Annotated in this window: 107 protein-coding genes, 5 tRNA genes, 2 other RNA genes and 2 pseudogenes (2 of these 116 running past the window's edge); 38 read left to right on the top strand and 78 right to left on the bottom strand. The window is 59.4% G+C overall.

Annotated elements, in window-relative coordinates:
- Positions 1-290: the end of a patatin-like phospholipase family protein gene (locus V7756_RS06310; protein ID WP_335609292.1), read on the top strand. The gene continues 1888 nt to the left of window position 1, outside the view; only the last 290 of its 2178 coding nucleotides appear in the window; its start codon lies off the left edge, out of view; the stop codon is at positions 288-290.
- 214 nt (positions 291-504) lie between these two features.
- On the opposite strand, the gene recQ is transcribed toward V7756_RS06310, so the two are convergent.
- On the bottom strand, positions 505-2643 hold the full coding sequence (recQ, locus tag V7756_RS06305) for a DNA helicase RecQ (RefSeq protein ID WP_335609291.1): 2139 nt from the start codon (positions 2641-2643) through the stop codon (positions 505-507).
- A 120-nt stretch (positions 2644-2763) separates the two neighbouring features.
- On the opposite strand from recQ, the gene V7756_RS06300 reads away from it, so the two are divergent.
- On the top strand, positions 2764-3354 hold the full coding sequence (locus tag V7756_RS06300) for a YecA/YgfB family protein (RefSeq protein WP_335609290.1): 591 nt from the start codon (positions 2764-2766) through the stop codon (positions 3352-3354).
- Positions 3355-3396: 42 nt separating this feature from the next.
- Here the strand turns inward: V7756_RS06300 and V7756_RS06295 are convergent, their stop codons facing one another.
- From V7756_RS06295 to V7756_RS06285, 3 genes are all read right to left on the bottom strand, one after another.
- The gene (locus V7756_RS06295; RefSeq protein WP_335609289.1) at positions 3397-4041 is read right to left on the bottom strand and encodes a DsbA family protein; all 645 of its coding nucleotides are present in this window, start codon (positions 4039-4041) and stop codon (positions 3397-3399) included.
- 24 nt (positions 4042-4065) lie between these two features.
- On the bottom strand, positions 4066-5013 hold the full coding sequence (gene trhO / locus V7756_RS06290) for an oxygen-dependent tRNA uridine(34) hydroxylase TrhO (RefSeq protein WP_335609288.1): 948 nt from the start codon (positions 5011-5013) through the stop codon (positions 4066-4068).
- Between the two features lie 151 nt (positions 5014-5164).
- Positions 5165-5479, bottom strand: coding sequence for a BolA family protein (locus tag V7756_RS06285; RefSeq protein ID WP_335609287.1), 315 nt, complete (start codon positions 5477-5479; stop codon positions 5165-5167).
- A gap of 194 nt (positions 5480-5673) precedes the next feature.
- On the opposite strand from V7756_RS06285, the gene fumC reads away from it, so the two are divergent.
- On the top strand, positions 5674-7074 hold the full coding sequence (gene fumC, locus V7756_RS06280) for a class II fumarate hydratase (RefSeq protein ID WP_335609286.1): 1401 nt from the start codon (positions 5674-5676) through the stop codon (positions 7072-7074).
- Here fumC and V7756_RS06275 read toward each other — a convergent pair whose 3' ends face one another.
- Together V7756_RS06275 and V7756_RS06270 are read right to left on the bottom strand one after the other, a co-directional pair.
- The gene (locus tag V7756_RS06275) at positions 7075-8052 is read right to left on the bottom strand and encodes a DMT family transporter (protein ID WP_335609285.1); all 978 of its coding nucleotides are present in this window, start codon (positions 8050-8052) and stop codon (positions 7075-7077) included.
- 118 nt (positions 8053-8170) lie between these two features.
- On the bottom strand, positions 8171-9133 hold the full coding sequence (locus V7756_RS06270; RefSeq protein ID WP_442908961.1) for an HPP family protein: 963 nt from the start codon (positions 9131-9133) through the stop codon (positions 8171-8173).
- A 112-nt stretch (positions 9134-9245) separates the two neighbouring features.
- Between V7756_RS06270 and V7756_RS06265 the strand changes: the two genes are divergently transcribed.
- The 3 genes from V7756_RS06265 (at position 9246) to V7756_RS06255 (ending at position 14916) form a co-directional block, all read left to right on the top strand.
- Entirely contained in the window at positions 9246-9581 is a 336-nt protein-coding gene (locus tag V7756_RS06265; RefSeq protein ID WP_335609283.1) for a 4a-hydroxytetrahydrobiopterin dehydratase, read from the top strand.
- A 443-nt stretch (positions 9582-10024) separates the two neighbouring features.
- Positions 10025-12052 carry a bifunctional tRNA (5-methylaminomethyl-2-thiouridine)(34)-methyltransferase MnmD/FAD-dependent 5-carboxymethylaminomethyl-2-thiouridine(34) oxidoreductase MnmC gene (mnmC, locus tag V7756_RS06260; RefSeq protein ID WP_335609282.1) on the top strand — a complete coding sequence of 676 codons (2028 nt, stop codon included), beginning with the start codon at positions 10025-10027 and terminating at the stop codon, positions 12050-12052.
- Between the two features lie 83 nt (positions 12053-12135).
- The gene (locus tag V7756_RS06255) at positions 12136-14916 is read left to right on the top strand and encodes a 7TM-DISM domain-containing protein (RefSeq protein WP_335609281.1); all 2781 of its coding nucleotides are present in this window, start codon (positions 12136-12138) and stop codon (positions 14914-14916) included.
- Here the strand turns inward: V7756_RS06255 and V7756_RS06250 are convergent.
- Positions 14894-15652 (bottom strand): sulfite exporter TauE/SafE family protein, encoded by a 759-nt coding sequence (locus tag V7756_RS06250; RefSeq protein WP_335609280.1) that lies wholly within the window; start codon positions 15650-15652, stop codon positions 14894-14896. The genes V7756_RS06255 and V7756_RS06250 overlap by 23 nt on opposite strands.
- 71 nt (positions 15653-15723) lie before the next feature.
- Between V7756_RS06250 and V7756_RS06245 the strand changes: the two genes are divergently transcribed.
- The 3 genes from V7756_RS06245 (at position 15724) to V7756_RS06235 (ending at position 17498) form a co-directional block, all read left to right on the top strand.
- Complete coding sequence (locus tag V7756_RS06245; protein ID WP_335609279.1) at positions 15724-15972, top strand: YheU family protein; 249 nt, start codon at positions 15724-15726, stop codon at positions 15970-15972.
- Between the two features lie 107 nt (positions 15973-16079).
- Entirely contained in the window at positions 16080-17255 is a 1176-nt protein-coding gene (locus V7756_RS06240) for a Na/Pi symporter (protein ID WP_335609278.1), read from the top strand.
- Between the two features lie 18 nt (positions 17256-17273).
- Positions 17274-17498, top strand: coding sequence for a hypothetical protein (locus V7756_RS06235; protein ID WP_335609277.1), 225 nt, complete (start codon positions 17274-17276; stop codon positions 17496-17498).
- Positions 17499-17512: 14 nt separating this feature from the next.
- Here the strand turns inward: V7756_RS06235 and V7756_RS06230 are convergent, their stop codons facing one another.
- Positions 17513-18253 (bottom strand): substrate-binding periplasmic protein, encoded by a 741-nt coding sequence (locus tag V7756_RS06230; RefSeq protein WP_335609276.1) that lies wholly within the window; start codon positions 18251-18253, stop codon positions 17513-17515.
- A 130-nt stretch (positions 18254-18383) separates the two neighbouring features.
- Here V7756_RS06230 and V7756_RS06225 point away from each other — a divergent pair, with 130 nt between their 5' ends.
- Together V7756_RS06225 and V7756_RS06220 are read left to right on the top strand one after the other, a co-directional pair.
- Positions 18384-18743 carry a hypothetical protein gene (locus V7756_RS06225; protein WP_335609275.1) on the top strand — a complete coding sequence of 120 codons (360 nt, stop codon included), beginning with the start codon at positions 18384-18386 and terminating at the stop codon, positions 18741-18743.
- 87 nt (positions 18744-18830) lie between these two features.
- On the top strand, positions 18831-19700 hold the full coding sequence (locus V7756_RS06220) for a pirin family protein (RefSeq protein ID WP_335609274.1): 870 nt from the start codon (positions 18831-18833) through the stop codon (positions 19698-19700).
- 27 nt (positions 19701-19727) lie between these two features.
- Here V7756_RS06220 and recR read toward each other — a convergent pair whose 3' ends face one another.
- The 4 genes from recR to ffs (V7756_RS06200) all read right to left on the bottom strand — a co-directional run bounded on the left by recR (position 19728) and on the right by ffs (V7756_RS06200) (position 23005).
- On the bottom strand, positions 19728-20327 hold the full coding sequence (recR, locus tag V7756_RS06215) for a recombination mediator RecR (RefSeq protein ID WP_335609273.1): 600 nt from the start codon (positions 20325-20327) through the stop codon (positions 19728-19730).
- Positions 20328-20349: 22 nt separating this feature from the next.
- Entirely contained in the window at positions 20350-20676 is a 327-nt protein-coding gene (locus V7756_RS06210) for a YbaB/EbfC family nucleoid-associated protein (protein ID WP_335609272.1), read from the bottom strand.
- An 18-nt stretch (positions 20677-20694) separates the two neighbouring features.
- On the bottom strand, positions 20695-22734 hold the full coding sequence (dnaX, locus tag V7756_RS06205) for a DNA polymerase III subunit gamma/tau (protein WP_335609271.1): 2040 nt from the start codon (positions 22732-22734) through the stop codon (positions 20695-20697).
- A gap of 182 nt (positions 22735-22916) precedes the next feature.
- Positions 22917-23005, bottom strand: an RNA gene (ffs, locus tag V7756_RS06200) — signal recognition particle sRNA small type.
- 253 nt (positions 23006-23258) lie between these two features.
- Here ffs (V7756_RS06200) and V7756_RS06195 point away from each other — a divergent pair.
- The 3 genes from V7756_RS06195 (at position 23259) to V7756_RS06185 (ending at position 26293) form a co-directional block, all read left to right on the top strand.
- The gene (locus V7756_RS06195) at positions 23259-24011 is read left to right on the top strand and encodes a hypothetical protein (protein ID WP_335609270.1); all 753 of its coding nucleotides are present in this window, start codon (positions 23259-23261) and stop codon (positions 24009-24011) included.
- A gap of 377 nt (positions 24012-24388) precedes the next feature.
- The gene (locus V7756_RS06190) at positions 24389-24985 is read left to right on the top strand and encodes a recombinase family protein (RefSeq protein WP_335609269.1); all 597 of its coding nucleotides are present in this window, start codon (positions 24389-24391) and stop codon (positions 24983-24985) included.
- Positions 24986-25249: 264 nt separating this feature from the next.
- Entirely contained in the window at positions 25250-26293 is a 1044-nt protein-coding gene (locus V7756_RS06185) for a BRO family protein (protein WP_335609268.1), read from the top strand.
- A 246-nt stretch (positions 26294-26539) separates the two neighbouring features.
- Here V7756_RS06185 and V7756_RS06180 read toward each other — a convergent pair whose 3' ends face one another.
- Complete coding sequence (locus V7756_RS06180; protein WP_335609267.1) at positions 26540-26794, bottom strand: hypothetical protein; 255 nt, start codon at positions 26792-26794, stop codon at positions 26540-26542.
- A 365-nt stretch (positions 26795-27159) separates the two neighbouring features.
- Here V7756_RS06180 and V7756_RS06175 point away from each other — a divergent pair, with 365 nt between their 5' ends.
- Positions 27160-27450, top strand: coding sequence for a hypothetical protein (locus V7756_RS06175; protein ID WP_335609266.1), 291 nt, complete (start codon positions 27160-27162; stop codon positions 27448-27450).
- Positions 27451-28486: 1036 nt separating this feature from the next.
- Positions 28487-28975, top strand: a complete 489-nt coding sequence (rnhA, locus tag V7756_RS06170; RefSeq protein WP_335609265.1) for a ribonuclease HI — start codon at positions 28487-28489, stop codon at positions 28973-28975.
- 114 nt (positions 28976-29089) lie between these two features.
- On the opposite strand, the gene V7756_RS06165 is transcribed toward rnhA, so the two are convergent.
- The 6 genes and pseudogenes from V7756_RS06165 to V7756_RS06140 form a co-directional block, all read right to left on the bottom strand.
- On the bottom strand, positions 29090-30058 hold the full coding sequence (locus V7756_RS06165) for a site-specific integrase (RefSeq protein WP_335609321.1): 969 nt from the start codon (positions 30056-30058) through the stop codon (positions 29090-29092).
- A 228-nt stretch (positions 30059-30286) separates the two neighbouring features.
- A pseudogene (locus tag V7756_RS06160) lies at positions 30287-30466 on the bottom strand (DUF6538 domain-containing protein); the annotation flags it as partial.
- A gap of 78 nt (positions 30467-30544) precedes the next feature.
- Positions 30545-30641: signal recognition particle sRNA small type (gene ffs / locus V7756_RS06155), an RNA gene on the bottom strand.
- Between the two features lie 75 nt (positions 30642-30716).
- Positions 30717-32345 carry a methyl-accepting chemotaxis protein gene (locus V7756_RS06150; protein WP_335609264.1) on the bottom strand — a complete coding sequence of 543 codons (1629 nt, stop codon included), beginning with the start codon at positions 32343-32345 and terminating at the stop codon, positions 30717-30719.
- A gap of 382 nt (positions 32346-32727) precedes the next feature.
- The gene (locus V7756_RS06145; protein WP_335609263.1) at positions 32728-33657 is read right to left on the bottom strand and encodes an AEC family transporter; all 930 of its coding nucleotides are present in this window, start codon (positions 33655-33657) and stop codon (positions 32728-32730) included.
- Positions 33658-33714: 57 nt separating this feature from the next.
- On the bottom strand, positions 33715-34395 hold the full coding sequence (locus V7756_RS06140; RefSeq protein WP_335609262.1) for a thiopurine S-methyltransferase: 681 nt from the start codon (positions 34393-34395) through the stop codon (positions 33715-33717).
- A 110-nt stretch (positions 34396-34505) separates the two neighbouring features.
- Between V7756_RS06140 and V7756_RS06135 the strand changes: the two genes are divergently transcribed.
- The 4 genes from V7756_RS06135 to V7756_RS06120 all read left to right on the top strand — a co-directional run bounded on the left by V7756_RS06135 (position 34506) and on the right by V7756_RS06120 (position 40007).
- On the top strand, positions 34506-36251 hold the full coding sequence (locus V7756_RS06135) for a potassium/proton antiporter (RefSeq protein ID WP_335609261.1): 1746 nt from the start codon (positions 34506-34508) through the stop codon (positions 36249-36251).
- Positions 36252-36319: 68 nt separating this feature from the next.
- The gene (locus tag V7756_RS06130; protein ID WP_335609260.1) at positions 36320-38719 is read left to right on the top strand and encodes a heavy metal translocating P-type ATPase; all 2400 of its coding nucleotides are present in this window, start codon (positions 36320-36322) and stop codon (positions 38717-38719) included.
- Positions 38716-39105, top strand: coding sequence for a Cu(I)-responsive transcriptional regulator (gene cueR, locus V7756_RS06125; protein WP_335609259.1), 390 nt, complete (start codon positions 38716-38718; stop codon positions 39103-39105). Before V7756_RS06130 ends, cueR begins: the two co-directional genes overlap by 4 nt.
- On the top strand, positions 39102-40007 hold the full coding sequence (locus tag V7756_RS06120) for a LysR family transcriptional regulator (protein ID WP_335609258.1): 906 nt from the start codon (positions 39102-39104) through the stop codon (positions 40005-40007). The genes cueR and V7756_RS06120 overlap by 4 nt, the downstream gene beginning before the upstream one ends.
- A gap of 47 nt (positions 40008-40054) precedes the next feature.
- On the opposite strand, the gene flgL is transcribed toward V7756_RS06120, so the two are convergent.
- The 13 genes from flgL to V7756_RS06055 all read right to left on the bottom strand — a co-directional run bounded on the left by flgL (position 40055) and on the right by V7756_RS06055 (position 53043).
- Positions 40055-41314, bottom strand: a complete 1260-nt coding sequence (flgL, locus tag V7756_RS06115; protein WP_335609257.1) for a flagellar hook-associated protein FlgL — start codon at positions 41312-41314, stop codon at positions 40055-40057.
- A gap of 13 nt (positions 41315-41327) precedes the next feature.
- A complete protein-coding gene (flgK, locus tag V7756_RS06110; protein WP_335609256.1) occupies positions 41328-43298 on the bottom strand; it encodes a flagellar hook-associated protein FlgK in 1971 nt (656 codons plus the stop codon).
- Positions 43298-44419 (bottom strand): flagellar assembly peptidoglycan hydrolase FlgJ, encoded by a 1122-nt coding sequence (gene flgJ, locus V7756_RS06105; protein ID WP_335609255.1) that lies wholly within the window; start codon positions 44417-44419, stop codon positions 43298-43300. Before flgJ ends, flgK begins: the two co-directional genes overlap by 1 nt.
- A 14-nt stretch (positions 44420-44433) precedes the next feature.
- Entirely contained in the window at positions 44434-45534 is a 1101-nt protein-coding gene (locus V7756_RS06100; RefSeq protein ID WP_335609254.1) for a flagellar basal body P-ring protein FlgI, read from the bottom strand.
- Between the two features lie 13 nt (positions 45535-45547).
- Complete coding sequence (gene flgH, locus V7756_RS06095) at positions 45548-46168, bottom strand: flagellar basal body L-ring protein FlgH (protein WP_442908964.1); 621 nt, start codon at positions 46166-46168, stop codon at positions 45548-45550.
- Positions 46169-46240: 72 nt separating this feature from the next.
- Positions 46241-47026, bottom strand: a complete 786-nt coding sequence (flgG, locus tag V7756_RS06090; protein WP_335609253.1) for a flagellar basal-body rod protein FlgG — start codon at positions 47024-47026, stop codon at positions 46241-46243.
- Positions 47027-47071: 45 nt separating this feature from the next.
- Positions 47072-47812: a flagellar basal-body rod protein FlgF gene (flgF, locus tag V7756_RS06085; protein ID WP_335609252.1), complete on the bottom strand. Its 741-nt coding sequence runs from the start codon at positions 47810-47812 to the stop codon at positions 47072-47074.
- Positions 47813-48023: 211 nt separating this feature from the next.
- On the bottom strand, positions 48024-49412 hold the full coding sequence (locus tag V7756_RS06080) for a flagellar hook protein FlgE (protein WP_335609251.1): 1389 nt from the start codon (positions 49410-49412) through the stop codon (positions 48024-48026).
- A 32-nt stretch (positions 49413-49444) separates the two neighbouring features.
- A complete protein-coding gene (gene flgD, locus V7756_RS06075; RefSeq protein WP_335609250.1) occupies positions 49445-50128 on the bottom strand; it encodes a flagellar hook assembly protein FlgD in 684 nt (227 codons plus the stop codon).
- A 17-nt stretch (positions 50129-50145) separates the two neighbouring features.
- Positions 50146-50586: a flagellar basal body rod protein FlgC gene (gene flgC, locus V7756_RS06070; protein WP_335609249.1), complete on the bottom strand. Its 441-nt coding sequence runs from the start codon at positions 50584-50586 to the stop codon at positions 50146-50148.
- 3 nt (positions 50587-50589) lie between these two features.
- Positions 50590-50994 (bottom strand): flagellar basal body rod protein FlgB, encoded by a 405-nt coding sequence (gene flgB / locus V7756_RS06065; RefSeq protein WP_335609248.1) that lies wholly within the window; start codon positions 50992-50994, stop codon positions 50590-50592.
- Positions 50995-51226: 232 nt separating this feature from the next.
- Positions 51227-52054 (bottom strand): protein-glutamate O-methyltransferase CheR, encoded by an 828-nt coding sequence (gene cheR, locus V7756_RS06060; RefSeq protein WP_335609247.1) that lies wholly within the window; start codon positions 52052-52054, stop codon positions 51227-51229.
- Positions 52055-52104: 50 nt separating this feature from the next.
- Positions 52105-53043 (bottom strand): chemotaxis protein CheV, encoded by a 939-nt coding sequence (locus V7756_RS06055; protein ID WP_335609246.1) that lies wholly within the window; start codon positions 53041-53043, stop codon positions 52105-52107.
- Between the two features lie 116 nt (positions 53044-53159).
- On the opposite strand from V7756_RS06055, the gene flgA reads away from it, so the two are divergent.
- The 4 genes from flgA (at position 53160) to V7756_RS06035 (ending at position 55654) form a co-directional block, all read left to right on the top strand.
- A complete protein-coding gene (flgA, locus tag V7756_RS06050) occupies positions 53160-53870 on the top strand; it encodes a flagellar basal body P-ring formation chaperone FlgA (RefSeq protein ID WP_335609245.1) in 711 nt (236 codons plus the stop codon).
- A gap of 142 nt (positions 53871-54012) precedes the next feature.
- The gene (flgM, locus tag V7756_RS06045) at positions 54013-54336 is read left to right on the top strand and encodes a flagellar biosynthesis anti-sigma factor FlgM (RefSeq protein WP_335609244.1); all 324 of its coding nucleotides are present in this window, start codon (positions 54013-54015) and stop codon (positions 54334-54336) included.
- Positions 54337-54375: 39 nt separating this feature from the next.
- Entirely contained in the window at positions 54376-54834 is a 459-nt protein-coding gene (locus V7756_RS06040) for a flagella synthesis protein FlgN (protein WP_335609243.1), read from the top strand.
- A 70-nt stretch (positions 54835-54904) separates the two neighbouring features.
- Complete coding sequence (locus tag V7756_RS06035; protein ID WP_335609242.1) at positions 54905-55654, top strand: flagellar brake protein; 750 nt, start codon at positions 54905-54907, stop codon at positions 55652-55654.
- Between the two features lie 71 nt (positions 55655-55725).
- Here V7756_RS06035 and V7756_RS06030 read toward each other — a convergent pair whose 3' ends face one another.
- Together V7756_RS06030 and V7756_RS06025 are read right to left on the bottom strand one after the other, a co-directional pair.
- A complete protein-coding gene (locus V7756_RS06030) occupies positions 55726-57069 on the bottom strand; it encodes an MFS transporter (protein ID WP_335609241.1) in 1344 nt (447 codons plus the stop codon).
- A gap of 330 nt (positions 57070-57399) precedes the next feature.
- On the bottom strand, positions 57400-57732 hold the full coding sequence (locus tag V7756_RS06025; RefSeq protein ID WP_335609240.1) for a DUF7693 family protein: 333 nt from the start codon (positions 57730-57732) through the stop codon (positions 57400-57402).
- A 253-nt stretch (positions 57733-57985) separates the two neighbouring features.
- Between V7756_RS06025 and V7756_RS06020 the strand changes: the two genes are divergently transcribed.
- Together V7756_RS06020 and V7756_RS06015 are read left to right on the top strand one after the other, a co-directional pair.
- A complete protein-coding gene (locus V7756_RS06020) occupies positions 57986-58750 on the top strand; it encodes an EAL domain-containing protein (protein ID WP_335609239.1) in 765 nt (254 codons plus the stop codon).
- Positions 58751-58898: 148 nt separating this feature from the next.
- Positions 58899-59078: a hypothetical protein gene (locus V7756_RS06015; protein WP_335609238.1), complete on the top strand. Its 180-nt coding sequence runs from the start codon at positions 58899-58901 to the stop codon at positions 59076-59078.
- 82 nt (positions 59079-59160) lie between these two features.
- Here V7756_RS06015 and V7756_RS06010 read toward each other — a convergent pair.
- A pseudogene (locus tag V7756_RS06010) lies at positions 59161-59331 on the bottom strand (IS3 family transposase); the annotation flags it as partial.
- A gap of 303 nt (positions 59332-59634) precedes the next feature.
- Positions 59635-59711, bottom strand: a tRNA-Arg gene (locus tag V7756_RS06005).
- 324 nt (positions 59712-60035) lie between these two features.
- Between V7756_RS06005 and V7756_RS06000 the strand changes: the two genes are divergently transcribed.
- Positions 60036-60365, top strand: a complete 330-nt coding sequence (locus V7756_RS06000) for an Arc family DNA-binding protein (protein ID WP_335609237.1) — start codon at positions 60036-60038, stop codon at positions 60363-60365.
- A 91-nt stretch (positions 60366-60456) separates the two neighbouring features.
- Here the strand turns inward: V7756_RS06000 and V7756_RS05995 are convergent, their stop codons facing one another.
- The 19 genes from V7756_RS05995 to V7756_RS05905 form a co-directional block, all read right to left on the bottom strand.
- Positions 60457-61593: a sodium ion-translocating decarboxylase subunit beta gene (locus tag V7756_RS05995; protein ID WP_335609236.1), complete on the bottom strand. Its 1137-nt coding sequence runs from the start codon at positions 61591-61593 to the stop codon at positions 60457-60459.
- Between the two features lie 10 nt (positions 61594-61603).
- Positions 61604-63379 (bottom strand): sodium-extruding oxaloacetate decarboxylase subunit alpha, encoded by a 1776-nt coding sequence (gene oadA, locus V7756_RS05990; RefSeq protein ID WP_335609235.1) that lies wholly within the window; start codon positions 63377-63379, stop codon positions 61604-61606.
- Between the two features lie 48 nt (positions 63380-63427).
- On the bottom strand, positions 63428-63685 hold the full coding sequence (locus tag V7756_RS05985) for an OadG family protein (RefSeq protein ID WP_335609234.1): 258 nt from the start codon (positions 63683-63685) through the stop codon (positions 63428-63430).
- 181 nt (positions 63686-63866) lie between these two features.
- Positions 63867-65306, bottom strand: coding sequence for a magnesium transporter (gene mgtE / locus V7756_RS05980; RefSeq protein ID WP_335609233.1), 1440 nt, complete (start codon positions 65304-65306; stop codon positions 63867-63869).
- 162 nt (positions 65307-65468) lie between these two features.
- Positions 65469-65545 (bottom strand) — tRNA-Arg (locus V7756_RS05975).
- 97 nt (positions 65546-65642) lie between these two features.
- Positions 65643-65733 (bottom strand) — tRNA-Ser (locus V7756_RS05970).
- A 60-nt stretch (positions 65734-65793) separates the two neighbouring features.
- A complete protein-coding gene (csrA, locus tag V7756_RS05965; protein WP_083724804.1) occupies positions 65794-65979 on the bottom strand; it encodes a carbon storage regulator CsrA in 186 nt (61 codons plus the stop codon).
- Positions 65980-66131: 152 nt separating this feature from the next.
- The gene (locus tag V7756_RS05960; protein ID WP_335609232.1) at positions 66132-67367 is read right to left on the bottom strand and encodes an aspartate kinase; all 1236 of its coding nucleotides are present in this window, start codon (positions 67365-67367) and stop codon (positions 66132-66134) included.
- Between the two features lie 110 nt (positions 67368-67477).
- Entirely contained in the window at positions 67478-70099 is a 2622-nt protein-coding gene (alaS, locus tag V7756_RS05955) for an alanine--tRNA ligase (protein WP_335609231.1), read from the bottom strand.
- A 202-nt stretch (positions 70100-70301) separates the two neighbouring features.
- Complete coding sequence (astA, locus tag V7756_RS05950; protein WP_335609230.1) at positions 70302-71312, bottom strand: arginine N-succinyltransferase; 1011 nt, start codon at positions 71310-71312, stop codon at positions 70302-70304.
- A 1-nt stretch (position 71313) separates the two neighbouring features.
- Positions 71314-72333 (bottom strand): arginine N-succinyltransferase, encoded by a 1020-nt coding sequence (locus tag V7756_RS05945; RefSeq protein WP_335609229.1) that lies wholly within the window; start codon positions 72331-72333, stop codon positions 71314-71316.
- Positions 72334-72350: 17 nt separating this feature from the next.
- Entirely contained in the window at positions 72351-73559 is a 1209-nt protein-coding gene (locus V7756_RS05940) for an aspartate aminotransferase family protein (RefSeq protein WP_335609228.1), read from the bottom strand.
- 77 nt (positions 73560-73636) lie between these two features.
- Positions 73637-74626, bottom strand: a complete 990-nt coding sequence (locus V7756_RS05935; RefSeq protein ID WP_335609227.1) for a GlxA family transcriptional regulator — start codon at positions 74624-74626, stop codon at positions 73637-73639.
- A 197-nt stretch (positions 74627-74823) separates the two neighbouring features.
- On the bottom strand, positions 74824-76008 hold the full coding sequence (locus tag V7756_RS05930; RefSeq protein ID WP_335609226.1) for a thiolase family protein: 1185 nt from the start codon (positions 76006-76008) through the stop codon (positions 74824-74826).
- Between the two features lie 231 nt (positions 76009-76239).
- Positions 76240-77052: an SDR family oxidoreductase gene (locus V7756_RS05925; RefSeq protein WP_335609225.1), complete on the bottom strand. Its 813-nt coding sequence runs from the start codon at positions 77050-77052 to the stop codon at positions 76240-76242.
- Between the two features lie 327 nt (positions 77053-77379).
- A complete protein-coding gene (locus V7756_RS05920) occupies positions 77380-77982 on the bottom strand; it encodes a tRNA-uridine aminocarboxypropyltransferase (protein ID WP_335609319.1) in 603 nt (200 codons plus the stop codon).
- A 76-nt stretch (positions 77983-78058) separates the two neighbouring features.
- Entirely contained in the window at positions 78059-78178 is a 120-nt protein-coding gene (ccoM, locus tag V7756_RS05915) for a cytochrome c oxidase subunit CcoM (protein ID WP_335609224.1), read from the bottom strand.
- A gap of 91 nt (positions 78179-78269) precedes the next feature.
- Entirely contained in the window at positions 78270-78452 is a 183-nt protein-coding gene (locus V7756_RS05910; protein WP_335609223.1) for a hypothetical protein, read from the bottom strand.
- 120 nt (positions 78453-78572) lie between these two features.
- Positions 78573-78827, bottom strand: a complete 255-nt coding sequence (locus V7756_RS05905) for a hypothetical protein (protein ID WP_335609222.1) — start codon at positions 78825-78827, stop codon at positions 78573-78575.
- A gap of 246 nt (positions 78828-79073) precedes the next feature.
- On the opposite strand from V7756_RS05905, the gene rapA reads away from it, so the two are divergent.
- On the top strand, positions 79074-81914 hold the full coding sequence (gene rapA, locus V7756_RS05900) for an RNA polymerase-associated protein RapA (protein ID WP_335609221.1): 2841 nt from the start codon (positions 79074-79076) through the stop codon (positions 81912-81914).
- A 23-nt stretch (positions 81915-81937) separates the two neighbouring features.
- Here the strand turns inward: rapA and V7756_RS05895 are convergent, their stop codons facing one another.
- Together V7756_RS05895 and V7756_RS05890 are read right to left on the bottom strand one after the other, a co-directional pair.
- Entirely contained in the window at positions 81938-83149 is a 1212-nt protein-coding gene (locus V7756_RS05895; protein WP_335609220.1) for a patatin-like phospholipase family protein, read from the bottom strand.
- Positions 83149-84108, bottom strand: coding sequence for a lipid A biosynthesis lauroyl acyltransferase (locus V7756_RS05890; protein ID WP_335609219.1), 960 nt, complete (start codon positions 84106-84108; stop codon positions 83149-83151). The genes V7756_RS05895 and V7756_RS05890 overlap by 1 nt, the downstream gene beginning before the upstream one ends.
- Positions 84109-84215: 107 nt before the next feature.
- Between V7756_RS05890 and minC the strand changes: the two genes are divergently transcribed.
- From minC to V7756_RS05865, 5 genes are all read left to right on the top strand, one after another.
- Positions 84216-84971 carry a septum site-determining protein MinC gene (gene minC, locus V7756_RS05885; RefSeq protein ID WP_335609218.1) on the top strand — a complete coding sequence of 252 codons (756 nt, stop codon included), beginning with the start codon at positions 84216-84218 and terminating at the stop codon, positions 84969-84971.
- Positions 84972-85117: 146 nt separating this feature from the next.
- On the top strand, positions 85118-85927 hold the full coding sequence (gene minD / locus V7756_RS05880; RefSeq protein ID WP_335609217.1) for a septum site-determining protein MinD: 810 nt from the start codon (positions 85118-85120) through the stop codon (positions 85925-85927).
- On the top strand, positions 85928-86185 hold the full coding sequence (gene minE, locus V7756_RS05875; protein ID WP_335609216.1) for a cell division topological specificity factor MinE: 258 nt from the start codon (positions 85928-85930) through the stop codon (positions 86183-86185).
- Positions 86186-86227: 42 nt separating this feature from the next.
- Positions 86228-86863, top strand: coding sequence for an RluA family pseudouridine synthase (locus tag V7756_RS05870; RefSeq protein ID WP_335609215.1), 636 nt, complete (start codon positions 86228-86230; stop codon positions 86861-86863).
- Between the two features lie 26 nt (positions 86864-86889).
- Entirely contained in the window at positions 86890-88185 is a 1296-nt protein-coding gene (locus V7756_RS05865; RefSeq protein WP_335609214.1) for a M18 family aminopeptidase, read from the top strand.
- A gap of 58 nt (positions 88186-88243) precedes the next feature.
- On the opposite strand, the gene V7756_RS05860 is transcribed toward V7756_RS05865, so the two are convergent.
- The gene (locus tag V7756_RS05860; protein WP_442908960.1) at positions 88244-89197 is read right to left on the bottom strand and encodes an NAD(P)H-quinone oxidoreductase; all 954 of its coding nucleotides are present in this window, start codon (positions 89195-89197) and stop codon (positions 88244-88246) included.
- 98 nt (positions 89198-89295) lie between these two features.
- Here V7756_RS05860 and V7756_RS05855 point away from each other — a divergent pair, with 98 nt between their 5' ends.
- The 3 genes from V7756_RS05855 (at position 89296) to V7756_RS05845 (ending at position 94106) form a co-directional block, all read left to right on the top strand.
- Positions 89296-91386 carry a carboxy terminal-processing peptidase gene (locus V7756_RS05855; protein WP_335609213.1) on the top strand — a complete coding sequence of 697 codons (2091 nt, stop codon included), beginning with the start codon at positions 89296-89298 and terminating at the stop codon, positions 91384-91386.
- Positions 91387-91519: 133 nt separating this feature from the next.
- Entirely contained in the window at positions 91520-93322 is a 1803-nt protein-coding gene (locus V7756_RS05850; protein ID WP_335609212.1) for a bifunctional diguanylate cyclase/phosphodiesterase, read from the top strand.
- Between the two features lie 49 nt (positions 93323-93371).
- On the top strand, positions 93372-94106 hold the full coding sequence (locus V7756_RS05845; RefSeq protein WP_335609211.1) for a substrate-binding periplasmic protein: 735 nt from the start codon (positions 93372-93374) through the stop codon (positions 94104-94106).
- A 294-nt stretch (positions 94107-94400) separates the two neighbouring features.
- Here the strand turns inward: V7756_RS05845 and V7756_RS05840 are convergent, their stop codons facing one another.
- From V7756_RS05840 to V7756_RS05830, 3 genes are all read right to left on the bottom strand, one after another.
- The gene (locus tag V7756_RS05840; protein WP_335609210.1) at positions 94401-95099 is read right to left on the bottom strand and encodes an FKBP-type peptidyl-prolyl cis-trans isomerase; all 699 of its coding nucleotides are present in this window, start codon (positions 95097-95099) and stop codon (positions 94401-94403) included.
- A 164-nt stretch (positions 95100-95263) separates the two neighbouring features.
- Positions 95264-95340: transfer RNA gene (locus V7756_RS05835), tRNA-Asp, on the bottom strand.
- A 15-nt stretch (positions 95341-95355) separates the two neighbouring features.
- A tRNA-Val gene (locus tag V7756_RS05830) sits at positions 95356-95431 on the bottom strand.
- A 193-nt stretch (positions 95432-95624) separates the two neighbouring features.
- Here V7756_RS05830 and rdgC point away from each other — a divergent pair.
- Complete coding sequence (gene rdgC / locus V7756_RS05825; protein WP_335609209.1) at positions 95625-96542, top strand: recombination-associated protein RdgC; 918 nt, start codon at positions 95625-95627, stop codon at positions 96540-96542.
- A gap of 374 nt (positions 96543-96916) precedes the next feature.
- On the opposite strand, the gene bamD is transcribed toward rdgC, so the two are convergent.
- From bamD to gspC, 13 genes are read right to left on the bottom strand one after another with little or no spacing between them, the layout of a single operon-like run.
- A complete protein-coding gene (bamD, locus tag V7756_RS05820; RefSeq protein WP_335609208.1) occupies positions 96917-97564 on the bottom strand; it encodes an outer membrane protein assembly factor BamD in 648 nt (215 codons plus the stop codon).
- Positions 97564-98319 (bottom strand): type II secretion system protein N, encoded by a 756-nt coding sequence (locus V7756_RS05815; RefSeq protein WP_335609207.1) that lies wholly within the window; start codon positions 98317-98319, stop codon positions 97564-97566. Before V7756_RS05815 ends, bamD begins: the two co-directional genes overlap by 1 nt.
- The gene (locus V7756_RS05810) at positions 98319-98798 is read right to left on the bottom strand and encodes a type II secretion system protein M (RefSeq protein WP_335609206.1); all 480 of its coding nucleotides are present in this window, start codon (positions 98796-98798) and stop codon (positions 98319-98321) included. The genes V7756_RS05815 and V7756_RS05810 overlap by 1 nt, the downstream gene beginning before the upstream one ends.
- Entirely contained in the window at positions 98795-100033 is a 1239-nt protein-coding gene (gspL, locus tag V7756_RS05805) for a type II secretion system protein GspL (RefSeq protein ID WP_335609205.1), read from the bottom strand. Before gspL ends, V7756_RS05810 begins: the two co-directional genes overlap by 4 nt.
- A 20-nt stretch (positions 100034-100053) precedes the next feature.
- Positions 100054-100857, bottom strand: a complete 804-nt coding sequence (gene gspK, locus V7756_RS05800; RefSeq protein WP_335609204.1) for a type II secretion system minor pseudopilin GspK — start codon at positions 100855-100857, stop codon at positions 100054-100056.
- Complete coding sequence (gspJ, locus tag V7756_RS05795) at positions 100854-101477, bottom strand: type II secretion system minor pseudopilin GspJ (protein ID WP_335609203.1); 624 nt, start codon at positions 101475-101477, stop codon at positions 100854-100856. Before gspJ ends, gspK begins: the two co-directional genes overlap by 4 nt.
- A complete protein-coding gene (gene gspI, locus V7756_RS05790; protein ID WP_335609202.1) occupies positions 101474-101863 on the bottom strand; it encodes a type II secretion system minor pseudopilin GspI in 390 nt (129 codons plus the stop codon). Before gspI ends, gspJ begins: the two co-directional genes overlap by 4 nt.
- Positions 101850-102386: a type II secretion system protein gene (locus V7756_RS05785; RefSeq protein ID WP_335609201.1), complete on the bottom strand. Its 537-nt coding sequence runs from the start codon at positions 102384-102386 to the stop codon at positions 101850-101852. Before V7756_RS05785 ends, gspI begins: the two co-directional genes overlap by 14 nt.
- Positions 102386-102853 (bottom strand): type II secretion system major pseudopilin GspG, encoded by a 468-nt coding sequence (gspG, locus tag V7756_RS05780; protein WP_335609317.1) that lies wholly within the window; start codon positions 102851-102853, stop codon positions 102386-102388. The genes V7756_RS05785 and gspG overlap by 1 nt, the downstream gene beginning before the upstream one ends.
- Before the next feature lie 2 nt (positions 102854-102855).
- Positions 102856-104067 (bottom strand): type II secretion system inner membrane protein GspF, encoded by a 1212-nt coding sequence (gene gspF / locus V7756_RS05775; RefSeq protein WP_335609200.1) that lies wholly within the window; start codon positions 104065-104067, stop codon positions 102856-102858.
- A gap of 2 nt (positions 104068-104069) precedes the next feature.
- The gene (gene gspE, locus V7756_RS05770) at positions 104070-105584 is read right to left on the bottom strand and encodes a type II secretion system ATPase GspE (protein ID WP_335609199.1); all 1515 of its coding nucleotides are present in this window, start codon (positions 105582-105584) and stop codon (positions 104070-104072) included.
- Positions 105585-105593: 9 nt separating this feature from the next.
- On the bottom strand, positions 105594-107633 hold the full coding sequence (gspD, locus tag V7756_RS05765) for a type II secretion system secretin GspD (RefSeq protein ID WP_335609198.1): 2040 nt from the start codon (positions 107631-107633) through the stop codon (positions 105594-105596).
- A gap of 6 nt (positions 107634-107639) precedes the next feature.
- Positions 107640-108506, bottom strand: a complete 867-nt coding sequence (gspC, locus tag V7756_RS05760) for a type II secretion system protein GspC (RefSeq protein ID WP_335609197.1) — start codon at positions 108504-108506, stop codon at positions 107640-107642.
- A 418-nt stretch (positions 108507-108924) separates the two neighbouring features.
- On the opposite strand from gspC, the gene V7756_RS05755 reads away from it, so the two are divergent.
- Entirely contained in the window at positions 108925-110397 is a 1473-nt protein-coding gene (locus V7756_RS05755) for an alpha/beta hydrolase (protein WP_335609196.1), read from the top strand.
- A gap of 22 nt (positions 110398-110419) precedes the next feature.
- Here V7756_RS05755 and tatB read toward each other — a convergent pair whose 3' ends face one another.
- From tatB to V7756_RS05735, 4 genes are all read right to left on the bottom strand, one after another.
- Positions 110420-110695 carry a Sec-independent protein translocase protein TatB gene (gene tatB / locus V7756_RS05750; RefSeq protein ID WP_335609195.1) on the bottom strand — a complete coding sequence of 92 codons (276 nt, stop codon included), beginning with the start codon at positions 110693-110695 and terminating at the stop codon, positions 110420-110422.
- 15 nt (positions 110696-110710) lie between these two features.
- Complete coding sequence (gene tatA, locus V7756_RS05745; protein WP_335609194.1) at positions 110711-110932, bottom strand: twin-arginine translocase TatA/TatE family subunit; 222 nt, start codon at positions 110930-110932, stop codon at positions 110711-110713.
- An 84-nt stretch (positions 110933-111016) separates the two neighbouring features.
- Entirely contained in the window at positions 111017-113059 is a 2043-nt protein-coding gene (locus tag V7756_RS05740) for a PhoX family protein (RefSeq protein WP_335609193.1), read from the bottom strand.
- Positions 113060-113335: 276 nt separating this feature from the next.
- Positions 113336-115343: the 3' portion of a carboxylesterase/lipase family protein gene (locus V7756_RS05735; protein ID WP_335609192.1), read on the bottom strand. It continues 26 nt past the right edge of the window; 2008 of the gene's 2034 nt are visible here — the last part of the coding sequence; the start codon falls outside the window, past its right edge — the gene reads right to left on this strand; it ends in the stop codon at positions 113336-113338.

Genomic DNA, 115343 nt, shown 5'->3' with positions numbered 1-115343 from the left:
TCCGGCAGGACGGTCTGGCTGGGCAGAATTATGAGCTGGGGCGCGTGGTCTATTATCGCCGACTCAACCCCAGCTACTTTGACCTGCTGAGCCTGCCGTTGTATCTGGGCACCAGTCTGGAGTACGGCCGGGTTTACAACCGCGGCGATGATGAATTTGACACCGGCTACTTTGCTGCAGGCAGTCTGCTGCTGGGGATGGATACCTTCCTGGGGCCACTGTTCTTTGGTCTGGGCGCCAACGAAGAAGGCCAGGAAGCGCTGTATATGAAGCTCGGCCAGACGTTCTAAGGCAGCCCATGTCACTGGGTGCCGTTCGCGCCACTCTGAACAGTCGGAGGTTATCCTGGCCGACTGTAGGGCAGCTTGCGCTGCTGGACGAGATGAAACTCGCCCTTCCCTGGCGAACGCTGGGGTTGGGCCAGCAGCAACGCTACGTGACGATGCGAGCGCTCCCTGCAAAAAAACCCTCGGCCGACGAGCAGAGATGCAAGCTGCAGACAGCTTAGCCGCTGATTTCGGCGACCAGCGCGGCGCGGATACAGTGCAGCACACCCTCCTCCACCGCTTCATCCAGATCCTTGGCAACGGTGCGCACGCCTGGCAGGTCTTCGCCATCGTGGTTGAGGAAGGCATCCTGGATACGTTCCAGCTGGACCGGGCCTATATCGATTGCCTGCTCCAGCGTCAGATCACCGGTAGCAATAGCCTGCGCCAATTGGCCGTAGACCTGGCGCAGTGGCTTGCCAACCTGCACTGCCACCTGCTCTGCGCTCATACCTGACAGTACCAGCGCATTGATTTCATGCCCCTGCGCCTTGTCATCCTGCTCAACTGCCGCCACGGCCGAATCGCTGCTGTGCAATACCTGCAAAAAATCGGCGCCATAGCGCTCCAGTTTGTGCGAGCCGATGCCGCTGACCAGACCCATATCCTGCAGACTGGTTGGGCGCTGGCGCAGCATATCGACCAGGGTACTGTCGGGGAAAATCACGTAGGGCGGCACGCCGTGCGCATCAGCCAGCTGTTTGCGCTTGGCGCGCAACGCCTCCCACAGCTCGCGGTCGGCGTCGGCGATGACCGCCTTGTTGCCGGTTCTGCCCACCGGTGCGCTGCTGCGCGTGATGTCCTTGCGCAGCAGCAAGGTTTCTTCGCCCCGCAATAACGGCCGGCAGCTGTCTGACAGGCGCAGGCTGCCAAATCCATCAAGATCGATCTCGACCAGCGCGCGGGCGATCAACTGCCGGAATACCGAGCGCCACTCGGTTTCTGCCAGCGATTTGCCAATGCCGTAGGTCGACAGATGCTGATGGCCAGCGGTACGGATCTTCTCGTTATCACGCCCCAGCAGAATATCCACCAGATGGCCGACGCCATAGCGCTGGCCGCTGCGGTAGACGGTAGACAGCGCCATACGCGCCGGCTCGCTGCCATCCCAGGTTTCGACCGGCTCCTGGCAGTTGTCGCAGTGGCCACAGGGTTGGGCCAGCTCCTCACCAAAGTAGCCCAGCAAGGCCTGGCGCCGGCAGCTGGTCATCTCGCACAGCGCCAGCATGGCATCCAGCTTGTGCCGCTCGATGCGCTTGTGACGCTCGTCGCCATCGGAATTGGCCATGATCTGGTTGAGCATCAGTACGTCTTGCAGGCCGTAGGCCATCCAGGCGTCCGCCGGCAGGCCGTCGCGCCCGCCGCGGCCGGTTTCCTGGTAATAGGCTTCGATACTCTTGGGCAAGTCCAGGTGCGCTACGAAACGTACGTTCGACTTGTCGATGCCCATGCCAAAGGCAATGGTGGCGACCATGATCAAGCCTTCTTCATTGAGAAAGCGCTTCTGATGCGTGGCGCGCAGCTCCGGCGGCAAGCCGGCGTGATACGGCAGCGCCGGCCAGCCCTGATCGCTGAGCCAGGCGGCGGTGTCTTCCACCTTCTTGCGCGACAGGCAGTAAACGATGCCGGCGTTGCCGCGATGGCCGCGCAGAAACTGCTGCAGCTGCTGGCGCGGTTTGTCCTTGGGTACGATGCGGTAAAAAATATTCGGCCGATCAAAACCGGACATGAAACAGGCCGCCGACTCCAACTTCAGCCGCTGGACGATTTCGCCCTGGGTCCGCTCATCGGCGGTGGCGGTGAGCGCCATGCGCGGCACACCGGGAAACAACTCGGCAAGCTGCCCCAACTGCAGATATTCCGGACGAAAATCATGCCCCCACTGCGATACGCAGTGCGCCTCGTCAATGGCGAACAGCGCTATATCCAGCGATTGCAGAAAATTCAGGGTGCGCGCCTTGAGTAGTCGCTCAGGCGCCATGTAGAGAAACTCCAGCTCACCGGCGCGCATCTGGCGGGCAATCTCGCGCTGCTGGTCATCGGTCAGGGTGGAATTGAGCGCCGCCGCGCGCAGCCCCAGCTCGTTGAGCGTGGCCACCTGATCGTCCATCAAGGCAATCAGCGGCGAGACCACCACGGTCAAGCCCGCCCGCAGCAACCCCGGCACCTGGTAGCACAGCGACTTGCCACCGCCGGTAGGCATCAGCACCAGCGCGTCGCCACCGGTGGCGACCTGGTCGATGATATCGGCCTGTTGACCACGGAATTCGCCGTAGCCGAAAACGTCACGCAGTTGTTGCAGGGCTTGCTCGCGCATGGGACTCCTTTGCAGGTTTGGCCAGTGGCGGGACCACCTTATCGGCCGCCGAGTATAACGCCTTTGGCAATTGTCCGGGGGCATGCGTAAAATGCCGGCATAACCAATGAGAGGTGTCCCATGTCATTCAATGATCAACTCCAGCGCCTAGAGCAATTCCTGGACGCCGATGACCTGCACGATGAAGCGCTGGATTACATGGCCGCCTGCGGCTATCTCGCCGCACTGTCGGTCAGCCCGGAAGACGTTCCTGCCGAGGAATGGCTGGCCGAGCTGTTCGCAGAGATGCCGAACTACGCCGACGAGCAGCAGCAGGCTGACATTGTCGGCACACTGCAGGAGCTCAAGTCACGCATCGCCCGCGAACTGGCCAGTGATGAAGACCTCGAGCTGCCCTGCGAGCTGAGCCTGGGTGACGAGCCGGATTATTCCGACCTGCGCAGTTGGTGCATAGGCTTCATGGAAGGCGTGTTTCTGCGTGAAGAAGCCTGGTTCGAAAATGACGAAGAGCTGGTGAGCGAATTGCTGTTGCCGGTCATGGTGGGCTCCGGTCTGTTTGCCGATCAGCCTGAATTCATTGAGATCGATGAAGATCAGGATATGGTCGAGGATATGATGGAACACATCCCGGGCGTGCTGACGCAGCTCTTCCTGCTGTTTCACGCGCCGGAAGAGAAGCAGAAGCCAGCGCTGATTTCACCGCGCAAGTAAGCTACCCCGGACTGACGCGGATCTCGGCAATCGAGATCTGCGTCAGGCAGTTACCTCCCCACGCTTCTCCCCCGCCGCAACCCAGCGCGCCAATAACGGCAATACCTGTTCCGCCGCCTGATAACCGTTAGCCAGCAAAGCCAGTTGCCCATCGCGCTCAGCCAGCAGAATCGGCAGACCGGCCAGGCCCAGATCTGCCACCCAGCGTACGTCGGCCACCGTAGCCTCATGCATCGCCTGCTGGTCAAACAACTCACTGAAAGCCGCTACCGGGTAACCGGCCGCTTCGGCCAGCCGCATCAACACCGCCGCGTGGGTAACTTCCTCGGTTTCTACATAGAACGCCTGCTGCAGCGACCGCACGAAATTCCAGGCGCTGGCAGAATCCAGCTCGCGGGCTACCACCAATGCACGACAGACCGGCTCGGTGTTGTATACGAACGTGGCCGGCAGATTCTGCGGATCACCCACCGGCTGACCGCTGTCCTGCGCCACCGCCTGCCAGTGTTCGGCCAATACGCTGCGGGTATGTTCATCCAGCGGCGCGCCATGATTGGCGCGCAGGCCGCCAGCGACCAGATGCAGCGGCAAGTGAGGGTGCGCCGCAGTGATGGCATCGATAACCGGAGCAAAGCCCCAGCACCAGGAACACATGGGATCCATCACGTAAATCAGGCGCTGGCTCATCGATTACCTCGCAAAAGGGTCGGATTAGTCCACCTTGGCGTTAGGTGAGGCCAGGTGCTGTGGCTGACCGATAGGATGCGGCTGATTGCGCACTTTGGCCAGCGTAATCTGCCGCTGCCGCTCTATGGCGCGCTGCCGGGTTTTTTCCGGCAGGCTGTCATAGCAGTGCGGGCAGCTGATGCCTTCCTCGTAGAGTACCGAGGCCATATCTTCGGCGGAAACCGGATGGCGGCAAGCGTGGCATTGGTCAAAGGAACCGGGAGCCAGATCATGGCGCACGGTGACACGGTTATCGAACACGAAGCACTCGCCGTTCCACAGCGACTGCTCAACCGGAACCTCTTCAAAATACTTGAGAATGCCGCCCTTGAGATGAAACACCTCGTCAAAACCCTCTTCCAGCATGTAGCTGGAGGCTTTTTCGCAACGAATGCCGCCGGTGCAGAACATGGCGACTTTCTTGTGTTTGGCCGGATCGTAATGCGCTTTGACGTAATCGGGAAACTCGCGGAAGGTCTTGGTCCTGGGGTCGATGGCACCTTCAAAACTGCCGATGGACACCTCGTAGTCGTTACGGGTATCGATCAACAGCACTTCCGGATCGCTGATCAGCGCGTTCCAGTCCTGCGGCTCGACGTAGGTGCCGACGCGCTTGGTCGGCGATACGCCCTCCACACCCAGAGTAACGATCTCTTTCTTCAGCTTGACCTTGGTGCGATAGAACGGCATCTCGTCACAAAGCGATTCCTTGTAATCGAGATCGCTCAGGCGTGGGTCGCTGCGCAGCCACGCCAGTACCGCATCCATGCCACCGCGCGGGCCGGCCACGGTGCCATTGATGCCTTCGCGCGCCAGCAACAGCGTACCTTTGACGCCATTGGCCATCAGGGTATCGAGCAGGGGTTGGCGCAGAGCCTGGTAGTCTTCCAGCGAGACGAACTTGTAGAGTGCCACAACAACGATTGCAGACATGCTTACCTCGGTATTCAGTTGACGCCCACGTAAAGGGCGCACTTCTTCGTTAATGCCAGCGGGCCAATGGGCGGCCTACCTAGCGCGGCGGCATTCTAGCAAAGAGCGACGCGGGACAGAACCGCTGCGCGGCCAGGTTTACAACTCGAGCTTACTGGTCGGCCTTGCTACCGCCCAGGCAATTTGGTGAATCCGGCGCCTGCTGACGAGCCTGCCACTCCTGTTCGGTGTAGGTGTGCAACGCCAAGGCGTGAATCTGCTGCATCAGCGGACCCAGAGCACGATAAACCGCCTGATGACGTTTGACCGCGTTAAGACCATTGAACTCTTCGCTCACCAGTACTGCCTTGAAGTGCGACTCCGAGCCCGGTGGTACGCTGTGCATGTAGCTTTCATTGACCAGCTCGATATGGCTCGGCGCCAGCGCCTGCAATGCCTGTTCCAACGCCTGTTGAGTAGTGCCCATAATCACCTCCGGTAAATCGGGTGGTCATTGTAGCGCAAAGCTGCCCGCGCCATGGACGAACCCATGGTGCCAGCCAGAGTCGAAGCGCTATGGTGGCAGTGCCGTTCACACTGGCTCGGCTATGCTGCAACCATCAGGTTCAAGGCAGGCACCGCCATGGTGCCCATCCATCCGTACAGACAAGGGAAACCACTATGCCCACCCGCACCGAAACCGACAGCATGGGACCGATTGAAGTGGCCAGCGATCGCTACTGGGGCGCGCAGACGCAGCGCTCGCTCGCGCATTTTGCCATTGGCGAGGAGCGTATTCCGCTACCGGTGGTGCATGCGCTGGGGCTGATCAAGAAAGCCGCCGCGCGCACCAACCGCGAGCTCGGAGAACTGGATGCCGAACTGTCCAATTTGATCGAGCGCGCAGCTGACGAGGTGATATCCGGGGCGCTGGATGATCATTTCCCGCTTTCGGTCTGGCAGACCGGCAGTGGCACCCAGAGCAATATGAATGCCAATGAAGTAATCGCCAATCGGGCCAACGAGCTGGCTGGCAAACCCCTGGGCGGCAAGCAGCCAGTGCACCCCAACGATCAGGTCAATCAATCGCAAAGCTCGAACGATACCTTTCCCAGCGCCATGCACATCGCCGCGGCCTTGCAATCTCACCAACGCCTGCTGCCTGCGGTGTGCGCGTTGCGCGATGCCCTGCAGGCGCAAGTGGAGAGACATGCGCAATTAATCAAGATCGGCCGCACCCACATGATGGACGCGACACCGGTCACCTTTGGCCAGGAGTTATCGGCTTTTGTCGCGCAACTGGAAATGGGCATGCGTGCGGTTGAACAGGCCATGCCTGCCGTGCTGGCGCTGGCCCAGGGAGGTACTGCTGTGGGCACCGGGTTGAACACCCCGCCGCGCTTTGCCAGCGAATTTGCCCGAGTGGTCGCCGAGCTGACCGGCCTGCCCTTCACCAGTGCCGATAACAAGTTTGCGGCTCTGGCCGGCCACGAACCGCTGGTCCAACTGCATGGCGCCTGCAAGCAGCTGGCAGTCACCCTGATGAAACTGGCCAATGATCTGCGCCTGCTCGGCAGCGGCCCGCGCGCCGGCTTTGCCGAAGTACGGTTGCCGGCCAACGAGCCCGGCAGCTCGATCATGCCCGGCAAGGTCAACCCCACACAGTGCGAAGCGCTGTCCATGGTGGCCTGCCAGGTGATGGGCAACGACACCACCCTGAGCATTGCCGCCAGCAACGGACAGTTGCAGCTCAACGTGTTCAAGCCGGTGATCATCCACACCCTGTTGCAATCGATCCGCCTGCTGACAGATGCCTGCGACAGCTTCCGTGAACACTGCGTGGAGGGTATGCAGCCCGACCCTGCGCGCATGCGCGAGCATCTGGACAACAGCCTGATGCTGGTCACCGCACTCAATCCGGTGATCGGCTATGACAAGGCCGCCGACATCGCCAAGAAAGCCTACGGTGAAGGCACGACGCTGAAACAGGCGGCGTTGGCGCTGGGCTATCTGGATGAGGCCGGCTTCGACGCTGCAGTCCGGCCCGAGCTGATGCTCGGCGACCATAGCGCCGAGCACTGATCAGGGCGCAGGTGGCGGCGTGATAGTCAGTCTGCGCAGCCGGCGGTTGCGCAGGTTCTGAATCAGACTCGGCGCCAGCGCAATCAGCGCCGAGCCACACACCACCATGAGCGCGCCGAGATAGGCCAGGGAATTGAGCAGCTCAGGCTCGATCAGGCTGGGCCAGAGCATCGAACCCAATGCCACCATCGAAAAGGTAAACAGCGGCGTGGTTGCCACGGTCGCGCTCACCCGCGAGGCTTCCCAGTGCGCCAGTGCCTCGGCGAAGGCGCCATAGGCCACCAGCGTATTGAGACAGCAGCCGAGCAACAGCCAACGCTGCAGACTGCTTAGTTGCAGTACTTCCAGAGGCGCAGCCAGCGGCCAGAGCAGTAACGCACAGGCCAGATAGATCACCATCATCACGGTGACCGACGACCAGATAGTCAGCAACTGCTTCTGCGCCAGCCCGTAGAGCGCCCAACTGAACGCCGAGGCGATAGCAATCAGAATACCCAATGTGTAGCTGCTCATCTGCGTCAGCAACTCCACCAGCCGCTGATTGAAGAACAGCGCAAAGCCGGGGATCAGCACTGCCAGACCTATCACCTGGCCAATGCCAAAGCGCTCGCGAAACACCAGCATGCTGCCCAGCATCAACATGATGGGGGCGACCTGAATGATCAGCTGCATGGTGCCGGGCGTGAGCCGATTCAGTGCCATCAGATACATCACGTAATTGAATGCCAGTCCGAGAATGGCGACCAGCAGCAACCCCCGGTTACGCTGGGACAGCGCCTTGATTGACGGCAACCGGCGCTTGGCGGCCAACCAGCAGAACAACACCACGCCGGCGCTGAACAGCCGATACCAGGTCACGGTGTAGGGATCCATGACCTTGAGCACTTCCTTGAGCATGATCGGCAGCACACCCCATAGTATGGTGGTGGTCAAGGCCAACAGAAATCCGTACAACCAGCGACCGGAAGCGACATGCATGAAGGGAGCTCGGGAAAGAAAAAGGGGAAAGACGTTATTGTAGAGTGCGGCAGCACAAGCCGACAGCAACAGCTAAGCAGCGGTTAGAGCAGTAACTGTTATGGTTCGACACGCCTGATCATGAGGCCAGCACCCGGTGCCAGGCTTCACTGTCCGGGTCAGCCTCAACCCGGTAACGGGCCCAGCGCAAAAACTCGCTGGCGCGGCAGATGCCATTGCCGCCTTCGCCGCGCCCCTTGACGATGCGATAGCGCACCCGCCCCGCTCGGCCGGGGCGATTTACCACCTGGATGACTTCACGCACCGACCAGTTATCGCCAGGCAACCCATTGCTGTAAAAGCGTCCCTCGGCCAGATCTTCAGCGCTCACACCCTTGCTCTGGGCATTGGCATTGGCCAGCTCGACCAACCGCAACAGGTCATCAAACTGGATATCCATAAAGGAGTTCATTTGCTTGAGCGCGTGCTCGAAGTCCTCCGGCGCGATACCCGGCGCCCGCGTCACCTCGTGCCGGACCAGGGCCAGCGGATAACGGCGGCTTTCAAACAGGCTGTTGAAGCACATTGCAGCGCAAACGATGATCACGCAATCGAGCAGGATCGGGTAAAGCACGAAGCCATAACCGGCGTCTGCCACCGTCGGCCCGCCCAACACTACAATCATCGCCGTAGCGCCACCGGGCGGGTGCAGACAGCGCGCGTACATCATCAGCAGTACGCTGCCACCGACCACCAGAGCAGCCATGACCGCATTGCTGGGCAACCACTGGATGCAGGCAATCGCAAAGGTGGCCGATAGCACATGGCCGCCAATTACCGGCCAGGGCTGGGATAGCGCACCATGCGGCATGGCAAACACCAGAATGGCAGTGGCGCCCATCGAGCCGGTCACCCAGAGCGCGCCTTCGGCGCCGAAGCCCAGATGCGTGGTCCAGTAAACCAGCAACAGTGACACCGTGGTGCCCAGCGCTGAAATCGCTTTTTCCCGGTGACTGGTGCTGTCCGCGCGCCAACCGACAAAACGGAGCCCGCGTTTCCACCCCCGCCTTACTGTCAGAAAAATTGCCCGAACCTTACTCACTCGCTGTCACTCAGATCATGTATATCGCGCCATGATACCCCCTCTGGCGGCTGACCTCATAGGAAGGGCCGGCTGCTATGCTGAAGACAACCTGCAATCACTGGAGTCTGCAATGACCGATCTTGCCAACGAAACACTGGATAACAGCCAGAGTGCTGCCAGCCAATTACCCACAGAGCAGGTAAGCGCTCTGCTGCGCGAGCTGCCTGGCTGGGTACTGAAGAAAGTCGAGGATGTGGAGCGCATCGAAAAGGCCTTTCATTTTGACGATTTCAACGCTGCCCTGGCCTTCACCAACAAGGTGGCCGCTATTGCCGAGCAGGCCAACCATCATCCCGCCCTTCTGACCGAATGGGGCAAGGTAACCGTAGGGTGGTGGAGCCATGCCTTGGGCGGACTGCATCGCAACGACCTGATCATGGCCGCACGCACCAATGAGCTAGCCTGACGGCGCCCCGACGCGCAGAGATGACAGCTTGATGACGGTTTCATATTGCTTGGCAACATGCCTCGCTCGTCTTGTAGCCAAATGGTCTAATAGAAGCGATACAGATCACTAAACTCAGCAGATACCCATGTTATAAAGCAACCTGTGGAACACGAACTGCCCCTTTGGGGCTTGTATCAGTCGTTGTTCCCTTCGCTGAGCCGTCACCACGGTCAGCGTTCGTAAAGGTTCTCACAAGGAACCGATAGCCAATAAAAACAAAAAGGCGTATGCCATGAAAAATCTGATCAAACCCAAATGGTCGACCGTCGGCCTGGTATTTCTTGCCACCTGGCTATTGTTGATATTGCCCAACATGAGCTGACCGGCATGCCGATCTCGACGCAGCGTTCAGGCTGTGGCGAGGTTACAATGGCTCCGTTTTTTCTGATTCCGGAGCCTTAGTGAGCAAGCCAAGTTTCCATTCTGCAGAACTGGACTGGATAGAGGGCGGACAACCCTTCTCCAGCCTGTTCGCCGACGTCTATTTTTCCCGCGATGCCGGCCTGGACGAAACGCGTCACGTGTTTCTGCAGCACAACAGATTGCCCGAGCGCTGGCAGGCGCTACCGCATCAGGCGCAATTCTGCATAGCGGAAACGGGCTTTGGCACCGGCCTCAATTTTATCGCTGCCTGGCAACTCTGGGATCAGTTGGCCCCGCCAGATGCGCAGCTGCACTTTGTCAGCACCGAGAAATACCCACTCACGCCGGAAGACTTGCGCCGGGCATTGGCTCTCTGGCCTGAGCTGTCGCCCTGGAGTGACCAACTGCTGGCGCAGTACAATGGACTGGCACCAGGTTGGCAGCACTTCAATCTGGCACAGGGCCGAGTCACCCTGACGCTGCTGATTGGCGATCTGTTCGACACCCTGCCGCAGTTGGATGCACGGGTCGATGCCTGGTTTCTCGACGGCTTTGCTCCAGCCAAAAACCCCGACATGTGGCAACCTGCGTTGTATCAGCGGATGGCTGAACTCTCCACCGAACAGGCTACCGTAGCCACCTTCACCAGTGTGGGCGAGGTGCGTCGAGGCCTGCAGGCAGCCGGCTTCAGCATGCGCAAGGTAAAGGGCTTCGGGCGCAAGCGCGAGATGCTCAGCGGCGAGCTGAACAGCCGCCCCGCCCTGCCCTGGCAGGCCCCATGGTATGCCAGGCCCATTCAAGCCGAACGCAGCGCAGACCACGTATTGGTGATAGGCGGCGGCCTGGCCGGCTGTAGTACTGCCCACGCGCTGGCGCGCCGCGGTTGGCGCGTTACCCTGCTGGAACGGCATGCCGAGCTGGCGCAACAGGCATCTGGCAACGCGCAGGGCATACTCTACGCCAAGTTGTCCCCCCACCACCCACCGCTGTCGCGCTTCATTCAGGCGTGCTACCAGTACAGCTTGCGCCTGCTGGACTACGAACTTGCAGATGCCCCTGACGCCTGGCAGGCATGTGGTGTGCTGCAACTGGCAAAGAATGAGAAGGAAGCGGCGCGTCAGACCCAGTTGGCCGCCCAGGGTTATCCCCCGGACTTTCTGCAGGCCGTCGACCAGAAACAAGCCGGCGAGCTGGCCGGGGTCAGCGTCAGCAACGGCGGGCTGTTCTTTCCCGCCGCTGGCTGGGTCAATCCGCCCAGCCTGTGCCGGCAGCTGGCTAGCCATCCTTTGGTCCAGCTGCATTCTTCGGCGCAGGCCGAGCAATTGCAGCGCGTAGACGGCCTTTGGCAGGTCCGCGACGCGCAAGGCAAGGTGCTCGCCAGCGCGCCGGTTGCGGTTATCTGCGCAGCTCAGGACAGCACTCGCTTCACGCAAAGCAGCCACCTCCCGCTCAAAGCTATTCGTGGCCAGATCACCCATCTACCGGTGACTGCCGACAGTAGCGCATTGCGCAGCGTGCTGTGCGCCGATGGTTATATCTCACCAGCACGACAGGCTGAACACCATCTGGGCGCCAGCTTCCGCTTTGATCGTCTGGACAACGAACCCAGTAGCGAAGAGAACCTGAGCAATCTCGACCTGCTGGCGGCGCTCTCGCCCCAGCTTGAGCAGTGCTTTGCCGACCACCGCACGCAGGCGGGCACGCTGCCCGCGCGCGCCGCATTGCGCTGCACCGCCCCGGACTACCTCCCGCTGATCGGACCGCTGGCAGACCCTCTAGCCTTCGCCGAGCGCTACGCAGTTCTCGCCAAGGATGCTTCGCAGCGACCTGCTGCTGAAGCGCCCTGGTACGAAAATCTCTACATCAATGCGGCCCATGGCTCCCGCGGGCTGATCAGTTGTCCACTTGGCGCCGAGCTGGTAGCTGCCTGGATCACCGGCGAACCCTTGCCGTTGCCACAGGATCTGGCCGCCGCCGTGCACCCCAACCGCTTCATGCTGCGACGTCTGATCAGAGGCCAGGCGGCCGACCGTCAGAAAGCAGGCAATGGGGCCTCACTAGACTGAGCGGGCTGTGCTAGCCTTTGGCCAACACCATCACAATACCAACCATGACAATCGGCTGATGGATCAATCGGGTAAGAATATCGATGCGCGAGTGCCGCCTACTTCTGCTGCTCTGCCTGCTGCTCTGGCATACCGCCGCGCTATCTGCCAACACACCCCAGCAACTCCAGGCAGCAGCCGCTCTGCCAGGCGCCGTTACCCTTGATGAGCGCACGCCACGCGTCAACCTGGCTAGTCATCTGCAGGTATTTGAAGACCCGGACGCCAGCCTGACCCTGGAGCAAGTCCTCGCCCAGGGTGCGCCTGAATACTGGCAGGCGCCAGACGGACGGCACGTCAACCAGGGTAAGAACGCATCGGTCTGGTGGCTGCGCTTCATCCTGCACAACCCGGAAACACAGCAGTTGGATGTGGTACTTGAGGCCAACTACAACCTGCTTGATCATCTGGATCTGTATCAGCTTGGCGCGCAGCAGGTACGACACCAGCAAAGCGGTGATCATCTGGACGCCGCGCAGCGCCCCGTCGCGGTGCGCAACCACTGGCTTCCGGTAAGGCTGGAGCCCGGCGACAATATCTTCTATTTGCGCGTGCAAACCAGCAGCACCCTGTTTGTGCCGCTGTATGCCTCCACCTGGCCAGCCAGTGCTGCTGCCCAGGAGAACAGCAGCCTGGCCGCGGGACTCTTCTACGGCATCATGCTGGGGCTGTTTGCCTACAACCTTTTCCTGTTGGTGTCGCTGCGCGAGATAACCTACCTCTGGTACCTGGTGTACGCCTTCAACATGATGCTGTTCATGCTCGCCTTTGACGGTGTGCTGTGGAAGTGGCTATCACCCGGCATCACCATGCAGTCGCTGGCGGTCTATACCCTGATGTTTCTGCACTGCGCCGTGGCGACCCAGTTCAGCCGTCACTTTCTGCATACCGCCGCGCATTTCCCCCGTCTTGATTACCTGCTGCGCATCAAGATTCTGATGGTGCTGTTCAGCATGCTGGCGCTGCCGCTGATCAGCCACGACCTCTACAATCGGGCGGCCAGTCTATTTGTGCTCATCAGCTCAGCCATTTTGCTGTTCAGCGGCCTGCGCGTCTGGCGCGCGGGCTTTCGCTACGGCTCCTATTACACTTGTGCCTGGGTCCTGCTGTTGTGTTCGCTAATGTTGTCGACCGCCGGCTCGCTGGGCTACGAGATCCTGGGCTATACCTATGGCGCAGGCTGGGTAAAACTGGGCATCTGCGTTGAAATGTTCATTCTTTCGCTGGGCCTGGCGGACCGTATCAACGCCCTGCAGGAAGCCCGCTACGAGGCCGATGAGCAAGCCCGCCAGGCACGTCTGGAATCGCGTGCCCAGGGGCGCTTCCTGGCCCGCATGAGTCACGAGATTCGTACTCCGCTCAATGGCGTGCTGGGCATGTTGCAACTGCTGGGCGACACCCGCCTGGACAGCACTCAGCGGTATTATCTGGAGACTATCAGCAAATCCGGCAATACCCTGATCACCGTGATCAATGACATCCTCGATTTCGCCCGCTTGGAATCCGGCCGGGTTGAGCTTGAGACCATCCCCTTCGATCCGGACGAGCTGCTTGCCGACACCGCCAGCCTGTTCACCGCTCAGGCCCTGGAAAAAAACCTCAACCTGTATTGCAGCGTCGCACCTGAGCTGCCCCCACAGTTGCTCGGCGATCCTACCCGCCTCAAACAGGTACTGCTGAATCTGCTCGGCAACGCCTTCAAATTTACCGAGCGCGGCTACGTGGCCCTGGATATCAGCGGGCAGCCCGACAAACATCGTCCTGGCGCCTGGCAACTGACGTTCAGCGTTACCGACACGGGTATCGGTATCGCTGCGCACGCACGCGAGAACCTGTTCCGCTCCTTCACCCAGGCTGACAGCAGCACCACTCGCCGCTACGGCGGCAGTGGGCTGGGGTTGACCATCAGCCAGCAACTGATCGGCTTGATGGGTGGCCAGATCAGCGTGGTCAGCGAGCCCGACGAGGGCGCCTGCTTCAGTTTCTCGCTGCAGTTGCCAGCGCCTCAACAGTCCGAAAGCCAAACAGATTTCGCCCCCTTGCCGGTGCTGCTGGTAGCTGAACAGCCACGGGCACTGTTGACCTACCAGCGGCAACTGGAACGCCTGGGTCACGCCGTAAGCCGTCATGCAACGGGCTCCGACTGGCAAGCCTCATTTGCCGATTACGCCTTACTGGTGATTGCCGCACAGCAACTGCCAACCGAAAAACTGGATGCGCTGTTGCTCCAGGCGCAGCAAGAGCACACTCCGGTTCTGTTGCTAACCGGGCAGCAAGCTTTCGGCATAAGCTCGCAGCCAGGCGTGCTGGTGCACAGCACCCCGTTGCTGCCGGGCCAACTGCGCAAGTTGGTGCAGCAGCTGCAAGCGCAGACCCAATCTCAACTGCTGCAGCGAAACGGAACCAGCCAGCCTCACAAAGTCCAGCAGGCCAGCGGACATCTGCTGGTAGCCGAGGACAACAGCGTCAACCAACTGGTAGTGCGTACGCTGCTGGAGAAAATGGGTTTCAGCATAGAAATGGCGACCAATGGTGCCGAAGCGCTGGCAGCCTACCGTGAGGATCCTGCTCGCTATGACCTGATTCTGATGGATTGCGAAATGCCGATCATGGACGGATTTGAGGCAACCCGGCGCATTCGCGCGCATGAGCAGCGCGATCACCTTGTGCGTACGCCCATAGTGGCGCTAACTGCGCATATTCTCGATAGCCACAGACTCGAAGGCATGGCCGCCGGGATGGATGACTACCTGGCCAAACCCGTGCAGCGCGACACCCTGTTCCATAGCCTGGATCGGCTGATCAGGCTGAAACAAACCCCTTGATGCCCTCATAGAACAACTTGCCGCCGGTGAAAAACAGAAAGATGTAGCACAGACGGTAGATCAGTTGCTCATTGCTGCGCTGCAACATCCAGAACCCCAACCTCACACCGATCGGGGCCAAGGGCAATAACACCAGTGAGGTCAGCAGGTTCTCGCTGGAAAACTGTCCCAGATAGACATAGGCCGGGACCTTGACCCAGTTGACCACGGTAAAGAACACCGCGATGGTACCCATCAGCAGAGTCTTTTCCAGGCGCTGCGGCAGCATATAGACATTGATCGGCGGCCCGCCGGCATGAATTCCGAAACTGGTAAAACCCGAGATCATACCCCAGAAGCTGCCCCGTATGCGGCTGGCCGGGCGCGGTTCCGCAACGCCACGACGCAGCAGCATATTCAAGGTGAAAGCCAGCGCAATACCGCCAATCAGCAGTTTGATATGAGCATCGTTGAGATAGCGAAAGGTGAGCGCCCCCAGCACGATGCCCACCAGGGCGGCGGGCAGAATAATGCGCAGATTGGTCCTGTCCCAGCGCCCGCGAAAGGTACGCAGCGCCACCAGATCCATGGCACAGAGAATCGGCAGTAGTATCGCGGCAGCCTGCTGCGGCGCCACCACCATGGCCATCAGGGGAACGGAGAGAATCGCAATGTTGCCGCCAAAACCACCCTTGGCGATGCCGTAAAGCAGGACGGCAGGGATGGCGCAGAGGTAGAATAACGGGTCAGTAATCATTACAGGCCGGACAGGTTGTTGCGGGCCTGCGAGTGTAGCATTGCTCACCCCGTCATCCGAGAAGTAGACCCATGCTGATACCCTACGAACTGCTTGAAGCCGATACTCTTCAGCGCCTGCTGGAAGATTTTGTCACCCGCGACGGTACCGATAACGGCTTCGACGCCGATCTGGCCGAGCGTGTTGCCCAGGTGCGCAGACTGCTTGAGCGCAAGGAACTGCTGATTGTCTTTCACCCCGATACCGGCGACGCCAGCCTCAGCCACCGGCGTGACGTACCGCCACAGATGCTGCGCGACTTCCTTGCCGAGCAATACTGATAGCGGTTAACCGCCGTCATCGGATGTTCACTGCGCCGTCATCGCACCGCCATATCCGTCGTGGAGAGTCAGGGTACCAACCCTTCACTCACACAGGATCGCCAGGGATGAGCAGCCACGCCCAATCTGTTCCGCAGGAACCGCTTTCTCAAGAACCCACGCAACCGGTCAGCCGCCAATGGTTAGCCTGGTTGACCGTCGTGGTGCTGGTTTACCTGCTGCTGGCCGCGGTGGGCTCCATTGGAGGCGGTTTCAAGGCCGCAGCCGGCGCTAACGCCAAGGACCTCTTTGCCTTCGCCACCAACCCCTTTGTCGGGTTGATGATTGGCTTGGTGGCCACCGCCCTGATCCAGAGCTCCAGCACAGTGACCTCGATCATTGTCGGCCTGGTTGCCGGTGGTCTGCCGGTGCAGATCGCCATTCCCCTGATCATGGGCGCCAATATCGGCACTTCACTGACCAGCACCATCGTCAGCCTGGGGCACGTGCGCAATGGCGAAGAGTTCCACCGCGCCTTTTCCGCTGCGACCGTACACGACGCCTTCAACATTCTGGCGGTACTCCTGCTGTTGCCAATCGAGCTGCTGTTCCATCCGCTGCAGATCAGCTCCGAAGTGATCGCCGGGCTACTGGTCAGCGACGCCAGCCTGGACATGGGCAGTGTCAACATCATGAAGACCATACTCACCCCGGCTACCGATCTGCTGAAATTCCTGGTCTCCTGGTTGCCCGGGTCCGTCTGGCAAGGGGTCGCACTGATCCTGATTGGGGTGGGCATGATCCTCTTTGTGGTGTCGGCTATCGGACGAGTACTGCGCAAAGTCATGGTCGGACGCGCCAAGGACATCATGCACGCCAGCGTCGGTCGCGGCCCGCTGTCAGGCATGGCCAGCGGCACCATCATCACCGTGCTGGTGCAATCCTCCTCGACTACCACCTCATTGATCGTGCCACTGGCCGGCACCGGCGTGTTCTCGATGCGCCAGGTCTATCCGTTCACCCTGGGCAGCAACATAGGTACCTGCGTAACCGCCCTGCTGGCTGCCACGGCAATCGTTGGCGACAACGCCGTATTGGCCTTGCAGATTGCCTTGGTGCATCTGTTTTTCAACGTGCTGGGTATAGTGCTGATTTACGGTCTGCCCTCTCTGCGTCAGGTACCGCCACGCATCGCCGAATGGTTGGCAAGCCTGGCGCAACGCAACAAGCTCTATGTCGCCGGCTACATTGGCGGGGTCTTCTTTGCGCTGCCATTGGCGCTGATCGGCGCCAGCCAACTTTAATTGCAAGGAGCAAACGCCATGAACCAGTACAGTCGGCAGGAAACCGAAGAACGCATCAAGGAACTGCGCGAATCACTCAACCAACTGGAAAGCCAACTGGCCACACACCGCCAGGATGACGCCAGCCAGCACGACCTGATCGAACACCTTGATGAGTTTATCGATGCAGTGGATCACAAGGTGTTGAGCCTGAAAACCTTCTGGATCAGCCTCAAGAAAGACTGGCAAAAAAGCCGCAACTGAAAGCAAAGCGTGCGTCAGGGTGAGCTGTAGCGCGCCATGATGCGCGCATACTCGCCACTCTCTCGAAGCGCTGCCAGACCCTGATTGAAACGATCACGGGGCGCCGGCTTACTGAACCCCACGCTGTAGGGCGTGGGCGCAAACAACCGGTGGCGGGTGATCGGCAGTGTGATATCCACCTGATCGGCCACCACCGGCTGAAATGCCGCAAAAATACGTTCATCCGCTACCACCACTTGCACCCGCCCCGAATACAGCAGCAGATTGCGAGTGACCTGTCGGGCCTCCTCGCGGTAGCGCGGGTTGCGGCTGACCATAGCGCCAAACTCGTTCCCCAGCAGATGGCTGGCGCGCTGAAAGGCGCTGACTGAATAGGACGAAAGATCGGCGATACTGTTGAGCTCAATGTTATCGCGGGCCAGGGTAATGGCTACGTTCTGATAGCTGAGATAGCTGTCCGAGTAATAGGCCTTGACCGCGCTGGCGGGGCTGGTCGCTGCTATGGCATCCAGTTCGCCGCGCTGGAGCATCAGGTGCAAGCGCTCCAAGGGAGCGTAATAGGGGCGCATCTCGTCGCCAGCTTCACGCAGCGCCGCAGCCACTATCTCGAACTCCAGACCGCGCGCCTCGAATTCGTAAACGTAAGGCGGCTTGTTGATACCAAACCCCAGCGTCAAGGTTTGCCCCTGCGCCTGCGACAAGTGCGCGCAGCCAGCCAGCAGCGTACCCATGGCCATCGACTTCCAGCCCTTCATTCACGGCCTCCCTTTGTCTGACTACAGTGTCAGACAGTTTGCCCGGCAAAACAACGTCACTCGCGCTCACTTGGAGCTTCGCCCGTATGCGGCTAACATGAAGTCATGGATACCCACACACGAGGTAATGATGAAACATTATTCAGCACTGCTGCTTGCTGGCCTGTTCTGCCTGGCTGCCACCCCTCTCTCAGCGGCTACCGCCACTGAAAAGGAAATCTGCACCCCCGAGGTCGCCATCGACAAAGCTGGAGTAGTAGCCCAGTTGATCTACGACATGACCAAGAACAACCCCGGCAAGGCAGAAGAACTGCGAGAGCGGATGAACCAGATGCAGGAAGAGAATCCGGTAGATAGCAGCTTTGATGCCTGCCAGGCCTACCAGCGCCTGATTGATGCGCTTGGCGATGATGCGCAAAGCACAGGTGGCAGTGCTGGCGAATCCGCGCCCCAGGCAGCACAGCCCGGAGCGACGGAGAACGAGCAGTAAATCTGATCTTTATAAGGCAATTATTGCGTTATTAAATCGAAGTTGTCGTGCCTACAATGACGCATTGTCCTGTTGCGGAGATGCGTCATGACCCATCCTGTTAAGCGCGATTTGCTTGAAGTCCTGGTTGGCCAGCCGGCCTCGGACGGTGACGGGGTCAAATTGACCCGCGTCTTCGGTGGCCGCGACGCCGCTCGCTTCGACCCCTTTCTGATGCTCGACGAATTCGGCTCCGCCAGCGCTGAAGATTATGTCGGCGGCTTCCCGTCCCACCCGCATCGCGGTTTTGAAACCGTTACCTATATGCTCGAAGGACGCATGCTGCACGAAGACCACCTGGGCAACCGCGGCCTGTTGGAATCCGGAGGTGTGCAGTGGATGACGGCCGGGCGCGGCATTATTCATTCGGAGATGCCCCAGCAGGACCACGGCATGATGCGCGGCTTTCAGCTATGGCTGAACCTGCCTGCGGCAGAAAAGATGCAGCCGGCCAGTTATCAGGATCTGCCGGCCAGCGCTTTCGTGGAACATTCCCTGAACGGCGGCGGACAGCTGAAACTGATCGCAGGCTCTCTGGAACTGGCCGGTAGCAGCTTAACCGGTGCCGTTACTGGCAAGAGCACCGACCCGCTGTATATCGACCTGCAACTGCAGCCGAACGAAGCCCTGCAACTGCCTGTGCCATCGACACATATATTGCTGAACTATGTCTATGAAGGGGACGTTCGCGTGCAAGGCGAACTCCGCCAGGCGACGATAAAGGCCGGCCAACTGGGACGCTTTGATCAGGGTGCACTGCTGGAGCTGCGCGCAGGCCGGGCAGGAGCGCGACTACTGGTGCTGGCCGGCAAGCCCATTGGCGAGCCCATAGCCCAATACGGCCCCTTTGTCATGAATAGCGAGGCGGAAATACACCAGGCCATCCAGGACTTTCAGCAGGGCACGCTGGCGAGTTGAACTGCGCCGGGAGTCGCGTGCAGCGCCTCAAAGCACCGGCGTACGGCCAGCCAGCGCATGCGCCAGAGTACCGCCGTCGATATACTCCAGCTCGCCGCCCAGGGGCACGCCATGGGCGATACGCGACACCTTGATGCCGCGAGGGCGCAGCAGGCTGGCCACGTAATGCGCCGTGGCCTCCCCTTCTACCGTCGGGTTGGTCGCCAGAATCACCTCGGCTACCTCGCTGCCCTCCAGGCAATCGAGCAAGGCCGGAATACCGATCTCATCCGGGCCCATGCCGTCAATCGGCGAAAGATGCCCCTTGAGTACAAAATACCGGCCATGGTAGCCACCGGCCTGCTCTACCGCCCAAACATCTGCCGGGCTCTGCAGGATACACAGCAGGCTGGCATCGCGACGCGGGTCGGTACAGATTGCGCAGAGTTCGGTCTCGCTGAGAGTGCGGCAGCGACGGCAGTAGCCGACACCGGCAATTGCCTGATCCAGTGCTTTCGACAAATGTGCAGCGGCGGCGCGGTCACGTTCCAGCAAATGCAATGCCATACGCTGCGCGGTCTTGGGGCCAACGCCCGGCAAGCCGCGCAGCGCCTCGATCATCTGCCTGATCAGCGGACTGAAACTCATCTGTGTCTTGCCCCGTGGTCGCTCAGAACGGCATCTTGAAGCCGTCGGGCAAATTCATGCCTGCGGTCATACCCGACATCTTTTCCTTGCTCTCTTTTTCCAGTTTGCGCACAGCATCGTTAAAGGCTGCGGCAATCAGATCTTCGAGCACTTCCTTCTCTTCCTGCATCAGGCTGTCATCAATGCTGACCCGGCGCACATCGTGACGCCCCGTCATCACCACCGACACCAGCCCTGCACCTGACTGACCAGTTACCTCTGCATTGGCCAGTTCTTCCTGCATCTTGGCCATTTTTTCCTGCATCTGCTGGGCCTGCTTCATCAGGCCTGCCATGCCACCTTTCATCATGATTCTATCCTCTGGTAATTAAGCGGCGGGCGCATCGACCGGACGGATGCTGCCCTCACATATTTCGGCAGCAAATTCGCTGCACAGACGTTGGACCATGGGGTCGGCCTGAATGCTCGCCTCGGCGGCCTTTTGCCTGGCTGCCTTGTGCCGCGCTGCGGCCACCGCAGGGGTTTCCTGTTGCGGCGCCTGCACCTCTACTTCCAGCCGCACCTCATCGCCATGACGGGCAATGATCGCCTGCTGCAGTCGCTGCCGATGATTCTCGTTGTACAACGCGCTATGGCCCGGATCAAGGTGCAGCTTCCAGACGCCTGCCTCGCGAGCAACCAGCTCACAGTGCGCGGCAATGCTCTGGGTCAGACCAGAAAGCCCCAGCTGCTCAAACAGTTGAAGCCATTCGGCAGCGAGCCCGGTAGCAGGCGGCAAGTCACTGATCTCATCCGGCTCAGCCAGCTCTGTATCGCTTGCAGTCTCCTGCGGCGTCTCGGTCCAGTCTCCCAGATATTGATTGACGTCCAGCGGCTCCTCGTCATCCTCGCGATCCGGCGCGTCATCCAGTGGTGGCGCTTCCAGCCACTCTGGCGGTGGCTCGTGGCGCGGCGGCTTGACCGGGGTTTTCGGATTGAGCGGCTGGGCGCTGGACGCTGCGCTGGGTGTGTTGGTCGGTGCCGCTAGCTGCTCAGCCGGCGCCGCTGCAACCGCAGCATCTGCCGTATCATCAAGCACCGCTGGGGCAGGAGCCTCGCCTGTGGGCTCGGCGTTTGCCGCTGGCTGCACCGCCGGAGCTGCCGGAGCTGCCGCTACAGAGGCTGGCGCCGCGTCCGGCTGATCCGAACTCGGCGGCCTGGCGCTTGCGGACTCAACCTTGGCCGGGTTGAGTCCTGCCGGCTTTTCCGGCTCGGGAACGGGGCCGGCAGCGGGTGCAGAGGGCTGACTCAAGGGTACGGCCCCCAAAGGCACCTCGCCAAAAGTGCCGGGACGGAAGGCCAGCATGCGCAGCAGCGCCATCTCGAAACCACCGCGCGGCTCGGGCGCCAGCGGAAGATCGCGCCGCCCATGCAAACCCAACTGATAAAACAGCTGGACATCCTCGGCGCTGATGCGCCCGGCCAATTCCAGCAGGCGCGCCTGGTCGCCCAGACTGTTGTCTGCGGCTTCCGGCACCACTTGGGCAATGGCCAGGCGCTGCAGCGTTGAAATCAGTTCTGCGAGCACGCCGGCGAAATCTACGCCCTGTTCCGCCAGATCCGCTACCGCCTGCATCAGCGCGCGCGCATCATGGGCGATCAGGGCCTCCAGCAGGCCAAATACCTGACCATGGTCTATGGTGCCCAGCATGCTGCGCACCTCGCTCACCTGGAGCGCGCCATTGCCAAAGGCTATTGCCTGATCGGTCAGGCTCAGGGCGTCACGCATGGAGCCATCAGCGGCGCGACCAAGCAACCAGAGCGATTCGTCGTCATAGCTGATGGCTTCTTCACCCAGCACATGGCGCAGGTGTTCGACCACCTTTTCCGGCGGCATGTTCTTCAGTGAAAACTGCAGGCAGCGCGACAGGATGGTGACCGGCAATTTCTGCGGGTCGGTGGTGGCCAACAGGAACTTGACGTGTTCAGGCGGCTCTTCCAGGGTTTTCAGCAGGGCATTGAAACTGTGGCTGGAGAGCATGTGCACTTCGTCGATCAGATAGACCTTGAAGCGCCCGCGCGACGGCGCGTACTGCACGTTATCCAGCAACTCACGGGTATCTTCTACCTTGGTGCGGCTGGCGGCGTCCACTTCGATCAGATCAACGAAACGGCCTTCATCAATTTCCCGGCAGGCAGAACAGACGCCGCAGGGTTCGGAACTGACGCCCTGCTCGCAGTTCAGGCATTTGGCCAGAATACGCGCAATAGTGGTCTTTCCCACCCCACGGGTGCCGGTAAACAGATAGGCGTGGTGCAGACGATTGTTATCCAGCGCGTTGATCAACGCCTGCAGCACATGCGTCTGTCCAACCATTTCACGAAACAGACGGGGGCGCCATTTACGAGCCAGTACCTGATAACTCATCGGGATTTCTGCAGTCCAGTGTGGTCATTGTGCAAGCCGGTACTGTACCCAATGCAGTCGTACATTGCGAGACACCACCGCGTTCAATCCTCGGATGCCAGGCAGCAAAAAACCGCCTGATCGGCAAACTCATGGATTGAAGGAAAGGGGGGAAAATAGACAGGAAATAATGGGTGGCAACCCTACCAGCCACACCCCGGCACACGATATGACCGCTGCGGCTGCTCCCTTCCGGGCCTGACCGGGTTCACGGCGAATGCCCTGTAGCCCTCTGTTTCAGAGGCTTCCGCCGTTTCAGACAGGAAAGAATCAGTTATCAGAACACTGCCCTGAGATTACCAGCAGATAGGCGTCTGTACCACCTTATGTACCACCTAAACCTCCTTGCAGCGAAGTGACTTTCATCTGAAAACCGCTCCACTTCTCTCGTATGCGTGCAAAAGGCACCAGGTTCTATCAATGTATACTGGACTGCTTAGGCTTCACCGCCCGCCTAGCAACCTCAATGAGAAAGGGACTTTCCAATGGGTAGAATTATTTTCGGAGTCAGAATATTCGCAAAGGAGAAGTATCGAGAAGATTTCTTGGACGGGCAGCTGTACATGAACCCTCTTGGGTTCTTCAGGAAGTACGAAGAAACCGAGTCAGGGAATGTTGGTGACCCGAACGAAGCCGATATCCTCGTTATCCAACCCGGCCAAAATACGGTGACCTTAAACATTCAGTGGCCAAACGGGGAGAAAGCTGAACATACAATTCCTGCAGAAGACTTTGCAGCAGCCACAACTGTTCAGCTAGAACGAGACAATGCATTAAATGTCTTGTGCCTCTATGCAGTGAATGACCGGGACTTGAAGAGTGACAGTGAGGAGGACTTTGAAAGATTCGTGAACGACCAGCTTTTAGCGGAAGCTACATACGACCTTGGGCGCTACGCGGTGATTATCGTCCAGTCCCAAGAGTTCCAAACCCGATTGCTGGATGCCATAAGGCAGACGGGTGACTCGGCTCAATGTGGGATGGTTACATATTACGACCCAAACACTTTCCACGGGAGAATCCCTGACGAGCTGGCAGCATTCCATAAGCGGGATACATATGTACATCAACGCGAGTACAGGTTGGTTTGGGACCGGGATGTTGACACCCCAGAGCCAGCAACACTAGCCGTACCCTCATTGCGAGACCTGTGCCTCACATGCAACGTCGAGGACGTCAACGACAACCTCAAAGACCTCTTGCACCAGTTGAGAGACCAAGGCGTGTTCACAAAGTGAAATATTTCTGATCAGAAAAATCTGAGCGTCCATATAATATAAAGCCTTCAAGCTCACTACCCCCGTGCCGGGTGGGTCTCCCTTCACATTCCCGCCACCCGCCCGCAGAACCATGCACAGCAACAAGGCCCATCCGTCCAGCTCCAGCCAGAGAGGAAGCGTCAGCACTTAGCCTGTTGCTTGGTCATACCTCAGCAACCACAGCAGCACCCTCTCCAACCTAGCTCAAAGAGTACACATCCTGAGCCAAGCAACCTGCTGTCCTGAGCCAACCAAAGCATGCGGTCTAGAGATAGCTCAAATCTGTTGCAATATACTGAGCCATCACCTACAATCCTGAGCCTATGCACTGTGCCAAGCACAAGGAAGCTTTCAGGATGACTACCACTGCCACTACCTCCACCACCATTGCCTATACCCGCGTCAGCACAGATGGCCAGTCCATCGAAGCACAACGTCACGCCATAGCTGAGCGTTACCACGTATCCAAGTGGTTCTCTGATGCAGCCACCAGCGGCGCTACCAAGGCCATGGAGCGGTCAGGCTTCCAAGCCCTGTTCCAGTATGCAAGGGAGGGAGACACCGTCATCGTTGCTGCTGTGGACAGACTGGGGCGCAACACCATCGATGTCCTGGAGACTGTCGAGGCACTGAGGAGCAAGGGCATAGCGGTAGTGTCGATGCGCGAAGGGTTCGACCTTAACAGCCCGATAGGCAAGGCCATGCTGACCATGTTGGCTGCGGTCGCTGAGCTGGAGCGTAGCAACATCAAGGCAAGGCAGATGGCAGGTATCCAGAGAGCTAAGGCGCAGGGCAAGAAGCTAGGAGCGCCTAAGGTTATCGACGATGCACAGGTCGCAGCATGGAGGCAAGAGAACAGCGCCAGCATTGCTGACACGGCAGAGCACTGGAACATATCGATAGCGGCGGTGAAGCGGGCCTGTGCAAAGCAGAAGGCAGCAGCTGAGCTGTGAGGTACTGTTCCTCAGAGCCATTACCAGAGGCTGGACGCTGACCAACTGTCGATAGTTACCGTCCGAGTGTTAGTGCTCGAAACACTAGGTCAAAGCAAAGTGCTTCGGAACACCTTAGGATGGATTATCCAGCCTAAGATGGTGGCCGAACCCGTGACTACAATCTTCCGAGAGGTCTGGCCTCTGGTAAAGAGCGGAGCATCCTTGGAATCTCAATGATGCTTCAAGCAATGTCGAGAACGGGAGCAAGAAGATTGCTACCCCATGACCAGCACCAACATCATCACCCACACCTTCAACACCTTCCCGGTTCGCGTAGTGCAAATGGACGGCCAGCCTTGGTTCGTCGCCCAGGACGTCTTAAAAGCGCTGGGGCTGACCACCTATACAAGCGCCCACTACAAAAAACTTGCTTCAAATGAGCTGGCTAACATCAGTCGGATTACTTTAGGTCTCAACCCCGGCAAGCCGATGGTTGTGGTCTCCGAGTCCGGTCTCTACAAGCTCATCATGCGCTCGGACAAACCCCAAGCCCACGCCTTCCAGAACTGGGTCACCCGAGATGTTCTCCCGGCTATCCGAAAGGACGGTGCCTACGTTATGGGCGAAGAGAAAGTAGCCGCTGGTGAGAGAATCCCCATGACCAGCAACAACAACACCACCCTGCACAACCACAACGCTTTCTACAACGAAGTCGTCTGCGCTGAAGCCCTCACCATGAGCAGCCGTGAGATTGCTGAGCTGCTTGATGTGCGTCATGACAATGTGAAGCGCACAGTCATGCGCCTGATTTCTAAGGATGCTATTGGTGTCCCTCCGTTGGAGGAATACCTCGACACTCTAGGCCGCACAGCTTTTGAGTACCAGATCGGCAAGCGCGACAGCTACGTCATCGTTGCTCAACTATCACCAGAGTTCACCGCCAAGCTGGTCGACCGCTGGCAGGAGCTGGAACAGCAGGTAGCCGCCCCGGCATTACCCACCAGTTTCGCTGAAGCTCTGCGTCTGGCTGCAGCCTTGGAAGAGCAGAAGGAAACTCTCCGTCTGGAGAACGAAGCCATGAAGCCGGACGTGCAAGAACACTTACTCAGTACTCTGCTGGGGCGAGTCGCTCCGCCAACTTCCAGCCGACACCGGGAATCTGCTCAAAGAGCGCTGGTAGAAAAAACCAGAGGAACAAGCAAAGCAGTACACCTACGCCCCACCCAAGCCAGTTTCTGTCTGAGAAGCGTGCGGTATAAAACCCAGCGAAGCCCGACAGAGACGGCACACCTAACACTACGACCAGCCATAGGATGCCAGCAATGAAGTACTCAAAAAACTCACCAACCCAATGGGAGGTACCCCAAGCTTGCCAGACTGCATCCGCCACGGTCCCAAGCAGTACCAACCCGCCGATTATTTTTAATGCATCTTTCTCGGTCTGTTTCATTGCCGCCTCTTCCTTTGAGATGGTAGCAATCTAACATGTGCATTGTTTTGGCTGTCTACCTTCTCCCACACAACAGCTAACTAGATGCGCCCAAGCGTTGCACTCAGGCGCGCCTATCATCATCAGTGAGCCACGAACTCAATCAGCCCAAGGTCGCACAGGGTACGTTCTGGCGTGATATTGGGGCCTTGGTATGGGATAGCCCACCAGCAGCCGTAACCGTCGTTTATCACCGTCTGTCCTTCCATCTGCTCCAGAGCTTCGGCCAGCGGCTTGGATATACACCACCATTCGGCAGTCCCTACGCTGTCCCCCACTTCAGGCATCAGGGCTGCAATGACTTCTGACTGTTCAACGTATACGTGCGGGCTTTGCATGGCTGTCTTCCTTGTTTATGTGGGTGTTGCTTGAGAGGCGACAGAATGCCCGCTTAACAGCCCTCTGGACAGCTTCAACTTGTAAGTAATTGCAACAGACATTCTCTTTTTAATCAACAACTTAGATACACTTCCGGGATAATCCTGAGAGCTGAAGGTAATCCCGGTAGCGTATCTATTCACGCCTTGCATTACCCCCCTTCCTAGCTGAAGCGCACCCAATCGCCGCCAGCATCCGGCAACGAGACCCACAGCGACTAACCCCAGCACAGCAACAGTAGGCGCTTAGCAGCTATGCCCTGTGTTGTTTGAATTGCCACCCTTCCTAGCTGAATACCCAGCACCCACACCAAGGAATCCTACCCATGAAAGAACGCTATAACCTGCCCCCTGAGCTTGTCCGCTTCCACATCCACATCCGCCGTGACCACGTCACTCAGTTGGTTTCAATAGCTGATGAGCTAGCCAAGCTGAAAGGCCGTGACACACGTCTAGGAGAGGCGTTAGAGCTGGCTTTGATGTCTGCCCTAAAGCAAGGCACCGAGCAGCTTCTAGAGCACGCCGAGAGCGACAACGATGCATCCTACTGGCTGGCGCTGAGCCGCGTGGTCCGCAGTGAAGGTAAAGCTATCATCCCTGCCCGCCTTAGCCGCTGAGAGGGACGCATGGAACAACTACCAAGCACAGTCACCGCCACCATCACCCCTCGGCCCATCCACATGATTACGGATGGTCCCGACACCTACCTTGTCGATGTTGAGTCAGGGGAGATACTGAATCAGCAGCAGCCTTTGCAGCCTGTCCGCAAGCGTGACCTGCGCCGTTGCAATGATGTTGGTGTAACTACCCCATGGCCTGCTCTGGCGAAGGACGCTGAGGAGCTGACAGCAGCCCTTGAGCCATTCGATTGGTGGCAGGACAAGCTGCACGTAGACACTCGCAAGGTGTTGGGCCTGCTGGACGCTGGGCTTAACGACAGAGCCGTTAGAACCTTCCATCAACTAGCCAAGGGACTGGCAGGGCGTAACGTCTGGTTCGGTTCAATCGAGGAGCTGCGGTCAAGCCTTCAGACGTCCAAGCGGGCACTGGCGCGAGCCTTATCCGATCTGGAGAAGTTCGGATTGATTGCCCGGAAGCACCAAGGCAGGCATTGGCCACTGCGTATAACGCTGCATCCTTGGTATGCATGGCGGGGCGACTTAACGCTCCGAGAGCCTACCCTCCAAGCATGGACTTTTAGGAGTGCCAAATCTGGCGGTCAACATTCGCTACAGCCCACTGACCACGGGACCGAGTAAAGCCCCTATATCTATATAAGAGAGAGACCTGGAGCAACCACCAGCGCCAGCCTAAGGATTACCCAAGGCTCCTGCTATCGCTGCTGTTGTTGTGGTCATGGAAGAAGAGAAGCCATAGCCACCACACTCAGCGCACAGCCAAGCAATCGCTAGGCGTGGAGGTGGTAGTAATCCCATCAGGGTTATGACCCCCAAGACTCCATCTCCAGCAGATGCCGTGCACCCGCTAAGCAGCCATGCTCTGTGGTCTCCTCCTTTGTGGTCACATCTTCCGTCTCCACTCTCAAAGCTACCGCCTCAGCAACCTGACACCAGCACCGGAGGTCTGCCCAAGACTCACGTCAGGCAATCGAGGCAATCAACCCAACATACCTACCTACAAGGAACAATAGCCATGGCAACTATCATGGTCTACACGGACGGCGCATGTCCCAACAACGGCGAAGCCTCAGCCCAAGGCGGCTATGGAGCGCTGCTCATCAACGCCCAAGGCAAGCGTCTTGAGATTGCCGGGCCTCTCTCTGGCCGTAACCAGACCAACAACAGAGCAGAGTTGACCGCAGCAATCCAAGGCTTGGCAGCACTGAAGCAACCCTCCACCGTCATCCTCACCACCGACAGCCAGTATGTCCGCAAGGGCTGCAATGAATGGCTGGCCAAGTGGAAGAGCAACGGGTGGAAGACAGCCAGCAGAAAGCCTGTGGCGAACGATGACCTATGGCGAGAGCTTGACGCCCTGCTGACCACTCACATCGTTGAGGTCCGATGGGTGAAGGGCCATAGCGGCCAGCCTGAGAACGAGCGGGCTGATGCCTTGGCTACCATAGGCGCAACAGGTCAGAGCATCAGGCGTTACGTCAGGACCAAGCCAGCGATTGCCTGAGCGCCAGCCGGGTTAGGCCAGCGCCAGCAGGGTATGCAACAACGGACAGGGGACGTCCAAAGCAGCGGGAGCGTATAGCACAGCTCCCCTGTCGTTTTACCTTGGCAGTTGCTGTTACAGACTCTCTACCACAATGGCCTCCACCACCGGCAGCAGCACCTCAGGGCGATAGTCTTTGCCGTAGCGACTGAAGGTAATGCCCTGCGACTGATGCCCCAGCAATCCAGCCACCAGCGCTTCAGAGACGTCTTGTTGTTTGAGGTGGTCAGCCACGGTATGACGGAAGCTGTGGAAGTCCTTCTTCTGGTCCTGCCCTTTGAAGCCTAAGCGCTCACGAAGCTTAGCGAACCACTTGGAAGGCGCATGCCCATAACCGTGCATTGCATGCTTGGTCAGCTCAGGGAACAGCCGTTCATGACCTGCGGCCCGTTGCTTCTGGACGTACTCAAGGAAGCCCAACGCCTTAAGCCTTGAGTGAATCGGCAGCAGCCGCTCAGATGCTACCGTCTTCAACCGCTGGTCCGGGCGCTGGTCTCTGATGTGGAGACAGTCCAAGTCATTAACCACAGCCACGTCATCGAGATATAGCTGACACAACTCATTCAACCGCGCACCGGTATACAGCCCCAGCAATGGTAGCCAGTACTTGTGCGGCCTATCATCATCAGCTGAAGCATAAGCGGGAGACTTGAACAGCTTGGAAAGGTCAGCAGCACTGAACACAGCACGTTCTTGGCTCGCTTTCTTCCGTGTGGCTGTCTTCATGCCAACGAAAGGATTGATATCGCAGTAGCCCACCTTCACAGCAAAGCTAAACAATGCAGCCAGCATCTTCACGTAGTTGTTGAGCGTGGTCAGGGTGATGACCTTCTCGGCCCCTCCCTTGCTGACTGGATACCGCTGAGGCTTGCCGTTAATCCGTGGTGGCAGCTTGGCAGCTTTGACCTTGAACGCCTGTGCGTCAGCTCGTGTTATGCAGTCGATGGGCAGGTCACCCACCGTCCCCACGAAGAGGCGGACCACTGCGGCCTTGTCTCCCAATGTCTTGGCGGATACGCCTTGCGCCTGCTGCTGTAACGTCATCTCTGAAAGCACCTGAGAGACCTTTGGAGCCTTACTCTTTGCGGGCGAGTGCGTTGCTTTGGCTGCCCTTCTACCTGGACTCTGAGCGGACTTAGAGCCAGTCACAGCAGAGGGTAATTGCTGCCTCAACCACACCGCCCAGCTGTGGGGGTCTTCACCGGCTCCACTCCAAGAACCTTTCAGCAATTCTAGGCAGGGTCGCTTACCGTCGAGAGCTTCCATGAACAGCAGTTGAGCCTTGAGCAGTATCTCACGGCAGCGCAGGACGGCTTCACGGCGACAGCGTGTATTCAATGACCGGCGCAGCTCCCGTCTACGAACCAACGGACGCAGAGATTCAGGCACAGCGATACGACAATAGAAGATAGAGTGACGGGATAGTTGCAGGTATGACGGAACAGCTTCCATGTACCACCTCTTGTATCACCTGCACAAGAAACGGCTAGAAGACTATATAAATCAGAGGCTTACAGAATTGGGTGGCAACCCTACCAGCCACACCCCGGCACACGATATGACCGCTGCGGCTGCTCCCTTCCGGGCCTGACCGGGTTCACGGCTGATCATTGCGAGGGGACCGGCAGGGTCACCATAGCGGCCTGAGCTGATGTCAGGCCGCGCTATTGTAACGGCTTGCCCGCAAGTTACAACCCGAATATCAGGTTTTGAAGCGGCCAACCTGTTGCTGCAGCGAAGAAGCCAGTCGCGCCAGGGCATTGCTGGCATCGCGGCTCTCCTGCGACGACTGTGCGGCCTGGTTTGACAGGTCGCGAATGCCGCTGATATTGCGTGCAATGTCTTCGGTGGTCTGGCTCTGCTCTTCGCAGGCGGCGGCAATCTGCGCCGCCATGTCATTGATGCGCATGACCGAGGCCGAGGTTTCTGCCAGGGAGCTCTCGGTGGTGGTCGCCTTCTCGACGCTCTGCGCTGCCAGTTCGGCGCCACGCTGCATAACGGAAACCGCCTGCCCGGCACCGGCCTGCAGCTTCTGGATCATCTGCTGGATATCGCGCGTGGAATCCTGGGTGCGCGCAGCCAGGGCGCGCACCTCATCGGCGACCACGGCAAAGCCCCTGCCCTGCTCACCGGCGCGGGCCGCCTCGATGGCGGCGTTAAGCGCCAGCAAATTGGTCTGCTCGGCAATCCCCTGAATCACGCTGAGCACGCCGCCGATCTTGTCGGTGTCCTGCTCCAGATTGTCGATCACCCCGGCAGCCTCTTCCACATCGGCCGCCAGGCGGCGCAGGTCGCTCATGGTGTGACCCACAATAGCCGATGCCTCGTGCCCTTGCTTGTCGGCGGTACTGGCGGCGTCGGCAGTGCTGTGCGCGTTATCGGCTACCTCGTGAATGGCCGCGCTCATCTCGGTGGCGGCCGTACTGACCTGATCGATCGCCATGTACTGCTCGTTCACCAGTCGCTCCTGACTGGTAGCGATGGCGCTCATTTCCTCAGAGGCGGAGGCGACCTGCAGAGTGGATTCGGCTACCTGCCGGATCAGAGCCTGCAGCTGTTCGAGAAAATCATTGACCGCCCGACTGAGCATGCCCAGCTCATCGCTGGAGTGCACCGCCACGCGCTTGGTCAGATCACCTTCACCGTCGGCAATATCGCGAATGCGTTGCAACAGGTCGCGCAGCGGGGTGACAATCAAACCGGGGAAAAACGCAATCATCAGCAGGCAGACCAGGGCCCCGATCACCAGCACGACACTCACTCTCAGATGACTGGCGTTCGCCTCGGCCGCGGCCTCAACGCTCTCCTGCTCGGCCTCGGCGCTGACCAGACCAGTCATCTGATCAATCAGATTGCGTGCCTGGCTGAACTCCTGAAAGCCACGACCGTAGCTGGTCTCGTTGCCCTGTGCGGCGTTACCCGCGGCGGCCAGGCGCACATTGTCCATCGATGTGCGCTGCCATATATCGAACGCGCGGGCAAAGTCAGCTGCCAGCGCCTTGCCCTGCGCTGAGGAGGTCATCGAACCGTATTTGGCTATACGCTCGCGCGCCTGCTGCATGTTGGCGGTGTGCTCGTCACCCACATCGGCAGCCGAGACGCCTGCCAGGAGCGCGCGTTCAGCCTGCAGGGCCTGGTACATGTCACGGTCTGCCTCGAGGATGAGTGAACTTTGCGGCAGCAGTTCCTGCGAGACTCTCGCCAGGCGACCTTCAACGTTGTTGACGGCCCAATAGGCGGAAAATCCCAGAACACCAAACAGCAGGGCTAGCACCAGCAGGGGCAGGGTCAGCTTCCAACGGAAGCTCAAATTGCGAAATAGGCTGATCATTGTCTGCACTCTTTTAATTGACGGCGTTGGCAATCGTTCTTGGCGATGTAACAACAGCCGTAGCACACGGCCCTTTCGTTCCTTCGAAGTGCATTCCATTGGCTCGCCGGTTCCGGACCTTCATCAGTCCAGACAGGGAAGACGCTTGCGCCCTGTCCCGCATCACATGGCGTCTGCGTCCGCATCAGCGCTGCCGATGCACACTCTCCCTCTTACCTCAGTATCGACCAAATCAGACAAAGCATTAACGGAATCACGGCGCTTTCAGCCGCAATAAACCTCTTGTTACAAAATAATGGCGCTGTACTGGCCAGGTCTACCCGCCCCGACAGAGCCGGCAGTAGATCCCGAGACCATCCACGAGATAAAGAAGGGGCTGCGTTCAGCCAATCCAGGGGAAGAGCACGGCGATCATCAGCGGGATGTAGACCAGCGCCACCAGGGTGCTCAGCAGGGCGGTACCTGCGACCTGACGCGGGCTGGTGTCCAGCAGGGTGGCGATAACCACGGTGTTGGCGGCGATCGGGGTGATGGAAATCAGCAATATGGCGCGGTATACCGCCACGTCATAGATATGCAGAAATTGGCTGTCCAGCCACCAGAACAGCAATGCTGCCAGCGGCCAACTGATGAACTTGCCCGCAAATGCCAGCCCGGTGAACCGCAAGTTACCCGCCAGCCCATGAAAACTGAGAATACTCATACCGATGATCATCATGCCGAAGATGCTGTAGGCACCGCGCAGATTGTCGAACAGCGGCATAAAGGCAGCGGGAATGCTCATACCACCAAAATTGAGTAGCACCGCCAGGAAAAAAGCGTACAACGAGGGCAGCCGCAACACCTTGATCAGGCAATCACGCACGCCAAACCGGCCACGTGCAGCCAGATAGAAGCCCACCGAGTTCTCGAACAGCGTGGTGCCCAACATGCAGACGATATAGATGCTCAGACCCTGCTCGCCAAACAGCAGCAGGGCTACCGGAATGCCGAAATATCCGGTGTTGCCAGTGCCTACCGAGAGCGGAATCATGTTGGCGCTGCCGTCGTGCAGGCAGCGCCGGGCCAGCCACAGATGCAGCAGACCGAGCAATGAGCACAGGCTGAAGGTGAGAAAAGGCAGCAGCACCACCTCGGGCGACAGTGGCGCGTTCATCACCCCGGCAAAGATCACCGAGGGCGTCACTATGTACATCATGATGCCGGCAATATGCTTGCCGCTGGCATCCAGATAACGACCGGCCAGCCAGCCGAGTCCGACCGTGACATAAAGCGGCAGCAGCTTGTACAAGAGCGCGAGGGCAGCCAGCATCGGAACTCCGCAAACTGGAAAGGTAGAACTGAAACCTGATTATAGCGAGCCGGCGAGCTACGACTGCGCTGCACCGGGAGACTCAGCAGCGTCGCGAACAAGATAAACCCGCTCCACCAGCGACTGCATTCCCTGAGCCGCAAATACGGCGTGCTCGGAAAGCACGTCCTGTTCATCCAGCAACTCGATTAGACATCCGCGGAACAATGCTTTCACCTCGGCATCGGGCACACTGAACGGCGGACCTGGCCGTTGCGCCTGAGGATAATCCAGGGTGACCAGCAGCATTTTCCAGCCAGGCGGCAAAACGCTGCGCATGTGCTGCACATAGGCGCCGCGCATGGCTGGCGGCAAAGCGATAAGCGCGGCGCGATCATAAACCGCAGTCACCCCGCCCAGCTGTGCACCGGCAAGATCGAAAAAGTCGCCGCAATGGAGTTCGAAGCCGTCACCGGTTGCTACGGCAAAACTGCCTAGCTGCTGCCAGGTAAGTGCCAATTGGTGCTCACTGATGAAAGCTTCCAATGCGGCGCGGGCCAGCTCTGCGCCAATTACCTGATGCCCTTGCGAGCGCAGCCACAGCATATCCAGGCTTTTGCCACACAGCGGCACCAATACAGTGGCGCCAGCAGTCAGAGCCAGGCGCGGCCACCAGCGACTGAGTAGCGGATTGATGCCGGCCTTATGAAAGCCGGTCTCTCCCCGCTGCCAGCGGGTGTGCCAGAATTCTGCGTCCATTATCACTCCCAAGCCGCGCAATCGCTTGACTATACAGTATTTTTTCACCCAAACGGGTGGGAAACGATATAGTGGACTCATCGACCATTCAGCTTCCAGGCAAGCGTTACATGGACTACATCAATACTCTCTTCATGATTGGTGCGCTGCTGCTGTGCTTCAGTGTGCTCGCCAGTTCGCTCTCTTCCCGGCTGGGTATCCCGCTGCTGCTGATATTTCTGGTCATCGGCATGCTGGCTGGCGAAGACGGCTTGGGCGGAATCGCGTTTGAAGATACCAGCACGGCCTTTCTGATCGGCAGCCTGGCGCTGGCGATCATCCTCCTGGATGGCGGCATGCGAACCAAGGTGGAGAATTTCCGGGTGGGGCTGTGGCCGGCCATGTCGCTGGCCAGCCTGGGCGTACTGATCAGCGCAACCCTGACCGGTGCGCTCACCGCCTGGCTGCTGGGCCTGCACTGGCTGCAAGGCTTGTTGCTGGGCGCCATTGTCGGATCCACCGACGCTGCGGCGGTTTTCTCGCTGTTGCAGGGCAAGGGATTGAATCTCAAACAACGGGTCGGAGCGACGCTGGAGATCGAGTCCGGCTCGAACGATCCGATGGCGATTTTTCTCACCATTACCCTGGTCGAAATGCTCTCCAGCGGGCAAACCAGCTTCAGCTGGAACTTTGCCCTGCTGCTGATCGAGCAGTTTGGCATTGGCGCGCTCTGCGGTCTGGGCGGTGGGTTCCTGCTGGTGTGGCTGGTCAATCGCGTACACCTGCCGGTGGGCTTGTATCCACTGCTGATCACCAGCGGCGCCATTCTGGTTTTCGCGGTAACCAACAAGATTGGCGGTAGCGGCTTTCTGGCGATCTATCTGACCGGTCTGATTCTGGGCAACAAGCGTGTGCGCAACCTGCAGAACATATTGCAAGTACAGGACGGTATGGCCTGGTTGAGCCAGATCGGCATGTTCCTGATGCTGGGGCTGCTGGTGACGCCCAGCGAGATGATGATCATCGCCATGCCGGCCGTGCTGATCGCGCTGTTTCTGATCTTTATCGCACGCCCGGTCGCCGTCCTTATCTGCCTGGCACCCTTCGTGTTCTCATGGCGCGAGCGCTTATTTATCGCCTGGGTCGGATTGCGCGGGGCTGTTCCCATCATTCTCGCCATCTTTCCACTCTTGGCCGGTCTGGAGCAGTCGCAGCTGCTGTTCAACCTGGCCTTTGTTGTGGTGCTGGTATCGCTGCTATTGCAAGGCTCCTCGCTGCCGTTGATGGCTCGCCTGTGCAAGGTGGAGATCCCGCCACAGCCAGAGCCGTTACAGCGCACCAGCCTGGATACCGCCATTCAGGGCGACTTCGAGCTGCTTATCTACCAACTGGACAACGCCAACTGGTGCGTCGGGGTTGCCCTGCGCGACCTGACCATGCCCGCCGACACGCGCATTGCAGCGCTGTTTCGGGGGAATCGCCTGTTACACCCGACCGGCAGCACTCAATTGGCGCTGCACGATGTGCTCTGCGTGGTGGGCCGGCCGCGCGACCTGCCAGCGCTGTCGAAACTGTTCAGCAAGGCGCAGCCCAAGCGCTACCTGGAAAGCCGCCACTTCTTCGGCGATTTTATCCTCGAAGGCGATGCTCAACTGGGTGAGGTCGGTAAATTCTATGGTTTCGAAGTACCGGCAGACATGCGCGACCTGACCTTGGCCGCCTTTTTCAGCCGCCACTTTGGCGGGCATCCGGTGGTGGGCGATCAGATACAGTGGGAAGGCCACACCTGGGTGGTGGCCGCCATGAACAACGACTGGATCCTCAAAGTGGGTTTGAAGCTCGGCGAAGGCAGCGGCGGTCCCACGCTCGGCTTCTAACCTGCAGCTTGACCTTTACATGATGTCAGGGTTCATGCTGAACTCAATATCAGCATGGGGGATCCCGGATGCACACCATTACTCTGACTCTCGACGGCATGAATTGCGGCAGTTGCGTAGGCCGCGTTGAGCGCCTGCTCGGCGATTTGCCCGGCATCGCCGACCCGCAGGTAAATCTGGCCGCCAATAGCGCGCGGTTCAACTACGCCGACGTTGAGCAATTGGCCGCAGCGACCAGAGCGCTGGCCAAGGCGGGTTATCCAGCGCAGCAGACCACCAGGGTGCTGCAACTTCAGGGCATGAGTTGTGCCAGCTGCGTAGGCCGAGTGGAGCGTGCGCTGCAGACGGTGCCGGGGGTGCAGCACGCGGAAGTCAACCTGGCCAGTCAGCAGGCACGGGTGGCACTGCTCGATGATATGGATACCCAACCGCTGTTTACCGCCCTGCGCCACGCGGGATATCCCGCGCAATGGCTCGATTCGGCTAGCCCTGCCGAGAGTGGACGGGCCGAGGCGCTGCGCAACCAGACCCTGCGCAAGGAGTGGCGCTGGTTGCTACTCGCCATTGTCTTCACCCTGCCGCTGACGCTGGGCATGATTCCGGCCCTGCTCGGCCACCATGAGCTGATGCTGCCGCCCTGGGTGCAATTGCTGCTGGCCTCGATAGTGCAGTTCATATTTGGCGCGCGTTTTTACCGCGGCGCCTGGCATGCGCTGCGCAACAAGACCGGCAACATGGATCTACTGGTCGCGCTCGGCACCAGCGCCGGCTGGGCATTGAGCACCTGGCATCTGCTGCAAGCCGGTCCGGGGGAAATGCCGGCGCTGTATTACGAGGCCTCGGCCACCATCGTCAGCTTTATTCTGTTGGGCAAATATCTGGAGAATCGCGCCAAGGGGCAGACGCTCGAAGCGATACGGGCGCTCAGCGCCCTGCGCCCCGACACCGCCAGACGGCGCAACGCCAACGGCGAAGAAGAAAACGTCGCGCTGGAACAAGTCAGCCCTGGCGATATGCTGGTGGTACGCCCCGGCGAGCGCATTCCCGTCGATGGCGTGGTAAGCGAAGGCGCAAGCCATGTGGATGAGTCGATGCTGACCGGTGAAAGCCTCCCAGTCAGCCGCCAGCCAGGCGATGCAGTGAGTGCTGGCGCCATGAACCAGGACGGCATGCTGCTGCTGGAAACCCGCGCCACCGGCGCGGAAACCCGCTTGGCGCAGATCGTACGCATGGTAGAAAACGCCCAGACATCCAAAGCGCCAATTCAGCGTCTGGTCGACCGCGTAAGCGCGATCTTCGTGCCCGTGGTAATACTCATTGCCCTGCTCACCTGGGCCCTGGGCACTGTATTTCTGGGATCGGAACAGGCGCTGCTCAACGCCATTGCCGTACTGGTAATTGCCTGCCCCTGCGCGCTGGGTCTGGCCACACCCACCGCCATCATGGTGGGTACCGGCGTGGCTGCCCGCCACGGCATTCTGATTCGCGACGCCCTTGCCCTTGAACAGGCACATGGCGTGGACACCCTGGTGTTCGACAAAACCGGCACCCTTACGCTGGGCCAGCCGCAACTAGCCGAGTTCAAATTATTGGACGACACCCCCCAGGACCAGGCGCTTAGCTGGGCCCTGGCCATTCAGCAGCACGCCGAGCACCCGCTGGCCCGCGCCGCCTGTGACTATGCTACGGCCCGAGAGATTCATTCCCCTGGCGCCAGCAACTTCAGAGTACTGGCTGGCCGGGGCGCACAAGGCCAGGTTGATGGCAATGGCATCTGGCTGGGTAACGCCCGTTTGATGGCCGACAATCATATCGACCTGTCGCCCTGGCTGACGGATGCCGAGGCACTGGCGGCAGGCGGCGCCACACTGTCCTGGCTGGCGACTGACAATCCCCCGCGCGCGGTTGCACTGCTCGCCTTCACCGATACCCTCAAACCCAACGCGGCAGCCGCCGTTGCCAGCCTGCAGGCCCAGGGCATTGGCGTGCAGCTGCTGAGCGGCGACAGCCAGGCCGCCGCTGAATCGGTTGCCCGCGCCCTGGGCATCCGTCAGGTGACCGGCAACGTATTGCCGCACGAGAAGGCGCAGGTGATTCAGCGTCTGCGCGCCGAGGGCAAATCGGTCGCCATGGTGGGCGATGGTATCAATGACGCACCAGCGCTGGCGGCGGCAGACGTTGGCATGGCCATGGCCACGGGTACTGATGTGGCCATGCATAGCGCGGGGGTGACGCTGATGCGCGGCGATCCCCTGCTGGTGCCGGCGGCGCTGTCGTTATCACGGGCCAGCTGGCACAAGATCCGACAGAACCTGTTCTGGGCCTTTGTCTACAATTGCATCGGCATTCCGCTGGCCGCCGTCGGGCTGCTCAATCCGATGTTGGCCGGCGCCATGATGGCCGCCAGTAGCGTCTGCGTGGTCAGCAACGCGCTACTGCTCAAACGCTGGAAACCGGAGGACGCATGAATATCAGTCAGGTGGCCAGGGCCAGTGGCCTGAGTGCACGCATGATTCGCCACTACGAACAGATCGGCCTGCTATCGGCTCCGGCCCGCAGTGAGGCAGGCTACCGTCAGTACAACGAAAACGAACTGCACCAGTTGCGCTTTATTCGCAGTGCGCGGCAGTTAGGCTTCAGTATGGAGCAGGTAGCACAGTTGCTGACGCTGTGGCAGGATCGCTCGCGCAGCAGCGCCGAGGTCAAAGCGCTGGCGCAACAGCATCTGCAGGAACTGGAACAGAAGATCGCCGAGCTGCAGGCCATGCGCGACACCCTGGCCGAGTTGGCCCGCAGCTGCCAGGGCGACGCGCGCGCCGATTGCCCTATCATCAATTCACTGGCAAGCCCATGAGCGAACAGCACCCGCTGGACCTGAAATCGCTACGCCACTTTGCTGCCCTGGTAGAGCACCAGGGTTTCATTCGTGCGGGAGAGGCCATTGGTTTGAGCCAGCCGGCATTGAGCCGCAGCATACAGACGCTGGAACACCGCCTGGGTTGCGCGCTGATCGTGCGCGGCGGGAAGGGTGTGGAACTGACACCCCAGGGACAACTGGTGCTGGAGCATGCCACACGTTTGCTGGCCGGCAGCACCGCCTTGAAAAATGCCCTGCGTCAGTTCAATGACCTGGAAGACGGCGAGCTCCTGATAGGCGCTGGCCCTTTCCCCGCTGCCGACCTGCTGCCCCGCGTACTGGGCCAGTTCAACAAGCTCTATCCGGGGGTACGCGTGCGCCTGGATATTCAGCATTGGAGTGCGTTGCGCGGTCAACTGCTGGCAGAGGAGCTGGAGTTGTTTGTGGCTGACATCCGCGAGCTGCAGGGCGACCCGCTGCTCCAAGTACAACCCTTGCAACAGGAGCCCAGTCTGCTGTTCTGCCGACCCGGGCATCCGCTATGCGGGCAGCGCGGTCTGACACCACCGCAGTTGGCCGCATACCCCTTGGCCAGCTTTCGGCTGCCTGCCAGCATCAAGGAGATTCTTCAGCGCACCCTGCCCCGCCCAGAGCCGATGATCAGCCTGGAGTGCGACAATCTGGATGTGCTCAAACGCCTGGTCATGCAATGCGATGCCTTGAGCATTGCCAGCCGGAGCACGCTTGAGGAGGAGTTGGCGCGGGGTGAACTCGCCCTGCTCGATTGGCCAGAGCTGATGCCGGGTACCAGCTTCGGCCTGGTTACCCGCGTACAGCGGCCGCTGTCCCCGGCGGCGTCCGCTTTTATCGAGATGCTGCGGCGGGCCGCCGCAACCTAGGCCCTGGCCGCTGCCGGCAAACGGATAGTCAGCCCCAAGAGACCGGCTCAGATCAGGTTGAACAGACTCAGGCCGCTAACCTTCACGAAGCTCTGCTGCGCCGCCTCCAGCACCACGGTCTGCAGGCTGAGCCGACTGAGCGCTTCGGCGTAATCCAGGTCCTCCAGCTCGGAGGTGACTGTGGTGTTGATCAGCGACAGCTCGTCATTCTGCACCTGAGTAGAATCAATCACGTTCATCCGCGCGCCTATGGTGGTTTGCACCTGCAGCACGCTGTTCATGGCGTTATCAAGGTTGTCCAGGGTCACCGCGAGCACGTCGCGTCGCTCCAGCTTGGCGTCGGTGCTGTCACCGGGGCTTTCCAGCGTTTTGCGCAGAGTCGAGATGCTATCCAGTATGCCGCGGGTTTCGCGATTTTCGCTGCCACCATTGGCAATGGTGAAGCTGTCGCCCGCCGCTGGCTCGCCGTCCAGCGTTACCCTCACGCCAGCATAACGAATGTCGTAACTGCCACTATCATTTCTCTCCAGTGCACCGGTTACGGGTGGCACCAGAGGGTTGCCGGTGCTGTCGACTATTTCATAACTTTCAGCATCAGCACCGATCACAATATCCACGCTTCCCTGCGGATAGAATTGGTCGTCGTAGACAGTCTTGTTCTCCACCACCCCGAGCGAAATCCGTCCGGTGCCCGTATTGGTTGGCTCAGGAGCCTCAGCTGTGCTGGTCACCACGCGGTTGACGTTGGCAATATTGACGAATAGCTCTTTGCCATTGTCATTCAGGGCCACGGTTTTGGAACCGGCGATCTGCACCGAGCGCTGTCCCTCATCGCCTTGATAGCTGTAACTGCCATCGGAGTTCTGCACGAAGGGCGCTTCCTTGCTTTGGTAACCGCCAAACAGGTACTCGCCCCGTGCGTTGCGACTATTGAACAAGTCGAGCAATTCACCCTCACGCTGCTCCAGCTCGGTGGCCAGCGCCTGCCGGTCCTGGTCGCTCAGCGCGCCACCGCCAGCTTCCAGGGTGATTTCGCGCACCCGCTGCAGCACGTTGTTGACCGAGTTGAGCACGGCCTCTTCCTGCGCCAGGCTGTTGGTCGCCGCTGTCATGTTGGTTTTGTACTGCTCAAGCTTGTTCGCTTCCTGGCTCAACTGCAGCAGCCGCACCGTGGCCACGGGATCATCCGCCGGCGACAGAATGCGCTTGCCGGAGTTGATCTGCTCCTGCGTACGCGAAGCCTGGGCGTAATTGTCCTGTATGCCGCGCACGCCGGTATTGAACTGTTGAATCGTGGAAATTCGCATCTTTCGTTACCCGTTAGCGAATACTGTTGATCAATGTATCGAACAATGAGCGTGCAACTTGAATCACCTGTGCCGAGGCATTGTAGTACTGCTCAAATTTGATCAGGTTGGCGGCCTCTTCATCCAGACTCACGGCCGACACCGAATCGCGGTTGTTGGTGGCCTGTTGCAGCACTGCGGCAGTGGACTGGGCATCGGTACGCGCCTGCGCCGTATAGGTTGCCACGCGCTGCACCAGATCCCCGTAGCCATCGACAAAGGAGAAGCCGTCTGCGCCACCCGCCTGCCCCAGCACCTTGGCATTCTGCAGTTCTGACATCGCCAGGGCGTTGCGGTTATCCGCCACGCCGGTATTGAAGCTCAAAGTAAAACTGTCACCATTTTTGGGCGTGCCGTTCATAGCCATGCTGAAGGTATAACCGCCGACAGTGACATCGATACTGTTATTTTGGCCTTTCACGAAGGGCAGTACTGTGCCATCAGGAAGGCTCAATTGGCCGCTGGCCGTATCTATATCTTCATAAGTCAGCGTTAGCGGCGGTGTCAACAGCCCTGCCAGCTCATCAGCACTTATGGGTGAGGGGCCGCTAGCCAAGTTCGGTTGAGAAATACTGCCGGTACCACGATTATCCAGACTTGCTTCAGTACTGGCAGGCGCCGCAAAGGCCAGCTCCTGCGGCTCCTGCATTACCACGTCCATGCTTGAGGCCGCATAACGGGTGGGCGTCAGCAAGAAACGGTCGCCCGAAGTGATGCTGCCGGAATCCAGCTCAATGGTGAAACCATCCAGTTCCGGTGGCGGCGCGCTGCCCAGTTGGTAGGGCCCGGTTACCTTGTCATCCGCAGTGCGGCGTACGGTAAATTCGGTCGCGTTGGAAAATACGACTTCATAATCAGAGGTGCTGAGCTGCGAGGTGTCACCGATCAGCACGTCCAGTTTGGCATCGGGATCGGAGTTGGTGACCCGGGCCTGGCTGCGGCCATCCACCAATGCCTCGCTGTTGATGTCGTTGAACAATTGCGAGCCGGCATTGCCGTTGAGATCCAGGCCCTGCCCCTGCTGCTGGTTGAACTGATCGGCAATGGCCAGCGACAGACGACCGATAGCATTCATTGCCTGATCGAGCACGTCCTGACGATAGCGCACCAGGCCACCCAGCTCACCGCCGCTTACCAGCGACGTAATATCCTGAACCGAGGCGCCACTCTGCAGCACCACATCTACCCGCGTTGGATCGGATGCGCCAGGGCGTACCGCCAACGTAGAAGCCTTGTTCCCAACCACCAACGGTTGCCCCGAACCAACAAACACGTTGATCTGGTTATCATCCTGCGGCACCACGGTAACACCCACCAATTCGGACAATTGCCGCACGGCCTCGTCACGGGCATCCAGCAAATCGTTGGGTTGTGCGCCATTGGCAGCGGCTTTGGCAATGCTATCGTTGTAGCCGGCAATGGAGGTTGCCAGCCGACTGGCCTGATCGGCCAGAGAGCTCATTTGCTGGCCAAGAAACTGATTCTGCCCGGCCAGGCTCGCGTGCACGGTATTGAAGCGGGAGGCCATGCCCTCGGCTTCGGAAAGAAACAGCTGGCGCGCCGGCAGGTTGGCTGGATCTTCAATCGCCGTCTGCAGCGCGTCGAAATAGTTCTGCAGACCGGGCGTGATGCCGGTGGCGCTGCTGGAGACCAGGGTATTGAGCTGTTCCATCTGTGACTGGAACGACTTGACCTCGGCATTGGCCGAGGTGCTGGAGCGTACCTGATTGGTCAGAAACTGGTTGTAGATGCGTTCGACATCCACCACCTTGCTGCCGTTGCCCAGGTACCCGGCTCCGCTGAGGCTAGGCACCTGCGCCGCCTGCACAGCCGTCTGCCGGGTATAGCCGGGCGTATTGACGTTGCTGATGTTCTGGCCGGTAACCGACAACTGGGTCTGCGCCGACTTGAGCCCGCTGAGTCCAATGCCAAAGAGGTCTGCCATTATGCTCTGCCTGTGCTGTCAGCTGTCGCTGAGTTGTTGGCCAACTGGGTACCGCTTTCGCTGATCAACTTGCGCGCGATCTGCGATACCTTGCTGGCGTACTGCGGGTCGGTCGCATAACCGGCCTGCTGCAATTCACGGAAGAAGGAATCCGGATTCGCAGTGCTGCTCAGCGCCTGTTGATAGCGGCCATTGGTTTCCAGAAAGTTCACGTAATCCTCGAAGCTCTGCTCCCAGGAATCGTAACTGCGAAACGCCGCGCGCTCCTTGCCAGCCACGCCGTTGCGGAACTCGGTAGTCATCACGCTGGCAGACTCACCCTGCCAGCCGCCATGCGACTTGATGCCGAACAGGTTGTAACTGCTGGCGCCGTCAGAGCCCTTGATGATCGATTTGCCCCAGCCGGTTTCCAGCGCTGCCTGCGCCACCAGATAATGCGGATCCACGCCGAGGCGCGCAGCCGCCTTCTCGGCCATCGGCAACATGGTTTCGACAAACTCGTCAGCATTGGCAAAGCGAGTACGCCCGGCCGTTTCAGCGCTTAACGCCTGCACACTGGCGCTGCTGGCCGCACTCCGCGCGCTGGCCTGCAGGCCGCGAAGGGGCTGCCAGGTATCGGCCAGGCTGCGCTCATCCTTGACTGCACTGCCGGTAGCGGCCGGCGTGCCAGTAGCGCTCTGCTGCGCATGACGCTGCGCCCATTCACTGTAGTTGGTAGAAATCGCCAGACGACGACGCGCCAGCAACGCAGATTGATCCACGCCTTCCACTGCCTGAGCTTTACCGCTGCCGCTGGTTTGCGCTGCGCCGCTGCTCTGGGGTGACAACTGCCGCATCAGCGCGTCGGTCATGCCCAGGCCCTTGCTTTCGGCCAGATGAATCGACAGCTGGTTGTCGTACATGTCCTGGTAGTGACGGGTTTGCGGCGTGTTCAGCGGATTGCCCTCGGCAAACACCGCATTGGCATCACGCATGCTCTTGACCATCATGTTCACGAACAGCGACTCGAACTGCTCGGCCACCTTGCGGATATTCTCCGGGCTGTTGGCCTTGGCACCCGATTTCAGCTGACTGACGCTGTTCAGATCGGTGTAGTTGAGACTGCTGTTGCTGATGCTCATGCTGGCCTCCAGACTCAGATGATGACCAGATCGGCGTTAAGAGCGCCGGCCTGCTTGAGTGCTTCGAGAATGGCCATCAGGTCGCCCGGTGCCGCGCCTACCTGATTGACCGCGCGTACAATCTCGTCCAGAGAAACACCAGGATTGAAGACAAACATGCGGCTGTCTCCCTGATCGATGTTGATCTGCGAGCTCGGCGCCACTACGGTCTGACCGCCCGACAGCACACCATCTGGCTGGCTGACCTGCACATTCTCGCTGATGGTCACGGTCAGGCTGCCGTGGGTCACCGCCGCAGGCTGCACGCGAACATCCTGGCCAATCACGATGGTGCCGGTGCGCGAGTTGATGATTACCTTGGCTGCGGCATTGCCTTGCTGGATCTCCAGATTCTCGACCATCGCCAGATAGTCGACACGCTGGTTAGGGTCGATCGGCGCGCGTATGCGAATGCTGCCGCCATCCAATGCCTGCGCCACACCGGGGCCAAAGGTATTGTTCACCTGGTCCACTACCCGCTTGGCGGTGGTGAAGTCCGGTCGATTCAGGTTGAAGGTCAGGTGATCGCCCGACGCAAAGGGGCTGCTCACCGAACGCTCTACCGTGGCACCGTTGGGAATCCGCCCGGCGCTGGGAATGTTAACGGTAATGCGCGAGCCGTCCGCCCCTTCGGCACCAAAACCGCCGACCACCAGGTTGCCCTGGGCGATGGCGTAAACCTGACCGTCGATCCCCTTGAGCGGGGTCATCAACAGGCTGCCACCACGCAGGCTTTTGGCGTTACCGATCGACGACACGGTGATGTCGATGGTCTGGCCCGGCCGCGAAAACGGTGGCAGATCGGCATGAATTGCCACCGCAGCCACGTTCTTCATCTGAATGCGGGTTCCCGGCGGCACGGTAATGCCAAACTGCGCCAACATGTTGTTGAAGGTTTGCACGGTGAAAGGCGTCTGGCTGGTCTGGTCACCAGAACCATCCAGACCCACCACCAGACCGTAACCGATCAACTGGTTGCTGCGAACGCCGGCAATGTTGCCGATATCCTTCAGGCGGTCAGCCAGAGCCAGGGGGCTGGCCATTAGCAGACATAGGCAGAGCGTAAAAAGGCGCATCTTGTCTCTCCTGTCAGAATGGCCACAGCGGGCTGAGGAAGAACTGGTTCAACCAGCCAGGCTGACTGGCATTGGCAAAGGCGCCGGTACCCGAATAGGTAATGCGTGCATCCGCGACCCGGGTCGACAACACGGTGTTGTCCGGGCCTATGTCGTCGGTCCGCACCAGGCCGGATATACGAATCAGTTCGTCGCCCTGATTGAGGGTGATCCATTTCTCGCCACGCACCGCCAGAATACCGTTGGGCAGCACCTCGGCTACGGTCACGGTGATCGAGCCGGTCAGGCTGTTGCTCTGATTGGCGTCGGCTGAACCGTCAAACTCACGCTGCCCGGCCAGGCTCACCCCCAGATCCAATCCCTTGGCACCGACCACATTGCCCAGCAGGGTCGGGTTGGCGATGGAAACGCTACTGTCCTTGTCGATCTCGTTTTCAGCCGTTTTCTGGGCCGCGGTCCGCTCGCTCAGGGTGATGGTGATGATGTCACCTACCCGGTGCGCCTTGCGGTCGTTGTACAGGCTCATTTCGAAGCCCGGCTGGTAGATCGCGCCGTTGTTCAATTCCTGCGGCAACGGCGTGCGCGGTAACACAGGCGCATAAGTCGGGTCGTCGCGGGTGGGTGGCATCTGCATGCAGCCCACCAGGCTTGCCAGACCGAAAAGCACCAATGCATTACGCAACATTTTCATTGCGGATAGCTCCCGTCAGAGGTTCTGACTGATGTACTGCAGCATCTGATCTGCGGTGGATATGACCTTGGAGTTCATTTCGTATGCGCGCTGCGTGGTGATCATGTTCACCAGCTCTTCCACAACGCTCACGTTGGAATTCTCCAGCGTATTCTGCAGCACGGTGCCCAGGCCGTTCTCGCCGGGATTGCCGGTCTGTGGCGCACCACTGGCTGCGGTTTCCAGAAAGAGGTTGTTGCCGATCGATTGCAAGCCGGCCGGGTTGATGAAGTCGGCGGTCTGGATATTGCCGATCTGCTGCACGCCGGCATCGCCAAATACGGAGATGCTGACGGTGCCGTCTTCGCCAATGGTGAGACTCTGTACGTCGTCAGGCAGTACTATGCCGGGCTCCAGCGGAAAACCGTTGGAGGTAACAATCTGACCGTCTGCATCCAGGTGAAAGCTACCGTCGCGGGTATAACCCAAGTTGCCGTCGGGCATCAGAATCTGGAAGAAGCCACGACCATTGACCGCCATGTCGAGCGGCTGCTCGGTGGTCTGCAGCGTGCCTTCGGTAAAGATTTTCTGGGTGCCCACTACCCGCACACCGGTACCCAGCTGCAAACCCGAAGGCAGTTGAGTGTCCTGCGTGCTCTGACCACCCGGCTGACGCTTGACCTGATACAGCAGGTCTTCAAACTCGGGGCGATCGCGCTTGAAGCCAGTGGTCGAGACGTTCGCCAGGTTGTTGGAAATGGTGGTGAGCATGGTGTCCTGGGCGGACAAACCGGTTTTGCTTACCCAAAGTGCTGCGAGCATGGTGTCTCTCCTCGCGTGTCAGTTAACTGACACTGCTGTTGAAAGTTAACTGATTTGCAGGACGCGATCGGCCGCCTGGGCATTCTCGTCAGCGGTACGCATCATTTTCACGTGCAATTCGAATTGCCTGGCCAGCGCCAACATGGAGGTCATTTCCTCTACTGCATTGACGTTGCTGCCCTCAAGAAAACCAGTAGCCACCTGCACGGCCGCATCGGGCGGCTGCTCCAGCCCATCATTCACGCGCATCAGACCATCTTCGCCTTTACGCATGACGCCAGGGTCGGGATTGACCAGCTTGATGCGGTCCACTTCAGCCATCACCGTAGGCGCTTCGCCAAGAGCACGGATGCTGATGGTGCCGTCGGAGCCAATCTCGATTTTCTCCGCCGGCGGAATGGCGATCGGGCCACCATTACCCAGCACTGGCAGACCGCTGCCGGTACGCAGGATGCCGAATACGTCCATCTTCAGATTGCCGGCGCGGGTATAGGCTTCGGTGCCGTCTGGCGCCTGGACCGCAATCCAACCTTCACCCTGCACCGCCACATCCAGCTCGCGGCCGGTTTCCTGCATGCTGCCAGCGGAAAGATCGGTGCCGGGGCGCTCGGTCATGGCGTAGGCACGGGTGGCAAAGCCATCACCGAATACCGGCATGGAGCGCGCCTGCTCGAAGTCCTTGCGAAAGCCTGTGGTAGTCAGGTTTGCCAGGTTGTTGGCGTGCGAGCGCTGCGCCAAGGCGTTCTGACTGGCACCCGTCATGGATATGTACAAGGATTTGTCCATGCCCTTCTCCGCATCAACTTGCGCGACAAGGAATTGCCGCTTTTGCTCTAGATACAGAAGATAAAGCACAGATCGTGCCAGCAGCACACTTGGCAGGATTTAGTCTTTGATATCAATCGCTTGATTTAATTCACGCAAAAAAAAAGCGGCAATACCGGCAACGTATGTTGCCAGTATTGCCGCTGCCGGTGCCGCTAAACCAGCCGAACGCTTAACGCAGATTGATAATAGTCTGGGTGACCGCGTCTTCGGTCTGGATGGTCTTGGCGTTGGCCTGATAGTTGCGCTGCGCCACAATCAGGTTGATCAGTTGCTCGGAGATATCCACGTTGGACGCCTCCAGAGCTCCGGATTGAATGCCGCCAAGCGTCCCGGTCGTTGGCGCACCTATCACCGGCTCGCCTGAGGCGAATGACTGTGCCCAAGAGGTGTTGCCCAGCGGAGTGAGTCCTTGCTGGTTGGCGAAAGTTGCCAGTACAACCTGACCCTGCACGCGCGTCTGGCCATTGGTGTAGCGTGCTACCAGCAGGCCGGACTGATCAATTTCCAGCCCTGCCAGCTCACCAGTGGTAAAGCCGTCCTGGGTCACCGCGGTAACCGCAAAGCTGGTGGAGTATTGCGAAGAGCCCGCAAGATCCAGGCTCAGATTGGCCGCAGGTGACTCTGCACCCGTGGGCTGCCCTTCGCTATCAAGCGGTGCCCAACCCACTATGTTGTACGGCTGCGGCGTGGTGAGTTGCCCTACGCTGTTGAATTGCAGGTTAACCGGGCTGCCGGGAGTCGCACTCGGATCGGATGCCACTGCGGTTTGCTGCGCAACACCATCAATCAATACATGCATATCCCAACTGTTGGCATCGTTCTTCACGAAATACTTGGTCAGATCATGGGGATTACCCAGGCTGTCATAGATCTTGACCGAAGTGGAGCTGTTGTAGGAGGCAGAGTTGGTCGGATCGAAAGTAGCTCGTCCGGCAGCCAAACCCGCCTCTTCGGCAGCAGCTATCTCTTCGGGAGTAGGGCTACCCGGTGTCGCTGCGCCGCTAATGGAAGCAGCGTACGCCGCATCATACTGCTGGGTAAATACAGCCGGGCGCGTTTGCGTGGAATTCAGATTCAAGGTGGAGGTAATGGTCGAGGTGGCATTCGGATCGGCCGAACGGGTATCAACCCGCAGGTCGGTCTGGATCCCCTGGTTGATCTGACCAGAGACCGCATTCACGCCAAAACCCTGCAAGCGCTCGCCGGCATTGTTGACGATGTTGCCCGCGCTGTCGGTACCAAAGTAACCGGCGCGGGTGTAACCGAGCGCGCCGTCCTTGCTGGTCACAAAGAAACCGTTGCCATTGATGGCCAGGTCAAGGCTGTTTTCGGTGAAGCCGATGTTGCCCTGAGTGAACAGCTGCGCAGAGTTGCCCAAGGCAACACCGCTACCCTGGGCATTACTGCCCGAGCCCAGCACGGAAGCCGCATAGACATCGGCAAATTCGGCACGCGAGCTTTTGAAGCCGACGGTGCCGGCGTTGGCGATGTTGTTACCGGTGATATTCAGATCGGATGCCGCCGCCCGGATACCACTCAAACCGATATTAAATGCCATGGTATTTCTCCTCAGTCAGTGTCGGACGACTGTCATTTGATTGAATAAACGTTGGACAGACTGATACTGCCCAGACCTGCCACATTGAGCAGCAGCTCGCCATTGTCGCCAGCCCCCAGCGAAACACTGTCCACATTGGCCGGCAGCAGGGTTGCCAGCTCGGTGCTGGTTCCGTCAATCGAGGCGGTGGCTTCGAAGGTATAGGCCCCGGACGGCAAGATATTGCCGTCGGCATCCTGGCCATCCCAGCTAAAGTCATGCATACCGGCTTCGAGACTGCCCATATTGATGGTATCCACCAGACTGCCTGAGCTGTCGAGCACCTGGACGGTGACCGCGCTGCTGTCTTTGGGCAGGGCCAGCTGCCCTTCAAGCCCGTTGGCGGTATCCACTATTGCCTTGTCGGACGGCACTATCACCGTGCGCCCTACCATCGACGACGCCTGCAGCGCCTGCGATGACTGATAACCGCTGAGCAGCGCTTCCATTGAGCTGTTCATGTTCTCGATTCCCTCAACGGTACTGAACTGCGCCAGCTGAGCGATGAACTCGCCGTTTTCCTGCGGCGACAGCGGGTCCTGATTGTTCATCTGCGCCACCAGCAGTTCCAGAAACTGATCCTTGCCCAGCTCGTCGCCAGTGGCGAAGCGATCCGAATCGAGCTGATACTGGTCCAGTACGCTATTGCCGACTGCCACATTATTGCTGACGCTCATGGTCTATAAATCTCCGTTCACTGGCCCAGGGTAAGGACGCGCTGCAACATGGTCTTGGCGGTATTCATGACTTCGACGTTGGTCTGGTAGGACCGCGACGCCGCCATCATATTGGCCATTTCTTCAACCACATTGACGTTGGGATAAAACACATAACCTTCTTCGTTCGCCATCGGGTGATCCGGCTCGTAGCGCGGCTCCAGTTCGGCATCGGATTCGACCACACCCAGTACCTGCACACCTTCTCCCGCCTGCTGCTGATCGCTGAACAGCGATGCACCACCGCTCTGCTGGGCATTGAATATGGTGGCGAACACAGGGTTGCGGGCGCGGTAGGTCTGCTCAACGCTGCTGGATACCGTCTCGGCGTTGGCAATATTGCTGGCCACGGTGTTCAAGCGCAGTGATTGCGCACTCATACCGGAACCGGCGATGTCAAAAATCTTGTCAAGTGACATGCGTTACTCTCCTCGCAGGGCGGTCATCAGCCCCTTGAACTTGCTGTTGAGGAAGGTGAAGCTGGCCTGAAAGTCGATGGCGTTCTCGGCGTAGGCCGCTTTTTCTGCTTCAGGATCTACGGTGTTGCCGTCGAGCGAGGGTTGCATGGGGTTGCGAAAGCGCAGACCGGCAACCTGATCGATCAGGCTTTCGGCAGCGATATGCGCCTGGTTGGTCTGCGCGACGCCAAATGACTGGCTACCGCCAGTCTGTTGCGCGGCCAGCACAGCGCCGAACTCCAGGTCACGCGCCTTGTAGTTGGGGGTTTCGGCATTGGCAAGATTGTTGGCCAGCACCTCAGCCCGCTGAGAGCGGAACTTGAGCGCTTGCTCGTGAATCCCCAGGGCATTTTCGAAACTCAAACTCATGACAGCCTTCCTCGTTCTGACACCAGGCCCAAAGGACCCTGCTGCCAACAACAAAGCAAAGCTCGTGCCAAAAAAATTAATGCTTAAAATTCAGATATTTAGCGATCGCACAGCGAGACAAGCGGCAAAGCATTACCGGCAAGCGGCAAAAAACCAGCGCGGCGACGGAGGGAAAGGCGGCAAGGACGTTGCCACCGCGGCGACGGCGACAACGCTCGATTCAAAGAAGGGATCAGCGCGCCTGGTAAACGATGCCGGGATTGCATTGCACCATCTGATACAACTCCGGCAGACCATTTAGAGCTTCGGAGGCACCCAGCATCAGATAACCGCCAGGTTTCAAGGTGGCATGAATGCGGCGCAAAATGTCCTTCTTGACGTCAGCCGAGAAGTAGATTAGCACATTGCGGCAGAACACGATGTCGAACTTGCCCAGCATGGAATAGCTGTCGAGCAGGTTCATGGCCCGGAACTCCACCCGACTGCGGACCGCCGGCTTGATCGCCCAACGACCTGGCCCCTGTGGATCGAAATAACGCGTCAGCCGCTCCTGAGACAAGCCGCGCGCTACCGACAGACTGTCGTATTCAGCGCTCTTGGCGGCATTCAGAATGCCACCCGACAGGTCGGTGGCAACAATCTGCGCGCCGCTGCGCAACTGCCCCAGGTTGCTGCGTTCGAACTCATCGATCGACATGCTCAGCGAGTAGGGCTCCTGGCCCGACGAGCAAGCCGCCGACCAGATACGCAAACGCTGCCCCGGGCTACTCTTGATGAACTCGGGAATCAGCTTTTTCTTGAGTACTTCAAAGGGATAGACGTCCCGAAACCAGAGTGTTTCGTTGGTGGTCATGGCATCAATCACCGACTCACGCAAACCGCCGCGCGGCTGGCTCTGAATGCGCTTGACCAGCTCGCCCAGACTGCCGATCTTTTCCTGCTCCAACAGTCGGTTCAGTCGGCTCGATACCAGATACTGCTTGTTGTCACCCAGCACAATGCCACAGGCCTTTTCCAAAAACTCGCGAAAGACCTGAAAGTCCTGATTTGCCAAAGTCACACGGACCGCCTTGGATTATCTGAATTCAGTAAGAAGTTCCTCAGCATGCGCTACTCAGTCGGCTCACGCATAGCGTGCAGACGATCAATCACGCGCTGGGCCAGGTCATCAGGCTTGAACTTGGCAAGGAAGTCGTCGGCGCCCACCTTCTTTACCATTGCCTGATTGAATACACCCGAGAGCGAGGTATGCAGCATGACATGCAGGTTCTTCAAACGTGGATCGTTGCGTATCTCGGCCGTGAGAGTGTAGCCATCCATCTCGGGCATTTCGATATCCGAGACTATCATCAGCAGGCTCTTGCTGACATCTTCGCCCTGATCTGCCTGCAGTTTCAGCCAATCCAGCGCCTGACGCCCGTCATTGAGCGTGATGATCTCCACCCCTACTTCCTGCAAGCAGCGTGATACCTGCTTGCGGGCAATGGAGGAGTCGTCGACGATCAGCACCCGACGCGATACCGCCTCAGCCTGGGTTTGCTGATTGATCACACCCTCGGAGATTTTCTCGTTGGTGGGCACCACCTCGGCCAGGACCTTCTCGACGTCGATAATCTCGACCATCTGATTATCCACGCGGGTCACTGCTGTGAGGTAGTGCTCACGGCCGGTGCCCTTTGGCGGTGGATGAATTTCAGACCAGTTCATATTGACGATGCGCTCAACCGAACGAACCAGGAAGCCCTGCACCTTGTAGTTGTACTCGGTGATGATAACGAAGGCCGTATCCAGGTTATCCAGGCCAGGGCCGCCGGTAGCACGGTTCAGATCAAGGATGGGCAAGGTGCCGCCGCGAATGTGCGCCACGCCGCGCACCACCGGGTGCAGCTTGGGCATCATCGTCAGGCGCGGGCATTGCAACACCTCTTTCACCTTGAACACGTTGATACCGTATAGCTGATTACCTGCCAGCCTGAACAGCAGCAGCTCCAAGCGATTCTGACCAACCAGCTGTGTGCGCTGATTGACTGAATCCATTACACCAGCCATGGGCAGCTCCTTTTGTGTTGAGCGCAATGCGGCATGTTTCCTGCACAGTTAGCCATAGGGCTAATCAACCGACAGCAAAATGACACGCACCGACCATTTGTTATAAAGGTAATTGTATGCGTTTTATCACCGGGTGCGCGGCATTGGCGATAATTTTTTCTACGCCACTGTACGCCAACCCGCTCATTGAACAGCTTATCGGCGCGACCAACCAGTTTCTTGAGCAGGAAGTGGAAGAACATATCGCGCGCCTTGGTCAGCCGGCCCGCTATGAGATCAAGCTCAATCGCCTGGATGCGCGCTTGCGCCTGCCGATCTGCCCCGAAGATCAGCTCAGTGCCGAACTGGAGAGCCCCAAGGTCCCGGTAGGCCGGGTAACAGTCAGGCTCGGTTGCGACAGCAGCTCGCCCTGGCGGCTTTTTGTGCCGGGTCAGGTCAGTTTGTACCAGCAGGTGCTGGTAAGCGCCCGTCCCCTGGCGCGCCTCAGTGTTCTCAGTGCCAATGATCTGACGCTGCAGGAACGCGATACCAGCATGCTGCGGGACAAGTACCTGGTGGACGTCCAGCAGGCGGTGGGCATGCGCCTGACCCGCCCGGTGGCCCCAGACACCATCATCACCTTCGCGCTGATCGAGCAGGATGAAATCATCCGTCGCGGCGACAAGGTGGTTATCAGCGCCGACAATGGTAGCGTTTCAGTTCGAATGCCGGGCGAAGCGATGGAAAGTGGCGCAAAGGGAGCACAGATAAGGGTGCGCAACACCCGCTCGGACCGGGAAGTCAAGGCACGCGTTACTGGACCGGGGCAAGTCAGGGTAGACCTGTGATCAAAGCCAGATTATGGGATATACTGCCGACTGAACCGAGCACTCCAGACTGTGATGCTCTTCACACTTATTTTCCCTAAAGTTTTCAGCCTCGCGGCCGTTAAAGCGGTTAGAGAAGATTTTACAGTTTGAGGAATTCACCATGGTCATTGACTTCAACTCGCCAAACGGTCCCTCTGGAACCGGGCGCAGCAGCCAGACAAGCAGCACCACTGGCAAGCGTGAAGCATCGCTCGACAATACCGACAAGAGCACCGCTACTGTCGAACAATCAGGCACCGGCGAACGGTCCTCGGTCAACCTGAGCCAGCAGGCTCAGCAGTTGCAGGCAATCGAAGAGCGCTTACGCGATCTGCCGGAAGTGGACAGCGAGCGGGTTAATCAAATCAAACAGGCCATTGCTGACGGCAGCTATCAGGTCGACAGCAAGCGGATCGCCGACAAGCTGCTCAGCTTCGAAAGCTGAGCAGCAGCCTGATCCTGGCCCAGGCTTGCGGAGCTAAAGATGCATCAGTTGAGCCCCCTTCTGCAGCAGGCTGACCAGGACTGCAAAGATTACCTTGCCGTGTCCGAGCACGAGCGCGACGCCATTGTTCAGCAGAACATGGATGAACTGGAACGGCTACTGCAGCAAAAGCGCCCGCTGATCGAAGCCCTGGCGCGGCATGACCAGAACATCAAAAGCTATTGCAGCGCTCAGCAGCTCGACCCTCAGAGCTTGCGTGACCATATTGCCAGCCTTGGCGATGCCGACCTCAGTATCACCTACCAGCAGTTTCTTGAACATCTTGAGCAATGCAAGGCGGCCAACGACCGTAACGCGCGTCTGGTGCGACACAGCCAGCACAGCACCTCTACCCTGCTCGATCTGCTGCGCAACCAGGGCGAATCCGGCCAGAATATCTACGACCAACTGGGCAATCGCAGTCGGAGCGGCGTATCACGTGATCTCACCAAGGTTTGAGAGCGATGCCGAAATGCCAGCTTGCTGTATAGTAGCCAGCTAGCTGAAACCGACAATTTCGAGAGCCCACGTGTCCACCCTATTCTCACAAGAAGCTGGCCCACAGCCGCCACGCGAAGTTCGCTCCCCTATCGAGATCGCTGCACTGCTCAAAACGCTCATGCAGTCGCGTGATCCCTTGATCATCACCTTCAACGACCGATTGCAGACCTTTCAAAGTTTTATCGTCAACCTGGATGCCGACACCGGCTATCTGTGGATTGATGAAATGATTCCACGCGAAGGCGACCGTTACGCCAGTCAGGGGGAAGCGTTCAAGGTCGACGCCTGGCACGAAGGCATCCATATGCGTTGGACCTGCCCCGGTGCCGCACAAGTCATGCTGGAGGACGCTCCCGCCTATACCGCCAGGATTCCGGAAGAGCTGATTTATCACCAGAAGCGCGGCGCCTTTCGCGCCAGCGTGCGTCGCACGGCAGACCTGGCACTGGAACTCAATCACCCCGAACGCCAACGCACGCTGACGTCCTATCTGATGGATATTTCAGCCACCGGCTGCAAGGTCCGTGTTGAAGGGGATCTGAGCAAGTCATTGCAGCCGGGCGAGGTGTTCACACCCTGCTACCTGCATCTGCCGGAAACCGGCAGGCTTGAATTGGCTATCGAGGTGCGCCACGCCGCCTTTATGGAAACCGCCAACGAAACACATGTGGGCGTTCATTTCAGACAGCCTTCGCCGCTGGCCCAGCGGCAGATTGACCGGTTCGTCAATTACCTGCAGCGCGAAGCTCGACGTATCGAGAAAGAAGACCTGTTCTAGTCTGCATCTGCAGCGCCGCTCTACTGGCCAACGAGCAATAACGGGCAGCGGCGCTCCCTAGCCGACGATACCTACCCAGGGCGGTGGTCGTCCTGGTCGGCATCGGCGGCGGCCACCTCGGCCTCGCTCAGGGTCGGCTCCTGCTCTTCTATCACATCGTCCTGCATCTGGTCGGCGACGGCCTGCTCATCCACCCGCGGGTCAATGGCCGCAGCCAATGGCGAGCTGGCCAGGTTGCCCGCCGCCGGCATGAAGTGCAGGGGCGCCTCTTCAACCAGGTGCTCGCCGGTAACGGCACCAGCCCGCACCCGAAACACCAGTACCAGCGAACAGCACGCCATGAAGATATAGAGCATGTCTGCACCCCACATTTTCATCATCGCCGAACTGGCCAAAGGCCCGACACTGGCGCCCAGACCAAAGGTCACCAGCAACATGGCAGATAGCGGCACACGGTCATCCGGTTCAACGTGGTCATTGGCCAGGGCGACCGCCAATGGATAGAGGGTAAATACCAGTAGGCCAAAAAATGCTGTCAGTATCATCAGTGCCATGCCGGGCAACAGATCCAGTGCAATCAGCACCGACACCCCAGTAAGCACTATGGCGTTGAGCTGGATCAGATGACTGCGATCCACGCGGTCAGACAACCAGCCCGCCGGCCACTGCGCCATCAAACCTGCGCAAATGGTAACCGCCATGAAGATACCGATCTGCGAGGTGGTCAAACCTGCGGTCTTGGCGAACACCGGCGCCATACCGTAGAAGGCCCCCAGCATCAGGCCGGCCACTGCGATGGTAGTCAACGCCTGCGGGATGCGCTCGACAAACAGTTTTACCTTGAGCGGCGCCGGGTGCAGCGGCGCCGGGTGAATCTGTTTGGTTATCGCCACCGGCACCAGGCACAGCGAGAAACACATGGCGACAAACAGCAAGTGCTCGATCTGCAACACCGGCATTACCGTAAACACCACCTGCCCGAGCACCAGCCCCAGGAAGGTCACCACCATGTAGCTTGCGAACACCATGCCGCGCTGGTGCGACTCGGCACGCTCGTTCAGCCAGCTTTCCAGCACCATGTACTGACACATCATGGCCATGCCGGTCAGCAACCGCAGCGCCAGCCAAACAGATACGTTCTCGGTCAGGGCGTGACCCAGAACCGAAGCTGTCACCACCCCTGCGCTGGCCACGAAGGCGCGAATATGGCCAACCCTGGCAATCAGCCGGTGGCCGATCGAAGCGCCCATCACCAGGCCCACGTAATAGCCGGTCATCAACACACCGATCCAGATTTCGCTCACCTCCTGCGCCGCCAGGTACAGGCCAAGGTAGGTACTCAACAGACCACTGCCCAGCAACATCAGCAGGGTTGCAAAATACAGTGAGGAAAAAGCCATCAGTGCTTGAGACATCAACGCTCCCGTGCGCAAAGAAAAATAAAACCTGTCAGACAGATATAGCAGCTAACGCCCGGATGGTCCTGGCGCAGACGTAAGCCAGACGTCCACAACCAGCGCCGCGGCACAGTAATTATCCATTCTGCCCGCCTGGCAAGCTGACCGGTTGACCGGGCGGTAGCCCTGCGAGTTCCATCATGGCCCTGAGCGCGCTGCCATTCGCATCCGCTTGAGTATGTCTTGGACAAGTTACAAGCAGGCGCAAGATGGGCGTCTTGTCACTTTTGCAGCGCAAAGCAGCCGCTACCGCAAGAAAAGTACTGATCGAAGGGGCAGCGAGCGCACTCAGCTCGACTCCAGGATTGCCATAAGTTGCGCCCGCTCCCACACGCTCAGCAGCTCCAGGGGGTCGGTACCAGGTTGGGCCCAGGCAGACTGATCCGCCCGGCGACCATCGCTCATTTGGCAGGCCAGGCAGTGATCAAGCGACCCTGACTCCTTGACCAGCCAGACAAGATGTCCCTCTATCTGCACCCGAACGGACCCGGTATGCACCTGCGTCCAGCTACCTTCTGCTGTACGCTCAAGGTGTAACAATCCCAGGGCGACATTACGCAACAGCTGATACACCTCGCGCGGGCCCGGCGAGGCCAGCTTGGCAGACTTGACAGATTTCACCTTGGCAGACTCCAGCATTCTCTCCACAGCTCCAATGATGGCTTGCATACGAACAGCTTCAATTCCGTGCCGCTGGCGATGCACGACAATGGAACCATAAAGCTTGATTGACGCCAAAGACAGTAAGTAAGGCCATCATATTGCTAGCATGCTTTACTCTCCTGTATGAGCGAGCTCATCAGGCTGGCAATCCATACCAGTGGCTGCGAATTGGCGCCGCCTTTATTGCAACGAGTGCGACAAGGTTTACGGGATGAATGACGACACAAAACATTGCGAACGGCAGATCTGCGCCAGTTGCTCCGATGAGCAGCAGCTGGATTTCGATTTCAGCATGGCTTTTCAGCCCATCATCGATTACAGCCAGCGGAGTATCTACGGTTACGAAGCGCTAGTGCGTGGCCTCAATAACGAATCGGCTTACTCGATAATCTCGCGGGTAAACGACGACAACCGCTATCTTTTTGATCAGCTCTGTCGAGTCAAGGCCATCGCACTCGCGGCGCAGTTGAATATCACCTCGATGCTCAGCATCAATTTTCTGCCTAACGCCGTCTATCAGCCCGAACGCTGTATTCGAACCACCCTCGAAGCCGCCCGAGTCCACAGTTTCCCGCCTGAACGCATCATGTTCGAGTTTACCGAAGCGGAAAAGATCGAAGACAGTAGCCACGTCAAACGTATTGTTGAGTACTACCACAAGCTGGGCTTCAAAACCGCTACCGACGATTTTGGCGCCGGGCATTCAGGCTTGAATCTGCTGGCCGACTTCCAGACCGATGTGATCAAGCTGGACATGGCGCTCATTCGTGATATCCACACCAGCAAGACCCGCCAGACCATCGTTCGGCACTGCCTCAACATGTTTCACGATCTGAACATCCAGCCCCTGGCCGAGGGGATAGAAACACGGGAAGAGTATGACTGGCTGCGCGCTGCCGGCATCGAGCTCATGCAGGGCTATCTGTTTGCCCGTCCCGGTTTCGAGTGTTTGCCCGAAGTGAATTTTCAGGATTGAGATCGTTTTACGTCGTTAAGACGCACACAAAGGTCTGATCCTCAGAGCCTTCCTGGGCGGCGCATTATCTGATACCGCACCTTTTCTACTCGCGATGCAAAGCCAGCGACTTACCAGCAGTCCGGACCTGAGGGATTGGGTAGTTGAAGTGGAAGCAGCCAACCAGGCGAAGCAACAAGAGCAAGCGACAGTGGTGGCAGTAGAAGCCAAACGTGGCTCGCTGAAGGATCTGCCTGAAGACTACACAGCCGAGCTATGCATCAACGGCGTGGTGTCGACCAAAAAGATCGAGCGCAGTATAACCCCTGCGCGCGCTGCTCGACCATGAACCTACAGAGTTGACCTTCACCAAAGAAGGCTACAGCACTCTTACCACCAAACAGCAGAATGTCATTAACAGACTGTAGTGGTCAACTATTCCCGGACAGTTTGTTAAGTCGTTTTTCCGCCAGCTCCGGTGGCAAGCCGGCGTTGTAGCTGTGCGGACGCCGTCTGTTGTAATAGCTCATCAAGTAGAAGCCTATGTCTCTCGTTGCCTCATGCAGATCCCGGTAACCCTGCTTGGGCATCCACTCGCTTTTAAAAAAAGCCGCTCCGGTGAGCGGCGTTATGAAGTGCTGGCACTGGTGCGCGTCTCACGGCCTCCTGGTGCGACGGCGTTAAAAAGAAGCGGTATCCGCCGGCCGTGTACATTGGCCCGAGCTCACCGCGCTGGCCCTTGGGCCTGGTGCGCCAAGTCACAGCAGGGACGTATAAATCGGTCACTACCGAAGGAAATGAAGGCCAGAAAGCAGCGTGAGTAAAAGAGGGACCAAAAGAAGGACCAAAAACCCAGAAAAACACAAGGCTTACCGACTGATAATCGCGTAAGCCTTTGTTTTAACTGGTGCGCGAGCCCGGATTCGAACCGGGGACCTACCGCTTAGGAGGCGGTTGCTCTATCCAGCTGAGCTACAAGCGCGAAAAACAGGTGAGCTGGCGTAGCCAACCCGTTGAATTCTAACAAGTGAGGCGGCATCTTAACTGAATTCAGCAAGCCTTGGCCACAGTAGCTGAAGGCGTGGCGAAAGGCCATTCGTCGTAATTCCGTCACAAAATGAAGACATTTTTTTGTCGCGCACTGGTATGCTGCTGAAAAACAGGTTTAACTAGTGCACTAAGCACTGGATTATTGTCTATACCTTAAATTATCTGACCGCGTTCCGGGCCATTCGAAAGCAGTTCGCAACACCTGCATTATTCGGCTGGCGTCGATTCACTTCATACAAGCGATTATTGTTGCCCTATGAAAACCGCTACCGCAGCCCAACATTACACCAGCCGTACTGCAGATAAATTTGTTGTACGTCTGCCTCAGGGAATGCGCGACCGCATCGCCGAAGTCGCCAAACAGCATCACCGCAGCATGAACTCCGAGATCATTGCGCGTCTTGAGCATAGCCTGCTGGATCTGCCTACCCTTCCCGAACAGAATCAGCCATCACGCCAGCTGCTCAACGAGCAACAGCTTGAGGGCCTGTCTTCTCCAGAGCAGGAGCTGCTGGTGCGTTTTCGCGAGATGAGCCGCCGCCAACAGAACGCCTTGCTGGCATTGCTGGCCAACGAGCAGCAATAAGCGCTACCGCCATCGGGCAGCGTTCTTCAGCAGCCTGGTTGGCAGAAAAAAACCCGCTCGATGAGCGGGTTTTTCATGCCTTGCTTTCGGCTTAGCCTACAAAGTTGAGCAGAATCCCTGCCGCAACTGCCGAGCCAATCACACCAGCGAGGTTGGGGCCCATCGCGTGCATCAACAGGAAGTTCTGAGGGTTGGCCTCAAGCCCTATCTTGTTGGATACGCGTGCAGCCATAGGCACCGCCGATACCCCTGCCGATCCGATCAGCGGGTTGATCTGCGCCTTGCTTACGAGATTCAGCAACTTGGCCATCAACACGCCGGCGGCGGTACCCGCACAGAACGCAATCATACCCAGCACCAGGATGCCGAGCGTCTTCAGCTGCAGGAATGATTCAGCTGACAACTTGGAGCCCACTGCCAGGCCCAGACCAATAGTCACGATATTGATCAGCGCGTTGCGTGACGTGTCCGCCAGCCGCTCGACCACACCGGATTCGCGCATCAGGTTACCGAAGCACAGCATACCCAGCAGTGGTGCTGCATCAGGCAGCAACAGGGCCACAAGCATGAGCAGCAACAGCGGGAAGATGATCTTCTCTGTTTTACTGACTACACGCAGCTGGGTCATGACAATGGCACGCTCCTTCTGCGACGTCAGTGCGCGCATGATCGGCGGCTGCAGCAATGGCACCAGCGCCATGTACGAGTAAGCGGCCACCGCAATGGGCCCGAGCAGATCCGGCGCCAGCTTGGACGTCACGAAGATCGAGGTAGGCCCGTCCGCACCGCCAATGATGGCAATGGAAGCGGCTTCTTTCATGGTGAACTCAAAGCCCGGTATGCCGGCGGAGGTCAGCGCCAGGGCACCCAGCAGCGTGCCGAAGATGCCGAACTGCGCTGCAGCGCCCAGCAGCAGGGTGCGGGGGTTTGCCAGCATGGGACCGAAGTCGGTCATCGCGCCCACGCCCATGAAGATCAGCAGCGGGAAGACACTGGTCGGCAGACCCACTTCATAGATCAGGTGCAGAATGCCACTGCCCTGGGCCATGTTGGCAACCGGCAGGTTGGCGAGAATACCGCCAAAACCGATCGGTATCAGCAGCAGAGGCTCGAAGCCCTTGCGGATGGCCAGGTAGACCAGACCAAAACAGACCACGATCATCACCGCCTGACCCCAGGTCATGTGGTAGATACCTGTGGTCTGCCACAGTTGGAGAAGCTTATCCATTAGTTTCCCCTTAACCGATGGTCAGCAAGGTATCGCCGACCGCAACCGCGTCGCCGACCTTGACGTCAATGGAAGCCACAGTACCGCCACGTACGGCGCGCACCTCGGTCTCCATCTTCATCGCTTCGAGGATCATTACCACCTCGCCCTCGTCGATTTCGTCACCCACGTGAACCAGCACCTTGAAGATGTTGCCAGAAAGCGGGGCCCCCTGCGCCTCGCCTTCCCCCACCGGCGCGGATGCAGCTGGTGCGGCAGCGCTTTCGCCGATTGGCTTGATGCCGGAAATATCGCCGCCGTCAGTAACCTGGACCACATACTCCTTGCCATTGACGCTGACGGTATAGGCTTCGGGACCAGCGCCCTTGGCGGCTGCTGGCAGCTCGTTGCCGGTGGGTACCGGCTCGAAGGCATCCGGGTTGCCGCGGTTTTCCAGAAACTTCAGGCCAATCTGCGGGAAAAGTGCGTAGGTAAGCACGTCGTCGATTTCGTTATCCGCGAGTTTGATACCCTTCTCGCTGGCCAGCCCTTTCAGCTCGGCGGTCAGCTTGTCCATCTCTGCTTCCAGCAAGTCGGCCGGACGACAGGTAATAGCCTGGGCACCATCCAGCACGCGCGCCTGCAGGTCGGCGTTGAACGGTGCCGGAGCAGCGCCGTACTCACCCTTGAGGATGCCCGCGGTTTCCTTGGTGATCGACTTGTAACGCTCGCCGGTCAGCACGTTGATCACTGCCTGGGTACCTACGATCTGGGAAGTCGGGGTTACCAGCGGGATGAAGCCCAGGTCTTCGCGCACGCGTGGGATCTCCGCCAGAACCTCATCAAACTTGTCGCTGGCACCCTGCTCTTTCAACTGGTTTTCCATGTTGGTGAGCATGCCGCCGGGCACCTGGGCAACCAGAATGCGCGAATCCACGCCCTTGAGATTGCCTTCGAACTTGGCGTATTTCTTCCGCACTTCACGGAAATAGGCCGCTACCTCTTCCAACAGCTCCAGATTCAGGCCGGTATCGCGCTCGCTGTTCTGGAAGATGGCGACTACGGACTCGGTCGGTGAGTGACCATAGGTCATGGACATCGAGGAGATGGCCGAGTCGACGTTATCGATGCCCGCTTCTGCGGCTTTCATGATGGATGCGGTAGACAGACCGGCTGTGGCGTGGCACTGCATGTGCACCGGAATGCTCAGCGTGCTCTTCAACTGGCTCACCAGATCAAAGGCTACATAAGGATTCAGGATGCCGGCCATGTCCTTGATGGCGATGGAGTCGGCGCCCATGTCTTCGATCTGTTTGGCCAGATCGACCCACATCTGGAGGGTATGCACCGGGCTGGTAGTGTAGGAGATGGTGCCCTGAGCGTGCTTACCCTGAACCTTGACGGCTTTCAGTGCAGTTTCCAGGTTACGCGGGTCGTTCATGGCGTCGAATACGCGGAACACGTCCACACCGTTGACAGCAGCACGCTCGACGAACTTCTCCACAACATCATCAGCGTAATGCCGGTAACCCAACAAATTCTGACCGCGCAGCAGCATCTGCTGACGGGTGTTAGGCATGGCCTGCTTCAGCGCACGAATACGCTCCCACGGATCTTCGCCAAGATAGCGAATGCAGGAATCAAAGGTTGCCCCGCCCCAGGATTCGACAGACCAGAAGCCAACCTGGTCAAGCTTGCCGGCAATCGGCAGCATGTCGTCAAGTCGCATACGGGTAGCCAGAATGGATTGATGTGCATCACGCAGGATCACATCGGTAATGCCCAGAGGCTTTTTAGTATCGGTCATAGTTGTATGGCCTTTATGATTTTAATGGTGAAAACCGCGAAAGGGGTGTCAGGAACTGCGGCGCGAACGGTGCTGCTTGATAGCAGCGCCAATGGCGGCGACAACATCCGGGTCAACACTGGCAGGGGCAGCGCTGGGCTTGCGAGCTGGCTTTTTCGGCGCAGGCAGCGCCTCTGGAAAATAACGTGACAAGATAACGGACATGAGGCTGGTGCAGGCCACCAGCAAAATCAGAAACCCGAAAACTGATCCCATTCCCAGGAGCATCAGTTCCACTCCTTCGGCAACCATATTGGTCGGTTCCATTTTATCTCCTGCAGCTCTGAACCTGATCAAACCAGGCTGCCATGCTGCTTATAGTTGGAAAAAATCCGCAGGATCAGACCGCCGGCCGACGGTTGTCCCACACTAAAAAACGGCTCAATGTATCCTGATGTGACATTTTTGGCAATCCAGGCGACACCTCACACCAGGGGCCTGGCACGCGTCAAAGAAGGAAAAGTGTCGCCAGCCCGAGGAAGATGAAAAAGCCGCCACTGTCAGTAATGGCGGTTATCAGCACACTGGAGCCAAGCGCCGGGTCACCTCCCAGGCGCAGCCGAATCAAGGGTATGAATACCCCCATACAGGCCGCCAGCAGCATGTTCAGCGTCATCGCGGCCATCAGCACTATCGCCAGCGGTACGCTGCCATACAAGGCGAAGGCAATCGCTGCCAGAACTATCCCCCAGAACACACCGTTGATCAGTGCAACACTGGCCTCCTTGCGCAGCAAGCGTCTGCCGTGCGCCACCTGCACCTGACCGGTCGCAACGCCTCGCACAATCATGGTAATGGTCTGGTTACCCGAGTTACCGCCAATACCGGCAACTATCGGCATGAGTGCGGCCAGCGCCACCAGTTGCTCGATGGCATTCTCAAACAGCCCGATCACTCGCGAGGCGATCAATGCGGTGCAGAGGTTGACCGCCAGCCAGGCCCAACGGTTGCGAACCGATTTCCAGACTGACGCGAAGATGTCTTCCTCTTCTCGCAGACCGGCCGCATTGAGGACCTCGGCCTCGCTCTCCTCGCGGATATAGTCGACCATCTCGTCAATGGTCAATCGGCCGCACAATCGGCCGCTGCGATCCACTACCGGGGCGGATACCAGATCATAACGCTCGAAAGCCTGAGCGGCCTCACCAGCATCGTCTGCCGGATCGAACACCACAGGATCGTCTGCCATGACATCCACAACGACTTCGTCGGGCGAGCCCACCAGCAGCTTCTTGATTGGCAAGACGCCCTTGAGCAGACCCTGGGTATCCACTACGAAGAGCTTGTCGGTATGGTCTGGCAGCGCATCGAAGCGGCGTAGATAACGGCTGACCACCTCGAGCGTGACGTCATCCCGAATGGTGATCATGTCGAAGTCCATCAACGCACCGACCTGATCTTCATCGTAGGACAGCGCCGACTTCAATCGATCACGCTGTTGCGCGTCCAGGGTATCCATCAGCTCGCGCACCACATCGCGTGGCAGATCCGGCGCCAGGTCAGCCAGTTCATCCGCGTCCAGGGTGTTGGCCGCAGCGATGATCTCGTGGCTGTCCATGTCGGCGATCAGCGTTTCACGCACCGCGTCAGAGACTTCAAGCAGAATTTCGCCATCGCGCTCGACCTTGACCAACTGCCAGACGGCCAGGCGCTCTTCCAGTGGCAGGGATTCGAGAATGTAGGCGACGTCGGCGGGGTGCAGTTCGTCCAGCTTGCGTTGCAGCTTGACCAGATTCTGCTGGTGCACCAGATGCTCGACCAGCTCCTGATGCTGCCCTTCCTGCTTGTGTACCAGGCCTTCCACCAGGCGCTGACGGCTCAACAGTTCCTGCACCTGCTCCAGACGATCCTGCAGGCTTTCTGGTGATTTTCTGTTGATATCCGGCATAGCAGCATTCCTGGCAGGCCCGGGCACGGGGTTCAGCACAGGCGGATCGAATAGACCACGCCAATGAGACTGCGTTCCAGCCTAGCAGGCTTTGCTGGCACGCTCAGCTGTACTTTTGTGACAGCAAAAAAAAACCCACTGAAATCAGTGGGTTTTTCTGTTTGGTGCACTCGGGAGGATTCGAACCTCCGACCGCTCGGTTCGTAGCCGAGTACTCTATCCAGCTGAGCTACGAGTGCATTGTGGGTGCGAATTATAGGCTGTTTTTTCAACCTGTCAAACATTTTTTTCTTTAGAATTCAGAAACTAACGCTTGACAACCCATAAGCCACAAAGTGGCGGAGAGGGCGGGATTCGAACCCGCGATACCCTTTTGAGGTATACTCCCTTAGCAGGGGAGCGCCTTCGGCCACTCGGCCACCTCTCCGTAACACGCGCAGAATATTAACTGCGCGCTTTCCTTAATGCAAGGAAAAACCCAATAAAATTAGTTATTTGGTTCTTCGTCTTTTTCTTTCTGAATCCGCTGGTAGATCTCTTCCCGGTGTACAGCCACTTCTTTCGGGGCGTTCACGCCGATTCGTACCTGGTTGCCCTTGACGCCCAGAACGGTCACGGTTACTTCATCACCAACCATCAGGGTTTCACCAACCCGTCGAGTGAGTATCAGCATTCCTTTTCTCCTTGCTCATGATCAGGACACAACAGTCTGCAAAAAACCGGCTTGGTGCCTCTGTCTCCCTGAGGAGTCACAGGCGGACACGGCAGCCAGAGACCGTGCCCTTGCAAGCAGACCGCTAGCGGCCTGCGAGAATCGGGTGTAACTCAGGCCTCGCGCGCTACTTCCGCGTCCAGGCCAAAAGCAGTGTGCAGCGAGCGCACCGCCAACTCGAGATACTTCTCGTCAATCACCACCGAGACCTTGATCTCCGAGGTGGAAATCATCTGGATGTTGATGCTGTCCTTGGCCAACGCCTCGAACATGTTGCTGGCAACACCGGCGTGCGAGCGCATGCCCACACCTACAATGGACACCTTGGCGATCTTGTCATCGGCAGCCACTTCACGCGCACCAATACTCACCGCCGTTTCCTTCAGAATAGCCTCCGCCTTGCGGAAGTCATTGCGGTGCACCGTAAAGGTGAAATCCGTGGTGTTGTCCTGTGACACATTCTGCACAATCATATCGACTTCGATATTGGCAGCACTCACCGGACCAAGAATCTTGAAAGCCACGCCGGGGGTGTCCGGGACGCCTCGAATAGTGAGCTTGGCTTCATCACGGTTGAATGCAATGCCGGAGATGACGGGTTGTTCCATCGACACATTTTCCTCAAGGGTAATAAGAGTACCGGGGCCTTCTTTGAAGCTGTGCAATACCCGCAGGGGTACGTTGTACTTGCCTGCAAATTCGACCGAGCGAATCTGCAGTACCTTTGAACCCAGGCTGGCCATTTCGAGCATTTCCTCGAAGGTAATCTTATCCAGCCGCCGAGCGCTTTCTACCACCCGCGGATCGGTGGTATAGACACCGTCAACATCGGTATATATCTGGCATTCGTCTGCCTTCAATGCCGCCGCCAACGCCACACCGGTAGTGTCGGACCCGCCGCGACCCAGAGTGGTAATGGCACCACCCTCATCCACGCCCTGGAAGCCAGCGACAATCACTACACGCCCTTCGGCCAGTTCGGCGCGCAGGCGATCATCGTCGATCTGCTGAATACGCGCCTTGCCGTGCGAGCTATCGGTGACAATGCGCACTTGCGAGCCGGTAAAGGAGACAGCAGGCACGCCAGTCGCCTTCAGCGCCATAGCCAATAGACCAATGGTGACCTGCTCGCCGGTAGAGACAATCACATCCATCTCGCGCGCGTCGGGCTCTGGCTGAATCTGCCGAGCCAGATCTATCAGGCGGTTGGTTTCGCCGCTCATGGCGGAAACCACTACTACCAGATCGTGCCCCTGCGACTTGAAGCCTTTGATTTTCTCGGCGACCTGCATGATGCGTTCAACGCTGCCAACCGAGGTACCACCAAACTTCTGGACAATAAGCGCCATTTTGTTACGTCAATCCTCACCCGGAGATCGGCTTGCCGACCATTGCCTGGCACCCGAACAGGTGCCTCCTTGTTCATCTACTACCCCAAGCTTCTCTACTGCTGAGCGCTCTACTGCTGACCAACCCAGTTCAGCGCGTCCGCCAGCGCCTTGTCCAGCGCAGCCACATCGGTACCGCCGCCCTGGGCCATGTCGGGGCGTCCTCCGCCTTTACCACCCACCGCCTGCGCGGTATTGCGAATCCAGTCGCCAGCCTTCACCTGACTAGCCAGATCCTTGGTGACGCCGGCTACCAGCACAACCTTGCCGTCTGCTTCGCCGCCCAGGAGTATGGCGACAGAGCCCAGCTTGTTCTTCAACTGATCGACCAGAGCCATAAGGCCCTTGCCGTCCATACCATCGACCCGCTTGACCAGCACGGTACGATCACCCACCTTCTGCGCTTCAGCGGCAAGATCGCTACCGGCAGCGCTGGCTGCCTTGGCCTTGAGCTGTTCAACATCCTTTTCCAGTTGGCGAGTACGCTCGACCAGAGCCGACAGCTTTTCTATAACCGTATCGCGGCTGCCCTTGACCACCTGGGCAGCTTCGCGCAGGCGCTCTTCGGTTTGCGCGACAAACTCAATCGCACCTTGACCGGTGACTGCTTCGATACGGCGCACCCCTGAGGCGATACCACTTTCGACGGTAATCTTGAACAAACCGATATCGCCAGTGCGCTGCACATGGATACCACCACACAGCTCGACGGAGAAGCCGCCGCCCATGGTCAAGACCCGTACTTCATCACCATATTTTTCGCCAAACAGGGCCATTGCGCCCTTCTCCTTGGCGGTTTCTATGGTTGTGACTTCAATATCGACGGCAGAGTTCTGTCTGATCTGCTCATTCACCAGATTTTCCAGTTCACGCAGTTGCTCGGGCTTGATCGCCTCGTAGTGACTGAAGTCGAAACGCAGGCGCTGACTGTCCACCAGCGAGCCCTTCTGCTGCACGTGCTCGCCCAGCACCTGGCGCAGCGCGGCATGCAAGAGGTGAGTGGCAGAATGGTTCAGCGCAGTAGCCAGACGCACCCCGGCATCCACTCGCGCTTCCACCTGTTGCCCCTTGTCGAGGCTGCCCTGCAGCACGGTACCGTGATGCAGGTGGGCATTACCCGCCTTGGTGGTGTCATGCACCTCAAAGCGCAAGCCCTCTGCTTCCAGATAGCCGGTATCACCAACCTGGCCGCCTGATTCTGCGTAGAAAGGCGTTTCGTCCAGCACCACCACACCGCTGTCGCCTTCCTTGAGCTGCTCTACTGCCAGCCCTTCGCTATACAGGCCCAACACCTTGCCCTGGCCCTGAGTTCCGGCGTAGCCCTGGAAACGTGTATCGGCTTCGACTTTGACCAGCGCGTTGTAATCCATGCCGAACTGGCTGGCCGAACGAGCACGCTCACGCTGTGCTTGCATCGCAGCCTCGAAGCCGGCTTCGTCTATGGTCAGGTCTCGTTCGCGGGCGATATCGCCCGTCAGGTCCACCGGGAAGCCGAAGGTGTCATAGAGCTTGAACACAACATCACCGGGAATTTCGCTACCCTGCAATGCGGCCAGATCCTGCTCGAGAATCTTCAAGCCCTGATCCAGCGTCTTGGCAAACTGCTCTTCCTCGGTCTTCAGCACCCGCTCGATGTGCGCCTGCTGCGTCTTCAGCTCGGGGAAGGCAGCGCCCATCTCGGCCACCAGCGCAGCGACAATCTTGTGGAAGAACAACCCGGTAGCGCCCAGCTTGTTACCGTGACGGCAGGCGCGGCGAATGATGCGGCGCAGTACATAGCCGCGGCCTTCGTTGGACGGCAATACGCCGTCAGCGATCAGGAAGCTGCAGGAGCGGATGTGATCGGCCACCACTTTCAGTGACGCGGCGTTATCCTGCGCACAACCGATGGCCTGCGCCGAAGCATCTAGCAGACTCTGAAACAGGTCTATCTCGTAGTTGGAATGCACGTGTTGCAGTACCGCACTGATGCGCTCCAGGCCCATGCCGGTATCCACGCTGGGCGCTGGTAACGGCTGCATCTCGCCATCGGCGGTGCGGTTGAACTGCATGAAGACGTTGTTCCATATCTCGATATAGCGGTCGCCGTCCTCTTCCGGACTGCCGGGCGGGCCGCCCCAGATTTCCTCGCCGTGGTCGAAGAATATTTCGCTGCAGGGGCCGCAGGGGCCGGTGTCGCCCATCGCCCAGAAGTTGTCCGAGGCGTAGGGCGCACCCTTGTTGTCACCGATGCGCACCATGCGCTCTGCTGGCACACCAACTTCTTTGGTCCAGATATCGTAGGCTTCATCATCACTGGCGTAGACGGTTACCCACAGTTTTTCCTGCGGCAACCCAAGCCAGTCACTGGAGGTAAGAAACTCCCAGGCGTAGTTGATGGCATCGCGCTTGAAGTAGTCGCCAAAGCTGAAGTTGCCGAGCATTTCAAAAAAGGTGTGATGGCGCGCGGTGTAACCCACGTTCTCCAGATCGTTGTGCTTGCCACCGGCGCGCACGCATTTCTGACTGCTGGTGGCGCGGGTATAGGCACGCTTCTCCAGCCCCAGAAAGCAGTCCTTGAACTGGTTCATGCCCGCATTGGTGAACAGCAGCGTTGGATCATTCGCCGGAATCAGCGAACTGGAGGCGACGCGGCTATGCCCTTTTTCTTCAAAGAAACGGAGGAAGGCTTCACGGATTTCTGCGCTTTTCATAGGTCCCTTACCACAAACTGGTCGGCCTGCTGCAGTTCAGAGGGTGTGTCGCGGTCTGCGCCGCCTGGGGAAATGACCCGAGAGCTGCTTGAGCTAGGCAAAGACGCGCATTATATAGGCATCAGCGGCTACGATGCATCAGCTGCGCGGTTGATATTATCTATGAACAGGATAGTTGCCTGACGCGACGGCCGCGCCGGGCTCAGCCTTGCAGCGCGACCGCTCTAACCGGAGTGCCGGCACGCAGCTTCAATTGCTCGGCCGAGGCAGCCGACACCACCAGGGTACCCGCAGCCACCCGCGCCGGCGCCGCAATCATGCGGCAACCTTCGCGCAGGCGATTGTGAATCAGATGGGTGGCCGCCTCGTCCCCCGGTGTACCTATTGCCAGCAACAGAGTGCGACTGTCGCGGATGGCGCGCACCTGGCTGCGCTGCGCTTCGAGCGTGGCTCCGCCGTCGAAGATATCGACGTAACCCTGATAACACATGCCCTCCTCTTCCAGTACCGCGCGGCCAGCTTCGGAATCCGGATGCACCTGGCCGATGGCTTCGCGAGCGGCCTCACTCAGAAAGCAGGCGTAGAGCGGAAACTTCGGCATCATCTCGGCGATAAAGGCCTTGTTGCCGATACCGGTCAGATAGTCGGCACGGGCAAAATCCATGCGGAAAAAATGCTGGCCCAGGCTGTCCCAGAAAGGTGAGCGACCAGCGCCATCCGAGCGTCCACGCATCTCGACTATGACCCTCGGCGAGAAATCCTGCGGATATTCAGCCATGAACATGAAGCGCGCCTTGGACAACAGCCGCGGGTTGTCGGCCAGACGATAGTCCGGACCAAGGAAATAGGAGCACAGCGCCGTTGCCCCGGTCAGGTCATTGACCAGAAACAGCGTCGGCTGCTGGCGATAAACGTTCAGCTCACGGCTTGCGGCGACTGTCAGCCCCATGCGATAGCTGTACCAGGGCTCGCGCATGCCCGCAGCTCCCAGCATGCCGCTGGTACCTACTACCTGGCCGTGCTCATTTTCCAGCACGAAAAGGTAGTCGGCATCGGCCTGCGCTACCGCACCGCGAAAGCTCTGCTCCACACGCTGCAATCGCTCTGCCAGACGGTCTTCGCTGGCGGGCAGGGAGGTCAAACCCGAACCAGCGCTCGCAGCCAGCGCCAGCAAAGTATCCAGATCTCGCTCTTCGGCGGCACGAACCAGCATCTCAGTTCCCCCTCACCAGACGTACCTGATCGCCGTCAGCCAGGCACAGGCTTTCGGCAATGGCCGCCTCAAGCACCAATGGCTGTCCCGGCTGCCAGGCAAGCTGCAGAGCACAGGCGCGAAAATCACAAACCTGGGTATTGGCCACCAACCACAGCTCGTCCCCCGCAGCAGGAGTGCCTATCTGCACCCTGACCAACTGGCTGCTACGTACGGTATTGAGCAACGCGGTCTTGGCGTGCACCACCGGCCCGCCGTCGAAAATATCGACATAGTTGTCGGTCTCGAAGCCTTCGCTCATGAGAATATCAAAGACGTCCTGTACCGAAGGATTGACCTGCCCTATCACTTCCTGCGCCTCGTCCGACAGCATGGGGACATAGATCGGATAGCCTGGCATCAGCTCGGCCAGAAAACTGCGTCCACGTTCACTGCCGATGCGCTCGGCCTCGCAATAACTGACCGCGAAAAAATGGCGACCCACGGCATCCCAGAAAGGCGCGTTGCCTTCGTCATCGCTGACACCAACCACCTCGACCGAGGTCGACTCGGCAAAGCGCTGCGGATGGCTGGCCATGAACAGCAGACGCCCGCGCGCGTTGAGCTGCATGGCGGCAGTGTCTTTCTGCCCTTCGGCCAGATGAAAACCGGCCAGCAGGCTGTGGCCGGTCAGGTCATGACACAGCGACAGCACGTGAATGCGGTTGTGCAGGCCGAGTTCACGCGAGGCGTGAACAAACATCTCGTTGCGGAAGGTATAGAAAGGTGCGCGAAAGCCCGAAGCGGCAATGATGCCGCTGCAGCCGACCAGATCACCGTTGTCAGTGTCTTCCAGCACAAAGAAGTAGCGCTCCTCGCCGGTGAAGGTGACCTCTTCCGCCATGGACGCCTGCGAGGCGTCAAGGATGTCGGCCAGCCGCTCGCGATTGGCCGGCAACGAGGTTACGCCGACCGGGCTGGCCGCCGCCAGCCGTTCGATCTGCGGCAAATCGCTCCGTTTCCCCAATCGCAGCAGCAACATCGCATGCTCTCCGTGTTCTAGCCGACCAGCCGCTGCAGCGCTTTGCGCAGCCGCTGCATGCCTTCGCTGATATCGGCTTCGTCAATGATCAGGCTAGGCGCCAACCGCATCACGTCCGGGCCGGCCTGCAGCACCAACAAACCTTCTTCCTGCGCCAGGGTCTGCACATCCTTGGCCTTTCCGCGCCACTGCTCAGCCATGACCGCACCCAACAACAGGCCACGGCCACGAACCGTCGAAAACACGCCAAACTCATTGGCCATCTGCTGCAAGGCGTCGGTCAGCAGCCGATTGCGCTGCACAACGCCGTCGAGCACCTCAGGCGTATTGACGATCTCCAGCACCCGCCCGGCAACGGCGCAGGCCAGCGGGTTACCGCCATAGGTGCTGCCATGAGTACCCACGGCAAAATGCTCGGCCACCGCAGCGGTCGCCAACATGGCGGAAATCGGGAAGCCGCCACCCAGACTCTTGGCGCTACTGAGAATGTCCGGCGCCACGCCGCTGTGCATATAAGCGAAGAGCTTGCCGGTGCGCCCCATGCCGCTTTGCACTTCATCAAAGATCAACAAGGCATTGTGCTTATCGCACAGCGCTCGCACCTGACGCAGATAGTCATCACTGGCAGGAATCACCCCGCCCTCGCCCTGCACCGGCTCCAGCACCACCGCACAGGTATGCTCGGAGATTGCGGCCTCCAGCGCGGCGATATCCTGATAGGGTACGTGGCTGATACCACCCAGTGCGGGACCAAAGCCTTCGGAGTACTTGGGTTGACCGCCCACGCTGACGGTGAACAGCGAACGGCCGTGAAAACTGTTGCTGCAGGCAATGATCTGATGTTTCTGCGGCCCATAAATGTTGTGCGCCCAGCGCCGCGCCAGCTTGAATGCCGCCTCGTTGGCTTCGGCGCCGGAGTTGGCAAAGAACACCTTGTCGGCAAAGGTGGCCGAAACCAATTGATCAGCCAGGCGCAGCGCCGGCTCGTTGGTCATGATGTTGGAAACGTGCCAGAGCCGACCAGCCTGCTCGGTCAGCGCCTCTACCAGTGCCGGGTGCGCGTGCCCCAGCGCGTTCACGGCGATCCCTCCGGCCAGGTCGACGTACTCTCGGCCCTGCTGATCCCACAGGCGCGAACCTGCACCGCGCACGGGCACCATGTTCACCGGCGCATAATTTGGCACCATAACCCGATCAAAATCAGCCCGACCTACTACTGTTGACACTGTCCTCTCCTTCTTTTCTAGCCAAGCACCACCATTGGCACTTGCATGCATTTTCCTGACCAGCCCGCAGGCTGATATCAGGATTCTCTCGCCACACCCTCTGCGGCCTGCTGCGCACGCCGCTGGTTGCGATCTTCACGCGGTGTGACGCCAAAACAGTTGCGATAGGCACTGGAAAAATGCGGACCGGATGAAAATCCGCAGGACAAACCTATCTGGATAATCGATTTGCTGGTTTGCAGCAGCAACTGCCGCGCCCGATTGAGCCGCAATTCCAGATAGTACTGCGAAGGTACGCTATTGAGATATTGTTTGAATATGCGCTCAAGCTGGCGCCGCGACACGCAAACATGTCGCGCTATCTCGTCCGTGGTGAGCGGTTCCTCGATATTGGACTCCATTAGAATAACGGCCTGGGTCAACTTCGGATGGCTACTGCCCAGACGATTGCGCAGTGGCATGCGCTGGCGTTCACTGCCATCACGTATACGCTCCACTACCAGGTCTTCTGCCACCAGCGCGGCCAGATCCTGGCCCTGTTCCTGCGCCAGCAAGGTCAGAAACAGATCGGTAGTGGCCTGCGCGCCGCTGCTACTCGCCAAGCCATCGCCCAGCTCGAACAGATGAGTAGTGGCTTCAACATCCGGAAAGCGCTCGCGAAACTCATCCAGCATGCGCCAATGCACCGCGCAGCGACGCTCATCCAGCAAACCAGCAAGAGCAAGACCGGCGACACCCGCTTCCAGACCGCCGACCAGCACTCCAGCGGCGACCGCCTCCTGCAGATAAATCAGCAAGGCAGGCGGCAGCGACTCCGCTGGCGGCAACTGATCGGCCAACAGCCACAGCTGCGCCAAGCCGGGCGCACAATGTTGCCAGGGCGCCGGCGACACGCTCAGGCCATCTGCCTGCAGCGGATGTTCATCCAGGGTATAGGTTTCCGGCGCATAGCATGGCTGCTCGGCCATGCGATTGGCCGATAAAAGTACCGACAGCGCGGGCATCAGCGCGCCCGGATGGGTGCCGGGCAGCAACACAAAGCCGACGCGACGCACGTCAGTCGCCATGACAAAACCCGCTGATGTACTGAAACCCCCGCATTGAGCCGCCGTAACCCTGTGCCGTTCTGGTTTCGGCATTGTGCCACAAGGCTGTGCGGCTGGCACCGGCATTGCTGCGCAAAAACAGCAGACACAAAAAAGGCGTGCACCAGGCACGCCTCTTACGGCAGCGCTGAGCCACAGGCCCGCGCGGCAAGTGCTGCTTACTTGTAGACTTCGAACAGGCCGGTAGCGCCCATACCACCGCCCACACACATGGTGACCACACCGTAACGCTTGCCACGACGCTGCAGCTCGCGCACCAGATGGCCCACCTGACGTGAGCCGGTCATGCCGAAGGGGTGACCGATGGAGATGGAGCCGCCGTTGACGTTGTACTTCTCGTTGTCGATCTTCAGGAAGTCACGCGCATACAGGCACTGGGAGGCGAAAGCTTCGTTCAGTTCCCACAGGTCGATGTCGTCAACGGTCAGGCCACGCGCCTTGAGCAGCTTGGGCACCGAGTAAACCGGACCGATGCCCATTTCATCAGGCTCACAACCGGCAACGGTAAAACCGCGGAAGTAGGCAAGCGGCTTGAGACCCAGCTCGAGCGCCTTATCGAGGCTCATCAGCAGGGTCATGGAGGCGCCGTCAGACAGCTGGGAAGCGTTACCGGCAGTCACGGAACCGTCTTCGGAAAAGACCGGCTTCAGGCTGTTCAGGCCTTCGAGAGTGGTCTCCGGACGGTTGCACTCGTCACGATCAACCACACCATCAACCACGCTGACTTCACCAGTGGCTTTGTCCTGCACCTGGTACTTGACGTTCATCGGCACGATTTCGTCGTCGAACAGGCCTTCAGCCTGGGCACGCGCGGTGCGCTGCTGGCTCTGCAGCGCGTATTCGTCCTGCTGCTCGCGAGTGACGTTGTAGCGGCGCGCGACGATCTCGGCAGTCTGACCCATGGGGTAATAGATGCCGGGAAAGTCCTTCTCCAGAATCGGGTTGACGAAGTTGTCGGTGTTGCGGCTCTTGGCTGTCATGGTGATGGACTCGACACCACCGGCAACGATTGCGTCGGAGCAACCGGAAGCGATCTGGTTAGCGGCAATGGCAATGGCCTGCAGACCGGAGGAGCAATAACGGTTCAGCGTCATGCCGGCCACGTCGATCCCCATCTTTGACAGTACCGCCACGTTGCGGCCGATGTTGTGGCCCTGGGCGCCTTCGTTGGAACCGGCGCCAACAATGCAGTCGTCGATCAACTTGGGATCCACACCAGTGCGCTCCAGCAGCGCGTTGACACAATGCGCGGCCATATCGTCCGGGCGGGTAATGTTGAACTTGCCGCGAAACGACTTGGCCAGACCGGTCCGTACACTGTCGACAATAACGACTTCACGCATCTCGAAAACCTCAAAATCAGCTGGGTGTAGCGCGCACTCTGCCGCCGAATGCGGTGGAGACGCCTGAATTGACGACACCCGAAAACAGCGCCTGAGGTGTCGCTAAGGCGCATAAGCATAATGACCGGCCCGCGCGTGGTAAACACCATAGACCAGCGTGATAAAGCGCCATTCTGCGAGAAGAACGACAGAACATGCAGCCGACCGCCCGGTCAGCTGCATATCAGGGCCTTAGCTCTGCTGCAGCCGGCGCGCTGCCAGCTTGAACATTTCCTGATAAATAACCTGCGGATCGGCACGTTTCTGCTCCAGCGCCAGGCGGCCGCGCTCGTGCGGCAAGATCATGAAGCTGCCGGCCTCACTTTCGCGGTAGGTCACGTCTGCGACATCGGCGGCGCTGATGGGCGAGCTTTCCAGCAACTTGGCCATCTCGGTTTTGGATTGATGATCTGGACCGTGATAGGAGTCCAGCAGATTGGTCTGGAAGAAGGACGGGCACACCACGCTGACGCCAATGCCCAGCGGCTGCAGCTCGGCTAACAGGCTTTCCGACAGCGCCAGCACTCCTGCCTTGGCCACATTGTAATTGCTCATGCCGGGCGTCTGAATATGCGCGGCCATGGAGGCGATGTTGATGATGCGCCCATTGCCCTGTGCCAGGAACAGGGGCATGAATGCCTTGCAACCCTTGACCACCCCAATCAGGTTGATGCCGATCTGAAAATCCCAGTCTTCCAGAGTGAGATCCCAGAACATGCCGCCGGACGCCACGCCGGCGTTGTTGATCAACACATCCACGCCGCCAAAGCGCTCCTCGCAACTTTGCGCCAGCGCCGCCAGCTGGCTGAAATCGCGCACATCACAGCGCTGACTGAAACTCCAACCGCCGGCATCGGCCACCAGTTGGCGGGTCTCCTTCAATCCCTCATCGTTGATGTCGGCCAGCGCCAGACGCGCGCCTTCACGCGCATAACGCAAAGCCAGCTCACGGCCAAGGCCGCTGCCGGCGCCGGTAATCACGACGCGTTGTCCTGTTGATTGCATGAAAACCCCTTAACTATGAAATACGCTGTTTTTGTTGTTGTGTGCGAGCGAAAGACTCGAAACACAGTCTAGCGACAAGCATCGCGGCGGGCGGGGTTTTGGCGCCAATATAAACGCCATGAATCAAGCGCTCTACACGCCAGCGTGATTACCCAGAGGTGGCATTGACGGCGGATGCAGGTGCTGATGGCGACCATCCACGCAACAATTGCCGGTGGCCTGAAAAGCTAGCATCGATTGGAACAGGACTGGCCATGAACCGGGCTCAGGCCAACGGCAGAGCCACATCTTTATGCGGCGGACGGGTCATGCGGCTCATCCTGGCCGTCAACGGGGGTAATTGCGCGCATAGACGTCCTGCCCCATGGCGTTTATCTGTGCCTCGATCAGGGCATCAAAGGGCAACAGTAGAGGTTCAACGGGTAACTGTGGCTCCAGCAGGCGCAACGCCTCGACACCCGCCTCGATACTCGACAGCGCCCCTGCCTGTGGCACCTTGCGCAGACGGTAACGGCTGTGAAGGCCAGCGGGCAAACTGGCTCTGGGCAGTGACTGCAGAACAGGATTCAGGTGCAGCAACTTGCGCGCCTTGCGCCAGGTGCCGTCCAGCAACACCAGTCGGCGCGGCCGGGTGGCGTTTGAACTGGCAGTCAGGACGGGAACCTGCGGCCCGGGGAACAGCAATTCTGTTTGCCACTGCGGATCCTGCAGCAGCGCCAACCAACGCGGGTGATCGCTGAGCAGTTCAGTGACCAGCAGCTCCGCCCGCTGCAGCCCCAGTGCCAGCAAGCGCCCGGTATTGAGAGCGTGCTTTTGCTCGGACGGATGCTGCAATACCAGAAGGTGGGTATGGTTGGGCAAGCTCGGAATCAGCGGGCAGAGACAATGCCCGGCGGGGCGCAAACAACGATCGCAACGCGAGCGACGGATGGAATCAGAAGTGGGCATAAAGGGCTGCCGTTGTGCACAGACCCAGCATTATGCCCCAACTGGGCTCATTCTCGCCTCAGGGCTTGTTTTTTGACTTCTTGATGTCGCTCCAGATGAACATGCCCACGCCACCAAAAAAAGCCAGCATGAGCGCGACTGTGATCAGACCTGCAATTACCGCTGCATCGATATACATGGGGCACCTCCTGCGTTATCCATGAATGCAGGTTATGCCGGCGCAGGCCAGGGAATATTGACGAGGATCAAGGAAGTGCTGCGCAACAATCTCAGCGCGGCTTTTTCTTGCGCTTCTTGCGGCTCTTGGTTGCGGATTTAGTGTCGGCCAGCGGCAACGCCTGGGCAAAGGCGCTACGCATGGCTTCGAGGCGTGCATCATGGATATCGTGAATGCGCTGACGCCGCGCCTCAGCCAGATCCACGATGACAGGTGTTCGGGTTTTATCAGACATGCCTTACACCCCTGACGTCAGGCCGGCCGCACTGGCGGCGCACTTGGGTTGCTGAAACGGCGTGGGGCCAATGACCGAATAACCAAAAGCCCACACAATGCCCATTAGCCTAGCACCGCGTCAGACCTCAATGTCAACCAGCAGACCCTTGGTAGGCAGATCGAACTCTTGCGCCTGGGCCGCATCCGCCTGGCGCGTGAAGCGACGACGCTTGCGCCTGCGCTCCGGCCAGCGACCGTTATCGCGCTGGCGACGCTCTACCGGGGCCACTGTCGCAGAGTCCACGGAGGCAGACGCCTGCGCGGGCTCTACCTGGCGCTTGAACTTCACCGGGTCATTCTGGGCCCCCGCCGGGGGTATCCCTGGAATCAGCATAGTGCGTAGCCTCAATAAAGCCGTCAGGCACCCTGCCCCGGCTCGATATATAAAGTTGTCTACACTGTATCGACTGCAAAGATCGCGCCTTTACTGCAACAAATGTGATGCACACCACATAATTGAACGTTTTTTAACCAAAGGCAAAGCGAGTTCGGCCGCCCTCCAGTTGCACACTGAGGTTTCTGCATCCCGGGCGATCAGTTAAGATGTGCGCCCTTTTTTTCGCACGGTCAGGAGAGAGGCATGGCAGGATTTATCCCGGGACAGCGCTGGGTCAGCGACAGCGAATCGGAACTGGGGCTGGGCACTGTGCTCTCTCAGGATGACCGATTGGTGGTGGTGCTCTACCCCGCCAGTGGCGAGACGCGGCATTACGCCCTGCGCAATGCGCCGCTGACGCGGGTACGCTTCAGCCCTGGTGACAGCATCAGCCATCACGAAGGCTGGAGCATTACCGTCAGCGAAGTGGGCGAGGAAGAGGGTCTGCTGGTCTATACCGGGCTGCGCGAAGACGGTAGCGAGGCCACCTTTGCCGAAACCATGCTCGACAACTTCATCCAGTTTCGACTGGCCAGCGACCGCCTGTTTGCCAGCCAGATCGACCCGCTGCCCTGGTTCAGCCTGCGCTTCGAGAGCCTGCGTCACTTCTGCCGTATCCAGCGTTCGCCGCTGCTGGGATTGGCTGGTGTACGCACCCAGCCTATCGGCCATCAGCTGCATATCGCGCGCGACGTTGCCGACCGCATGGCGCCCCGGGTACTGCTGGCTGATGAGGTAGGGCTGGGCAAGACCATCGAAGCCGGCCTTATTCTGCATCGCCAGATCCAGACCGGGCGCATCCGCCGGGTGCTGATCGTGGTGCCGGAGAACCTGCAGCACCAATGGCTGGTGGAAATGCGCCGCCGCTTCAATCTGCAGTTTGCGCTGTTCAACCCCGACCGCTGCGCGGGTGCCGAAGAAAACCCGTTCGAAGAAGAGCAACTGGCGCTGGTGGCGCTGGAATTTCTGCTGGAGAACGACAAGGTCAGCGACTACGTTCAGCAAACCGACTGGGACATGCTGATTGTCGACGAGGCCCATCATCTGGTCTGGCATGAAGACCAGCCCAGCGCCGAATATCAACTGGTAGAAAGCCTGGCGCGCCAAATCCCCTCCGTGCTATTGCTCACCGCCACCCCGGAGCAACTCGGCCAGGCCAGTCACTTTGCCCGCCTGCGCCTGCTGGATCCGGACCGCTTTCATAGCCTGTCCGAGTTCGTTGCAGAAGCCGAACGCTATCAGCCGGTCGCCGATGCAGTGCAGCATCTGCTTGAGGCTGATCAACTTACCGCCGCCGACCAGAGCGCAATCACTGACTGGCTGGGCAGCAGCGCTGAGGCGCAGTTGGCCGAGCTGGGCAGCAAGGGTGAAGCCGCAGACAACGCGCGCGACAGCCTGGTACGCCAATTGCTTGATCGCCACGGCACTGGCCGCGTGCTTTATCGCAACACCCGCGCCGCGATTTCCGGCTTCCCGGAGCGTCAGCTGCATGCCTATCCACTGCCGTGCCCCGAGCTGTATCACGGCTACGAAGGCCGCGTTGCGCTCTATCCCGAGCAACCGCTGCAGGCCGACTTTGATGCCGCCGATACCATGTGGTGGCTGGAAGATCCGCGTGTCGAATGGCTGATTGATACGCTCAAGCTACTCAAGCGCAGCAAGGTACTGGTCATCTGCGCCCACGCCGAAACCGCGCTTGATCTGGAAGACGCGCTGCGCGTGCGCAGTGGCGTACCGGCCACCGTATTCCATGAAGGCATGAGCATCATCGAGCGTGACCGCGCTGCCGCCTTCTTCGCCGACGAGGAGTTTGGCGCCCAGGTCATGATCTGCTCGGAAATCGGCAGTGAGGGCCGCAACTTCCAGTTCGCGCACCACCTGGTCATGTTCGACCTGCCCGGCCACCCCGACCTGCTCGAGCAGCGCATTGGCCGCCTGGATCGCATCGGTCAGCGCGAAACCATCCAGCTGCATATCCCCTATATCGAAGATACCGCTCAACAGCGCCTGTTCGAGTGGTACCACGAGGCGCTCAACGCTTTCCAAAGCACCTGTCCGGCCGGTAATGCGCTGCAGCATGCCTTTGGCAGCAAGCTGCTGCAGCAGCTCGACCATCCGCAGCCCGCGCAATGGCAGAAACTGCTGGAGCAGGCACGCGAACAGCGCCTGGCGATGGAGCAGGACCTGCACAACGGACGCGATCGGCTGCTGGAACTGCATTCGCGTGGGCATCATGACTCCGCACAGATGATCGCCACCATCGAACAGCAGGACAACGACTTCCAGTTGCCCATCTATATGGAACGCTTGTTCGACGTATTCGGCATCGACAGCGACGACCACTCCGACAACGCTCTGGTATTGCGTCCCGGCGAACGCATGCTGGATGCCGGCTTCCCGCTCGGCGACGATGAAGGCGTTACTATCACCTACGACCGCGAGACTGCGCTGTCACGCGAAGACATGCAGTTCCTTACCTGGGAACACCCCATGCTGCAGGGTGGCATGGATCTGGTGCTCTCCGGCAGCATGGGCAACAGCTCGGTTGGTTTGCTCAAGAACAAGGCACTCAAACCTGGCACCATGCTGCTGGAATGCATCTACGTATGCGAGGCAATAGCTCCGCGCACGCTGCAGTTGCAGCGCTATCTGCCGCCAACCCCGATTCGTTGCCTGCTGGATGCCAACGGCAACGACCTGGCCGCCAAGGTAAGCTTCGATACCCTGGATGGGCAGGTCGAATCACTGCCCCGGCAACTGGCTACCAAAGTGGCCAAGACCCAGCGCGAGCCGGTCGAAGCGCTGCTCAAGCACGCCGAAGCGGCGGCCGAAGGCCAGCACCAGCAACTGGTGAGCGACGCCAGGGCACGCTTCAGCCGCGAGCTGGAAGAAGAGATACAGCGCCTGCAAGCCTTGCAGGCGGTCAATCCGCTGGTACGCGAGGACGAAATCAGTGCACTGGAGCGCCAGTACGAACAGGGCAACCACGTGCTGCAGCAGGCCAAGCTACGGTTGGACGCCATCCGGATTCTGGTGGTGGGATAAGGCGCAAGGCCGGCGGCGGTCGATCAGACTCCGCCGGCATGATCCTCGGTTTCATTCGGTTCCTGCAGCGGACACAGCAGCCCGAGAAAACGCTGCAAGGCTTCGCTCTTGGCCAGAGCATCGCGACGTCCCAGCTCGATCAACTCCTGACAGTACTCCGCCTCGAACAGCAGATAGCTGAGTACACTGCCGCCCGAGGCGCGCGTCGCGCCGCTACCGCGCAGAAACGCGCGCAGGCTGCGCGGCAACGCCTTGCGGTGCCGGGCAGCAATCAGGTTCAAGGGTTCGCTTGGCGAAATGATCTGTACTTCCACCTGACGCACACCCCTGCCATTGTGCCGCGACCCGGTGGGCAGGTAGCCGGCCAGGCGGTTCATCCGCTCCAGCAACTCCACATCGGCTTCCAGATTATCCACAAAAGTGCTGCTCAACAGATGGCCACCAATTTGTGCCAGGGTGGGCGGCAGCGCTGCCCGCAGGCGCGGCCCGCGCCGACCGCCGGCAGGCTGGTTCGATAGATTGTCCGATACCCCGATCACCAGTATCCGGTTGGCGCCCAGGTGCAGTGCCGGACTGATCGGCGCCTGTTGCCGTACGGCGCCGTCACCAAACCATTCGCGGTTGAGCTGCACGGGCGGGAACACCAGGGGTATGGCGGCGGAAGCCATGAGATGCTCCAGGCCCAGGCGCGTCTGCACGCCCACACGGCGATGCCTGGCCCACGGTGAAATACGTTCATGCCCCTGATAGAAATTGACCGACTCGGCAGACTGATAGCCGAAGGCACTGACCGAGATCGCGCGCAACAGCCCACTTTGCAAGCTGTCGTCGATCTGGCCGAACTTGAGCGTGTGCTCCAGCAGCGCGCGCAGCGGGGCGTTGTCCAGCAGCGCCGTGGGCTGTTTGCTCGGCACGCCCAGCAAATTGGCCCGCGCCCAACGCCAGGCCTGCGCAGTGACGCCTGGCCAGTCGCTGCGGTAGACCTGCTCGCAGCGAAACTGCGACCACACAGCCTGCAAGCGCTGCACCCCACCGGCAAAATGCCGAGCGTTACTGGCCAGCGCCACGGCATTGATGGCGCCGGCTGACGTACCACAAATTACCGGGAAGGGGCTGGCAGCGCCCGCCGGCAACAACTCGGCGATCACCGAGAGCACACCCACCTGGTAAGCCGCCCTGGCGCCACCCCCGGAGAGGATCAGTCCGGTGCAGTCGCTGGGTCTTTGCATATACATCAGCGGCGGCTGCGCCGGCGCCGACGCCGATTGCGTTTGGCATAAGGCCGGGCCACGCCTTCGGGGCGGGTCTTGAAGCGGCGGTGTACCCACATGTACTGCTCTGGCTGAGTGGCTACCGCCTGCTCTACCCACTGGTTTATGCGCAGCGCATCGGCCACATCATCACCGCCCGGAAAGTCCTGCAGTGGCGGATGAATGATCAACTGATAACCCTGCGCATTGGGCAAACGGCGCTGGGTGAAAGGCACCACCTGCGCCTTGCCCAGCCGGGCAAAGGTGCTAGTGGCGGTCACTGTGGCGGCCTCGACACCGAACAGCGGCACGAAGACGCTCGCCTTGCGGCCATAATCCTGGTCCGGCGCGTACCAGATGGCCCTGCCGCTGCGCAGTGAGCGCATCATGCTGCGCACATCCTCGCGCTCGACCGCCTTGGCATCGCGGTTGTGCCGTTCACGGCCGCGTCGTTGCACATAGTCAAAGGCTGCATTGCGGTGCTCGCGGTACATGCCGTCGATGGTCACCACCTGCCCCAGCAGCGCGGCGCCTATTTCCAGGGTGGTGAAATGCAGCGACATCAACACTACGCCCTGCCCTCTGGCAGCCGCGTTACGCAGGTGCTCGATACCTTCTATATGCGCCAGGCGCGCCAGCCGCTGTTTTGGCCACCACCAGGCCATGGCCATCTCGAACAAGGCAATACCATTGGAGGCAAAATTCTCGCGCAGCAACTGCTCGCGCTGCTGCCTGCTCATCTGCGGAAAGCACAGTTCCAGATTGACCCGGGCCACTTCGCGGCGGTCCGCCATGAACCAGTACATCAGTTTGCCAAGCACCCGACCCAGTCCCAGCAGGCACGCATAGGGTAACTGCACCACCAGCCACAGCAGCCCCAGGCCCAGCCACAACAGCCAATAGCGGGGATGCAATAGCGCTCGGGAAAAAACCGCGTGATCCATTAGGGTGTCCATTTGTGCAAAAGCACATTCTAACCAAGCTGCGCACGGCTTGCGATCAGCGTAGTCAATCTATATAAGTGTGCCCATTAATGCGAAACGGAAAGAACATGACTGCTGACACCACTCTGGACCTGCTCGACAACGACCCGGTATTCCACCTCAAGGGCGGCATGCTGACCATGACGGTAGTTGAACTGGCGCGCCTGTCACACGACCATTTTGCCCGTCAGTTGGCCGAAAAGGTCGAGCAGGCGCCCAACTTCTTCGTCGACACCCCGGTGGTGATCGCGCTCGATAAACTCACCGACAAGATCGACGCCACCGCGCTGAAAACCCTGCTGGCGACCTGCCGCGAGCACGGTCTGCAGCCGGTAGCATTGCGCGGCGGCGAAGACTTTCGCTCGCTGGCGCAAAGCGCCGGCATGGTATTGATCCCGGTCGGACGGCAGCGCGAGAAGCTGATAGAAACCCCGGCCCCGGTCGCGCAGCCCGCTCCAGCGCCCGCTGCAGAGACGGCAAAGGCAGCTCTCAGCGCGGGTGGTCGGCTGATCACCGAACCGGTTCGCTCCGGGCAGCAGGTTTACGCCCGGGGCGGCGATCTGGTGGTTATGGCACCGGTGAGCGCGGGCGCCGAGTTGCTGGCCGATGGGCATATTCACGTTTACGGCCCCTTGCGCGGGCGCGCCCTGGCGGGCGTACAAGGCAATACCGAGGCGCGCATCTTCTGCCAGAACCTTGAAGCCGAGTTGGTGTCTATCGCCGGGCAATACAAGGTCGCAGAAGATCTGCGCAAAGAGCAGCACTGGAAACAGGCAGTACATATCACTTTGGCGGGTGACAGCTTGAAGATCACCGCCCTTTAACAGATACTGTTCAGCCATTCGGGGGCGCCCGCCAAGCGTGGCTCCTGGCCAACATCTGGGCTCCCCCAAGGCAACATCTTTCGCGTTGCGAGCTTCGTTTTCAGCGCCGCACTCCACCATTAGAGAAATTCGACAGGAAGGTCATTTTGGCAAAGATCATCGTCGTCACATCAGGCAAGGGCGGGGTGGGCAAAACCACTACCAGCGCTGCCATAGGTACCGGTTTGGCACTGCGCGGCTTCAAGACCGTCATCGTCGACTTCGACGTGGGTCTGCGCAACCTGGACCTGATCATGGGTTGCGAGCGGCGCGTCGTGTATGACTTCGTGAACCTGATCAATGGCGACTCCAACCTGAATCAGACCCTGATCAAGGACAAGCGCTCCGAAAACCTGTTCATCCTGCCCGCCTCGCAAACCCGCGACAAAGACGCGCTGACACCTGAGGGCGTCGAGCGCGTGCTGAACGAGCTGAAGGAAACCTTTGACTATATCGTCTGCGACTCCCCCGCCGGGATCGAGAAGGGCGCGCATCTGGCGATGTATTTTGCCGATGAGGCTGTGGTGGTGACCAACCCTGAAGTCTCCTCTGTGCGTGACTCCGACCGCATGCTGGGCCTGCTGGCAAGCAAATCCAAGCGCGCCGAAAGCGGTGAAAAGATCAAGGAACACCTGCTGCTGACCCGCTACAACCCCGAGCGCGTCGAGAACGGCGAAATGCTGTCGGTCAGCGATGTGGAAGACATCCTGTCGATCCCCCTGCTGGGCGTAATCCCCGAATCTCAGGCAGTGCTCAAGGCATCCAACCAGGGCGTTCCGGTGATCATGGACGACAAGAGCGACGCCGGTCAGGCCTATGCTGATGCCGTCGAGCGCCTGCTGGGCAAGGACATGCCGCACCGTTTCCTGGAACTGCAGAAGAAGGGGCTGCTGCAGCGCCTGTTCGGAGGTCGCTAAATGAGCATCTTCGACTACTTCCGCGACCGCAAGAAACCGGCGACGGCTTCCATCGCCAAAGAGCGCCTGCAGATCATAGTCGCCCACGAGCGTGGCCAGCGTAACCAGCCCGATTACCTGCCGCAGCTGCAGCAGGAAATCATCGACGTGATCAGCAAGTACGTGCAGATCGACCGTGATCAGGTACATGTGGCACTCGACAATCAGGATGACTGCTCCATCCTCGAGCTGAACATCACCCTGCCGGAACGCCCCTGAAGACAATGCGCCACCCATCTCGGGTGGCGCAGCGGAACACCCATGCCCCTGACCGATATTGGCATCCTGCACCAGGATCCCGCCTTTCTGATCGTCAACAAGCCGACCCTGCTGCTCTCCGTACCGGGCCGCGCCGACGATAACAAGGATTGTCTGATCACCCGCCTGCAGGACAACGGCTACCCCGAGGCGCGCATCGTGCATCGTCTTGACTGGGAAACCTCCGGCCTGCTGGTGATTGCCCGCAACCCGGATGCGCATCGCGAATTGTCGCGCCAGTTCCACGACCGCGAGACCGAGAAAACCTACATCGCGCTGTGCTGGGGTCAGCCGGCAACGGATTCCGGACATATCGACCTGCCGCTGCGCTATGATCCACCCAACAAGCCAAGACACATCGTTGACCACGAGCTGGGCAAGCATGCGCAGACTTTCTGGCAGATAACCGAGCGTCATGGGGATTACTGCCGCGTCGAGCTGACACCGATTACCGGACGCTCGCACCAGTTGCGTGTGCACATGCTCGCCATTGGCCATCCGCTGCTGGGCGATCGGCTATACGCCCATGAACAGGCTTTGCAGGCGTGCCCGCGCCTGGCCCTGCACGCCGCGCGGCTGATCATCACCCACCCGGAAAGTGGCGAGCGCATGGCCTTCGAGTGTCCCAGCCCGTTTTGAATCACATTGCCATCCAGGAGTCCGGCATGTCGAACACCGCCTTGAATCAGGATCTGGCTGATTTCATCCTTCAGTCGCCCACGCCCTTTCATGCCACCGCCACTTTGCGAGCACGGCTGCTGGAGGCCGGTTATACCGCCCTGGATGAGCGCGCCGACTGGCAACTCGAAAGCGGGGGCAAATATCTCGTCACCCGCAACGATTCCTCGCTGATTGCCTTTCAATTGGGCGATGCAGATAGCTTTCAACGTGGCATTCGCCTGGTAGGCGCGCACACTGACAGCCCCTGCCTGCGGGTCAAGCCGCAGCCGGAGCTGAACCAGCAGGGCCTTTGGCAACTGGGCGTGGAAGTCTACGGCGGCGCCCTGCTCTCGCCCTGGTTTGACCGCGACCTGTCGCTGGCTGGCCGGGTCAGCTTTCGGGATAGCGCAGGGCGCATCTCCAGCCGCCTGATCGACTTCAAGCGGCCGATTGCGGTCATCCCCAGCCTGGCGATCCACCTCAACCGGGGCGTCAACGACGGCCAGCCCATCAATGCCCAGACCGACCTGCCCCCGGTACTGGCGCACAGCCTGGACCCGGCGCGCGACTTGCGCAGGCTGCTGGCCGAGCAGCTCGAGCGCGAGCACGCCGACTGCGGCGAAGTTGCCATACTCGATTACGAGCTGAGCTTCTACGACACCCAGCCACCTGCCACCATCGGCCTGGACAACGACTTCTTCAGCGCGGCCCGCCTGGACAATCTTCTGTCCTGCCATGCCGGTCTGACCGCGCTGCTCAATGCCAGCAGCGAGCAGGCCTGCCTGCTGGTCTGCACCGATCACGAAGAGATCGGCTCCAGCTCCTGCTGTGGTGCCGACGGCCCTTTCCTGGAGGACGTGCTCTGCCGCCTGATACCCGACGCCACTCAGCGCGTGCAAGTCATTCAGCGCTCGCTACTGGTGTCCGCCGACAACGCTCACGCCGTACATCCCAACTTTGCCGCCAAGCATGACGAGAATCACGGCCCCAAGCTCAACGCCGGGCCGGTGATCAAGATCAACAGCAATCAGCGCTATGCCACCAGTAGCGAAACCGCCGCCTTCTTCCGTGCACTGTGCCAGGCGGCGCAGGTGCCAGTGCAGAGCTTTGTGGTGCGCAGTGATATGGGCTGCGGCAGCACCATAGGCCCTATCACGGCTAGCCGCCTGGGGGTGCGCACCGTGGACGTTGGCGCTCCCACCTTTGCCATGCACTCGATCCGCGAGCTCGCCGGCAGCCGCGACCCAGGCTATCTGACTACCGTGCTGCGTCACTTCTTCAATAGCCCGCAGCTTATCTAGCCGCAATAAAAAACCCCGCCGGGCTTGCAACTCGACGGGGTTTTTCGTTCAACCAGGCTCAGATATCGCGCAGCAGTATCACCTTGCCAATCACCTGGTCGCTGGCCAACTCATCAAAGGCCGCAGTGGCATCCTCGAAGCTGAAGGTCTTGGCCACCAGCGGGCGCAGTTCACCCTTGGCGAACAACGGCATCAGGCGCTGCTCCATATCTGCCAGCAGCGTGGCCTTGAACTGCGCATCACGGGTGCGCAAGGTAGAGCCAATCAGCCGCAAGCGCTTGGCCAATACCTTGCCCAGATCCAGCTTGGCTTCACGCCCACCCATCAGACCAATAAGCACCCAGCGACCATCCAGCGCCAGCAGGTCAAGATGATCAGCCGCGTAGTTTGCACCTACCGGGTCCAGTACCACATCGAACGGACCTTCGCTCTGCAGGGCTGCGATACCGCCCTGACGCAGTGCTCCGCCCTCAGCGCCCAGCTCGATGCAGGCGTCCAGCTTGTCCTGGCTTCCCACAGTCACCCAACACGGGTTGCCCTGGGCCTTGCACAGCTGGATGGCGGCAGTACCCACGCCGCTCGCGCCAGCGTGAATCAAGACTTTTTCACCCGAACGGGCGTTGCCCAACTCGAAAATGTTAAGCCAGGCAGTGCTGAATACCTCCGGTATCGCGGCGGCTTCTGCCCAGCCAAGGTTGGCCGGCACCGAAAGCAGGTGCCGCTCGTCGACTACCACCTCATCTGCCATACCACCACCGGCCAGCAATGCGCATACGCGATCGCCCACATGCCAGCGGGTACCTTCGGCCACTTCTACAACCTCACCGGCACACTCCAGCCCCAGCACGCTGGTGACACCTGCGGGTGGTGGATACATACCGGCCTTCTGCAACAGGTCGGCGCGATTCAGACCCGCGGCCATGACCTTGACACGAACCTGACCCGGCTCCAGCTTTTGCGCTACCTGCTGCTGCCAAACCAGTGCTCCGCCCTCGGCTTGCAATCCTCTCACACTGCCTCCATAGTTCATTCAATAGGTGAATACAGGCGGGAACTCAGTGCCCCGCGCAACCTCTATAAAGCATACTCTCTCCGGATACGATACCCCAGATGAAAGGTTCCAACACCCTGCGCCAGTCATGCCTGATAGCTCTGCTGTCGATCAGCGCCACCAGTTTCGCCGCAGAGAAGGCCGCGACGCTCGATCTTGAGCAGTTGCAACCAACCCGCGACCAAGTGGTCGCCAGCTTGAATACGGTAGAGTTGCTGCGCCGCCATCACTACAATCGCACCCGCCTGGACGATGCCCTGTCAGCGCAGGTTTATGACACCTACCTGAAACACCTGGATGCGCAGCGCAGCCTGTTCAGCCAACAGGACATAGACAGCTTTGCAGAAAATCGCCTGCGCATGGATGACCTGCTGCTCAGTGGTGATCTGAGCGTCGGCTTCAACATGCACAAACGTCAGTTGGAGCGGCTCCAGCAACGCCTGGACTTTTCGCTCGACCTGCTGGAAAACCAGCTTGCCAGTCTCGACTTCTCCACTGACCAGAGCATTCTGGTCGACCGTGAAGATGCCACCTGGCCCAAGGACGAAGAAGCGCTGCAGCAGCTCTGGCGCGCTCAGCTGAAAGATGAAGTACTACGCCTGAAGCTATCCGGCAAGAGCGTGGAAGAGATTCAGACACAACTGGTCAAACGCTATAAGGGTCAGCAGATTCGCATCAGCCAGACCCGCTCGGAAGATATCTTCCAGAACTACATCAACGCCCTGGCCCAGGTCTACGACCCGCATACCCAATACCTGTCGCCGGAGAACGCAGAGAACTTCGATATCAACATGAGCCTGTCGCTCGAAGGTATCGGCGCGGTGCTGCAGAGCGATAACGAATACACCAAGATCATGCGCCTGGTGCCCGCCGGCCCCGCCCAGCGGAGCCAGCAGCTGGCTGCGGCCGACCGCATCGTTGGGGTAGCCCAGGCAGATGAGGAAATGACCGACGTTATCGGCTGGCGCCTGGATGAAGTGGTCAAGCTGATTCGTGGACCCAAGGGCTCCAATGTGCGCCTGGAAGTCATACCCGCCAGCAACCCGCCGGGCGACATGAGCAGCAAGGTAGTCAACCTGACCCGTGAGGCCATCAAGCTGGAAGATCAGGCTGCCAAATCGCGCATCATCGAACTGAACAATCAGGGCCACGATTACCGTATTGGCGTCATCGACCTGCCCGGCTTCTATATTGACTTCAAAGCCTACCGTCAGGGTGACCCGAATTACCGCAGCACGACCCGCGACGTACGGCGCTTGCTGGATGAGCTGCAGGAAGAGAAGGTCGACGGTGTGGTATTGGATCTGCGCGACAACGGTGGCGGCTCGCTGCAGGAAGCGACCGAATTGACCGGCCTGTTCATCGAACAGGGACCCACGGTTCTGGTACGCAACACCGAAGGCGACGTACAGGTGCTGGATGACCCCGAGACTGGCGTCAGCTACAAGGGACCATTGGCAGTGCTGGTCAATCGCCTATCGGCTTCGGCCTCGGAGATCTTTGCCGGTGCCATGCAGGATTACGGTCGCGCACTCGTGATCGGCGAGCCCACCTTCGGCAAGGGCACGGTCCAATCTATTCAGCCGCTCAATCACGGCGAACTGAAGCTCACTCTGGCGAAGTTCTATCGCGTCTCGGGACAGAGCACCCAGCACCGCGGCGTAGTGCCCGACATCGGCTATCCCTCGCTGCTCGACAGCAAGGAAATTGGCGAAAGCGCCCTGCCCCACGCCATGCCTTGGGACACCATCCCACCGGCACGCTACAGCAGCAGCCAGCAGCTCAAGCCCTTCCTGCAACAACTGCAGAAGGATCATGAAGTGCGCGCCGCCAAGGATCCCGATTTCATCTACACCCTGGCACGCCTGGGCCTGGATGATGAAATCAAGGCTCGTACCACCCTGCCGCTGAATGAAGACAAGCGCAAACAGCAACAGAACGACTACGAGTCTCGTCTGCTGGTGATGGAAAACGCCCGCCGTACAGCCAAGGGCGAAGAGCCGCTGAAAACCCTGGAGAAGGAAGATCCGGCAGACGAAGTGGCTCTGCACAACAGCGATGATGAAGAGCCAGACGCCTTCCTGATCGAGACCGGGCAGATCCTGATTGATCTGCTGCAGCTTGAACACCAGGTCGCCAAGGCCGACTAACGCGCAAGACTGTCACTTTTGTGTCATCTGCTGGTGGCACACTGCCTCGGTCAGGACAACTGCCCGTCAGTGTGCTTAGCCAGCACCCCCGGGCCGCCAGGTATGGCAACAAGACAATCGCCTGGGGCTCCCCATGACCGTTTCCGAACAACGCCAAGCGCTGCTTAATATCCTCAACCGCGGCGCGGTTTCCGTACTCTTCCAACCCATAGTGTCCAGCCTGGAGCAACGGGTAATCGGCTACGAAGCCTTGAGCCGAGGCCCCTCCGACAGCCCGCTGCACTCCCCGCTTACGCTCTTTGCCGTCGCTCGTCAGCATGGCATGCTGACCGAGCTCGAGATGCTCTGCCGCAGCCGCGCGATCAGCCGCTTCTGTGCACTCAAATTACCCGGCAAGCTGTTTCTCAACATTTCGCCGGAAAGCTTGCTGGAACAACAACATTATTCCGGCGGCACTTTGGCCATGCTGGATGCCAGCGGCCTGACGCCGGACCGGGTGATCATCGAACTCACCGAGCAGGCGCCCATAGATGATATTTCCCTGCTGCAAACCGCACTGCATCATTACCGCGACATGGGCTTTTCCATCGCGCTGGATGATCTGGGAGCCGGTTACTCGAGTTTGCGACTCTGGTCCGAATTGCATCCCGAATACGTCAAGATTGATCGCCACTTTATTGATGGCATCCATCAGGACTCGGTTAAACGCGAGTTTGTCAGCTCCATATTGCAAATGGCCAAGGCTTCACGCGCGCAGGTGATTGCCGAAGGCATAGAGCAGCCAGAAGAACTCGCGGTGCTGGAAGAGATCGGCATCGACTGGGTACAGGGCTACTGGCTGGGTCGCCCCGCAAGCCTGCCCACGGTAGACACTGAAAAACTGGCTGCCCGCCTGAATCAGCGCAGCGTCGACGGCAATGATGATGCCCCCATCCACAGCCTGTTGCTGCCGATTGCCGGGTTGCATGAAAGCACCAGCGTTCAGAGCGTTCTTGAGCGCTTCCAGCAGCAGCCTACGCTCAATACCCTGGCGATTCTTGACGACTATCAGCGCCCGATTGGCGCCGTTCAGCGGCATGCCCTGAGCCAGACCATGCTCAAGCCCTTTGCCCAGGAAATCTACAGCCGCAAGCCGATACGCAAATTGATGGATGAGGACTGCCTGCTGGTAGACATCCGCCAGAGCCTGCAGCGGGTCAGCCGTCTGCTCACCAGTCGCGCAAGACAGCGTCTGGAGGATGACTTCATCATCATCGATCAGGGAATATACAAGGGACTGGGCCGCGGCATTGATGTATTGCGGCAGATCACCGAGCTGAAACTGCAGCAGGCCAGACACGCCAACCCGCTCACCCTGCTGCCGGGCAATATTCCCATCCAGCAGTGCCTGGAAAGGCTGCTGGAGCAAGGTCTGGATGCCCAGCTCTGTTATGTAGATCTGGACAACTTCAAACCCTTCAATGACCTCTACGGGTACGGCAAGGGGGATGAGGTACTGCTGGCGCTCGCGCAGCTGCTGCGCGAACTCTGCGATCCGCAGAAGGACTTTGTCGGCCACATCGGCGGCGACGACTTCATGCTGGTCATGCGCAGCAGCGATTGGCGGCAACGCCTGAGCCAGTTGGATCAGCGTTTTCAACAGCTATGTCACAGCCTGTACCGGCCGGAACACATCAAGGAGCAAGGCTTCAGTGCGCCGGACCGCGAAGGACACTGGCGCAAGCACGACCTGCTCAACCTGTCGATCGGCGTATTACAACTGGGCGGGCAACATACCCAGGAGCTAAACCCGGCGTATCTGGCAGAACACGCCTCCAAGGCCAAACACGAGGCAAAGAAGGTGCGGGGCTTCAGCATCGCCCTGTCGAGCGCACTGCAACTCGCCAGCACAGCCGCCGGAGGCGAGCAAGCGGAGCAGCATTGCCAGGTGTTTTAACGGCACAATGAGCTAAGCTGAAACCTGCTTCACTAACGATGGGTTCGATGTGAGATTTTCCAGCTCTCGGCTTGCCTTGGCCGCTCTCGCGCTGTTTCCGCTGGCCGCCTATGCCGAGCCTCTGCGCTGGGGATACTCGCCCTCGGATCCTGCTCCTTATGTGAGCCTTGAGGGCAACGAACTGAGCAATTGCCTTACCCGAGAAATTGGCGAGGCAGTCGCCAGGGTCGCCGGTCGACAGATAACCTTTGTTGCCACCCCGAATAACCGCATTGACGAATCGCTGGCCAACAACAGGGTCCAGGTGATCTGCAACACCCTGCCTGAATGGCTACACAGCCCCGACCAGGTGCTTTGGACGCAGAGCCTGTACCAGGACGAAGACGTACTCATCACGCGCCGATCCGAACCGCCTCCAGGCTCGGTGGAGGCGCTAGGCAAAGCTATCGTCGGCACCACACTTGGCTATCACTATTCGCCAGAGCTGACCCGGGCTTTCAGCCAGCAGTTGCTGGTGCGCCATGATGTACGCGACCTGCCTACCCGCTTGCGCATGCTGGAGCGTGGGCGCCTTGATGCGGCAATCGATCTACGCCGTGCCGTGCAGTATCTGCTGCCCGAGAACCAGCAAGACTTCCATATCAGCCCTTGGCCGGTGCAGACCTTCGCGCTGCGCTGCGCTATTGCCCAGCCGGACGAGAGCGCCAGCCAGCAGCTCGCCCGAACCATAGATCAGATGATCGAACAGGGCCGTATTCTGCGAATCGTCGAAGGTTTTGATTGATCCATCCAGCCAGGCCGCGACTCTGCGGCGCTTACCCACAGAAGCTGTGGATAACTCTGTGCAAAAAAACCGGAAAAGTGTCTCAAACGCCCGTAAGAAAGCGCTTTCAGACAAACAGGATAGTTTTTAACCAAAGAAAAAAACGATACTTTTCAGTAATTTAGAAAAATACCGGAGGATCAGAAAAAAGCCGGGAAGTAAACCAAAAGTGTTACCGCAAATTGTGCATAAGGGTAACACTTGAATGCCCGAAGGCCTTGCCTCGGGCATTTGAAAGTGTTACCAGATGGCGAATTATTCCTGCGTCGGATTGATCGAGATCAGCTCCATCTCGAATACCAGTATCGAATTTGGCGGGATGACCGGGCTGGGGCTGCGCTCGCCGTAGGCCAGCTCGCTCGGCAGGGTCACCTTCCATTTGTCGCCCACATGCATGAGCTGCAGCGCTTCCATCCAGCCGGGGATAACGCCATTGACCGGCAGCTCTGCCGGCTCGCCACGCTCGACCGAACTGTCGAACACGGTGCCGTCTACCAGGCGACCTTCGTAGTGCACAACCACTACGTCATCGGCGCTAGGCTGCGGACCCTCTGCGTCGCCTGCTTCCAGCACTTCATACTGCAGGCCGGACTCGGTAGTGGTCACGCCTTCTTTGGCTGCGTTATCTTCCAGGTACTTCTTGTTGGCATCCAGCGCTTCGTCAGCCAGATTCTTGGCACGTTCCTGGGCGCGCTCCTGCAATGTGGTGAAGGCCGCAGTCAGCTCCTCATCGCCTACACGGTGCTCAGCCTTGGCCAGCGCATCTTCCAGACCCAACGCCAGCGCCTGCGCGTCAATATCGTCCAGACCATCCTGCAACAGGCTTTGCCCCATGTTCAAACCGATACCATAGGAGGCTTGCTGGATAGGGGTAGTGAGTTCTGGTTCCTTTTCACAACCGGCCAATACGAGAACACCGACTGCAACACTGACTGCCAGCAGATTACGCTTCATGCTTACCTCAATCGACAGGCCCAAGCTGGGCGGAATAAAAGCGGTCAGCTTAACAGGGCTTGGGAGGTCAGGCTACTGGATCGAAGATAAAGAAACAGACGAAATCATGCAGTGATAACTGCCACACGATTCAGGAATAACAGGAGGTAAAGCTGAGGGGGAAATGGCGCAGCGGACGGGACTCGAACCCGCGACCCCCGGCGTGACAGGCCGGTATTCTAACCAACTGAACTACCGCTGCGCTATTCTTCTCGAGTGGTGGGTGATGACGGGATCGAACCGCCGACCCTCTGCTTGTAAGGCAGATGCTCTCCCAGCTGAGCTAATCACCCGTTTGCTCTCGAAGTGGGGCGCATTCTAGGCAGCTTTTTTGTTTATGGCAATACCTTTTTCAAAAAAAAATCAGCCTATTTCAGTATCTTAATCATCGCCCCCGTAAACACTGGTCGTCGCGCAGGAGCTCAGGCAATATTGCTCGTTTTCTCGGGTCAACCGGCCCCCAGGCAACAACAGAAGGACAGCATCATGTGGTTTCGTAATCTGCTTCTCTACCGCTTCAGCCAACCCACTCCCTTCAACGAAACCGAATTGGTCGAGGCGCTCGAACAGAAGCCATCACGGCCTTGCGCCAGCCAGGAAACCCACACGCTGGGCTGGACTACGCCCTATGGCCGCCACTCGGAGAACCGTCTGGAATCCAGCAATGGTTACTGGTTGATTGCCATGCGCAAGGAAGAACGCATTCTGCCCGGCAGCGTGATCAAGGAAGCACTGGCGGAAAAGGTCGAAGAGATCGAGAACCGTGACGCCCGCAAGGTTTACAAGAAAGAGCGCGACACCCTGAAAGACGAGATTGTCATGTCCTTGCTGCCCCGCGCCTTTACGCGCACTCAGACGACCTACGCCTGCCTCTGTCCGGCCGAAGGCTGGATAGCAGTAGACAGCTCCAGCCACAAGCGGGCTGAGGACCTGCTGAGCCTGCTGCGCGAATGCACCGGCACGCTACCAGTGCGCCCGCTGAACGTGAAGATGGCGCCGGCCGCCTGCATGACCCAGTGGGTCAAGGAAAGCAACGCGCCTGAACAGATGGTAATCGGCGATGAATGCGAACTGCGCGACACCAGCGAAGATGGCGGCGTGGTACGTTGCAAGCGCCAGGACCTGGCCAGCGATGAAATCCAGCTGCATCTGTCTGCCGGCAAGCAGGTCAGCCAGTTGGCGCTGCAGTGGCAGGAAAAGTTGAGCTTCAGCCTGGACGACAAGCTCACCGTCAAGCGTCTGAAGTTTGAAGATCTGCTGCGTGATGAGGCCGATGACAACGCCGGCGACGACATGGCCAGCCAGTTGGATGCCAGCTTCAGCATCATGACGAGCACGCTCAGCGAGCTGATTCCGGCGCTTACCAATGCGCTGGGTGGCGAGGACATTCCCCAGGGAATCTGACCCGCACCAGCAGCGGCGCGGGTTACGGTAAGCTATCCACAATATCTGTGGACAACTTTGTGGATAGCTTGTTTCAACCCGCCGCCGAGCTAGTATTTCTGGGTGACCGATTCAAAATGATCATTTTTTAACCTAAATTTTTCTTCAACAAAATCAATAGGTTGAAAATTCATTACCGAATTTCAAGCACTTACAGGCTTATCTTACCGTTCAATGACAGTGCGCCCGCTAACTGTGCACAATGTCAAGCAGCGCTGCCCTGAATAAGCGCAAAAAAGCAGTTGATACCGCGCCAAAAAGACTTGACCTGAAGCGTTAGGGATGAGCTATCGAGGCGTTAAAAACCGAAAGAAAACTGAACGCTGGGTGAAGGGCTAGTTGGCCGTCCCCAGCCACTGTTGAGCTTCCACCGCTGCCTTGCTTCGCGGGTAGGATTGCGCCAGATACCGCAGGCGGGCCTCTCCCCGCTCACGCTGACCGGTTTCGATATCCAGCATGGCCAGGTTGTATTCCGAGCGCGCCATCCCTTCCAGCAGGCTTTCCAGGCGCGGCACAATCTCGCTGCGATAGGCCGAGTCAGGGTAATGCCGAATGAATCCGGTAAGCTGCGCGTGGGCATCACGGCCAGCGCGCAATCGCTCCTGATCATCACCGGCTGCCAGTTCGAAGCGTACAAAGGGCACCATCGCCTGCAGGTAGGCGGCGTAGTCCTGATAGGGAGCATTCGGGTGTCGCTTGTTGAAGTCGTCCAGCACCAGTTCGAGCGGCGGCAGCTTGCCCTGCTGCAGGCAGAGATAGGCCGCCTCGAGATCCAGCTCCGGATCACTCAGTTGATGCACCTGCTGCGCCAGGTTCATGTCGCACTGACCCAACCCCAGCCGCGCGCGCGCGTCGGCTACCGCCGAACTCTGTTCCTGCTGTTTCACCACTGAACTGGTACAACCGGCCAGTCCCACCACCACCGCGACAATGCAAAGACCGCGCATTACGCCTACCCCATCAAGTTTGTGTGTTGAACTCATCATTGCAGCCTGGCGCGCCAGGTTACCCAGCCCTGGGCATCCGGTCGACCAAGCAGTTTCAGGCCTTCGGCCAAGCCCGCCTCGGCCTGCGGCCGCGCCTGCAGACGGGTGTCCAGTTGCAGTGCCTGCGCCGGGCGCCACTTGGCAGTCCCGCTCAGGCCCAGCGGGCCTTGCTGATCCGATAGCTGCATCACCAGCCAATCGTTGTCGCTGCTCAGTTGTGCAACCAGATGTCCAAGGGCCAGCGGTTGTGGCAAGCCACCGCCAGCATCCTGCCAGGCGATACGACCCTCGGCCTCCACCACCCGTTCGAAATCCTCCAGTTTGAGCCGAGGTACATCCAGCAGCCAGTCACCAGTAAGGATGAAAGGCGCCTTGTTCACCATGGCCATACTGCGCGCATCGAGACGGCCATTTACCTTCTCCAGCAGCACACTACCCGGCCCCAGACGCAAGGTGGCGTAGACCTGGCTGTTGCGTGGCCGCCACTCCAGATCCAGCGCCAGCTCGCCACTGAACAACGCGGCCGGTCGCCAGTCCCAGCGTAAACCACCCTGATCTATCCCCTCGACCTGCATATTGGCTACCTGCCCCTGCCACAGGCTGCCGCTGATACCCTGCAGCTCGACCTTGGCCGGCAGGCTGGGCGCAACCTGACGCCATACCAGGCTGGCCGGCAGATTGCTCATCAGGGTGGCCAGATACACCAAGAGCGCGAGTAACAGCAGCGTTTTCAGTTTCATCAGACGTTGCATCAGGGACGCTCCACCAGCAGCCGAGCCGATACCATACCGCTGGTCTCGGATACATCCAGCGCCAATTGGGCAACCCGCAACCCCTGCCGCTGTTCAAGATCCGCCAGCCAAACCAGCAAGGCATCCATGCCCACCTGATCAAAGCTCAGACGTGCACCCTCGCCCTCTGGTTGCACCCGCGACAGCGCGGATTTCAATCCGGCGGCGTTGGCCGAAACTTCAACCAGAGTCAGAACCGAGCCGCCAGCGCCAGTACTGCTTCCCTGTTGTACCCGTGCGCGCCGACGCACGTCGTCTACGACCTGCTCCATCCACAGACGCTCGGCGGAAAGGGTGCGAACCTCTTGCCTGAGTTCCGCCCGTCCGGCAATCAAGGGCTCCCAGATACCCACCCACACGGCCAGCACCAGCAGAAATGCCGAGCCCCCCAGCAGAATCACCCGTTCGCGCGGCGCCAATCCGGCCCACCAGCTCTTCATGAACCACTCCTTTGTACCTTGATACGTGCCGTAACCCCTTCATTCTCGGAGTCCGCCCCTTCCAGATTCTCGGTAAGGCCTGGCTGAGCCGCCAGACCGGCGCGGATCGCCTCCAGCTCGGAGAAGGAAGCCACCTTGAGCTCTACCTCGATGCTGTCTAGGTTGCCACGCACCTGACTGACCTGCGCGTTCTGGTGCTCCTTGAGTACGCTAAAGAAGGCATGCAGCAGCGGCCCCAAGCCGCTGTCCGGATCTACCTGGGCGCCGCCCTGGATAGTCTGACGAAATTGCTGCGCCGGGTTCTCACGGCGCGCGTTGGGCATGCCCCGATCGAACAGGCGGTCAATCTCCGTGCGCAGGCTGTCACGTTCCTGCGCAAGGATCAGGTGCTCTCCCGTCAACCATGCCAGGCCCAGGGCCAAGGCAACGCCGGCTGCGATCAGCGCCGGCCGCATCTTGCGCCACGGTGGCGCTGCCATGCTGACCGCATACGGGCCGCATAGCAGATTGAATGGCGGCGCATTGCGCAATGCTCGCTGCAGCGCAGGTTCGAGCTGATCCCGCACCGGTTGCGCCTGTATCTCGACCGTGTCCGGCAGAGTTAATCCCAGTTCCTCCAGCGACAGACCCGCCAGGCTCAACTTCTGCTCGGCGGGCTCCAACGCCAGCAGCCGGCGCGTTATCCAGATGCTGGCCAGACTGCGATCAAGCAATACCGGTTCTTCGATAGCCGACAAGACCAATACCTGATCCTGCTGCTCGGGCCAGGGCGAAGGCATCACCAGCAGCGCCTGATCGGGACTCTCTTCCACGTGCAGGGCGGCTTGGGGCAGCAGGGCTTCGAGACGCATGCCCGCCTGCCGGAACGCCTCCAACCAGCTCTGCATGGGCGTGTGCGATACCACTGCCGCACTCACCCGACCTTCCGCGCGGCGTGGTCCCATGACAATATGCAGCTCGTCCAGCTCCTGGCTGACCAGGTCTTCCAGCGCGTAAGGCAGGGCGGCGCGCGCAGCAGCAGCGCGCTGCGCCGGTAGCCGCACGCGAAACAGATTGACCACCGACGCTGGCGCCAATGCGCGTACGCGTTCGCCGGAAAAACGCTGACGCAGCTGATTCAGGCTGTCCTCGCCGCTTTCCAGACAGCGCCCCTCGCGCTCGAATCGCCACCAGTGCAGGGCTGGATCAGTTGCCCCCGCCAGCAGTGGTTGTTCAGGTAAAAGCACTATCAACATATCGTCTGATCCACTTGTTATCAGGGCTCACAGGCCGTTTGTTCTCGCAGGACCACTTTGCCGTTGGGCGCATCCAGCAAGGTGCATTGAAAAAAGCGTCGCTCGCCAAATTCGGCGACTATCTGCAGACGCATGAACCACGAAGCGCCCTCCCCGGCGCTGCGCTCGGCAAAGACCTCTTGCATCAGCTCCGGGCTACGCTCCAGGTCGATAGGGCTGTCCTCGGCGGGATATGCGGTCACATAAGGTGCCAGTGCCTGCCAGGCTTCGCCGGTCATGCCCGCCACCGAGTTAAGCTCGGAAGCCACCAGCATGGTGCGGTTGGCGGACAGGCGCGGCGGATCCTGCAAGCGATACAGCGGATCGTCGGTTTCCGGATCCATCCAGTCAGTCACCGCCACAGCCAGTTGCGCCCCGGAGGGCATGGTCACGCCGGAATCCTGCGCGACGCGATCGACCAGGCGGGCAAAGTCGGCCTGCTCCTGCTCGTCGCCCCCGGCCAGAGCGTTCAAATTGTAACGACAGCGCATATTGTCGAGTGTCGCCTGCAGCTTGACCTGATCAACCTCAAAGGGCAGCACGGGCGAAAGACAGGTCTCCCAGATCAGATCATCCGGGCCGTCAGCCTGCTCCAGCACCTGCAACACCATTTTCTCCGCACCCAGAGCGATATGGCGTGAGAGGTCGCGTTCGAACACCGCGCTGCTGCGACGAATATCGGCCTGCCCGCGCAATACCATGCCCACCGCTGCCGTCACTGCCAGGGCGACCACCAAAAGCGCGGTGATCAAGGCAACGCCGCGCTGCTGCACACGAGGTTTCATTGCACCCCCACTGCTATCAGGCGACGGATCAACCCCAGGCGTGGCACATCCAGTGTCACCTCTACCGCCAGCGGCAGTTGGCTGCTGCTCGGATCCAGCCCCTCAGGAGGCCAACTGGTGGCCCGCTCCAAACCACTGGGGCCGCGCACCACAAAGGCAAATCCGGTCTCGACGCCTAGCCGCTCATCCTCCTCAACCAGATCGGCAAAGGGCTGAACACGCAGCTGCTCAGGGTCGGTTATATCCACGCCGGGCCACAGCTCACGTTCCAACCCGGTCTCGGTAATGCGCCAGGCAGTGCGGCGCAAGCGCTGATCGCCGCCTGCTCCAGCGCGGACTATCTCCAACAGTGGCTGCTCGTTGCTGGCCAACAGACGCAACGGCGGAAGGCGGTCACCGAACTCATCGCGAACTTGAATATCCACCATTTGCGCCAGATCACGCTCCAATACGCTCAAGCTCACCTGCAAATCCGCCAACTGACCGGAGCTGGCGCGGGTTATGTGATCAGCGTCCAGAACGGCGCGCAGACCCGAATAGGCGACCACGCTCATGATGGCGAATACCGCCATGGCAATCAGCAGTTCCAGCAGGGTGAAGCCGCGCTGGGTGCTACTCATGGCAATACAAATCCACTGACGACCGCGCGCTGCCCTGTTTCATCGCCCGGCAGCAGCCACAGGCGAATATCGATGCGGCGCACTGCCGGCAGCGGAAACGGCGAGGTCGCGGTGTAATCGCTCACTTGCGCCTTGTACCCGAAGCGGTATGGCCCCATTTCCGTTTCGCCACTGAGGTCACCTACTGATGCGGGTCGCATACCCGATTGATATTCGGCAAGCAGGTTCTCACCTGCCCAGTGCGCCATGGTGCGCTCCTGCAGATAAATCGTATTGCGCGCATGGTCGCTTCCCGACTTCACCAGTGCCGCCAGAGCCACCGCCAATATGGTGAGCGCCACCATGACTTCCAACAAGGTAAAGCCAGCTGATTTACGGGCGTTCATTGCTGACCTCGACGGTGCCTTCGAGGCTGACGCTTAAATACTGCACCAGCTCCTTGCCGGGCACGCGCAGGATGATCAGGCCGGGCGTCATTTCACCGGTATTGCTCAAGCGCACGTGCGGCTTCCAGCTTTCATTCTGCGGCAGTCCCTGGCGTGCGCCTTCAGCCTCGTACTCCAGCTCGACCACACCTTCATTGAAATAATGCGGCCCCAGTTGCGGGTCCAGCAGCGCCTGCCACTCGCGGGTGGCGTCATCCAGCAGCACCAGATCGAGCATGCTGTAGCCGTCACGGCGTAACCCTAGAGCGCGGTCGGCGCCGCCGGTGATCAGCAGCTCGTCATGGGCCAGTTGCAGCACCCCGGCCAGACGCTGCGCTTCCTGCCGCAACTCGCGATCGGCGCCATCACCGATGGCCAGCGTGGCCAGCCCGGCGATCACACCGATCAACACCATGACTACCAGCAGCTCAATCAGGGTAAAGCCGGCCTGCGCTAGGCTGGCTGTGCGCCGCGCCAGCTTCATCAGCGTTCGTTCGTCTGATCCAGATCCCAGTTGCCGATATCCATGTTGGCATCGGTACCACCGGGGCTGCCGTCGGCACCCAGGCTGTAAAGATCGAACATGCGCCCGTCACGGCCCGGAGTCTGGTATTGGTAATCATTGCCCCAAGGGTCTTTCTGCAGACGATCCAGATAGCCGCCGGTACGCCAGTTGCGCGGCGCATTCTGGCCGGTCGGCATGCGCACCAGGGCATTCAGCCCCTGCTCGGTGGTGGGGTAGTTGAAGTTGTCGAGACGATACAGGTTGAGCGCACTTTCCAAGGCTCGAATGTCACTTTGCGCCTTGGTGGTACGGGCCTGGTCAGGGCGATCCATCACCCGCGGCACCACCACAGCGGCCAGAATACCGAGGATCACCACTACTACCATGATCTCAATCAGGGTAAAGCCGCGCTGGGCCGCGCGCGCAGTCTTGGTTGTTGTACACATCATCAGTTCACCAATTGGTTGAGTTCAAAGATCGGCAACAGAATTGCCAGCACGATAAGCAGTACTACACCACCCATGGCCAGGATCAGCAGGGGCTCGAAAACCCCCATGACCATGGCAATGCGCGCTTCAAGTTCTCGCTCCTGCGTCTCAGCAGCGCGTTCGAGCATCTGATCCAGGGTGCCGCTGCTCTCGCCACTCTTGATCAGACTGAGCGTCATTGCCGGAAAATAGCCACTACGTTCCAGTGAGTAGCCCACGCCCGCGCCTTCACGCACGCGCTGCGCCGCCTCGGTAACCGCCTCTCGCATGGGCAGATTACTGATCACACTGGCGCTCATGTTCAGCGCATCGAGCAAGGGTACGCCGCTGCCGGCCAGAATGTTCAGGGTGCGGGCAAAGCGCGCGGTATTCAGGCCGCGATTCAATCGGCCCAGCAGGGGCAGCTTGAGCAGCAATTCATGCCAACGGCGGCGATACCGGTCTTTTTTCAACAGCGCCTTGGCGCCAAACCCCAGCGCTACCAGCACAGCCAGCATCAGCAGACCCCATTCGCGCAGGGTATCGCTGACCGCGATCAGCGAGCGGGTCAGCAATGGCAGTTCCTTGTTCATGCCATCGAACACCTGCACTACTTCGGGCACCACGTAGGTCAGCAGCGCCACGGTCACCAACAGCGCAACGCAGGTAAGGATGGCCGGGTAGAACATCGCCAGCTGGATTTTCTGGCGCATCGCATTCTGCGCCTCCACATTGTCGGCAAGTCGCTCCAGCACCACATCCAGCCGCCCCGCCTGCTCGCCGGCCGCGATGGTGGTGCGATAAATGGCTGGAAATACCGAAGGAAATTCGCTCAGTGCGTGCGCCAGCGGCAACCCTTCCATCACCCGGGTGCGCACCGCAGACAAGGCCGACTTGACTCGCGGGGATTCGCTCTGCCGCGCCACCGTGCCCAACACTTCTTCAATGGGTAGACCGGCTCTGGCCAGAGTGGCCATCTGCCGAGTGGCCAGCGACAGCTCCAGCGGCTTGATGCGCTTTTGCATGCTGGGCATGCGTAGTCGCGAGCTGCTCTCGGCTACCTGATTGACCGACATGGGCGTGAGCCCCTGGTCGCGCAAACGTCCGCGAACCTGCCGCGGGGAATCACCCTCCTCCACGCCCTTGCGGGTGCGTCCGGTGTTATCCAGAGCAACATATTCGAACGCTGGCATGCTCAGTCCTCCCGGGTTACGCGCAGGACTTCTTCCAGCGTCGTATCGCCCGCCAGAACCCGGCGCAGGCCGTCCTGGCGAATCCCCATCTGGCCGAGGCGCGCATGCTTGACCATGGCCTGCTCGCTGGCGCCATCGTGAATCAGGCCGCGCAGCGTGTCGTCAATTTCGATCAGTTCGTAAATACCGGTACGCCCGCGATATCCGCCGCCATTGCAGGCGTCGCAGCCCACGGCGCGATAGAGTGTGGGAGGTTGCTCCGGGTCCATGCCCATCAGTCGACATTCGCTGGCGCTCGCTGCGTGCGGCGCACGGCAATCGGGGCAAAGGGTGCGCACCAGTCGTTGCGCCAGCACACCGTTGAGCGTGGACGACAACAGAAAGGGTTCGATGCCCATGTCACGCAAACGGGTAATGGCGCCCACTGCGGTGTTGGTGTGCAGGGTGGAGAACACCAGGTGACCGGTCAGACTGGCCTGAATGGCAATCTGCACCGTGTCCACGTCACGTATCTCGCCCACCATGACCACGTCCGGATCCTGGCGCAGAATGGCGCGCAGCCCACGAGCGAAGGTCATGTCGACCTTGTTGTTGATCTGGGTCTGGCCGATACCGTCGAGGTAATACTCGATCGGATCTTCCACCGTGAGAATGTTGCGCGTGCGGTCGTTCAAGCGCATCAGCGCGGAATACAGCGTGGTGGTCTTGCCCGAACCGGTTGGGCCGGTTACCAGCACGATGCCGTGCGGTCGGCTGATCACGCGCTCCATGGCATCATAATGTTCAGCACACATGCCCAGTTGGCGCAGCTCCAGGCGTCCGGCCTGCTTGTCGAGCAGACGCAGCACCACTCGTTCACCATGCCCGGACGGCAGGGTGGATACCCGCACGTCCACCGCGCGGCCGACCAGGCGCAGGCCAATCCGGCCGTCCTGCGGCAGGCGCTTTTCGGCGATGTCTAGCTTCGCCATGACCTTGATACGCGAAACAATCACCGGCGCCAGCGCGCGCGGCGGCTCCAGTACTTCGCGCAGTACGCCGTCCACCCGCAGCCGAATGGACAGCCGGTTCTCGAAGGGTTCGATATGAATATCCGAGGCGTTTTCCTTCACCGCCTCTGACAGGAGCGCGTTGATCAGGCGGATGATCGGCGCTTCGTCCTGCGACTCCAGCAAATCTTCTGGCTCGGCCAGCGACTGCGCCACCGACATCAAGTCCGCATCTTCACCCAGACCCTCGACGAACTGCATGGCGTCGTTGGCCGAACGTTCGTACTTGTCACGCAGGCGCGCGGCAAAGGTATCGTCATCCAGCAGCGTGGGGCTCAGCCGATGGCTGCTGTGTCGGCGCAACTCCAGCAAACCCTGCGGATCGCAATCGGCACGTACGAAGACTTCCAGCTGTCCATCCTCCCGCAGCGCGCCCGGCAGCACGCCAAAGCGCCTGGCAAAGCGGTAGCCGGTTTCGGCTGGCGCGCTGGCCGGAGCTGCCTGGGGACTGAATTCGATCTCACTCATGACCAGCTCCTAAAGCGCTGCGGGCGGTGCGGAGATGGGCGACGGTTTGGCCGCGCCCTGCATGGCGTTCTCGAAAGGGGCAGGCAAGGTCAACAGGTAGTTCCAGTCCGGCAGCACCGGGATGTTTTCGTCCGACAGCACGCGTCCCCGACGGTTACGTTCAGCCAGTTGCTGGTCACGTATATAGCTGTACTTGCTGTGCGTCAGGCTCTCGGCAACGGCAGTGTCGCGCACTATGACCGGACGCAAAAACACCATCAGGTTGCGCTTTTGCACATTGGAGGTGTCGTAGCGGAACAAACGCCCCAGCCAGGGCACATCACCCAGCACCGGCACCTTGTCTGCGGTTTCTACCAACTGATCATCAATCAGGCCGCCCAGTACAATCAGTTGGTTGTCATCAACCATCACATGCGTGGTCAGGCTGCGCTTGTTGGTAATGATGTCGGCCGCCGCACTGGCCCCTGGTGCGATCTGCGACACTTCCTGGGCAATTTCCAGGCGTACCGCATTGCCTTCGTTGATCTGCGGGCGAATCTTCAACTTGATACCCACGTCTTCACGCTCGATGGTATCGAAAGCCTGGCCGGAGTCCTCTACCGAGCGACCAGTAATAAAAGGTACGTTCTGACCAACCACGATCTCAGCCTCTTCGTTGTCGAGGGTCAGCAAGCTGGGCGTGGACAGAATGTTGCTGGCGGTATCGCCCTGCAGCGCGTTGATCAGCAATGCGATCTGGGCGCTACCAATGCTGGCAATACCGCCCAGCGTGGCGCCACTGCCAATCGATGGCGGAGAAGCCAGATCGCCATCCAGAAAACCATTCAGACCTGCCGCCAGATCAACGATGCCGCGGCCGTTGCGGTCGAAATTGATCACCCCGACGCCGGAGTTCTCGCTGCCGAAGCCCCATTGCACGCCCAGCTCCTTGGCCCGTTCGTAGGACACCTCGGCAATGACGGCTTCAACCAGGACCTGCGCGCGGCGAATATCCAGCTGGCGGATAATGCCGGACAACTCGCGAGACAATTCAGCCGGTCCATAGACAACCACCGAGTTGGTGCTTTCATGCGCCTCGACCCGCACCCGCGTCTGGTTGCTCATGCTGCTGGTAACCGGCGCCCCGCCCTGCTGGCCCGTCGAACCCGCATTCTGCTCACGCCCTTCAGCGATGCCACGCAGCACTTCGGCCACCTCTTCGGCCTTGGCATAGCGCAGGTAATGCACCTGGGTGTTGCCATCCTGACCAGGTACATCCAGCTTGCGCACCACACTGCGCAGCGCGATGCGGCTTTGCGGATCGCCGCGCAGAATCACCGTATTGGTGCGCTCATCGGCGATGATGCGCGGCCCCTTGGTGAACTCCTCGCTGGGGGCGTTGCTCTCCAGCCCCTGCACTATGCGCACCACATCCAGCGCAGACGCGTGTTCAAGCGGCAGCACTTCAAAGTCTTCCATCGACTCCTGATCAATACGCTCGACCAGTGTCTGGATGCGGCGCACGTTGGCGGCCGTATCGGCAATAACCAGGGTATTGGACTCCGCCGCTGCAGCAAGGTGACCGCCCTTGGGCACCAGCGGCCGCAGGATGCGCACCAACTGCCCGGCGTTGATATTCTTGACATTGATTACGTGGGTGATGACCTCATCACCCGGCGTGTCGCTACTGAGGCCGGCGAGTTCATTTTCCTTCGCCTGCACTTCCGGCACGATGCGCACCACCCCGTCTGCCCCGCGCACAGCTGCAAAACCATAGGATTTGAGCACTCCCAGAAACAGCGGATAAAGCTCGCCACGCGGAATGGGTTTGCCGGATACCACGTTGACCTCGCCGCGCACGCGCGGATCGACAATGAAATTGATACCGGTTTCCTGACTGACAATTTCTATGAGGCCGTTGATATCCGCACCACGCAGGTTCAGCACCAGGTCCTCGGAGCCATCCCCCTGCGGCTCGATGAGCGCCTGGGCGGCCAGGGGCGTGCTGCTCAAACACAGGCTCAATGCCAACGAAAGGGTAAAACGGTTAAGACGAAACTGCATTGGCATCGTATTTCAATCCATCGTTATCGTTATGTTCATGGGCTCACCATTGCGCTCAAGAGAGACCGAAACCGAACTTGCGTCGGTCAGCTCCTTGAGAATGTCGCGATAGTCCTCGATGTCCGAGATCGGTGTTCCATCCACATCGGTAATCACATCACCCGGCTGCAGGCCGGCGGCTTCGAATTCACGTGCATTGCGGGCCGGGCTTACCTCCAGCCCGTACATGGCGCCATCGACCATCACCGGTGTAGCGCTGATGACTTCCATGAAGCGTTGCGGATCGTTCAACCAGGCGTCGCGGTCAATACGTGCGACACCGCCATCGGGTGCCAGGGTGGCATTGGAGTCGGTGCTGGGAAGTGCCGGTCTGCGGCTACCGCTGCGCGCAGCTGACCCAGCGCTATGCTGTTTTAGCCGCAGAGTTTCAAGCTGGCCGTCGCGCATCAGCATGACCCGGTCGGCGAGGACCTGTTCAAGACGCACCTGACCGGGCAGATCGGCGCCGACGCGGTAGAGCTTCTCGGGCTGCCCCTGGGTAGCGAGAATGGCGGCACTGCGCTTGGGGTCGGGGTCGGAGAGCACGCCTTTGAGCGTCCAGCTGAGCTTGGTATCTGGCGCGTTCACCACCACCGGGCCATCAGCCGCCGGAGCGCGTCCCAACACAGACAGCAGGGCGAGTTCGCGAAAACCGGGCTGACCGGCAGGCGTATCAGAGGCAGAGGTGGGATAACCCAGCGCCGCAGGCGCAGGCAGTACGCTGTCAGGCTCGACCAGCATCCAGCTCAGGTGAGCCAGCAACCAGGCGCTGAACAGCACCAGAAGACCCGTCACCAATCTGACGATGACATCCGATGAAAAGCGAGCAACCAAAGGCATGCGTTCTCCGTAGCAAAGGGGCCGGCGACACGGCTTCCGGGCCAGCGGTAGCAACAATACTGACCTTTCTTTGCAAAATTATTGTTATACGCCTGAAACAGGCTGCACGATCCCATCGATTGTCACGATTTTGCCACTTTGCAGCAACCCCCTGAACAGGTTATTCCAGACGCCTGGGTCGAAAATGAGACGCTATCGGTATCGGTCTCCCGCGCCCAACACCCAAACAGGTGAATTTGAAGTTACAGCCATCACTTGAACTGATGGCCCATCATCGGCACCAGCGAAACTGTCTCAATTCGAGGCAATGACAGCTTGCGAGCAGTGCAATTTGCAACTTAACTTAGATATCGCAACGCCAGTACCCGTCTTTCAAGGCTCACAATAATAACGGCTTGCCCCACGGAGAATAAAAACAATGTTCGAACTCAAGAAAACCGCGCTGATCGGTCTCGCCATCAGCACCCTCGCCCTTGGTGGTTGTCTCGGTGGCGGGGGGAGCGACGATGATGACGTAGTAGATGAGCGTACCCCACAGGAGAAGCGCATTGCAGACGGCTTTTTCGTCGTCAATGAGCAGAAACTGGCTTTTGGGTCTTTGGTCCCCGGCGTCACTGCCTACGACAATACTAGCCGCTGGACCGGTACGCTGAATGGTGCTGGCTTCCGAATCGAGGTACCGGAAAACTGGAACGGCTATCTGGTGATGTACGCGCACGGGTTCCGCGGAGAAGGCAGTGAACTGACCGTCGACAGCCCCCCTATGCGCCAGTATCTGTTAGACAACGGTTATGCCTGGGCTGCCTCTTCTTACAGCTCCAACTTCTATGATGTCCGAACCGGAGTCGAAGATACCAACGCCCTGGCATTAGCTTTCAATGATATCGCGGCAGACAATGGCCGTACGCTGGACGCACCTGCCAAGTACTACATCACTGGCGTTTCGATGGGCGGTCACGTCGCGGGTGCGGCGGTGGAGCGCGAAACACTGGAAACGGCCAACAATGTTGTGGAGTACTCTGGTGCCGCACCCATGTGTGGCGTAATGGGCGATACCGAGCTGTTTGACTACTTCACTGCCTACGGCTTGGCTCTTTATGAAACCGCCGGAGTTGGAGCTGACGACTTTCCAGTCTCTCCAACGGATGCAGCTGAAAAGCAGGCGACAGCCCAAGATGTTCTCTGGACCAACTATGACGTTAATCCGAACGCAGATGGACTCACTAGCCCCCAAGGCCTGACTTTCTTTCAAATCCTGAAGAATCTCAGCGGCGGCGAGCGTCCAATCTATCCACTTTCCTTCGGCGGTTTTCAAGAGTTGCTGCAAGGTTTTCTTGGCTCGGACGGCAAGATCACCGGGGTGTTAAATAAAAGCGTGGTGGATACTACCGACTTTACCTATCACTTTCAGACTGCTCCCGGCAGTACGTTGACCTCAGCAGAACTGGCATTCAACAACGCCATCGTCCAAGCAGTTGCTGAAGAGGGGGCCAACGCCCTACTGGATAATGGCCTGCGCCGAATTCCGAAGATCAACGGCGAGTTTGACGTTCCCGTAGTCACCGTGCATACCTTAGGAGATCTTTTCGTACCCATCAAAATGCAGCAGATTTATCGTCAGCGGGCAGAAGCGGCGGGTAGCGATGACTGGCTGGTGCAACGCGCGGTGAGAGCGCCTAGCCACTGCGATTTTTCCATTGCGGAATTCACCAATACCTTTGATGCGATGATTCAGTGGGAGCAATTGGGTATCAAACCTGAGGGCGATGATTTGCTGGACCAGGCGGCGATGGCTGACGCCGATTTTGGTTGTAAATTCACAGTGGATGGCTTCCCACAGGAAGACACCCGGGCTTTGATGCCACCCTGTTCAGCTCCAGCAGTTGACTGATCGTCAGCCACAGGGCTGATCCTCAGCCCTGTTTTCTCTCCACCTCATCAACCACCACCCGGCGCACCAGCTTCTTCACATTGCTGGTACGCAGGGTTCTGACGTTGTCCGACAGCTCCTTCAGTTCATCTGCCGGCACCGACTCACTCAGCTCCTGCTGTACCTCAGCCAACATACCTTTGGCGCGCCCTGCCAGGCGACCGACCCAGCGTATTACTGCCGGCAAGCGCTCAGGGCCCAGCACCAGCAGGCCGACCACAAATACCAGCAACCACTCCGTCATCCCATTGCCGAACATAAGCGGCTCCTTGGCTCAGACGCGTTGTTGGCTCTCGCGCTGTGCTGCAGGTTGCGCTGCGGCATCCAGCGTCAGACTGTCCTGTGTTTGCTCGGTTTCCCTTACCGCCTTGCGAAAGCCGCTCAGCGCACCGCCCAGGTCACCACCAATGTTGCGCAAGCGCTTGGTGCCAAACAGCAGCATCACTATCACCAGCACGATCAACAACGAACCCACACTGATTCCACCAATACCCATAACCACCTCCAAAAATAGGCAAGTCAGGCGCAGCAGCGCCTGACTCGGTATTCAGATCAGGTGCCCGAAGGCACCCCTCCGGTTTCAACTACCGACAATCCCGCCATCGTCTTTCCAGACCACTACAGTGGCAGACCGCGGATAGGCGCCGGCGGTTTTATCCGGCCAGTTGCTGCTGAAGCTACCTGCCGCAAAGTTGGCGGCGCTGGTGCCTTCACCCGGATGCTGGACGTTGATGAACAGGGTCTTCTGGTCAGGTGACATGGTGATACCGGTAATCTCCTGATCAATCGGACCCACCAGGAAGCGCTTGAGCACGCCGGTCCTGGGGTCAGCTACCAGCATGGCGCAGTTGCCGAAGGGATCATCCCAGCCACTGTCCATTTGAATCCACACGCGGCTGTCCGGATCGATCCACAGCCCATCCGGTGAACTGAGAATATTGTCTGCAGTCAGTTTGTCGCCATTCGGATCGTAGCCGATGTTGTTTTCCACACCGCTTTCACCGCTATCACCACCGAACAGGAAGATATCCCACTCGAAGGTGGTTGCAGCCTGATCGCCACCGGCTTCCTTCCAGCGAATGATATGGCCGTGCTGGTTTGCAGAACGCGGATTGGCCTCGTTGAGGTTATCCTCGGTACGGTTGCTGTTGTTGGTCAGGGTGAAATACACATCACCGTTGGCCGGATCAACCGCGCCCCACTCCGGACGGTCCATGGGCGTCGCACCCATGAAGTCAGCCGCCAGGCGAGTGTTGACCAGAACGTCAGCCTGGCTAGTGAACGGCGTTGGGTTGCTTTCGTCCAGACCATTCTGGCCGTAGACCAGCGGCAGCCATTCACCACTGCCATCATCGTTGAACTTGGCCACGTAGAGCGTGCCTTCGTCCAGCATGTCGCCGCTGGCGGTAGCCGCGTTGTAATTCTCGGCGGTGACAAACTTGTAGATATACTCGAAACGCGAGTCATCGCCGGAGTAACAGACGACCGGCTTGCCTTCCTCGGCTGGCGCAAACACCACGCCCTCGTGGCCGAACCGGCCCATGGTCGTGCGTTTGATCGGGTTGCTATCGGGGTCGAATGGGTCGATCTCGACCATCCAGCCAAAGCAGACTGGCTCGTTGCGATAGTCCTGGGTAGCGTCAGCGCCCTTGATGCTGGCATCAAAGCGGATGAACTCGTCAGCGCCGCCTTCAGCCAGTTCCCAGGCGTAACGACCGGTACCGCTGCCTACACCATAGCGTGCGTGTTCGCGTGGGTTGTCGCCCTTGTTGGTGAAGTAGCCGGCCCAGTTTTCTTCGGCCGCCATGTAGGTGTTCCAGGGCGTGTACCCATTGCCGCAATTGTTCAGGGTGCCGCGCGTCATGGTGCCATCTGGGCTATACAGCGTTTTGACGAAATCAGAGCCGCGCACGGGGCCGCGAATTTCCATTGGCGTGAGGCCGGTGATACGACGGTTCATCACGTCGTACTGTATTTTCCACTGGTTATCGTTGCCCTTGATCACGCGCACTACGGATACCCCGTGTGCATTCAGCTCCTTGCGCACTTCATCTGCCGGGCGTGTGCCGGCGAAGGTTGGCAAGGCGCTGCTGTTCAAGGCCAAACCTACCGCAGACTGGTGCATCAGGCGCGGTTCAACGTACTCGTGGTTAAGAACCAGCAGTCCGTCTTCCGAGCTGCCATCAATGCCGTAGAAATGCATGCCATCGTGGTGCGAGCCGATCTGGCCGGCCTGGTCAGCACCAGTGTTATCAGGCGCGAAGGCGGCGATTCCGCCCATGATCGGGGTACCCCAGGGGATCAGTACCTGGTGGCTGTAGCCTTCAGGAACGGTAATGGTGTCCAGGCTGTTGACCGCAACAGCACTGAAGCCGAGCAGCTCCGCCGGGGTTTCGCCCGCGTCGTCCTCGTCATCATTGTCAGAATCGCTGTTGCAACCGGCCAGACCCAAGCCGAAAAAACCCAGCGCAGCAGCACCGGCGCTGCCTTTGAGCACTTGCCGGCGGGCCAGACGCGCTTCAAGGATGCTGGAAAACAGCGGGTTCATCTTGCGAGTGCTCAACGGCTCATCACCTTCGCCGTGATCGATGATTGCCAGCTGATCGTTTTGCACGTTGGACATCGGTTCCTTCCTCTCAGGTTGTAGTTACGAACCCAAACAGAATGGAGACGCCAGATGACAGAAATGGGAACTGCGGATGAAGCTTTGGCGGCTTTTTCACTACATCTGCGTGTCTATTGCGTGACAGCGAGGCGCTGAATGCACGCCGTTGACGAACGCAACTCCGGCTGCCCCCCTTTATTGATGCACAAAAAAGCCCGAGCACGCGGGCTGCGGCTCGGGGCTGCTATTAGAGGCTAGCAAAAATGGCGCGGCCTTCCCTGGCCTGCGGTGTGACTATTGAATCGATTCAGCCAATCCGGTTTCTACCGTGACTTCAGCGCCAGGCCCTATCTCGACGAAGGTATCGTTCGCCAAGGTATAGGCTGGCCAGCTCACTGCTTCGGTGCTCGGATTGCCGGTTTTGGCGAAGTTGGTCCACATGGTCATGGTCTGCTCCGCTATAGCCATGTCGGTCGCCCCGTATCGCATTGAAGCAAATACGTCGGCGGCGTCGCCCTGAGAGCCGGTCACGCCGTTGTTGTTGAGATCACCAATTACCGGACGTGTACCTTCGGGCGTGAGAACCAGCCCCAGCAGATAGTTCTGCACCATACCGGCGGGATAATTGAACAGGTACGGCAATTCACACCCATGACAGCTGGCCAAGCCTTTCTCGCTCCAGCCGGGCGGCACCCGGCTGAACTTGTAGATGAACTGCTCGGACTGGTACTGCTCCGTGCGCTGCTCCAGCCAGACCGGCAACGCGGCGCGCAACGTGTCGTAGTCACCCGAGGTAACGCCGGACATCAGCGGCACATCGCTCGGCATGCCGTTCACCACGTTCTGGTAGTAGGTATTAGGCTGGTAGTAGTTGTCGGCGTTAGGACGATAGGTCTGGCGCGGAATATTGTTGTCCTGATCGGCTTTGACCAGCGCGTTCCAGGGCAATGCACGCGCCTGCTCCAGAGTGCTGACCCCCGCGCGCGCGAACAGTGCGCTGCCGATGACCTCGGACTCCGCCAACGACACGTCCGGGCCCCCGACTTCATCGAGTGGTGCCACGCCGCTCTGTACAATGGCCTTATGAAACAGGCCGGTAGCCTGCGGCGAGTTCATCAGCGAGTAGACTTTGCCACCGCCGCCGGACTGGCCGAAGATGGTCACGTTACCGGGGTTGCCGCCAAAGGCTTCGATGTTGTCACGCACCCATTCCAGCGCCATGACCAGATCCATCTGGCCATAGTTGCCCGAGCCGCCGTAACCACTTTCAGCGGTCAGCAGCGGGTGGGCGATGTAACCGAAAGGCCCGAGACGGTGATTCACCGTCACCTGTACCACGCCCTTCTCGGTCAGCCCGTTCGGGTTGTTGTATTGGTTGGAGTTGGCCGAGAGGATGGCGAAGGATCCACCATGAAACCAGACCATGACCGGTAGGTTCTCCGCGTCCTTGGGCGCAGTGATATTCAGATAGAGCGAGTCCTCGCTCATGCCGCCCTCATTGACCGATTCCAGCGCCGTGTCCTGCGCGGACTGATCGGCCCAGGAAGTTGCCTCACGCACACCATCCCAAGGTTGCAGCGGCTGAGGGGGAGTCCAACGCAATTCACCTAGCGGTGGTTTGGCGTAGGGTACGCCGAGGAACTGCCAGGTATCGTCGTCGACCGCAAAGCCGCTGATGTCGCCCGCCTCGGTAGTTACCACGTGGCGTTCACTGGTCGAGCGCTTGAAATGCGCCTGCGCATCAGCCGCCGACATCACCTTGCGCGTTCGGGGGTCAGTGTCGCTAAAGGCGCCGGCAGTTTCCAGGGTATCCAGCACGGTTGCCAGCTGTGTGTTGAAGTCAGCTGGTGAGAGGTCCAGATCCAGCTCGGCGGCGCTAAAGGACACCTCGTCACTGATCTGCTGTGTGATTTGAATGCCGTTGTTCAGATTGCCATCGGCATCCAGACTTTGCAGCAACACCAGCATATTGGTCACCCGGGGATCGCTAGCGTCACTGGCACCCTCGGTAATGCTCAATGGCGTCAGCTGCTCTGCGCCTGTAGCAGCTCCCAGTTCCAGATCGCCAATGGCAAAACTGACGCGCTCATCAGGTTTGTATTTGAACTGGCCCGCCGCATCGGTCTGGCCGTTGTCGACAGTGGCACTGCGGTAATCCAGTCCGGCTACCGCGCTATCGATAAAAGTCCCGGTAGAGAGTTCAACCACGTCGCCGCCGTCATCATTATCGTCGCCATCGTTACATCCACTCAGCACCAAAAGGGGAAGTAGCGCAGCGCTCAACAGCGTCATGCGAAACGGA

The sequence above is a fragment of the Halopseudomonas sp. genome (genome assembly GCF_036961105.1).
Taxonomy (GTDB): Bacteria; Pseudomonadota; Gammaproteobacteria; order Pseudomonadales; family Pseudomonadaceae; genus Halopseudomonas.
This window is presented reverse-complemented; position numbering and strand designations above follow the sequence as displayed.

Coding starts and splice junctions, on each gene's coding strand:
- recQ (WP_335609291.1), bottom strand. CDS start 2,643: ATGCGCGAGCAAGCCCTGCAACAACTGCGTGACGTTTTCGGCTACGGC.
- V7756_RS06300 (WP_335609290.1), top strand. CDS start 2,764: ATGTCATTCAATGATCAACTCCAGCGCCTAGAGCAATTCCTGGACGCC.
- V7756_RS06295 (WP_335609289.1), bottom strand. CDS start 4,041: ATGAGCCAGCGCCTGATTTACGTGATGGATCCCATGTGTTCCTGGTGC.
- trhO (WP_335609288.1), bottom strand. CDS start 5,013: ATGTCTGCAATCGTTGTTGTGGCACTCTACAAGTTCGTCTCGCTGGAA.
- V7756_RS06285 (WP_335609287.1), bottom strand. CDS start 5,479: ATGGGCACTACTCAACAGGCGTTGGAACAGGCATTGCAGGCGCTGGCG.
- fumC (WP_335609286.1), top strand. CDS start 5,674: ATGCCCACCCGCACCGAAACCGACAGCATGGGACCGATTGAAGTGGCC.
- V7756_RS06275 (WP_335609285.1), bottom strand. CDS start 8,052: ATGCATGTCGCTTCCGGTCGCTGGTTGTACGGATTTCTGTTGGCCTTG.
- V7756_RS06265 (WP_335609283.1), top strand. CDS start 9,246: ATGACCGATCTTGCCAACGAAACACTGGATAACAGCCAGAGTGCTGCC.
- V7756_RS06255 (WP_335609281.1), top strand. CDS start 12,136: ATGCGCGAGTGCCGCCTACTTCTGCTGCTCTGCCTGCTGCTCTGGCAT.
- V7756_RS06250 (WP_335609280.1), bottom strand. CDS start 15,652: ATGATTACTGACCCGTTATTCTACCTCTGCGCCATCCCTGCCGTCCTG.
- V7756_RS06245 (WP_335609279.1), top strand. CDS start 15,724: ATGCTGATACCCTACGAACTGCTTGAAGCCGATACTCTTCAGCGCCTG.
- V7756_RS06240 (WP_335609278.1), top strand. CDS start 16,080: ATGAGCAGCCACGCCCAATCTGTTCCGCAGGAACCGCTTTCTCAAGAA.
- V7756_RS06235 (WP_335609277.1), top strand. CDS start 17,274: ATGAACCAGTACAGTCGGCAGGAAACCGAAGAACGCATCAAGGAACTG.
- V7756_RS06230 (WP_335609276.1), bottom strand. CDS start 18,253: ATGAAGGGCTGGAAGTCGATGGCCATGGGTACGCTGCTGGCTGGCTGC.
- V7756_RS06225 (WP_335609275.1), top strand. CDS start 18,384: ATGAAACATTATTCAGCACTGCTGCTTGCTGGCCTGTTCTGCCTGGCT.
- V7756_RS06220 (WP_335609274.1), top strand. CDS start 18,831: ATGACCCATCCTGTTAAGCGCGATTTGCTTGAAGTCCTGGTTGGCCAG.
- recR (WP_335609273.1), bottom strand. CDS start 20,327: ATGAGTTTCAGTCCGCTGATCAGGCAGATGATCGAGGCGCTGCGCGGC.
- V7756_RS06210 (WP_335609272.1), bottom strand. CDS start 20,676: ATGATGAAAGGTGGCATGGCAGGCCTGATGAAGCAGGCCCAGCAGATG.
- dnaX (WP_335609271.1), bottom strand. CDS start 22,734: ATGAGTTATCAGGTACTGGCTCGTAAATGGCGCCCCCGTCTGTTTCGT.
- V7756_RS06195 (WP_335609270.1), top strand. CDS start 23,259: ATGGGTAGAATTATTTTCGGAGTCAGAATATTCGCAAAGGAGAAGTAT.
- V7756_RS06190 (WP_335609269.1), top strand. CDS start 24,389: ATGACTACCACTGCCACTACCTCCACCACCATTGCCTATACCCGCGTC.
- V7756_RS06185 (WP_335609268.1), top strand. CDS start 25,250: ATGACCAGCACCAACATCATCACCCACACCTTCAACACCTTCCCGGTT.
- V7756_RS06180 (WP_335609267.1), bottom strand. CDS start 26,794: ATGCAAAGCCCGCACGTATACGTTGAACAGTCAGAAGTCATTGCAGCC.
- V7756_RS06175 (WP_335609266.1), top strand. CDS start 27,160: ATGAAAGAACGCTATAACCTGCCCCCTGAGCTTGTCCGCTTCCACATC.
- rnhA (WP_335609265.1), top strand. CDS start 28,487: ATGGCAACTATCATGGTCTACACGGACGGCGCATGTCCCAACAACGGC.
- V7756_RS06165 (WP_335609321.1), bottom strand. CDS start 30,058: ATGACGTTACAGCAGCAGGCGCAAGGCGTATCCGCCAAGACATTGGGA.
- V7756_RS06150 (WP_335609264.1), bottom strand. CDS start 32,345: ATGATCAGCCTATTTCGCAATTTGAGCTTCCGTTGGAAGCTGACCCTG.
- V7756_RS06145 (WP_335609263.1), bottom strand. CDS start 33,657: ATGCTGGCTGCCCTCGCGCTCTTGTACAAGCTGCTGCCGCTTTATGTC.
- V7756_RS06140 (WP_335609262.1), bottom strand. CDS start 34,395: ATGGACGCAGAATTCTGGCACACCCGCTGGCAGCGGGGAGAGACCGGC.
- V7756_RS06135 (WP_335609261.1), top strand. CDS start 34,506: ATGGACTACATCAATACTCTCTTCATGATTGGTGCGCTGCTGCTGTGC.
- V7756_RS06130 (WP_335609260.1), top strand. CDS start 36,320: ATGCACACCATTACTCTGACTCTCGACGGCATGAATTGCGGCAGTTGC.
- cueR (WP_335609259.1), top strand. CDS start 38,716: ATGAATATCAGTCAGGTGGCCAGGGCCAGTGGCCTGAGTGCACGCATG.
- V7756_RS06120 (WP_335609258.1), top strand. CDS start 39,102: ATGAGCGAACAGCACCCGCTGGACCTGAAATCGCTACGCCACTTTGCT.
- flgL (WP_335609257.1), bottom strand. CDS start 41,314: ATGCGAATTTCCACGATTCAACAGTTCAATACCGGCGTGCGCGGCATA.
- flgK (WP_335609256.1), bottom strand. CDS start 43,298: ATGGCAGACCTCTTTGGCATTGGACTCAGCGGGCTCAAGTCGGCGCAG.
- flgJ (WP_335609255.1), bottom strand. CDS start 44,419: ATGAGCATCAGCAACAGCAGTCTCAACTACACCGATCTGAACAGCGTC.
- V7756_RS06100 (WP_335609254.1), bottom strand. CDS start 45,534: ATGCGCCTTTTTACGCTCTGCCTATGTCTGCTAATGGCCAGCCCCCTG.
- flgH (WP_442908964.1), bottom strand. CDS start 46,168: ATGCAGATGCCACCCACCCGCGACGACCCGACTTATGCGCCTGTGTTA.
- flgG (WP_335609253.1), bottom strand. CDS start 47,026: ATGCTCGCAGCACTTTGGGTAAGCAAAACCGGTTTGTCCGCCCAGGAC.
- flgF (WP_335609252.1), bottom strand. CDS start 47,812: ATGGACAAATCCTTGTACATATCCATGACGGGTGCCAGTCAGAACGCC.
- V7756_RS06080 (WP_335609251.1), bottom strand. CDS start 49,412: ATGGCATTTAATATCGGTTTGAGTGGTATCCGGGCGGCGGCATCCGAT.
- flgD (WP_335609250.1), bottom strand. CDS start 50,128: ATGAGCGTCAGCAATAATGTGGCAGTCGGCAATAGCGTACTGGACCAG.
- flgC (WP_335609249.1), bottom strand. CDS start 50,586: ATGTCACTTGACAAGATTTTTGACATCGCCGGTTCCGGTATGAGTGCG.
- flgB (WP_335609248.1), bottom strand. CDS start 50,994: ATGAGTTTGAGTTTCGAAAATGCCCTGGGGATTCACGAGCAAGCGCTC.
- V7756_RS06055 (WP_335609246.1), bottom strand. CDS start 53,043: ATGGCTGGTGTAATGGATTCAGTCAATCAGCGCACACAGCTGGTTGGT.
- flgA (WP_335609245.1), top strand. CDS start 53,160: ATGCGTTTTATCACCGGGTGCGCGGCATTGGCGATAATTTTTTCTACG.
- flgM (WP_335609244.1), top strand. CDS start 54,013: ATGGTCATTGACTTCAACTCGCCAAACGGTCCCTCTGGAACCGGGCGC.
- V7756_RS06040 (WP_335609243.1), top strand. CDS start 54,376: ATGCATCAGTTGAGCCCCCTTCTGCAGCAGGCTGACCAGGACTGCAAA.
- V7756_RS06030 (WP_335609241.1), bottom strand. CDS start 57,069: ATGTCTCAAGCACTGATGGCTTTTTCCTCACTGTATTTTGCAACCCTG.
- V7756_RS06020 (WP_335609239.1), top strand. CDS start 57,986: ATGAATGACGACACAAAACATTGCGAACGGCAGATCTGCGCCAGTTGC.
- V7756_RS06000 (WP_335609237.1), top strand. CDS start 60,036: ATGAAAACCGCTACCGCAGCCCAACATTACACCAGCCGTACTGCAGAT.
- V7756_RS05995 (WP_335609236.1), bottom strand. CDS start 61,593: ATGGATAAGCTTCTCCAACTGTGGCAGACCACAGGTATCTACCACATG.
- oadA (WP_335609235.1), bottom strand. CDS start 63,379: ATGACCGATACTAAAAAGCCTCTGGGCATTACCGATGTGATCCTGCGT.
- V7756_RS05985 (WP_335609234.1), bottom strand. CDS start 63,685: ATGGAACCGACCAATATGGTTGCCGAAGGAGTGGAACTGATGCTCCTG.
- mgtE (WP_335609233.1), bottom strand. CDS start 65,306: ATGCCGGATATCAACAGAAAATCACCAGAAAGCCTGCAGGATCGTCTG.
- csrA (WP_083724804.1), bottom strand. CDS start 65,979: ATGCTGATACTCACTCGACGGGTTGGTGAAACCCTGATGGTTGGTGAT.
- V7756_RS05960 (WP_335609232.1), bottom strand. CDS start 67,367: ATGGCGCTTATTGTCCAGAAGTTTGGTGGTACCTCGGTTGGCAGCGTT.
- alaS (WP_335609231.1), bottom strand. CDS start 70,099: ATGAAAAGCGCAGAAATCCGTGAAGCCTTCCTCCGTTTCTTTGAAGAA.
- astA (WP_335609230.1), bottom strand. CDS start 71,312: ATGCTGGTTCGTGCCGCCGAAGAGCGAGATCTGGATACTTTGCTGGCG.
- V7756_RS05945 (WP_335609229.1), bottom strand. CDS start 72,333: ATGTTGCTGCTGCGATTGGGGAAACGGAGCGATTTGCCGCAGATCGAA.
- V7756_RS05935 (WP_335609227.1), bottom strand. CDS start 74,626: ATGGCGACTGACGTGCGTCGCGTCGGCTTTGTGTTGCTGCCCGGCACC.
- V7756_RS05930 (WP_335609226.1), bottom strand. CDS start 76,008: ATGCGTGAAGTCGTTATTGTCGACAGTGTACGGACCGGTCTGGCCAAG.
- V7756_RS05925 (WP_335609225.1), bottom strand. CDS start 77,052: ATGCAATCAACAGGACAACGCGTCGTGATTACCGGCGCCGGCAGCGGC.
- ccoM (WP_335609224.1), bottom strand. CDS start 78,178: ATGTATATCGATGCAGCGGTAATTGCAGGTCTGATCACAGTCGCGCTC.
- V7756_RS05910 (WP_335609223.1), bottom strand. CDS start 78,452: ATGTCTGATAAAACCCGAACACCTGTCATCGTGGATCTGGCTGAGGCG.
- V7756_RS05905 (WP_335609222.1), bottom strand. CDS start 78,827: ATGCTGATTCCAGGGATACCCCCGGCGGGGGCCCAGAATGACCCGGTG.
- rapA (WP_335609221.1), top strand. CDS start 79,074: ATGGCAGGATTTATCCCGGGACAGCGCTGGGTCAGCGACAGCGAATCG.
- V7756_RS05895 (WP_335609220.1), bottom strand. CDS start 83,149: ATGTATATGCAAAGACCCAGCGACTGCACCGGACTGATCCTCTCCGGG.
- V7756_RS05890 (WP_335609219.1), bottom strand. CDS start 84,108: ATGGATCACGCGGTTTTTTCCCGAGCGCTATTGCATCCCCGCTATTGG.
- minC (WP_335609218.1), top strand. CDS start 84,216: ATGACTGCTGACACCACTCTGGACCTGCTCGACAACGACCCGGTATTC.
- minE (WP_335609216.1), top strand. CDS start 85,928: ATGAGCATCTTCGACTACTTCCGCGACCGCAAGAAACCGGCGACGGCT.
- V7756_RS05870 (WP_335609215.1), top strand. CDS start 86,228: ATGCCCCTGACCGATATTGGCATCCTGCACCAGGATCCCGCCTTTCTG.
- V7756_RS05865 (WP_335609214.1), top strand. CDS start 86,890: ATGTCGAACACCGCCTTGAATCAGGATCTGGCTGATTTCATCCTTCAG.
- V7756_RS05855 (WP_335609213.1), top strand. CDS start 89,296: ATGAAAGGTTCCAACACCCTGCGCCAGTCATGCCTGATAGCTCTGCTG.
- V7756_RS05850 (WP_335609212.1), top strand. CDS start 91,520: ATGACCGTTTCCGAACAACGCCAAGCGCTGCTTAATATCCTCAACCGC.
- V7756_RS05840 (WP_335609210.1), bottom strand. CDS start 95,099: ATGAAGCGTAATCTGCTGGCAGTCAGTGTTGCAGTCGGTGTTCTCGTA.
- rdgC (WP_335609209.1), top strand. CDS start 95,625: ATGTGGTTTCGTAATCTGCTTCTCTACCGCTTCAGCCAACCCACTCCC.
- bamD (WP_335609208.1), bottom strand. CDS start 97,564: ATGAGTTCAACACACAAACTTGATGGGGTAGGCGTAATGCGCGGTCTT.
- V7756_RS05815 (WP_335609207.1), bottom strand. CDS start 98,319: ATGCAACGTCTGATGAAACTGAAAACGCTGCTGTTACTCGCGCTCTTG.
- V7756_RS05810 (WP_335609206.1), bottom strand. CDS start 98,798: ATGAAGAGCTGGTGGGCCGGATTGGCGCCGCGCGAACGGGTGATTCTG.
- gspL (WP_335609205.1), bottom strand. CDS start 100,033: ATGTTGATAGTGCTTTTACCTGAACAACCACTGCTGGCGGGGGCAACT.
- gspK (WP_335609204.1), bottom strand. CDS start 100,857: ATGAAACCTCGTGTGCAGCAGCGCGGCGTTGCCTTGATCACCGCGCTT.
- gspJ (WP_335609203.1), bottom strand. CDS start 101,477: ATGAGTAGCACCCAGCGCGGCTTCACCCTGCTGGAACTGCTGATTGCC.
- gspI (WP_335609202.1), bottom strand. CDS start 101,863: ATGAACGCCCGTAAATCAGCTGGCTTTACCTTGTTGGAAGTCATGGTG.
- V7756_RS05785 (WP_335609201.1), bottom strand. CDS start 102,386: ATGAAGCTGGCGCGGCGCACAGCCAGCCTAGCGCAGGCCGGCTTTACC.
- gspG (WP_335609317.1), bottom strand. CDS start 102,853: ATGTGTACAACAACCAAGACTGCGCGCGCGGCCCAGCGCGGCTTTACC.
- gspF (WP_335609200.1), bottom strand. CDS start 104,067: ATGCCAGCGTTCGAATATGTTGCTCTGGATAACACCGGACGCACCCGC.
- gspE (WP_335609199.1), bottom strand. CDS start 105,584: ATGAGTGAGATCGAATTCAGTCCCCAGGCAGCTCCGGCCAGCGCGCCA.
- gspD (WP_335609198.1), bottom strand. CDS start 107,633: ATGCCAATGCAGTTTCGTCTTAACCGTTTTACCCTTTCGTTGGCATTG.
- gspC (WP_335609197.1), bottom strand. CDS start 108,506: ATGCCTTTGGTTGCTCGCTTTTCATCGGATGTCATCGTCAGATTGGTG.
- V7756_RS05755 (WP_335609196.1), top strand. CDS start 108,925: ATGTTCGAACTCAAGAAAACCGCGCTGATCGGTCTCGCCATCAGCACC.
- tatB (WP_335609195.1), bottom strand. CDS start 110,695: ATGTTCGGCAATGGGATGACGGAGTGGTTGCTGGTATTTGTGGTCGGC.
- tatA (WP_335609194.1), bottom strand. CDS start 110,932: ATGGGTATTGGTGGAATCAGTGTGGGTTCGTTGTTGATCGTGCTGGTG.
- V7756_RS05740 (WP_335609193.1), bottom strand. CDS start 113,059: ATGTCCAACGTGCAAAACGATCAGCTGGCAATCATCGATCACGGCGAA.